Origin of the sequence: Pseudomonas sp. X4, from assembly GCF_040784925.1 — a bacterium.
GTDB lineage: Bacteria > Pseudomonadota > Gammaproteobacteria > Pseudomonadales > Pseudomonadaceae > Aquipseudomonas > Aquipseudomonas putida_Z.
The window spans coordinates 4,753,003-4,868,345 of record NZ_CP160798.1; the positions used below are offsets into that span (position 1 = coordinate 4,753,003).

General features: G+C 63.9%; 94 protein-coding genes and 6 pseudogenes (2 of these 100 only partly in view). 44 read left to right on the forward strand and 56 right to left on the reverse strand.

The features are described from left to right. A protein-coding gene (locus ABX298_RS21255) for a CynX/NimT family MFS transporter (protein WP_367393591.1) crosses the window boundary here: on the forward strand, window positions 1-18 show its 3' end. 1,179 nt of this gene lie to the left of the window's left edge; 18 of the gene's 1,197 nt are visible here — the last part of the coding sequence; its start codon lies off the left edge, out of view; its stop codon occupies window positions 16-18. Here the strand turns inward: ABX298_RS21255 and ABX298_RS21260 are convergent. The 4 genes and pseudogenes from ABX298_RS21260 to ABX298_RS21275 form a co-directional block, all read right to left on the reverse strand. Beyond that, window positions 11-1,093, reverse strand: a pseudogene (locus ABX298_RS21260) (PLP-dependent aminotransferase family protein); the annotation flags it as partial. The gene ABX298_RS21255 and the pseudogene ABX298_RS21260 overlap by 8 nt on opposite strands. A 28-nt stretch (window positions 1,094-1,121) precedes the next feature. Further along, window positions 1,122-2,473, reverse strand: a protein-coding gene (locus ABX298_RS21265; protein WP_237140941.1) for an IS3 family transposase whose coding sequence is annotated in 2 segments (ribosomal slippage) — window positions 1,122-1,996 and window positions 1,996-2,473 — 1,353 coding nt in all. Because the reading frame shifts where the segments join, the coding sequence is not laid out codon by codon here. A gap of 45 nt (window positions 2,474-2,518) precedes the next feature. After that, window positions 2,519-2,875, reverse strand: a pseudogene (locus tag ABX298_RS21270) (GntR family transcriptional regulator); the annotation flags it as partial. Window positions 2,876-3,138: 263 nt separating this feature from the next. Continuing rightward, the gene (locus tag ABX298_RS21275; protein ID WP_238066505.1) at window positions 3,139-3,477 is read right to left on the reverse strand and encodes a hypothetical protein; all 339 of its coding nucleotides are present in this window, start codon (window positions 3,475-3,477) and stop codon (window positions 3,139-3,141) included. A gap of 197 nt (window positions 3,478-3,674) precedes the next feature. Between ABX298_RS21275 and ABX298_RS21280 the strand changes: the two genes are divergently transcribed. Beyond that, the gene (locus ABX298_RS21280; protein ID WP_367393592.1) at window positions 3,675-4,256 is read left to right on the forward strand and encodes a flavin reductase family protein; all 582 of its coding nucleotides are present in this window, start codon (window positions 3,675-3,677) and stop codon (window positions 4,254-4,256) included. Between the two features lie 110 nt (window positions 4,257-4,366). Here ABX298_RS21280 and ABX298_RS21285 read toward each other — a convergent pair whose 3' ends face one another. The 5 genes from ABX298_RS21285 to glcD all read right to left on the reverse strand — a co-directional run bounded on the left by ABX298_RS21285 (window position 4,367) and on the right by glcD (window position 10,878). Then, the gene (locus ABX298_RS21285; protein WP_367393593.1) at window positions 4,367-6,538 is read right to left on the reverse strand and encodes a malate synthase G; all 2,172 of its coding nucleotides are present in this window, start codon (window positions 6,536-6,538) and stop codon (window positions 4,367-4,369) included. Between the two features lie 152 nt (window positions 6,539-6,690). Further along, entirely contained in the window at window positions 6,691-7,089 is a 399-nt protein-coding gene (locus ABX298_RS21290; protein WP_046615201.1) for a heme-binding protein, read from the reverse strand. After that, on the reverse strand, window positions 7,082-8,317 hold the full coding sequence (glcF, locus tag ABX298_RS21295) for a glycolate oxidase subunit GlcF (protein ID WP_286101698.1): 1,236 nt from the start codon (window positions 8,315-8,317) through the stop codon (window positions 7,082-7,084). Before glcF ends, ABX298_RS21290 begins: the two co-directional genes overlap by 8 nt. 9 nt (window positions 8,318-8,326) lie before the next feature. Continuing rightward, complete coding sequence (glcE, locus tag ABX298_RS21300; protein WP_286101699.1) at window positions 8,327-9,379, reverse strand: glycolate oxidase subunit GlcE; 1,053 nt, start codon at window positions 9,377-9,379, stop codon at window positions 8,327-8,329. Further along, the gene (gene glcD / locus ABX298_RS21305; RefSeq protein WP_367393594.1) at window positions 9,379-10,878 is read right to left on the reverse strand and encodes a glycolate oxidase subunit GlcD; all 1,500 of its coding nucleotides are present in this window, start codon (window positions 10,876-10,878) and stop codon (window positions 9,379-9,381) included. Before glcD ends, glcE begins: the two co-directional genes overlap by 1 nt. Before the next feature lie 195 nt (window positions 10,879-11,073). Between glcD and glcC the strand changes: the two genes are divergently transcribed. Next, a complete protein-coding gene (glcC, locus tag ABX298_RS21310; protein WP_084785154.1) occupies window positions 11,074-11,838 on the forward strand; it encodes a transcriptional regulator GlcC in 765 nt (254 codons plus the stop codon). Window positions 11,839-11,965: 127 nt separating this feature from the next. On the opposite strand, the gene ABX298_RS21315 is transcribed toward glcC, so the two are convergent. Further along, on the reverse strand, window positions 11,966-12,283 hold the full coding sequence (locus ABX298_RS21315) for a DUF2388 domain-containing protein (protein WP_003260922.1): 318 nt from the start codon (window positions 12,281-12,283) through the stop codon (window positions 11,966-11,968). A 379-nt stretch (window positions 12,284-12,662) separates the two neighbouring features. On the opposite strand from ABX298_RS21315, the pseudogene ABX298_RS21320 reads away from it, so the two are divergent. Then, window positions 12,663-12,767, forward strand: a pseudogene (locus ABX298_RS21320) (glutathione S-transferase); the annotation flags it as partial. A 256-nt stretch (window positions 12,768-13,023) separates the two neighbouring features. Next, window positions 13,024-13,341 (forward strand): annotated as a pseudogene (locus tag ABX298_RS21325) (hypothetical protein); the annotation flags it as partial. A gap of 342 nt (window positions 13,342-13,683) precedes the next feature. Here ABX298_RS21325 and sfnR read toward each other — a convergent pair. The 15 genes and pseudogenes from sfnR to tssF form a co-directional block, all read right to left on the reverse strand. Further along, entirely contained in the window at window positions 13,684-14,784 is a 1,101-nt protein-coding gene (gene sfnR, locus ABX298_RS21330; RefSeq protein WP_025338722.1) for a sigma54-dependent transcriptional activator SfnR, read from the reverse strand. A 9-nt stretch (window positions 14,785-14,793) separates the two neighbouring features. After that, on the reverse strand, window positions 14,794-15,981 hold the full coding sequence (locus ABX298_RS21335) for an acyl-CoA dehydrogenase family protein (RefSeq protein WP_137163644.1): 1,188 nt from the start codon (window positions 15,979-15,981) through the stop codon (window positions 14,794-14,796). A gap of 9 nt (window positions 15,982-15,990) precedes the next feature. Further along, the gene (gene msuE, locus ABX298_RS21340; protein ID WP_025338724.1) at window positions 15,991-16,551 is read right to left on the reverse strand and encodes an FMN reductase; all 561 of its coding nucleotides are present in this window, start codon (window positions 16,549-16,551) and stop codon (window positions 15,991-15,993) included. A gap of 398 nt (window positions 16,552-16,949) precedes the next feature. Further along, complete coding sequence (gene mrdA / locus ABX298_RS21345) at window positions 16,950-18,845, reverse strand: penicillin-binding protein 2 (RefSeq protein WP_025338725.1); 1,896 nt, start codon at window positions 18,843-18,845, stop codon at window positions 16,950-16,952. Between the two features lie 312 nt (window positions 18,846-19,157). Further along, the gene (locus ABX298_RS21350; protein ID WP_075044906.1) at window positions 19,158-19,421 is read right to left on the reverse strand and encodes a PAAR domain-containing protein; all 264 of its coding nucleotides are present in this window, start codon (window positions 19,419-19,421) and stop codon (window positions 19,158-19,160) included. A gap of 99 nt (window positions 19,422-19,520) precedes the next feature. Further along, window positions 19,521-19,931 (reverse strand): hypothetical protein, encoded by a 411-nt coding sequence (locus ABX298_RS21355; protein WP_157896953.1) that lies wholly within the window; start codon window positions 19,929-19,931, stop codon window positions 19,521-19,523. Between the two features lie 221 nt (window positions 19,932-20,152). Then, window positions 20,153-20,382 (reverse strand): annotated as a pseudogene (locus tag ABX298_RS21360) (PAAR domain-containing protein). A gap of 51 nt (window positions 20,383-20,433) precedes the next feature. Then, complete coding sequence (locus tag ABX298_RS21365) at window positions 20,434-21,153, reverse strand: hypothetical protein (protein ID WP_317410229.1); 720 nt, start codon at window positions 21,151-21,153, stop codon at window positions 20,434-20,436. After that, window positions 21,150-21,365, reverse strand: coding sequence for a hypothetical protein (locus tag ABX298_RS21370; RefSeq protein WP_317410228.1), 216 nt, complete (start codon window positions 21,363-21,365; stop codon window positions 21,150-21,152). The genes ABX298_RS21365 and ABX298_RS21370 overlap by 4 nt, the downstream gene beginning before the upstream one ends. A 47-nt stretch (window positions 21,366-21,412) precedes the next feature. Then, window positions 21,413-21,676, reverse strand: a complete 264-nt coding sequence (locus tag ABX298_RS21375; protein ID WP_317410227.1) for a PAAR domain-containing protein — start codon at window positions 21,674-21,676, stop codon at window positions 21,413-21,415. Window positions 21,677-21,718: 42 nt separating this feature from the next. After that, entirely contained in the window at window positions 21,719-22,147 is a 429-nt protein-coding gene (locus ABX298_RS21380; RefSeq protein WP_367393595.1) for an NTF2 fold immunity protein, read from the reverse strand. A 15-nt stretch (window positions 22,148-22,162) separates the two neighbouring features. Then, window positions 22,163-26,830 carry an RHS repeat-associated core domain-containing protein gene (locus tag ABX298_RS21385; protein ID WP_367393596.1) on the reverse strand — a complete coding sequence of 1,556 codons (4,668 nt, stop codon included), beginning with the start codon at window positions 26,828-26,830 and terminating at the stop codon, window positions 22,163-22,165. Next, the gene (locus ABX298_RS21390; protein ID WP_367393597.1) at window positions 26,805-29,564 is read right to left on the reverse strand and encodes a type VI secretion system Vgr family protein; all 2,760 of its coding nucleotides are present in this window, start codon (window positions 29,562-29,564) and stop codon (window positions 26,805-26,807) included. The genes ABX298_RS21385 and ABX298_RS21390 overlap by 26 nt, the downstream gene beginning before the upstream one ends. A 242-nt stretch (window positions 29,565-29,806) precedes the next feature. Next, the gene (gene icmH, locus ABX298_RS21395) at window positions 29,807-30,610 is read right to left on the reverse strand and encodes a type IVB secretion system protein IcmH/DotU (protein ID WP_367393598.1); all 804 of its coding nucleotides are present in this window, start codon (window positions 30,608-30,610) and stop codon (window positions 29,807-29,809) included. 16 nt (window positions 30,611-30,626) lie between these two features. Next, window positions 30,627-32,390: a type VI secretion system baseplate subunit TssF gene (gene tssF, locus ABX298_RS21400; RefSeq protein ID WP_367393599.1), complete on the reverse strand. Its 1,764-nt coding sequence runs from the start codon at window positions 32,388-32,390 to the stop codon at window positions 30,627-30,629. 292 nt (window positions 32,391-32,682) lie between these two features. On the opposite strand from tssF, the gene tssM reads away from it, so the two are divergent. Beyond that, window positions 32,683-36,345: a type VI secretion system membrane subunit TssM gene (gene tssM / locus ABX298_RS21405; RefSeq protein WP_367393600.1), complete on the forward strand. Its 3,663-nt coding sequence runs from the start codon at window positions 32,683-32,685 to the stop codon at window positions 36,343-36,345. A gap of 118 nt (window positions 36,346-36,463) precedes the next feature. Here tssM and tssJ read toward each other — a convergent pair whose 3' ends face one another. The 3 genes from tssJ to tssG are packed head-to-tail and all read right to left on the reverse strand — an operon-like array spanning window position 36,464 to window position 38,819. Further along, window positions 36,464-37,246: a type VI secretion system lipoprotein TssJ gene (tssJ, locus tag ABX298_RS21410; protein WP_075044914.1), complete on the reverse strand. Its 783-nt coding sequence runs from the start codon at window positions 37,244-37,246 to the stop codon at window positions 36,464-36,466. Beyond that, window positions 37,243-37,812, reverse strand: coding sequence for an FHA domain-containing protein (locus tag ABX298_RS21415; RefSeq protein ID WP_367393601.1), 570 nt, complete (start codon window positions 37,810-37,812; stop codon window positions 37,243-37,245). The genes tssJ and ABX298_RS21415 overlap by 4 nt, the downstream gene beginning before the upstream one ends. Beyond that, window positions 37,809-38,819: a type VI secretion system baseplate subunit TssG gene (gene tssG / locus ABX298_RS21420; RefSeq protein WP_367393602.1), complete on the reverse strand. Its 1,011-nt coding sequence runs from the start codon at window positions 38,817-38,819 to the stop codon at window positions 37,809-37,811. The genes ABX298_RS21415 and tssG overlap by 4 nt, the downstream gene beginning before the upstream one ends. Before the next feature lie 343 nt (window positions 38,820-39,162). Between tssG and ABX298_RS21425 the strand changes: the two genes are divergently transcribed. Genes ABX298_RS21425 through ABX298_RS21435 form a run of 3 tightly spaced genes read left to right on the forward strand, consistent with a single transcriptional unit; the run spans window position 39,163 to window position 43,335 of the window. Next, complete coding sequence (locus tag ABX298_RS21425) at window positions 39,163-39,831, forward strand: ABC transporter ATP-binding protein (RefSeq protein WP_367393603.1); 669 nt, start codon at window positions 39,163-39,165, stop codon at window positions 39,829-39,831. Next, window positions 39,828-42,290 (forward strand): FtsX-like permease family protein, encoded by a 2,463-nt coding sequence (locus tag ABX298_RS21430; protein WP_367393604.1) that lies wholly within the window; start codon window positions 39,828-39,830, stop codon window positions 42,288-42,290. Before ABX298_RS21425 ends, ABX298_RS21430 begins: the two co-directional genes overlap by 4 nt. Beyond that, window positions 42,280-43,335: a lipocalin-like domain-containing protein gene (locus ABX298_RS21435; RefSeq protein ID WP_367393605.1), complete on the forward strand. Its 1,056-nt coding sequence runs from the start codon at window positions 42,280-42,282 to the stop codon at window positions 43,333-43,335. Before ABX298_RS21430 ends, ABX298_RS21435 begins: the two co-directional genes overlap by 11 nt. 292 nt (window positions 43,336-43,627) lie before the next feature. On the opposite strand, the gene ABX298_RS21440 is transcribed toward ABX298_RS21435, so the two are convergent. Both ABX298_RS21440 and ABX298_RS21445 read right to left on the reverse strand, forming a co-directional pair. Continuing rightward, window positions 43,628-44,979, reverse strand: a protein-coding gene (locus ABX298_RS21440) for an IS3 family transposase (protein WP_237140941.1) whose coding sequence is annotated in 2 segments (ribosomal slippage) — window positions 43,628-44,502 and window positions 44,502-44,979 — 1,353 coding nt in all. Because the reading frame shifts where the segments join, the coding sequence is not laid out codon by codon here. Window positions 44,980-45,109: 130 nt separating this feature from the next. Then, window positions 45,110-45,856 carry an enoyl-CoA hydratase-related protein gene (locus ABX298_RS21445; protein ID WP_367393606.1) on the reverse strand — a complete coding sequence of 249 codons (747 nt, stop codon included), beginning with the start codon at window positions 45,854-45,856 and terminating at the stop codon, window positions 45,110-45,112. Between the two features lie 102 nt (window positions 45,857-45,958). Here ABX298_RS21445 and ABX298_RS21450 point away from each other — a divergent pair, with 102 nt between their 5' ends. From ABX298_RS21450 to ABX298_RS21525, 16 genes are all read left to right on the forward strand, one after another. After that, on the forward strand, window positions 45,959-46,603 hold the full coding sequence (locus ABX298_RS21450) for a TetR family transcriptional regulator C-terminal domain-containing protein (RefSeq protein ID WP_015270774.1): 645 nt from the start codon (window positions 45,959-45,961) through the stop codon (window positions 46,601-46,603). A gap of 75 nt (window positions 46,604-46,678) precedes the next feature. Next, window positions 46,679-47,395 (forward strand): response regulator, encoded by a 717-nt coding sequence (locus ABX298_RS21455; RefSeq protein ID WP_012271826.1) that lies wholly within the window; start codon window positions 46,679-46,681, stop codon window positions 47,393-47,395. Continuing rightward, window positions 47,392-48,168 carry an ABC transporter substrate-binding protein gene (locus ABX298_RS21460; RefSeq protein WP_075044922.1) on the forward strand — a complete coding sequence of 259 codons (777 nt, stop codon included), beginning with the start codon at window positions 47,392-47,394 and terminating at the stop codon, window positions 48,166-48,168. Before ABX298_RS21455 ends, ABX298_RS21460 begins: the two co-directional genes overlap by 4 nt. Next, window positions 48,165-50,417: an ATP-binding protein gene (locus ABX298_RS21465; protein ID WP_367393607.1), complete on the forward strand. Its 2,253-nt coding sequence runs from the start codon at window positions 48,165-48,167 to the stop codon at window positions 50,415-50,417. Before ABX298_RS21460 ends, ABX298_RS21465 begins: the two co-directional genes overlap by 4 nt. A 217-nt stretch (window positions 50,418-50,634) precedes the next feature. Beyond that, window positions 50,635-52,041: an amino acid permease gene (locus ABX298_RS21470; RefSeq protein ID WP_075044924.1), complete on the forward strand. Its 1,407-nt coding sequence runs from the start codon at window positions 50,635-50,637 to the stop codon at window positions 52,039-52,041. Between the two features lie 341 nt (window positions 52,042-52,382). Continuing rightward, window positions 52,383-53,177 (forward strand): enoyl-CoA hydratase-related protein, encoded by a 795-nt coding sequence (locus ABX298_RS21475; protein ID WP_317409121.1) that lies wholly within the window; start codon window positions 52,383-52,385, stop codon window positions 53,175-53,177. Between the two features lie 33 nt (window positions 53,178-53,210). Next, on the forward strand, window positions 53,211-54,371 hold the full coding sequence (locus tag ABX298_RS21480) for an acyl-CoA dehydrogenase family protein (protein ID WP_015270769.1): 1,161 nt from the start codon (window positions 53,211-53,213) through the stop codon (window positions 54,369-54,371). Window positions 54,372-54,388: 17 nt separating this feature from the next. Further along, window positions 54,389-56,506 carry an acetate--CoA ligase family protein gene (locus ABX298_RS21485; RefSeq protein ID WP_367393608.1) on the forward strand — a complete coding sequence of 706 codons (2,118 nt, stop codon included), beginning with the start codon at window positions 54,389-54,391 and terminating at the stop codon, window positions 56,504-56,506. Continuing rightward, window positions 56,499-58,106 carry a 5-guanidino-2-oxopentanoate decarboxylase gene (locus ABX298_RS21490; protein WP_367393609.1) on the forward strand — a complete coding sequence of 536 codons (1,608 nt, stop codon included), beginning with the start codon at window positions 56,499-56,501 and terminating at the stop codon, window positions 58,104-58,106. Before ABX298_RS21485 ends, ABX298_RS21490 begins: the two co-directional genes overlap by 8 nt. Before the next feature lie 34 nt (window positions 58,107-58,140). Further along, window positions 58,141-59,370 (forward strand): alanine racemase, encoded by a 1,230-nt coding sequence (gene alr / locus ABX298_RS21495; RefSeq protein WP_367393610.1) that lies wholly within the window; start codon window positions 58,141-58,143, stop codon window positions 59,368-59,370. A gap of 24 nt (window positions 59,371-59,394) precedes the next feature. Continuing rightward, on the forward strand, window positions 59,395-60,585 hold the full coding sequence (locus ABX298_RS21500; RefSeq protein ID WP_367393611.1) for a pyridoxal phosphate-dependent aminotransferase: 1,191 nt from the start codon (window positions 59,395-59,397) through the stop codon (window positions 60,583-60,585). Continuing rightward, window positions 60,578-61,993 carry an aldehyde dehydrogenase family protein gene (locus ABX298_RS21505; protein WP_317409124.1) on the forward strand — a complete coding sequence of 472 codons (1,416 nt, stop codon included), beginning with the start codon at window positions 60,578-60,580 and terminating at the stop codon, window positions 61,991-61,993. The genes ABX298_RS21500 and ABX298_RS21505 overlap by 8 nt, the downstream gene beginning before the upstream one ends. Window positions 61,994-62,036: 43 nt before the next feature. Beyond that, entirely contained in the window at window positions 62,037-62,738 is a 702-nt protein-coding gene (locus tag ABX298_RS21510; protein ID WP_317409125.1) for an NAD(P)H-dependent oxidoreductase, read from the forward strand. Between the two features lie 235 nt (window positions 62,739-62,973). Then, window positions 62,974-64,077 (forward strand): polyamine ABC transporter substrate-binding protein, encoded by a 1,104-nt coding sequence (locus ABX298_RS21515; RefSeq protein ID WP_367393612.1) that lies wholly within the window; start codon window positions 62,974-62,976, stop codon window positions 64,075-64,077. A gap of 34 nt (window positions 64,078-64,111) precedes the next feature. Continuing rightward, complete coding sequence (locus ABX298_RS21520) at window positions 64,112-65,524, forward strand: aminotransferase (protein WP_317409126.1); 1,413 nt, start codon at window positions 64,112-64,114, stop codon at window positions 65,522-65,524. 53 nt (window positions 65,525-65,577) lie between these two features. Further along, the gene (locus tag ABX298_RS21525) at window positions 65,578-66,444 is read left to right on the forward strand and encodes a LuxR C-terminal-related transcriptional regulator (RefSeq protein ID WP_237140983.1); all 867 of its coding nucleotides are present in this window, start codon (window positions 65,578-65,580) and stop codon (window positions 66,442-66,444) included. A 138-nt stretch (window positions 66,445-66,582) separates the two neighbouring features. Here ABX298_RS21525 and ABX298_RS21530 read toward each other — a convergent pair whose 3' ends face one another. The 5 genes and pseudogenes from ABX298_RS21530 to ABX298_RS21550 form a co-directional block, all read right to left on the reverse strand. Next, window positions 66,583-67,707 carry a helix-turn-helix transcriptional regulator gene (locus ABX298_RS21530; protein ID WP_237140984.1) on the reverse strand — a complete coding sequence of 375 codons (1,125 nt, stop codon included), beginning with the start codon at window positions 67,705-67,707 and terminating at the stop codon, window positions 66,583-66,585. A 183-nt stretch (window positions 67,708-67,890) separates the two neighbouring features. Continuing rightward, entirely contained in the window at window positions 67,891-68,862 is a 972-nt protein-coding gene (locus ABX298_RS21535) for a PDR/VanB family oxidoreductase (RefSeq protein WP_075044936.1), read from the reverse strand. Window positions 68,863-68,939: 77 nt separating this feature from the next. After that, window positions 68,940-69,594: pseudogene (locus tag ABX298_RS21540) on the reverse strand (RHO alpha subunit C-terminal catalytic domain-containing protein); the annotation flags it as partial. An 11-nt stretch (window positions 69,595-69,605) separates the two neighbouring features. Then, window positions 69,606-70,877: an RNA-guided endonuclease TnpB family protein gene (locus ABX298_RS21545; protein ID WP_075044937.1), complete on the reverse strand. Its 1,272-nt coding sequence runs from the start codon at window positions 70,875-70,877 to the stop codon at window positions 69,606-69,608. A 156-nt stretch (window positions 70,878-71,033) separates the two neighbouring features. After that, window positions 71,034-72,125 (reverse strand): tartrate dehydrogenase, encoded by a 1,092-nt coding sequence (locus ABX298_RS21550; RefSeq protein ID WP_025338756.1) that lies wholly within the window; start codon window positions 72,123-72,125, stop codon window positions 71,034-71,036. Between the two features lie 97 nt (window positions 72,126-72,222). Between ABX298_RS21550 and ABX298_RS21555 the strand changes: the two genes are divergently transcribed. Then, window positions 72,223-73,134, forward strand: a complete 912-nt coding sequence (locus tag ABX298_RS21555; RefSeq protein ID WP_075044938.1) for a LysR substrate-binding domain-containing protein — start codon at window positions 72,223-72,225, stop codon at window positions 73,132-73,134. 178 nt (window positions 73,135-73,312) lie between these two features. On the opposite strand, the gene ABX298_RS21560 is transcribed toward ABX298_RS21555, so the two are convergent. Next, a complete protein-coding gene (locus tag ABX298_RS21560; protein ID WP_317409129.1) occupies window positions 73,313-74,647 on the reverse strand; it encodes a D-serine ammonia-lyase in 1,335 nt (444 codons plus the stop codon). A gap of 199 nt (window positions 74,648-74,846) precedes the next feature. After that, window positions 74,847-75,719 (reverse strand): HTH-type transcriptional regulator CatR, encoded by an 873-nt coding sequence (catR, locus tag ABX298_RS21565; protein ID WP_367393613.1) that lies wholly within the window; start codon window positions 75,717-75,719, stop codon window positions 74,847-74,849. Between the two features lie 135 nt (window positions 75,720-75,854). On the opposite strand from catR, the gene ABX298_RS21570 reads away from it, so the two are divergent. From ABX298_RS21570 to ABX298_RS21590, 5 genes are all read left to right on the forward strand, one after another. Beyond that, complete coding sequence (locus ABX298_RS21570) at window positions 75,855-76,976, forward strand: muconate cycloisomerase family protein (protein WP_075044940.1); 1,122 nt, start codon at window positions 75,855-75,857, stop codon at window positions 76,974-76,976. Between the two features lie 150 nt (window positions 76,977-77,126). Further along, the gene (catC, locus tag ABX298_RS21575) at window positions 77,127-77,417 is read left to right on the forward strand and encodes a muconolactone Delta-isomerase (protein ID WP_013973066.1); all 291 of its coding nucleotides are present in this window, start codon (window positions 77,127-77,129) and stop codon (window positions 77,415-77,417) included. A 43-nt stretch (window positions 77,418-77,460) separates the two neighbouring features. Continuing rightward, window positions 77,461-78,396, forward strand: a complete 936-nt coding sequence (catA, locus tag ABX298_RS21580) for a catechol 1,2-dioxygenase (RefSeq protein WP_025338762.1) — start codon at window positions 77,461-77,463, stop codon at window positions 78,394-78,396. Window positions 78,397-78,645: 249 nt separating this feature from the next. Then, window positions 78,646-79,140 (forward strand): GNAT family N-acetyltransferase, encoded by a 495-nt coding sequence (locus ABX298_RS21585; RefSeq protein WP_367393614.1) that lies wholly within the window; start codon window positions 78,646-78,648, stop codon window positions 79,138-79,140. 127 nt (window positions 79,141-79,267) lie between these two features. Beyond that, complete coding sequence (locus tag ABX298_RS21590; protein ID WP_286101721.1) at window positions 79,268-81,364, forward strand: bifunctional diguanylate cyclase/phosphodiesterase; 2,097 nt, start codon at window positions 79,268-79,270, stop codon at window positions 81,362-81,364. Window positions 81,365-81,537: 173 nt separating this feature from the next. Here the strand turns inward: ABX298_RS21590 and ABX298_RS21595 are convergent, their stop codons facing one another. Further along, window positions 81,538-82,362: an aldo/keto reductase gene (locus tag ABX298_RS21595; protein ID WP_367393615.1), complete on the reverse strand. Its 825-nt coding sequence runs from the start codon at window positions 82,360-82,362 to the stop codon at window positions 81,538-81,540. Between the two features lie 247 nt (window positions 82,363-82,609). Here ABX298_RS21595 and ABX298_RS21600 point away from each other — a divergent pair, with 247 nt between their 5' ends. After that, entirely contained in the window at window positions 82,610-83,488 is an 879-nt protein-coding gene (locus ABX298_RS21600; RefSeq protein ID WP_015270753.1) for a DMT family transporter, read from the forward strand. A gap of 106 nt (window positions 83,489-83,594) precedes the next feature. On the opposite strand, the gene ABX298_RS21605 is transcribed toward ABX298_RS21600, so the two are convergent. Beyond that, on the reverse strand, window positions 83,595-84,191 hold the full coding sequence (locus ABX298_RS21605) for a hypothetical protein (RefSeq protein ID WP_367393616.1): 597 nt from the start codon (window positions 84,189-84,191) through the stop codon (window positions 83,595-83,597). Window positions 84,192-84,290: 99 nt separating this feature from the next. After that, on the reverse strand, window positions 84,291-85,196 hold the full coding sequence (locus ABX298_RS21610; RefSeq protein WP_025338767.1) for a LysR family transcriptional regulator: 906 nt from the start codon (window positions 85,194-85,196) through the stop codon (window positions 84,291-84,293). 447 nt (window positions 85,197-85,643) lie between these two features. Here ABX298_RS21610 and katG point away from each other — a divergent pair, with 447 nt between their 5' ends. Both katG and pssA read left to right on the forward strand, forming a co-directional pair. Then, window positions 85,644-87,902 carry a catalase/peroxidase HPI gene (katG, locus tag ABX298_RS21615; protein ID WP_367393617.1) on the forward strand — a complete coding sequence of 753 codons (2,259 nt, stop codon included), beginning with the start codon at window positions 85,644-85,646 and terminating at the stop codon, window positions 87,900-87,902. 216 nt (window positions 87,903-88,118) lie between these two features. After that, entirely contained in the window at window positions 88,119-89,447 is a 1,329-nt protein-coding gene (gene pssA, locus ABX298_RS21620) for a CDP-diacylglycerol--serine O-phosphatidyltransferase (protein WP_367393618.1), read from the forward strand. A 333-nt stretch (window positions 89,448-89,780) separates the two neighbouring features. Here the strand turns inward: pssA and ABX298_RS21625 are convergent, their stop codons facing one another. After that, window positions 89,781-89,936, reverse strand: a complete 156-nt coding sequence (locus tag ABX298_RS21625) for a hypothetical protein (RefSeq protein ID WP_237140985.1) — start codon at window positions 89,934-89,936, stop codon at window positions 89,781-89,783. A gap of 24 nt (window positions 89,937-89,960) precedes the next feature. Then, window positions 89,961-90,308: a hypothetical protein gene (locus ABX298_RS21630; RefSeq protein ID WP_039613879.1), complete on the reverse strand. Its 348-nt coding sequence runs from the start codon at window positions 90,306-90,308 to the stop codon at window positions 89,961-89,963. Between ABX298_RS21630 and ABX298_RS21635 the strand changes: the two genes are divergently transcribed. Together ABX298_RS21635 and ABX298_RS21640 are read left to right on the forward strand one after the other, a co-directional pair. Continuing rightward, window positions 90,307-90,531, forward strand: a complete 225-nt coding sequence (locus ABX298_RS21635) for a hypothetical protein (RefSeq protein WP_367393619.1) — start codon at window positions 90,307-90,309, stop codon at window positions 90,529-90,531. The two genes, ABX298_RS21630 and ABX298_RS21635, sit on opposite strands and share 2 nt — an antisense overlap. Window positions 90,532-90,615: 84 nt before the next feature. Then, on the forward strand, window positions 90,616-91,758 hold the full coding sequence (locus ABX298_RS21640) for a GGDEF domain-containing protein (RefSeq protein WP_367393620.1): 1,143 nt from the start codon (window positions 90,616-90,618) through the stop codon (window positions 91,756-91,758). Between the two features lie 415 nt (window positions 91,759-92,173). On the opposite strand, the gene ppnN is transcribed toward ABX298_RS21640, so the two are convergent. Then, the gene (ppnN, locus tag ABX298_RS21645; RefSeq protein WP_025338773.1) at window positions 92,174-93,547 is read right to left on the reverse strand and encodes a nucleotide 5'-monophosphate nucleosidase PpnN; all 1,374 of its coding nucleotides are present in this window, start codon (window positions 93,545-93,547) and stop codon (window positions 92,174-92,176) included. A 212-nt stretch (window positions 93,548-93,759) separates the two neighbouring features. Next, the gene (locus tag ABX298_RS21650; RefSeq protein ID WP_367393621.1) at window positions 93,760-94,821 is read right to left on the reverse strand and encodes a YeiH family protein; all 1,062 of its coding nucleotides are present in this window, start codon (window positions 94,819-94,821) and stop codon (window positions 93,760-93,762) included. Between the two features lie 111 nt (window positions 94,822-94,932). Here ABX298_RS21650 and ABX298_RS21655 point away from each other — a divergent pair, with 111 nt between their 5' ends. Beyond that, a complete protein-coding gene (locus ABX298_RS21655) occupies window positions 94,933-95,820 on the forward strand; it encodes a LysR family transcriptional regulator (protein ID WP_367393622.1) in 888 nt (295 codons plus the stop codon). 114 nt (window positions 95,821-95,934) lie between these two features. Here ABX298_RS21655 and pncB read toward each other — a convergent pair whose 3' ends face one another. Next, complete coding sequence (pncB, locus tag ABX298_RS21660; protein WP_085593128.1) at window positions 95,935-97,134, reverse strand: nicotinate phosphoribosyltransferase; 1,200 nt, start codon at window positions 97,132-97,134, stop codon at window positions 95,935-95,937. Further along, window positions 97,131-97,781 carry an isochorismatase family protein gene (locus tag ABX298_RS21665; protein ID WP_075044956.1) on the reverse strand — a complete coding sequence of 217 codons (651 nt, stop codon included), beginning with the start codon at window positions 97,779-97,781 and terminating at the stop codon, window positions 97,131-97,133. The genes pncB and ABX298_RS21665 overlap by 4 nt, the downstream gene beginning before the upstream one ends. Window positions 97,782-97,919: 138 nt before the next feature. Between ABX298_RS21665 and ABX298_RS21670 the strand changes: the two genes are divergently transcribed. Beyond that, window positions 97,920-98,624, forward strand: a complete 705-nt coding sequence (locus ABX298_RS21670) for an NUDIX domain-containing protein (protein WP_137163685.1) — start codon at window positions 97,920-97,922, stop codon at window positions 98,622-98,624. A 321-nt stretch (window positions 98,625-98,945) separates the two neighbouring features. On the opposite strand, the gene ABX298_RS21675 is transcribed toward ABX298_RS21670, so the two are convergent. Beyond that, window positions 98,946-99,875: a DMT family transporter gene (locus ABX298_RS21675; RefSeq protein ID WP_025338780.1), complete on the reverse strand. Its 930-nt coding sequence runs from the start codon at window positions 99,873-99,875 to the stop codon at window positions 98,946-98,948. 295 nt (window positions 99,876-100,170) lie between these two features. Continuing rightward, complete coding sequence (locus ABX298_RS21680) at window positions 100,171-100,764, reverse strand: cupin domain-containing protein (RefSeq protein WP_025338781.1); 594 nt, start codon at window positions 100,762-100,764, stop codon at window positions 100,171-100,173. Between the two features lie 316 nt (window positions 100,765-101,080). Between ABX298_RS21680 and glnT the strand changes: the two genes are divergently transcribed. From glnT to ABX298_RS21700, 4 genes are all read left to right on the forward strand, one after another. Then, complete coding sequence (glnT, locus tag ABX298_RS21685; protein WP_015270738.1) at window positions 101,081-102,415, forward strand: type III glutamate--ammonia ligase; 1,335 nt, start codon at window positions 101,081-101,083, stop codon at window positions 102,413-102,415. 66 nt (window positions 102,416-102,481) lie between these two features. Then, window positions 102,482-103,387, forward strand: a complete 906-nt coding sequence (locus ABX298_RS21690) for a glutamine amidotransferase family protein (RefSeq protein WP_367393623.1) — start codon at window positions 102,482-102,484, stop codon at window positions 103,385-103,387. A gap of 27 nt (window positions 103,388-103,414) precedes the next feature. After that, on the forward strand, window positions 103,415-104,089 hold the full coding sequence (locus ABX298_RS21695) for a protein glxC (RefSeq protein ID WP_025338783.1): 675 nt from the start codon (window positions 103,415-103,417) through the stop codon (window positions 104,087-104,089). A gap of 15 nt (window positions 104,090-104,104) precedes the next feature. Continuing rightward, window positions 104,105-105,430, forward strand: a complete 1,326-nt coding sequence (locus ABX298_RS21700) for an FMN-binding glutamate synthase family protein (protein WP_013973039.1) — start codon at window positions 104,105-104,107, stop codon at window positions 105,428-105,430. Window positions 105,431-105,716: 286 nt separating this feature from the next. On the opposite strand, the gene ABX298_RS21705 is transcribed toward ABX298_RS21700, so the two are convergent. Together ABX298_RS21705 and ABX298_RS21710 are read right to left on the reverse strand one after the other, a co-directional pair. Next, on the reverse strand, window positions 105,717-107,129 hold the full coding sequence (locus tag ABX298_RS21705) for a cytosine permease (protein WP_286101728.1): 1,413 nt from the start codon (window positions 107,127-107,129) through the stop codon (window positions 105,717-105,719). A gap of 413 nt (window positions 107,130-107,542) precedes the next feature. After that, window positions 107,543-107,995 carry an Lrp/AsnC family transcriptional regulator gene (locus ABX298_RS21710; RefSeq protein ID WP_015270735.1) on the reverse strand — a complete coding sequence of 151 codons (453 nt, stop codon included), beginning with the start codon at window positions 107,993-107,995 and terminating at the stop codon, window positions 107,543-107,545. A gap of 112 nt (window positions 107,996-108,107) precedes the next feature. On the opposite strand from ABX298_RS21710, the gene ABX298_RS21715 reads away from it, so the two are divergent. Then, on the forward strand, window positions 108,108-108,722 hold the full coding sequence (locus ABX298_RS21715) for a LysE family translocator (protein ID WP_015270734.1): 615 nt from the start codon (window positions 108,108-108,110) through the stop codon (window positions 108,720-108,722). 168 nt (window positions 108,723-108,890) lie between these two features. Further along, window positions 108,891-109,523 (forward strand): LysE family translocator, encoded by a 633-nt coding sequence (locus tag ABX298_RS21720; protein WP_023660833.1) that lies wholly within the window; start codon window positions 108,891-108,893, stop codon window positions 109,521-109,523. Between the two features lie 3 nt (window positions 109,524-109,526). Here ABX298_RS21720 and ABX298_RS21725 read toward each other — a convergent pair whose 3' ends face one another. The 6 genes from ABX298_RS21725 to ABX298_RS21750 form a co-directional block, all read right to left on the reverse strand. After that, complete coding sequence (locus ABX298_RS21725) at window positions 109,527-111,308, reverse strand: ATP-binding protein (protein ID WP_367393624.1); 1,782 nt, start codon at window positions 111,306-111,308, stop codon at window positions 109,527-109,529. Window positions 111,309-111,491: 183 nt separating this feature from the next. Next, window positions 111,492-112,055, reverse strand: coding sequence for an NUDIX hydrolase (locus tag ABX298_RS21730; RefSeq protein WP_274120790.1), 564 nt, complete (start codon window positions 112,053-112,055; stop codon window positions 111,492-111,494). A gap of 21 nt (window positions 112,056-112,076) precedes the next feature. Continuing rightward, the gene (locus tag ABX298_RS21735) at window positions 112,077-112,823 is read right to left on the reverse strand and encodes a GntR family transcriptional regulator (RefSeq protein ID WP_013973031.1); all 747 of its coding nucleotides are present in this window, start codon (window positions 112,821-112,823) and stop codon (window positions 112,077-112,079) included. A gap of 90 nt (window positions 112,824-112,913) precedes the next feature. Then, a complete protein-coding gene (locus tag ABX298_RS21740) occupies window positions 112,914-113,303 on the reverse strand; it encodes a carboxymuconolactone decarboxylase family protein (protein WP_008100863.1) in 390 nt (129 codons plus the stop codon). A gap of 209 nt (window positions 113,304-113,512) precedes the next feature. Continuing rightward, on the reverse strand, window positions 113,513-113,998 hold the full coding sequence (locus ABX298_RS21745) for a flavin reductase family protein (RefSeq protein WP_003258675.1): 486 nt from the start codon (window positions 113,996-113,998) through the stop codon (window positions 113,513-113,515). A 13-nt stretch (window positions 113,999-114,011) separates the two neighbouring features. After that, window positions 114,012-115,343, reverse strand: partial view of an aldehyde dehydrogenase gene (locus ABX298_RS21750; RefSeq protein ID WP_015270730.1) — the 3' portion only. It continues 150 nt past the right edge of the window; only the last 1,332 of its 1,482 coding nucleotides appear in the window; its start codon lies beyond the right edge, outside the window; the stop codon is at window positions 114,012-114,014.

Genomic DNA, 115,343 nt, shown 5'->3' on the forward strand with positions numbered 1-115,343 from the left:
GCCGCACCGGTCAACTGAGGCGCTGCAGGGTGTCGCGCACCCGGTCCAGCGCTGGGTCGATGTCCAGCAGCTCGATGGCGCCGAAGCCCAGCAACAGCCCCGGGCGCACTGGCGCTTCGCTGAAGAACGGCGCCAGCGAGTACAGGCCGACTTCCACCTTGCGTGCGAGGTTGGCCAGCAGCTCGACATCGACCCCAGGTCTGGCCAGGGCGCTGAGGTGGAACCCGGCGCTGGCGGGGATGGCGCTGAACCACGGTGACAGGTCGCCGCCCAGCCGCGCGAGGATGCGTTCGCGACGGGCGCTGTAGACCTCGTGGCAACGGCGGATGTGCTTGTTCAGGTGGCCTTCGCCGAGAAACCGCGCCAGTGCCCACTGCAACAGGGTCGGGCTGTGCCAGTCGCTGAGGTGCTTGGCCACGCAGGCGGCCTTCAACACGGCGGGCGGCAGTACGGCGTAGCCCAGGCGCAACTCGGGCAGCAAGGTCTTGGAAAAGGTCCCCACATAGGCCACCAGGCCATGGCGGTCGAGGCGCTGCAACGCTTCCGCGGCTGGGCCGTGGTAGCGGAACTCGCAGTCGTAGTCGTCTTCGATGATCAACGCACCCAGCTCGGCGGCCCGTGCCAGCAGGGCGTGCCGGCGTGCCTCGCTCATCGGCATGCCCAGCGGAAACTGGTGCGAGGGCGTCACGTAGATCAGCCGGGTGCCGTCGGCGATCTGTTCCACGCACAGGCCTTCATCGTCCACCGGTACCGATTGCAGGCGCGCGCCCAGGGCCAGGAACAGTTGCCGCGCTGGCGGGTAGCCCGGGTCTTCCATGGCCACCTGGCAACCCGGCTCCACCAATACCCGGGCGATCAGGTCCAGAGCCTGCTGGGCGCCGTTGCACACCAGCAGGTCGGCGGCGCTGCAGTGCACGCCGCGGGCGTAGGCGACGTGATGGGCAATGGCCTCGCGCAGCTCTGGCAGGCCCTGGGCCGGGAACTGTCGCTCGGGGTGGCGCTGGCTGCGGCGCAGGGCATAGTTCAGGCAACTGCGCCACTGGTCGAACGGGAACTGCGCCTTGCTCGAGGCCCCGCCGATGAAGTCGTAACGTGGACTGCCCCCGAAAAGTTGGACAGTTTTAGCCAGTGGCCTGAGTCCTGTAGCTGACAGGGCTCAGACCATTGAGTTTCAGCCTGATGCGGTCATGGTTGTAGTAATGGATGTACTCCTCCAGGCCCGCCTTCAGCTGTTCGACGCTTTCAAAGCGCTTCAGGTAGAAGAACTCTGACTTCAGTGTGCCGAAGAAGCTTTCCATCGCTGCATTATCCAGACAATTGCCCTTGCGAGACATGCTCTGCTTCACACCGCGCGCTGCGAGCTTATGGCGGTATTGGGGCTGCTGGTAATGCCATCCCTGATCTGAGTGGATCACTAGCTTGGGCTTTTCACCCAACCCATCGAGCGCCTTTTCCAGCATGTTCCCAACCAAGCCATAGGTAGGCCGGCAAGCTGTTTCATAGGCGATGATCTCACCGTTGTACAAGTCCATCACGGGCGACAGGTAGAGCTTTTGTTGGGCCACTTTGAACTCAGTGACATCGGTCACCCACTTCTGGTTGGGGCGTTGCGCGACGAAATTACGCTCAAGCAAATTCATGGCCACCTTGCCGACAATGCCGCGATAGGATCGATACTTCTTCGGGCGTACAACGGACTGCAAACCAAGCTCAGCCATCAACCGTTCAATGACCTTCTTGTTGACCAAGGTCCCCTGATTCCTGATGGCAAGGGCAATGCGGCGGTAGCCATACAGCCCTTTCTCCTCGTGATAGACACGCTGCACCAATTCCTTGAGCGAGGCGTGCCTGTCCGGCTTTTGCTGGCACTTGACCTGGTAATAAAAGGTACTGCGTGCCAACCCCACCATCTGCAAGAGGTCAGGCAGCGGATATTTATGTCTGAATTTGCAGACGATCAGGGCTTTTTCGTCCGTGTTCGCTCCTTCTCCTCTCGCAGAGCCTTTAACTCCTTTAGGACATCATTCTCCATGCGCAGATACTCGAGCTCGCTCAACAACTGCTCACGAGATTTCTCTGCGTCATTGGTGTCTGTCGGCTTGATGGGCTTAATTTTCTTCGGCACGGCTGATTTTCTTTGTTTGGCGAGAGTGGCTACAGGACTGCCACTGTAGTGCTGCCGCAGCCAAATGCCTATCTGTGAGGACTGTCCAAGGTCAAAGTGCGCCGCTGTTTGGCGCAGGGACAGGCGATGCTCAAGCATGTACTTGAGCACCCGCCGCTTGAATTCCTCGGTGTAGCGGCGACCATGCGAGCGAGGGCTGAGGCTGGCATCGGCTTGGTAGCCAGCAACCCAGCGCCGAAGCAGGCTGAAATCGATGCCAAAGTGTTGTGCCACCTTGCGAAAGCCCCGGCTGCCCTCTAGGTAAGCGGTGATAGCCGTGAGCTTGAACTGCTCTGTGTATTTACCCATAGATCCCCCAAGGGTTGGATTGGTGTCCAACTTCTTGGGGGCAGTCCAACGCGAGGGAGCGTCCAGCTGGCGTTGGCTCAGCACGGTGGCGCGCTGCTGCCAGCGCTCGAGGGACGCGGCAGCGGCCAGGGGAATCGCGGTCGATTCGCTGCTGCGCAGCGGCTGGCGCGGGGTGATGAAGGTGCCCCGGCCGACCACGCCGCTCAGCAGGTTGTCGTAGGTCAGCCGGGAATAGGCCTCGGCCACGGTCTTGCGCGACACGCCCAGCTGCTCTGCCAGCAGACGGCTTGGCGGCAGTTGGGTGCCCGCGGCCAGGTGGCCGCTATCGATGCCGGCGCGCAGTTGCTGGTAAAGCTGGTCGGCCAGGCCTTTGCGGCCTTCCAGGCGAATGTGCAGTTCCATGGAGCGGTCCGGAGCGGGGAAGTGCTCAGGATAGCGGATTGGTCGGGGAAGGGCATGGGGCCGCTTTGCGGCCCATCGCCGGCAAGCCAGCTCCCACAGGGATAGCGCATGGCTTGAGGTCTTCGCGGTCTGCCTGTTCTGACCCATCGCCGGCAAGCCAGATCCCACAGGTACTGCACAATGCTTGAGGTCGGTGCAGTCGAGGTGGGAGCTGGCTTGCCGGCGATGGGCTGCAGAGCAGCCCCCAGGCAAGCGGCCGGTAGTCAGAAGCGTGCCGTACTCACCGTGATGTAACCCTTGTTCGCCAGCGCGATACGTATCACCGTCTCGTCCGCCGGCGCCTTGCGGTTGCGCTTGATGCGCACGCCTTCCACCGCCGCCGCTTTCATGTGCTCGGTAACGGCTCGCCCGTTCGGGTCGAAGAACAACTCGCTGGCCAGCAACTCGATACGCTCGATCAGTTGGCGGGAGCGTTCATCGGTGGCGCAGAAGAACATCACCCCCGACAGGTGGGGGTCTTCGTCCGGGTTGTTCATGTCATGGGCCAGCAGTTCGCGCAGGGTGCTGCGCAATTCGGCAGTGGGGCGGGCGTACAGGTGCATGCGGAACCTCCTCTGGATCGCGACCTTGCGTCATCCAGTGCCGATCATGTTTTCAGTGGGCAGGGGGCAACAAGTAGGACGCATCCGAGCAACGCGTAGGAGTATTCTGAAGATGCAGGAGTGACACCCCAAGCTGGCGGGAGGACGGCGCCTGCGGCACAATTTGCCGCCCGCTACCCGCCTTGCCGAGGATTGCCATGAACAGCCATTTCCAAGCCGTCGACCTGAAAAAGGCCTATCGCCTGCTGAACCACGGCCCGACGGTGCTGGTGTCGGCCAGCCACGAAGGGGTGGACAATGTGATGGCGGCCGCCTGGGCCTGTGCGCTGGATTTCGACCCACCCAAGGTGACCGTGGTACTCGACAAGACCGCCCGCACCCGGCAGCTGGTGGAGGGCAGTGGCTGGTTCGTGATCCAGGTGCCCACCGCGGCGCAGGCGCAGCTGACCCATCAGGTGGGTACCCGCAGCCTGTTCGACCAGCCCGACAAGCTCGCCAGCATTGGTGTGCAGCTGGCGCGGGTCGAGGGGCATGCGGCGCCGTTGGTGGAGGGCTGTTCGGCCTGGTTGATGTGCCGGGTGATCGACGAGCCGCACAACCAGACCACTTATGACCTGTTCATTGGCGAGGTGGTGGCGGCCTGGGCCGATGACCGGGTGTTCCGCGATGGCCACTGGGCCTACGAGAATGCCGACCCGCAGTGGCGCAGTTTGCACTACGTGGCGGGTGGGCATTTTTATGCGATAGGCGAGCCGGTGGTGGTCGATTCGCAAAGTTGATTACACCTGTCCCGGCCTCATCGCCGGCAAGCCAGCTCCCACAGGTATCACACCAGGCCTGAAGCCTGTGCAGTCCCTGTGGGAGCTGGCTTGCCGGCGATCGGGCCGCATCAGCGCCCGACTTCCTGCTTGAAGCGCAAGCGCCAGCCATGCAGCAACGGTTCGGTATAGCCACTGGGCTGCTGCCGGCCCTTGAACACCAGCTCCCGTGCAGCGCGGAAGGCATGCGATGTCTCAAAACCGGCGGCCATCGGCCGGTACGCCGGGTCCCCGGCATTCTGCTGGTCGACCACGCGGGCCATGCGTTGCAAGGTCGCCTCGACCTGATCGGCATCGACCACCCCGTGGTGCAGCCAGTTGGCAATGTGCTGCGCCGAAATCCGCAGGGTCGCGCGGTCTTCCATCAGGCCCACATCATGGATATCCGGCACCTTGGAACAGCCGACCCCTTGCTCGACCCAGCGCACCACGTAACCGAGGATACCCTGGCAGTTGTTGTCCAGTTCGGCCTGGATGTCGGCTGCGCTCCAGGGCCGCTCGGGGCTGACCGGGACACTGAGCAGGTCATGCAGCAACTCGGCGCGCTGGGCATTCAGGTCAACCTGTTCCAGCGTTTGCTGCACGGCCGCCACATCCACCTGGTGGTAGTGCAGCGCATGCAGCGTCGCGGCTGTGGGCGAGGGCACCCAGGCGGTGTTGGCGCCGGCCCTGGGCTGGGCGACTTTCTGTTCGAGCATGGCCGCCATCAGGTCGGGCATGGCCCACATGCCCTTGCCGATCTGCGCCTTGCCGCGCAGGCCACAGGCCAGCCCCACCAGTACGTTGCTGCGCTCGTAGGCCTGGATCCAGGCACTGCCTTTCATGTCACCCTTGCGCAGCATGGCGCCGGCTTCCATGGCCGTGTGCATCTCGTCACCGGTGCGGTCTAGGAAGCCGGTGTTGATGAACACCACCCGTGACGCGGCGCCGGCGATGCAGGCTTTCAGGTTGACGCTGGTACGCCGCTCCTCGTCCATGATGCCCATCTTCAGCGTATGTGCGGGCAGGCCCAACAGGGCTTCGACGCGGCCGAACAGCTGGTCGGCAAAGGCCACCTCGGCCGGCCCGTGCATCTTCGGCTTGACGATGTACAGGCTGCCCTCGCGGGAATTGCCGCGGCGCTTGAGGTCATGCAGGCCGATCAGGCTGGTGACCACGGCATCGAGGATGCCTTCCGGGATTTCCCGGCCATCACGGTCGTGGATGGCCGGGTTGGTCATCAGGTGGCCGACGTTGCGGATGAACAGCAGCGAGCGGCCCGGCAGGGTCAGTGGCCGGCCGTCTGCGCCGTGGTAGTGGCGGTCTTCGGCCAGGGTGCGTGCGAAGGTTTTGCCGCCCTTGCTGACCTGCTCGCTGAGGTCACCCTTCATCAGGCCGAGCCAGTTGCGGTAGACGTTGACCTTGTCGTCGGCATCCACGGCGGCTACCGAGTCTTCGCAGTCGATGATGGTGGTGAGCGCGGCCTCCAGCAGGATGTCCTTGACCCCGGCCGGGTCCTGCCGGCCGATGGCGTTGGCCGGGTCGACCTGGATTTCGAAATGCAGCTGGTGATGCTGCAACAGGATCGCTGTTGGCGTGTTCGGCTCACCTTGGTAGCCACGCAGTTGCGCGGGGTGCATGAGGCCCACCTGGCGGCCATCGGCCAGGGTCACCTGCAGCGTGCCCTGGCTGATCGCGTAGGCCTTGGCGTCGTTGTGCGACGCACCGTCGAGCGGGGCAGCGGTGTCGAGGAACTGCCGGCCATAGGCGATCACCCTGGCGCCGCGTCGCGGGTTGTAGCCCTGGCCACGTTCGGCGCCATCGGTTTCGGCGATGGCATCGGTGCCGTACAGGGCATCGTACAGCGAGCCCCAGCGGGCGTTGGCGGCGTTGAGGGCGTAGCGGGCGTTGCTCAGTGGCACCACCAGTTGCGGGCCGGCCTGCACGGCGATCTCGCGGTCGACGTTGCGGGTGCTGACCTGCACGCTTGCCGGGGGCTCCACAAGGTAGCCGATGCCTTGCAGGAAGTGCTGGTAGGCGGCCATGTCACGGATCGGGCCGGGGTGCTGGCGGTGCCAGTTGTCCAGTGCTGCTTGCAGGCGCTCGCGTTCGGCGAGCAGGGCGCGGTTTTGTGGTGCGAGGTCGTGGATCAGGGTGCTGAAGCCTTGCCAGAAGGTGCGGGCTTCGATGCCGGTGCCGGGGAGGGCTTCGTCTTCGATGAAGCGCTGCAGGATGGGGGCGATCTGGAGTGGATGGTTTGGCATTGTCTGTTCGCTCGATGTTCAGTCTTCTGGGTAAATGTTGCTTTTGCCGGCCCTTTCGCGGGTGAACCCGCTCCCACAGGGCTTTCACAAGGCCTGAGGCCTGTGCAGCTCCTGTGGGAGCGGGTTTACCCGCGAAGAGGCCGGCACAGGATTCAGAGAGCAGCCGCCCCGGCCTTGGCCACCTGGGCATCCTGCTCGGCCTTGACCCCGGACACGCCGATCGCCCCCACCACCTGCCCATCCACCCGCAGCGGCACGCCACCTTCCAGGCTGGTCAGCAGCGGCGCGGTGACGAAAGCGGTACGGCCACCATTGACCATCTCCTCGTAATCCCGCGTCTCCTTGCGCCCCAGCGCGGCTGTGCGAGCCTTTTCCATCGCGATGTAGGCGCTGGCCGGCGCGCAGCCGTCCAGGCGCTCCAGGGCCAGCGGGTGGCCGCCGTCGTCGACCACGGCAATGGTCACGTTCCATTGTTGCGCCTGGGCTTGCTGGCGGGCGGCGGTCAGCACGCGGGTGACTTCGGCCTGGCCGATCACGGACTTGCTATGCATGGTGGTTCTCCGGGTTCAAGGCTGCTTCGACGATTTCGATCCAGTGCCGCACCGGTGTGCGCCCGGCCCCGTCGAGGTGGGCCTGGCAGCCGATGTTGGCGGTGGCGATGACTTGCGGTTTGCCGCTTTCCAGGGCGTTGAGGCGGTTGTCGCGCAGCTGTAGCGACAGCTCGGGCTGGGTCAGCGAATAGGTGCCGGCCGAGCCGCAGCACAGGTGGCCGTCCGGTACCGGGGTCAAGGTAAAGCCCAGGCGTGTCAGCAACGCCTCCACCGCACCCCCCAGCTTCAGCGCGTGCTGCAGGGTGCATGGGCAATGGAAGGCCAGGCGCTGTTCGGCGCACAGGCCCAGTTGCTCGACCGGCTCGTCGCGCAGCACCTCCACCAGGTCGCGGGACAGGGCGCTGACCTGTGCGGCCTTGGCGGCGTAGCGCGGGTCCTTTTCCAGCAGGTGGCCGTAGTCACGCACGAACGCGCCGCAGCCGCTGGCCGTTTGCACGATGGCCTCGGCGCCGGCTTCGATGGCTGGCCACCAGGCATCGATATTGCGCCGCGCCCGTTGCAGGCCTTGTTCCTGGGCATTGAGGTGATAGTCCACCGCGCCACAGCAGCCGGCCTGCCGGATCGGCACCACGCTGATGCCCAGGCGGTCCAGCAGGCGTGCGGCGGCGGCATTGGTGTTGGGCGACAGGGCCGGTTGCACGCAGCCTTCCAGCATCAGCACCCGCCGCGCATGGCGCGGTGCGGGGCGTTGGCCGGGGGCGGTGACCCGCGCCGGCAGCTTGCGCTTGAGCGTGGCCGGCAGCAGCGGGCGCAGGGCCTGGCCGCTGCGGGTCAGGGCCTTGAACAGCGCCGGGCGTGGCACCACTGCACGCAGGCCCTGGCGCAGCAGGCGCTGGCCGAGCGGGCGTGGCACCTGCTGTTCGACCACGGCGCGGCCGATGTCCAGCAGGTCGTGGTACTTCACCCCGGAAGGGCAGGTGGTTTCACAGTTGCGGCAGGTCAGGCAGCGATCCAGGTGCAACTGGGTGCTGGCGGTGATCGGCGCGCCTTCGAGCATCTGCTTGATCAGGTAGATGCGCCCGCGTGGGCCGTCGAGTTCATCGCCCAGCAGCTGGTAGGTGGGGCACGTGGCGGTGCAGAAACCACAGTGCACGCAGGAGCGCAGGATGCTTTCGGCTTCGTCGGCGCGGGCCAGTTGCCGGGCGGTTTCGCTCAGGTTGGTTTGCATGGTCTGGCCTCACAGGTCCGGGTACAGGCGGCCAGGGTTGAACACCCCCTGGGGGTCGAGTTGCTGCTTGAGCGCACGGTGGTAGCGCATCAGCGCGGCGGGCAGCGGTGGGCTGCTGGCAGCGCCAGGGGCATGGCAGGTGGCGTGGCCGCCGACCTTGGCGACCTGCTCGCGGATCTCTTGCGCCGGTGCCGTGGACTTGAGCCAGCGCTGCGCGCCACCCCAGTCGATCAGCTGCTGGCCGGGCAGCTCCAGCTCGCCGGTGGCGTTGGGCACGGACAGGCGCCACAGCGGCGCGGGGCCGGCAAAGAACGCCAGGCGCTGCTCGCGCAGGTCGCTCCAGAAGCAGCTGTCCAGTGCCTCGCCGCCCAGGCGCTGGCGTGCCGACTGCACCGAGCCTTCGCCGCCTTCCAGGCGCAGGTACAGCGCGTCGCCGTCATGGCAGGCTGCGCTGATCGGCAGCGGCTGCTGGCCCCATTCAGCCAGCTCCGCCAGCGCCTGGTGGCGGCCCATCGGCAGGCGCAGGCTGAGGCACTGGCGCGGGCGTGGCAGCACTTTCAGCGACACCTCGGTCAGCAGCCCGAGGCAGCCGAAGCTGCCCGCCATCAGCCGCGACACGTCGTAGCCGGCAACGTTCTTCATCACTTCGCCACCAAAGCGCAACAGCTTGCCGTGGCCGGTGATCACCCGCGTGCCCAGCACATAGTCACGCACCGACCCGGCCCACGGCCGCCTTGGGCCGGACAGCCCGGCCGCGACCATGCCACCCAGGGTGGCGTCTGGGCCCAGGTGCGGTGGTTCACAGGGCAGCATCTGGCCAGCTTCGTGCAATGCCGCCTCGATCTCGCGCAGCGGCGTGCCGGCGCGGGCAGTCAGCACCAGTTCGGTCGGGTCGTAGCTGACGATGCCGCGGTGGCTGCGGGTGTCGAGCACCTCGCCGGTCACCGGGCAGCCGAGCATGGCCTTGCTGTTGCCGCCCTGGATACGCAGCGGCGTGGCCTGGTTCAGCGCCTGGTTGACCTGCTCCAGCAGGGCCTGGCTGATGTCGCGGTCCATGCTCATCAGAAACGCTCCAGTTCGGGGAAGGGCAATTGCCCATGGTGCACGTGCATGGCGCCGAATTCGGCGCAGCGGTGCAGGGTGGGGATGTTCTTGCCGGGGTTGAGCAGGCCCTGTGGGTCGAAGGCGGCCTTGACCGCATGGAACAGGGTGATTTCGTCGCTGTTGAACTGTGCGCACATCTGGTTGATCTTCTCGCGCCCCACACCGTGCTCGCCGGTGATGCTGCCGCCCACGGCCACGCACAGTTCGAGGATCTTGCCGCCGATGGCTTCGGCACGTTCCAGCTCGCCTGGCAGGTTGGCATCGAACAGGATCAGCGGGTGCATGTTGCCGTCGCCGGCGTGGAACACGTTGGCCACGCGCAGGCCGTATTCGTCGGACAGTTCGCTGATGCCCTTGAGCACCCGTGGCAGTTCGCGGCGCGGAATGGTGCCGTCCATGCAGTAGTAGTCCGGGGAGATTCGCCCCACCGCCGGGAAGGCGTTCTTGCGCCCGGCCCAGAAGCGCACGCGCTCGGCCTCGTCGCAGGCCAGCCGCACTTCACGCGCGCCAGCCTGGGCCAGCACGGCGGCGACCCGTTCGCAGTCGTCATGCACATCGGCCTCGACGCCATCCAGCTCGCACAGCAGGATGGCCGCCGCGTCCACCGGGTAACCGGCATGGATGAAGTCCTCGGCGGCGCGGATCGCCAGGTTGTCCATCATCTCCAGGCCGCCGGGGATGATCCCGGCAGCGATGATCTCGGCCACTGCCCGGCCGGCGTCCTCGACGCTGTCGAAGCTGGCCAGCAGCACCCGCGCCACCTGGGGCTTGGGCAGCAGCTTGACGGTGACTTCGGTGACGATGCCGAGCATGCCTTCGGAGCCGGTGAACAGTGCCAGCAGGTCGAAACCGGGGCTGTCCAGGGCATCGCTGCCGAGGGTCAGGCGTTCGCCCTCGACCGTGAGGATTTCCACCTTGAGCAGGTTGTGCACGGTCAGGCCGTACTTGAGGCAGTGCACGCCACCGGCGTTCTCGGCGACATTGCCGCCGATGGAGCAGGCAATCTGCGAGGACGGGTCCGGCGCGTAGTACAGGCCATGGGGCGCGGCCGCCTGGGAGATGGCCAGGTTGCGCACGCCGGGCTGCACACGGGCGAAGCGGCCCTGCAGGTTGACTTCGAGAATGCGGTTGAACCGCGCCATCACCAGCAGGATGCCTTTGGCCAGTGGCAGGGCGCCGCCCGACAGGCCGGTACCGGCGCCGCGTGCCACCACCGGCACGCCACGCTGGTGGCAAAGCCTGAGCAGCGCCTGCACCTGCTCCAGGCGCTCGGGCAGCACCACCAGCAGCGGCACCGTGCGGTAGGCCGAGAGGCCGTCGCATTCATAGGGCTTGAGGTCTTCCTCGCGGTGCAGGATCTCGAGGTCCGGCAGGGCAGCGCGCAGCGCCTGCAGCAGCGCCGCCTGGTCCACGTCGGGCAGCGCGCCATCGACGCGTTCGTCGTACAGGATATTCATCGGCTCACTCGGCAACGGTTTTTGTTGTTGTTGGCAAAGCGCTCACCCTTGCAGCCTGCGCGTGGCCGCCGCCCGGGTCGAGTACGGGGTGAACTGGTCCTACCAGTTTTTGCGACGGGTACTGGTTATTGACGGCTTTGCCTGGCTAGATTGAGGCAGGTGGTCGAAGTGGTCCTACCAGCAGGAGGGTACGCAGTGGGTACTGAAGGCAAGGCCAAGGTCGCCGACCAGGTGGCCGAACGGGTCGAGCGGCTGATCGTCGAAGGCGTGCTCAAGGTGGGCCAGGCCCTGCCGTCGGAGCGGCGCCTGGTGGACAAGCTGGGCTGTTCGCGCTCGGCGCTGCGTGAAGGCCTGCGCATCCTGCGCGGGCGCGGCATCATCGACACCGAGCAAGGGCGGGGCTCGTTCGTTGCCGACCTGACGGGCCATGCGGGTGCCACGCCGTTGATGCACCTGTTCGGCTCGCAGCCGCGCACGCTGTTCGACCTGCTGGAAGTGCGGGCGTTGCTGGAGGCCGAATCGGCGCGCCTGGCGGCGCTGCGGGCCACCGAGGTCGACCGTCTGCTGATCCGTCGGCGCTATGAAGAAATGCTGGCTGCGCACGAAGCCCCCGAAGCGATCGATGCCCGTGAACATGCCCGCCGCGACCATGCCTTTCACCGGGCGATCAGCGAGGCGTCGCACAACCCGGTGCTGGTGCATACCTTGCAATCGCTCAGTGACCTGACCTTGAGCACGGTGTTCGCCTCGGTCAACAACCTGTATTGCCGGCCAGCGCAGAAGCGCCAGATCGACCGCCAGCATGCGCGGTTGTATCACGCGGTGATGGAGCAGCTGCCCGAGCAGGCGCAGCGCGCGGCGCGCGAACATATCAACGGGATCCGCGACAGTTTGCGGGAGATCGAGCAGGAAGAGCAGCGGCTGGTAAGGGCTACCATGCGCATGGATGGCTGGGGGTGAATGTATGCCTGTGCCGGCCCTTTCGCGGGCTTGCCCGCTCCCACAGGGACTGCACCGGGTCTGATGCCTGTGCAGTACTTGTGGGAGCGGGCAAGCCCGCGAAGAGGCCGGTGCAGGATTACCTCAATCAATGATCGGCTATGCGGTCATCCTGCGAGAGGAGGGCCCGGGCCAGCTCTTCATCATTGGCCTGCAGGCCTGGGTTGTCCTTGCGGGCTTGTTCCAGCGCCGACTCCACATAGGCGCCACGGATTGCACCACCGCTGGCGACGTAGGCCGAAAGCTCGTCACGCGCCGGGATGATCCGTTTGTCGTCCTTGAAGGTCGAGTAAAGCGAGGCGGAAACACCGGCCGAGGTTGCGACGTCGCCTGCGTCGACGTCAGCCAGGGCAGCACCGGCAGGCAGCAGGAGCAGCAGCGCAGGGGCGAGGAGTAGGTGGCGCATGGTGTGATCTCCAGTAGCATGAAGCCCAAGTAATTGAACCACTCAGTGTTTAAGAAAGCGCAGGTGGGGTGGTAGTTCCCTTGTTCAACGCTGGAGATTGCCGGGGCTGCTGCGCAGCCCATCGCCGGCAAGCCAGCTCCCACATCGACCGCGCTGCCCTTGAGGCCTGTGCAGTACCTGTGGGGGCTGGCTTGCCGGCGATAGGGCCAGTTGCCGCGCGGCGGCAAGGCCGGCGAAGCCTTCCCCGAGCACCACCCAGCGCGCCTCGCTCCGCCCCCGGTGCGCGGCGCGAGGCTGGCGTCCGGGTGGGGACTATGACGGGAGGGACGGGGAATAAGATGTTCTGGCTGCGCGCATTGACCCTGTCGGGCCAGGCGTGATCTGGTTGGCGCAGTTCACCCACATCGAGGCATGGAAGGCGCGAATCCAGGCGTTGCCAGGGTGGAAGCACCCGTATCATCTGATGCCCCGCGCGGCCTCCTGAGCAACCCGGCTCGCCAGGCCATGGTGCAGCGGCCTTTGGTGAGCCAGCCATTCTGATGACCGGTCGGTGACAAGCGAAGCGGTGTGGCTACGCTCAAAAAATCAAGAAACATTCTGAAATATATGGCCAGCAGGCCCAGATGGATCTCGTTCAACTGCTGCAGATGGAAGGCCGCGCTGGTTAGCAGGTCGCCCCATGGGGGGCCGGAAATCACAGGGTGCGTAGTGCAACCCGGTGCTACTCCAAGCGGAGGCTCATGATGCTCAGGAAATGCTTGTTGGCTTTGGCTATCGGTGCAGTGTTGTCGGCTTCGGCCGTGTTGGTGCCGGACTCCATTGGCGGTACCTCCAGCGCATATGCGAAAGATGGTGGTGGCGGAGGCGGAGGCGGTGGTGGTCACGGTGGTGGTGGCGGAGGCAGCGGCGGTGGTGGTGGCCATGGCGGCGGAGGTGGTGGTAGCGGTGGCGGCGGTGGCCATGGTGGCGGCGGCGGTGGTCATGGCGGTGGAGGTGGTGGTAGCGGCGGCGGTGGCTCGGGTGGTGGCCACGGCGGCAGTGGCAGCGGGCATAGTGGCGATGGTGGTGGGCATGGCGGCCCAGGGCATGATGGCCGCGGGCGCAATGGTGCTGATGATGGCGCCGACCACGAGGCCAACCACGAAGCCAATCATGAGGCGAATCACGAAGCGAATCACGACGTGGGCGAGCCCCACGGTGTAGGGCATGGCGCTGATGATGGGGCTGACCATGATGTTGGGGATGATCGCGGAGGCGACCGGAACTAGCAATTTGGGTGTCTGTGCCGGCCCTTTCGCGGGTAAACCCGCTCCCACAGGTACTGTGCCGATCTCAAGCTTGGCGCGGCCCCTGTGGGAGCGGGTTTACCCGCGAAAGGGCCGGCACAGGTTTACAAGCATTCAGATCGACAACCGCACCACCCGGTTATCCAGCACCTGCTGCTCCTGCCCCCGCCTTTTGTTCACCACCAACTCGCCGATCGCAATCAGCCGGGTACGGGTGATGTTGCGCGACAACCCCAGCAACTGCGCGGTATGCACCTGGTTGTAATGGCAGAACCGATACGCCGACCGCAGCAGGGCATTTTCCACCTTCTCGTACAGGTCACCCGACTGCTCTTCGAACAAGCGGCTGAACGCCCGCTGCAGCAGATCCTCAACACCATTGCCCGCAGGCTCTTCCTCCTGCCGTTCGATACGCAGGTTGGACAAGCGCAGGTCTTGCGCCTGCACCGTACCGTCGCCGCAGGTCAGCAAGCTGTGGTGAATCACGTTCTCCAGCTCGCGGATGTTGCCCGGCCAACTGTATTCCACCAGCTTGGCCTGGGCCTTGGCGCTCAGCTCCACCGGCCCGTAGCCCAGCCGGTCGCTGTAGCTGCGGATGAAGTGCCGGGCCAGCGGCAGGATGTCGCCCGGGCGGTCGCGCAACGGGTGCAACTGCAAGGTCACCACGTTCAGCCGGTAGTACAGGTCTTCGCGAAAATGCCCGGCGTTGATGGCCTTTTCCAGCTGCACGTTGGTCGCCGCCAGTACCCGCACATTGATCGGGATGCTCTTGCGCGACCCCAGCCGCACCACTTCGCGCTCCTGCAGCACGCGCAGCAGCTTGACCTGGATCGGCAACGGCAGGTCGCCGATTTCATCGAGAAACAGCGTGCCGCCGTTGGCCTCCTCGAACCAGCCGGCCTTGGCCGCCAAGGCACCGGTGAAGGCGCCTTTTTCATGGCCGAACAGCTCCGCCTCGACCAGCGATTCGGAAAAGGCACCGCAGTTGACCGCGACGAACGGGCCGTTGCGCCGGCCGCTGAGGTTGTGGATGTGGCGTGCGACCAGCTCCTTGCCCGTGCCGGTTTCACCGATGATCAGCACGCTGGCCTCGCTGGGGGCGACCTGTTGCAGGTGGGCGAGCAGCGCCTGCGACCTGGGGTCTTCGAAAACCTGTGCGGTGGCCCGGATCGAGGTGGCCAGTGTCGGGGACGGGGGGAGGGTCAGCAGTTGCATGGGCAATCCTCAGGAATAGAAGGATGGGGCAGGGCGCTTGTCGTTGAGGGCCCACTCGCCGAGTTCGTGGATGCGGTAGTCCACCGGGTCGTGCAGGGTTTGCGTGCGCAGGTTGCGCCAGTGCCGGTCGAAGCGTAGCGAAGCATGGGTGGCGCGGGCGCCGGTGACCTCGAACAGGCGGTTGCAGATGTCCAGGCCATGGCGGCTGGCGGCAACCTTGGCGGTGCCGATGGCCAGGGCCAGGTCGCCGCGCTCTTGCGCCGTGAGGGCGTGCTCCCTGGCCCAGGCGGCATCGAGCTGGCGCGCGGCCCGTTCGATCAGCAGGCGCACGCTCTCCAGGCCGACCCAGAACTCGCCGTAATGGCGCAACACGTATGGGTCTTCGGCGCTGCTGGCGGCGCTGGAGCGGAACCACGGCCGGCTTTCCTTGAGCGTGTACTGGCGGGCCTCCTCGAACGCCCCCTCGGCGATGCCGAGGAACAGGTTGGCGAAGTGCAACTGGGCAATCAGCGGGCGCAGGGCGGCGAACGGCGTGCTCAGGGGGCCTGGGTCGAGCAGCAGTTCGTTGTGCTCCACCCGTACCCGCTCGAAGGTGGCGCTGCCGCTGTCGGTCTGGCGCTGGCCGATGTTGTCCCAGTCACTGTGCAGGCTGATGCCGGTGCGGCCACTGGGGATGGCGGCGATCAGCAGCTTGCCGCCGGCACGTTCGTCCACCGCCGAGGCGATGAGCATTTCCGAATCGCTGGCGCCGGAGCAGAAGCTTTTCTTGCCGGAAAACTCGCACCAGCCATCGAAGTGCTTGACCACGGTGCGGGTGTCCAGCGGGTTCAAGGCATTGCCCCAGAACCACTGCTTGCGGGCGGTCTGCTCGAACCACGGTTGCCATTGGTCCGGGCGCGAGAACAGGCGCACGGTGGCCAGCATCAGGTGATGGAAGCCGAACACGTGGGCGATGGAGCTGTCGACCCGGGCGAACTCGCGCACCACCGCGAAGGTGTCGTGCCAGTTGGCGCCCTGGCCGCCGAAGGCCTGAGGGATCACCAGCGACAGCAGGCCGCTGTCACGCAGGGCGTCGCGCTCGGCTTTTGGCGTGCCGCCACGCTCGTCGCGCTCGACGGCGGTCTGGGCAAACTGCCCGGCCAGTTCGCGGGCGATGGCCAGGGCAGGGCGCCGGGGGGTGTTCACAGGTGCATTCATGGCCGCTCCTCAGGCGCTCTTGCGCAGCGCATGATGGGCGCCGAACAGCGGCACGGCGCGCTCGGCGGCCAGGCGGATACGGGCGGCCAGGGCTGCGCTGGACACCCGGTAGTCGGCCATTTCCGCCTGGCTGGCGAACACGCCGATGGGCAGGGTCAGGGCTTGCAGGAAGCTGAACAGTGGGCGCAGCTGGTGGTCGAGCACCAGCGCGTGGCGCTCGCTGCCGCCGGTGGCGGCGAGCAGCACCGGGGTGTCGACCAGGGCGTCCTGGCCGATCAGGTCGAACAGGTGCTTGAAGTGGCCAGTGAAGCTGCCGCGGTACACCGGCGTGGTCACCACCAGCAGGTCGGCTTTTTCCACCAGGCGCAGTTGCTGTTCAACGGCCTCGGGCAGTTCGCTGCGCCACAGGGCGCTGCCCAGCGGGCGGGCGATCTCGCCCAGTTCGATCAGGTGCGGCTTGATGTGCAGGTGCTGGGCCAGTTCGGCGAGGATCGCCTCGGTCAGGGCCAGGGTGCGCGAAGGGCGGGCAGTGCCGCCGGACAGGGCTACGACGTTCAGTGGGGTGCTCATGGGCAGGTCTCCGTTTCGGGTTGAGCGGGGGACTTTGCTTGAGCAATCGTCGTGCCGAGTTTGAATGTGCTTTTATTTCAACTGGTTAGCGCTTTTAGGATAGTTGCGGCGCTGTTGCCGTGTGGGCGTTGCCTGTTGATCGTGTGTTGCGCTGCAGACAGTTGGCCAGGTGTTGGCGGCTGTGCAGTTGGGGGATTTATAGAGGATTACGGAATGATGAAAAAGGAATAAGATTTTATATTCTTATTCCCTATTTTGATTTTCATGTGCTGGGGCCGCTTCGCGCCCCATCGCGACACAAGGCCGCTCCCACAGGATTTGCGCTGCCTGTGACGCAACACTGAACCTGTGGGAGCGGCCTTGCGTCGCGAAAGGGCTGCGAAGCGGCCCCAGAAGTCTCAAGTGTGCGGCACGCTCCGAGGCACTACCCCACCCGCATACTCCGGCTTCAGATGCCCCTGCTCATCCAGCAGATAGGCATCCATCACCTCCCGCACCACCGGCCCTGCCACCCGCCCGCCAGCTTCACCATTCTCGATCATCACCGCCACCACCACACTCGGGTGATCAGCCGGGGCAAAGCCGACGAACAGGGCATTGTCGCGGTGCCGCTCCAGGGTCTTGTCGCGGTTGTAGCGTTCGCCCTGCTTGATCGCCACTACCTGCGCGGTGCCGCTCTTGCCGGCAATCCGGTATTGCGCACCGGCCGCGGCTGCGCGGGCGATGCCGCGCGGGTCGTGCATGACCATCTGCATGCCCTGGCTGACCTGGTCCCAGGCGTGCCTGTCGTGCAGCACGATATTGGGCATCGGGTTGGGGTCTACCGGCGCATCGCCGCCCACGGTCATGGCCAGGTGCGGGCGGTGCCACACGCCCTTGCTCGCCAGCAGGCTGGTGGCCTGGGCCAGCTGTAGCGGGGTGACCTGCATGTAGCCCTGGCCGATGCCAAGGATCAGCGTCTCGCCCGGGAACCAGGCCTGGCGCCGGGTGGCGCGCTTCCACTCGGCCGACGGCATCAGCCCGGACGCTTCCTCGAACATGTCCAGCGACACCTTCTGGCCCAGGCCGAACTCGGCCATATAGTCGTGCAGGCGGTCGATGCCCAGCTTGTGCGCCAGGTCATAGAAGTAGGTGTCGTTGGAACGCATGATGGCGGTGTACATATCCACCCAGCCATCGCCGCTGCGGTTCCAGTTGCGGTACTTGTGGTCGTAGTTGGGCAGCTCGTAGTAGCCCGGGTCGAACACCCGGCTGCCCGGGGTGATCACGCCGCTGTCGAGGCCGGCGATGGCCACCTCCGGCTTCACCGTCGAACCCGGCGCATACAGGCCGCGCAGCACGCGGTTGAACAGCGGGCGGTCGATGGAATCGCGCAGGGCGGCGTACTGTTTGAAGCTGATGCCCTTGACGAACAGGTTGGGGTCGAAGCTGGGATTGCTGACCATCGCCAGCACGTCGCCATTGGCCGGGTCGAGCACCACCACCGAGCCACGGCGGTCGCCCAGGGCCTTTTCCGCGGCCAGTTGCAGGTGGGCGTCCAAGGTCAGGACGATGTCCTGGCCCGGGGTCGGGGCCTTGTGGTTGAGCACACGCATCACCCGGCCCTGGGCGTTGGTCTCGACCTCCTCGTAGCCCACATGACCGTGCAGCTGGCTTTCGTAGAAGTGCTCGATGCCGGTCTTGCCGATCGACTGGGTGCCCCGGTATTCGGTGCTGTCGAGGGTCTTGGCCTCTTTCTCGTTGATGCGCCCCACATAGCCCACCGAGTGGGCGAAATGCTCGGCCAGCGGGTACTCGCGGATGAACTGTGGTTCCACCTCCAGGCCTGGCAGGCGGAACTGGTTCACCGCCACCAGGGCTATCTGCTCTTCGCTCAGGCCGACCATCAGGGTCACCGGTTCGAACGGCTTGCGGCCACGGCGCAGGTCCTTGTCGAACTGCTTGCGGTCGTCGTCGGTCAGGCTCAGCACCTGGGCCAGGGTATCGAGCACCTTGGCCGTGTCGCCGCCGGCCCGCTCGCGGGTCATGGTCAGGTCGAAGCTGGGCTTGTTGTCGGCCAGCACCACGCCGTTGCGGTCGTAGATCAGCCCGCGCTCGGGGGCGATGGGCAGCACGTGCACGCGGTTGTTTTCCGATACGGCGGTCTGCTGGTCGTGTTGCAGCACCTGCAGCACATAGAGCCGGCCCACCAGGACGGCGACCAGGCTGAAGACCAGGGCGGCGCAGGCCAGAAGCCGGCGGTTGACCAGGTGCTTTTCCTTTTCGTGGTCCTTGAGGGGTATGGGTTGCGGCATCGGGGTTCTGTCTGCTGATGGTGTGGCTGGGTGAGGTGTGAGCGCTTTGGGCACGCGCCTGTGGGAGCGGGCGTGCCCGCGAATGGGCCGCGCAGCGGCCCCGGGGGGCGGTGATGCTACGCAAGGTAGTGAGCCCCCTCAAGGTGAAGGCCTGCGGCTGCAGAAGCGAAGAGGGCTGCCACGCCCGCAATCAGGGCGCTCGCCAGCAAAATGAAGATTTGTTCATGGCGGCAGTGCGTTGGTGGGGGGCGGCGGCAACAGACATACTGCTGGGATATCTCTTGTTCGCCTGCTCCACTTGGCCTGGCTGACTCAGCGCTGGACGCTGCCGTGTGATGCGCTGGCGATCAAGCTGGCGCCGCACGCGGTTTTCATGCCGTCGAGCGCGACAGGAACTCCGTTGACGCGGTAGGTGTCGCTACCCTCGATGATTGGGAATTCTCCTTTACAGAGTGGGCAAAATACCATGCTGCCTTTGCCAGCCAATGGTTTTCCGTTGAGGTTTGTGTGGGGAATGGCATCAAGTACTATTCCGCCGTGGTCGGTTGTGTCGCCCAGTCGAACTATTTGGTTCATTGTGATTAAGTTCCTGTACTGCTGAAGTATGTATTCCGTGCTTGTGAGCTATTCGGTTTATGGGGTATCTATTTTTTCTTGCTGGTTCTACTGCGAAACTTAATGGTCGCTTCTGCGGGGTAATTTAAGCGCGTACAGATTTTTGTAAAAATCCCAGTGGATTATTTTTAAGTTATTTTCGTCTACGTAGATGGTGTTTGCGTAATCGAGTTCCTTTGCAAATTTCTGCCATTCTTCTAGTGTTGTGCTGATTGCTGGAAAGGCATCATCTATGTTGATAATTATTATGGTTTCTGAATTTTTTAATTCTATGGTTGATGCTGCGCCCAATATTTCGACTATCAATCTGTCCCTTTGGGTGTGGCCTATTTCAATTCTGTTGGGAATGTTCTCCCAGTGGATTTTCGAAGGGCCTGCTGGTAGTAGTTCTCCAATTTTTTTCAAAACTTCATCTTGTCTTTCAAAGAGATGGGTGTTGATATAGGTCCGACACTCTGGTGTGAAATTCATCGGTTAAATCTCCTTAATAGTCCCTGGCGGTTTTTGATTTGCCTCGAATTAGATTATTGTTTCTGGTCCCAATACCGTTGGTATTCACGATGCGGATCAGGCGTATGTTTGGGGGCCTGATCAGCTCTCAATTTTAGGTCGGGAGCGGCGACAGCAGGCACACTCCTGGAATGTCCCTTATTCGCCTGCTCCACTTAGCCTGGCTGACTCAGCGATGGACGCTACCGTGTGATGCGCTGGCCGGTCTTCATTCCGTCAAGCGCGACAGGAGTGCTATTGACGCGGTAGGAGTCGCTGCCCTCGATGATTGGCAACTCGCCTTCGCATTGAGGAAAAAAACCATGTTACGTTTGCCGGCCATCGGTTTGCCGTTAAGGCCTGTACTGTCTATGGAGCCAATCACGATACCTCTATGGTCGGTTTTGTCGTAAAGTCGAACTATTTTCTTCATTGTGGTTGAGGTCTATGTATTGTTGGCGTGTTGTTTGATTCGGTCCTTTGTTTAGAGTGAATTAATTAGTGTGTCTATCTTTTCGGCTGCGCGTGCATTTTTTTTGTCAAGTTCATGATGCGCCTCGGTGTTAATGAAATTCTTGATGTGTGAAAATTTCTTCGGGCCGAGATGGGTGTTCCATTTGCGGAGAAAATCTAGCGGAGCTAAATTTCTTTTCAATTTTGTGAAGGTAAGGTATGGGGCTTCGTCTATGCCGTCCATTAGTGACATTATATAATTATCCCAATCGGACTGGCTTTCTAACCAAACATCTCGCCATTCACATGCGGAATGTTTTACGTCCAATCCGAGTGGTTCGATTTCAGGAATTAGCTCCAAAAGCTCTGGTGTGATCGGTGTGTTGAATTCGTCGATCACAAGCCAGTAGAGCCGGCTTGCTATTGAGTTGATGACATATGAGGCGGTGTTTGTCTCGTCGGAATTACTCTTAAGGACTTTGTGAAGGTTATCTATCTTTTCTAGCGTTTGCTTGGGGATGTTGCTTTTTTGGGCGAGTTCAAAAAAATCTTTTTCAGTTTTCTTTATACGGTGGCAGGAAAAATCCGCGCACATGTAATAATTGTCGCCACCGTTAATGATTGTTTTGACGATTTTTCGCGCTATTTCTCTGATTTTTAGAGATTCGTGCTTTGTCGTTGTGTCAAGTATTTCGCCACAAAAGCTATCAGTGCTCAGTATTAAAATGAGGTCATCAAAAGTCGCATTCATTGTTGCTGCCTTTCGGGGCTGGATGGGATTTCGAGTGTGCCTGTTTTTATATCGGTTGCTGCTTTTTTGTGACCCTGCCAAGATCCGCTCGCCATCAGGGTTATAGGCCACTTCTTCTCACCGCCGTTGGCGTCGGTGATGGCGATAGGCAGGTTGTCGCTGTTGTAGGTATCAGCTCTCAATTCTAGGTCGGGAGCGGCGGCAACAGACATACTTCTGGGATGTCTCTTGTTCGCCAGCTCCACTTGGCCTGGGTGACTCAGCGATGCACGCTGCCGCGTGATGCGCTGGCGATCAAGCTGGCGCCGCACGCGGTTTTCATACCATCGAGTGCGACAGGAACTCCGTTGACGCGGTAGGTATCACTGCCCTCGATGATTGGGAATTCTCCTTTGCATAAAGGACAGAAAACCATGTTGCCTTTACCGGCCATAGGCGTGCCGTTGAGGTTTGTGTGTGGGATAGATTCCATGACTATTCCACCATGGTCGGTTGTGTCTCCAAGTCTAACGATTAGCTGCATATGAATAATCCTTACGTTGGAATTCGCTCGGCATGACTTTGGCTATATACTCTTGACGTTATGCCATTCTTCGTTTGCGCTGATCCGTCCTTCGACCTTGTCGATCCTTGTGTCCTCATTTTTTGTTATTAGTGTGTATCGTCGATAGGGTAGGATAGATTTCTTATTGTGCGTGCAAATTAGAGTTGTACGATCATCAGTTTCTAATGTGTTCTCTAGTATTTCTTGAGCGTACTCCGGGGGGCGTGCTGTGGCCAATATGTCTAGTCGACCTTTTGCAATGTTTTTAAAGGCGCGCGAAGTCAGGGAGTTAGTGAATATTTCAAATAGCTCGCTTCTTTTGGATTGCAGTATGTTGTTGCGCACTTCTGGGTCGTCATTGTATTCTTTGGTTTTTTTTAGCTTGTCTAGTGTGGTCTCCCATTCGAGCATGGATGTTATAAATTGCTGTAATTTTTCAGTAGGAGTCATGTTTTTCCTATGAGTTCATCGGCATGGGCAGCCGCAAGGGTTAGGGAATTCTTGTCTTTGCGTGACGCCATTTACTCTTGCTTGATATAAAACACTGTGTGGTCTTGTTTCTCCTGCTTCATATTTTGGGGTTATCCGAACGACTACGGTGGTGTTTGGGTTTTTGGCTTGGTTGTAAATGTTCTCTTCAAAGACTCTGAATGTTCCTGTATTTACATTGCTGTTTTGGGGGAAGACATTTCCCTTTCCGCCTAGACCGCCTAGGCGGTTGGCGATTGCATGGCCAGCATGGTCACCACTACAACCAATTTCTTGGGCGTATCTGCGAGAGCTTCGATTGATATTTGTTCCAGTATCAAGGTCTTTGTCTCTTATCTGGGCAACTACGCTCCGTAAAGTGCCGTTATCATTTTGGCGATACCTAAATTTTGGATTTTCGCCCCATAGTCCCAGCGGGTCTACCCATTCGGTGGGATTAGGGCCGTAGTTGTAAATGTTTAGGCCTCCAGAGAAGCCTATCGGATCCTTCCCAATGAAGCGGCCTACATTGGGGTCGTAGTAGCGATATCTGTTGTAATGAAGTTTGGTTTCTATGTCAAAATATTGACCTTGGAAACGTATTTGACTGGCGATCTGTAGGTTAGCCGCCTCTATTTTATCTTTTTCGGCATTCGTGCCCTCTCTACCCAGAGTGCTATAAATGGCTTCCCAAATTATTTTTTTACTGCACCCGGTAATTTCCGTCGGAGTGCCAAGATGGTCGCACTGGTACCAGCCCAGGGTGTAAAACCGCTTCGGCGTTAATTTTTCCTGCCAAACCGGATCTCTGTCGATGGCATACGGGAAGTCGTAATGTGGCTGATGCAGCATCTCCTCAATGTGATTCATCACCCCTTGCGCAACCGGAACGAAAGTCCCCGGCTCAAACACATAGTGCGTAGTCCGCCCCTTACCATCCCGACCGCGCTGCTCGAACGCCAGCGTATCGCCGTCCCAGATGAACAGCGTCAGATCGCACCCCAGCTTTTCATCCAGCGCTCGCCGCGCATTCTCGTTCCAGACCGGCCCTGCTTGTAACCGTTTGCGGTACTTCGAGCGCGAGTCCTTGTACACCCGGCGGCCTAACGCGTCATAGCCAAATTCGACAACCAGCCGCTCATCCTCGTAGCGCCGCAGCCGGTCATACAGGTCCCAGGTAAACTTGCCTGTCTTGCCGTTCTCAATCCGCTCCTGCAGGTTGCCGCGCTCGTCGTACCGATACTGCGTGCCGCAGTAGCTGCGCAGCACGTTGTCCATCAGCTTGTGCGGCGAGTGCGGATTAGGATTGGGTGGTGCCTCGGGGTCCAGCAGGTTGCTCGCCGGGTCGAAGGCGAAGGTTTCCTTCTCGTAGTTGCGGCTGGCTTCAAGCAAGCGGCCAACCGGGTCGTAGCGATAGTGCAGGTGGCCACGGTTCAGGTCGTCGATGTGGCACAGCTGGCCGGCCTCGTCGTAGCGGTAGCTGCGCGCCGCGATGCGTCTGGATTCACCTTGGCGAACCAGTGTCTGCTCCAGCAACTGGCCATTCGGGCTCCAGGTCTGGCGCTGGACCAGGCCATTGCCTTGCACGCGGCCGATCTCCCGGTGCAGATCATCTCGCTCGTAGCTGATCAGCTCCTGGTCATCGAGCTTGAGCGCAAGCAGGTGGCCGCTGCCGTAGGTCAGCCAGCTGACTTTGTGCCCATCGGGGCGGGTGGTGGCGATGCGTTGGTTGAGGGCGTCGTACTCATGCCTGAACACGGCAACCTGTGGCTTGACCAGATAATCCAGCCACTGATGCTCGCGCGTGTTGTTGCCGGCAGCATCGTAGAACCATTGCAGCCTGCAGGCCTCATTGTTGGCCGCCAGCAGGTTGCCATTGCCGTCATAGGCAAAGGTTTCAACCTCCCACTTGTCACCGCCACGCCGAGCGGCCTTGCGCTGGATGAGCCGGCCCATGGGGTCGTACTCGAAGTGCGTGGTCCTGTCGCCATCCACGCGGCGGGTGGGCAGGTTGCTGCCGTTGTCGTAGAGGTAATGGGTGGTCTCTTTGTCGAAGCCGGTTTCCTTGAGCAGCCGCCCGACAGGGTCATATTTGAAGCAGGCTTCGCTATTGTTCTCGTTGCGCAGGCGTACCAGCTGGCCGAGCTTGTTCCAGTGGTAGGTGAGGGTGGTGTCATTGGCGTTGTGGCGCTGGTCAATCAACCCTGCTTCGTTGTAGGTCCAGGCGGTTCGGCGATACAGGGCATCGGTGTGGCTGAGCAAGCGGCCTTCGGCATCGCGCTCGAAGCGTTCGGTGGTCTTGTCCGGGTGGATGAGCAACACCAGCTGACCGGCTTCGTACTGGTATTCGGTAACCTCGCCGGCGGCGTTGATCAGTTTGGCCAGTTGCCCCAACGCGTTGTATTTCCACTGCGTGGTCTTGCCTGAGCAATCGGTGTAGCTCGTCAGCTGGCCATCAGGGTTATAGGCCAACTTCTTCTCACCGCCGTTGGCGTCGGTGATGGCGATGGGCAGGTTGTCGCTGTTGTAGGTATAGAGGGTCTTGTTCTCCAGTGGGTCCTGGGTTTCGATGATGTTGCCGCGCTGGTCGTAATCGTACTTCCACAGGCCGCCCTCGGCATCGCGGGTCTTGAAGCGCTGGTCCAGGTCGTCATAGGCGTGGTGGATCGAGGTCCCGTCCGGGCGTGTGTGCTGGAGTAGATTGCCGCGGTCGTCATAGGCGTAGACATCGACGCTGCCATCGGTATGGATGTGTTGGGTGACGTTCTTGGCGGCATCCCGGTAAAGCCACTCCTCGTTCTTGTCGGGATGGATGATGCGATAGGGGTAGCCGAGAATGTCGCAGAAATGCTGGGTTTCATTGCCGTTGGCGTCCACGATGCGGGTAAGGCGGATGTTCGGGTCCCAGCTCAATCGGGTGTCCAGACTGCCATCGTCGCCCCACTCGCGAACAGCTTTGGCATCCGCGCCTTCGCCAAGCCATTCGAGGTTCATGCCCCGGCCGGTGCGGTCGGTGTAGCGCGTCACCAGATGGTGCTTGTACTGGTACGTCCATGGCGCCCCGTGTTCGTCCTTGGCGCTGCACAGATCGCCTTGTGCGTCATAGGTATATGACGCCAGTTGGCGTTGTGGCTGGCCCTCGTACATCAGCCAAAGCGCGATGACGCGCCCCTGGTCATCAATCTGCGTGTGGATATGCTGATGAGGTGTGTCGTGTTGATAGGTCACCAGATCGGAGAGCGCGGCAGTGTCGGCTACACAATGCTCGTAGTGCAGTGAAATGCTGGAGCCGCCCTTGTTCCTGATGGCGCTCAGGCGAAACTGATTACCGTACCGCTGGTAGATCTCTTGGCTTTCATGACCCCGAAACAGGGCGAGGGTGTCTTTGGCGACCCGAGCGATGACCACATTCTCGATGGCATCGTAGTGACTGCCTTTGAGCTTGGGCATCAAGTACTTCTGACTTCTACCGTCAGTACCATGGTAGGTAAGCCGGTCGTCGTCGAGATCGAAGCGAGCCGCGAACGGGGTTATCCAGCGCGCTCCGTATGGCCCGCTGTCGAACGCTGATAACGAGGAGCGATAGGTGCGGTTCCATTCGATAGGGAATACCCCAGGTAGCTGGAAATCGGTATGGACGATCGTTTCGCTACCCGTGGCGAAGCTGATGCTGCAGTTGGTAGCCGCTTTTGCGCCACGCTTCTTGCAGTTAGGGTCTGCCTTTGCTGCCCGCTGACCAGGAGCTGCCTCGGTGCCATGGCGCCCCTGGACGCCACGGCTTTGGCTGGTTGAGCCAGGCGCGACGCTACTTCGTCTCGGTGTGTATCCTCTTCTGCGCAATGCCAGGCTTAGTGCACTCAAAATTGAGGCGATGCTGCCTGGGTCCGCCTTGCTGCCGATCGCAACTATCTTGTCGCCTGCCATCCGGCCGATGCTTTCGAGGCTTTGTGCGACAGGCTCAAGCAGCGCTTTTAGCTTTTCGCTTTCTCCGAAGCCCAGTTCGTTCTTGCTGAAGCCAATCCCGGTTTTTCGTTTGAAGTAGTCAGATGCCTCTGCAACCAGCCGCATCCCTGGGAACAGGGCGGTCAAGGCGACATCCTTCACCGTTCCGTCCGCCACCGAGCGGATCAGGTTGGCGAGGAACCTGCAAACCTCGACAATCTTCTCCGCGAAGCTGGCCAGGATGCTATGCAACCTGGCTTCGATCTCGCCGATGAATTCTTCAAGGTCACCGGGACAAACCTCGGCGAGTGCGCCTTCAATCGCTTTGAGAAGTGCTTGAGCGATGCCGTCCTTGGAGGCGCTTCTCAGCGATTTCAGCGTTGGGCGCATGACCATCCGTGCGGGCCCGACACCAGGAAGTGGCGCGATCGCAAACAGATTGATGCCCAAGCCTACCCAGTTGAACGGGTCAGCCCGATAGGCATTGTCACCCTTGGCCAGCTCTATGATGTCGCCAATGGCATCTGTTGCAGCAAAGATGGACCCGGCTACAGGGAGAACTTCGCCAACAGAAATGACGGTCCTCCAGTTGACAATGTCTCCTGTGAGGTCCGTTAGCCATCTGGCCAGCATTTCGGTGCCGGCTCTTACGTCCTCTTCATCGAAGGTCTCTTTAGGGGCGACTACCCCGCCACACCTATCCATGTTGGTTTGTCCTTGCATTGGGGAGCGTCATCGGTAGCGGGGGCTCTTGCGACGGGGTGGTAGCAATGCGCGGAGCCTTCAGCGCGGATTGGATGAATCGCTTGGCATCGTGAGCGTCCATCTCGCCTGATCTGATGAGTTGGCTCACGGCTTCCTGCATTGCCGCTGCGGGGCTGAGGGGCATGCTTTGATCGGAAGTGGAGGGTGAAGGCTGTTCCGCAAACGGTGCCGCGGAGATGGCTTTGGTTTGGTCGCGACCCACGTGGACTTTTACTGGCCCCGCTGCGAGTCCGGATATGGCAGCAAACCCGTTTTCGTCCAATGTCCCTTTGACGACCTGGCCCAGTGCGTCCTCGACTTCGTACGCGGCCCCCTTGAACGCATGGTTGTTCGCGTAGTGCTGGAACAGTTCGAGGTTACCGCTACCTGTTTTGGGGGCGTCGGGAAACGCCGCCGCCTGGCTTTTCGAACCTTTGTAGATGAAGTCAGTCGCGTGCGCGGTGTACTGGCCAGCGGTGGCATGCAGGATTCCCCCTGCGGTGTAGGTGGTACTGCTGCCGCCCCCCTGGATGACCAATTCCTCCTTGGCACTGAGGGTGATGCGTTCGGCGGTGACGCTGACCTTGAGCTTGGCCAGCAGGTTGATGTTGTCCTTGAGGGCCTTCAGGTCGATGTCGCCGGTGGCCGCGACCAGTCGCCAGCCCATGCTCTGGACGAACTGGCGTACCCCTCGGCTGGCACTGATCAGCAGGCGCTTGCCGATGGCCAGGCTGGTGTGGCCACCCGTGCTCAGGCCCAGGTGTTCGCCGCTGGCGATGTGGGTGGATTCCGGGGTGGTGGTCGCGATGCCGGTCGGGCTGGCGAGCACCAGCTGCGGGTCGGCCAGTTCCGGAAACCGGTTGGCTTCAGGGTTGCCGCCGTAGCCGCAGATGGCGTCGTGCTGTGCCTTGAGCGCTTCACCGACCTCATCCTGATCGCCGCCTTCCTGGGCCAGGTGGTCGCGGGCGACCCTGGCGAAGGTGGTGTGGTACTGCTGTGCGGTCTGCAGGCGTTCGGCGGTTTCGGCCAGGTCGGTGTGGTGCTGGACGGCGCGGGCGCGCAGCTCGGTGGTCAGCAGCAGGCCGCCGCCTGCGCGGATCACCCCGTGGGTATCGGTGCGCAGCTCGAAACCTTGGCCACGGGGCTGGCCACCGAAGTGACGCGGATGGGTCAGGTAACCCAGGTGCAGCGCGGTGTGGTCGTGGTCACTCATCAGCGCCGCGCTGATCTGCCCGGTGGTGTCGTCCAGGCGTAGTTCGTTGTGCCGCTTGCCGTGGTGCTCCTTGCTGCGGAGCGGGCTCAACGCCTTGAACTCGGGCAGGCGATACGGCGGGCGGTTGACGATGTGGTAGCTACGCCCGGTGATCATCGGTTGGTCAGGGTCGCCGTCGAGGAAACTGACCACCACTTCCTGGCCAATGCGGGGTATGGCCATATGGCCCCAGGTGGCACCGGCCCAGGCCTGGGTCACCCGCACCCAGCACGAGCTCTTGTCGTCGTCCTGGCCCAGGCGGTCCCAGGGGAACTGCACGCGCACGCGGCCGTGCTCGTCGCAGTAGATTTCCTCGCCGGGTGGGCCGACCACCTTGGCCATCTGCGGGCCGTCGATCACGGGCTTGGGGCAAGCAGGTGCATGCCATTCGACCCGGGCTGGAATCAAGGTGGCGGTGAAGGTGTAGGACGTGCCGACTTCGGCTTCGGCAGCATCCTCTTCCAGCGCTGTGAACTGCTGCCCCTTGTGCGTGATCTGCATCGGCCGCCAGAGGATGTTCAGGTCCTCACGGGCATGGCCGGCCAGCTGGAAGGCAATGCCCGGCTGCAGGCGCGCGTCGTCGCCTTTGACCTGGGCCACCCGGGCATCGCCGAACAAGGCGTTGATACGGGTCTGGGTAAACGGCTTGCCGGCGTTGTCGTGCTTGTAGCGGCCGGGGTAGTCGTAGCGCTCGTACTCGTTGCCCTGGTTGCCCATGTCCCTGGGGTACAGGGTGTGTTCCAGGTTGTAGCGCGGGTGGGTGAAGGTGTAGTCGCGCTGGACCTGGATACTGGTGCGTACCTGCTCGCGATAGCGGAAGTCATGCAGGCAGGGCTGGCGCGCCGTGCCACCCCGGTTGGCCACGTACAACACCGGGTCGCCTTCCAGGCTGCCGAACTGGCTGATCTGGTCCGCCTGGACCACGCCATGGCTGCCTTGGCTGTGCTCGAAGATCGAGATCAGGCCTTCTTCTGCCGATAGCCGCCAGAAGAAATTCAGGTCCAGATCACCGGCCTGTACGCAGAACTCACGCGTCTGGTGCGGGTTGACCAGGTACTGGGTCAGCGTTCCCCACCGGCGCTCGCGGAACAGCTCCTCGAGCAACTGCGGCACGGGGCGGTGCTGAAAGATGCGCCAGTCCGACTGCAGGCCGGCGCGGGCTAGCTGCGGTTCGACAATGGCGCGGTAGCGGGTGCGGCGGTGGCTGGTCTTGCCCTGTTCGAAGCTGCTGATCAGGCCATGCACGTGACGCACCGGTTGCTCCTGCTGCCAGATGGTCAGCAGCGCGGGGTGGTCGAGCAGGGTGGCGAAGTCGGCATCGTCGGCGAAACTCACCAGTTCGACTTCCAGGCGATACAACTGGCTGACGCCTTCGGTCAGCTCGAATGACACGACATCAAACTGAATGGCTTCGTCGGCTGGGGTACTGAAGGTAAAGCGCACATCATTCAGGTTGCTCATGCGTACTCCTGCGGTTCGTCCCATCGGGCAGGTTCATGAAACCGGTCGCGTCCTATGACGCGAGGCATTAGTTGTGCTCACGACCGTAATGAGGAATCCGTTCCTGGTCGTGAAAGTTGCTTCCTAAAAATTTGTAGGAAGTTTCGCTAAATGCAGGATCTATCTTGTTTCGGGCAAAGTTTTACTTGCTGCGCCCATCGGCACAGTGACTGTTGCGTCATGTCAGTTCGAGGTTGTCGAGTTCATGGCTGCAGCATCGCCTGCAGTGATGCCAGTACTTGCTGGGTAATGCCGTCAAGTTTGGTGGCGAAGTAGAAATACAGGCCTGTGCAGAACACGCCCATCACGGCCCAGGGCGTCCACCAGGGCAGTTGGCGGTTCATGCGGTAATGCCGGGGCGCGACATTGGCCAGAGGGTCGGTCAGGGGTTGCGATTCGGCTTCGGGGCCATGCAGTTCAACGATCCGGTCATGGACCCGCTTGAGCCTGGCGGCCAGTTCCTCATCGCCATTGGTCTGGTTGGCGTACTTGCCGCGGTAGCCCAGTGCCAGGCACCAGAACAGGAACACAAACAGGTCGTAGCGCTGTTCGGGGGCGTCCAGCAAGCGTTCGAGCACGCTGAAGAATTTCTCGCCGCCCCAGGTTTCCTGATGGATGGCGCTGAGCAAGGACTGGACTTTCCAGGACGAGTCGCGCCCCCAGGAGGTGGTCATCACGGCTTCATCGACCACGCAACACAAGCAGTAGGAAAACACCACGCGGTCGCCTTCGTCGCAGTGTTCAAGCTGGCGTACCTGCTCGACCATGCCGTGGATCATGTTCTTGACGTGGGCATGCAACTGCTCGACGTGGTCATAGTGTTCGGTGCCTTCCAGGCGAATGACCAGGCCGAACAGGGGAGAGGCGATGTCGAAGAGGGGGAATGTGGTGTTCGAGCGGGTGTCGAATCCCAGCGCGTCGACATGAGGGAACAGTTCGCTGAGTGGGGGCGACCCGCGCGTATCTTTTTGGTCCTTGTCATACGATTGAGCGGATGTAACGGTCATAGGGCGGACCTCCTGGTCACATCACCGGCTGCCGCCCGGTCCGGGCAGGCCATAGCTGGCGGGTTGCATTGGCGGTGTTGATGATCTGCAGTTGATGGAAGGAGTTGCTGTTGGCGTACAACGTCATGAAGTGGGACAGCACGTTGCCGAACAGCTGCACCTCACCCTCGCATTCGAAGCCGGCAGGGTCGATGTGCAGGGTGGTGCGCATGCCCCGAACCGGCACGCCCTTGACCAGCCAATCGCAGGGCTCGTTGTCCACCTGTCTGATGGCGTCGAGGCGCTGGGTGGTATTGCGCTCCTGCTGCAGGTCATGGGCGGCGACAAAGTCGTAAACCCGCAGTACCGCGGCAAGAGTTGCAGGAGAAGACAGCGACAGGTTGTTCAGCGCAAGGTTGGAGACCAGCGCCCAGTGGCGCTCACCTTGGCCACCGCTCTGCAGCATCGGCGGGTAGCTGCGGGTGGGGCGGGTGAGGTTTCGATAGGTGACGAACGAGGGGGTGTCCTGGGTGGTCACATCGACCTCGCCAACCCTGAGCTGCTGCGCAAGGGGCCCGTTGCTGCAGGTAAGGTCGATGTTCAGTTCTTCGTGCAGGCCAAGGTAGGGCGCAAGGTTGTGATGCACCAGGCGAATCCTGTGTTGCACCTTGTCATTGACGGGTTCCTGCTCGATGTCCAGCTTGTAGTAGCGGGCGGGCGTCGGCTCGGCCAACGGGAAGTCGCGGTCCAGGGCCTCGAAGGGTTTGAAGTCCTGTACGTGATCGTTGGATTTCTGGCGTTGGCTGCTGACTCGATCAATGCTGAAAATTTCACCTTTCTTGCCGCCCTGGCGCCCCATTCGCACGGTTTCACACAGCGCCTGCCCATTCAACGGGATGGGCTCTGCCGTACAACTGAACAGGTTGATGGCAGGGATGCAGTTGAGCAGGATCGTTGTCTGGTCGATCTGTATGTCGGGCGGGAGGGGCGCACTGAAACCGAACTCCAGCTGGATATGAACGGCGGCCTCGTCAGGCCAGTAGCTGCCGAGCCCGTCAATGCGAAACCCATGAAAGCGCTCCGGGAAGCAGAAGAATTCGTGCAGGATGCGGTAGCCATCCATCTGCTCGCCGGGGCTGGGCAGCAGCGCTTCATTTGCCTCGAAACCGACGAAGGCCACTGAGGGTGGTAGCGCAAAGCGGTGCTGGCCGATATGCAGATCAAGCTTGTTCAGGTGCCGCGCCAGCCACTGGTAGAGGGTGAGTGCATTGCGTTTACTGCCAGCCAGATGAAACCGCAGCTGGTCGCACTTCATCTGCCGCAGCGGCTGCTCGGACAAGGCGCCCAGGTCGATGCGCACTACCGGTGCTTCGGCACTGGGTTGCGTGGTGATGCTGCGAATTTCCAGCGGCGCGATAGCCAGGTCCGCGCAGGTGCGGAACTCGCAGCTCACGCCGTCAACGGCTCGGGAGAACACAGGGGTGCCTTTGGGCAGCACCTGGGTCTCGCTCAGCGCGTGGTCGACAGGCTGGAACTGCATCAGTGTCATGCTCGGCAGCGGACGCAGAAAATTGGGGTAGAGCAGCTGCAGCAACGGGTGGGTCAGCTCGGGCAGATGGTCTTCGATCTTCATGACCAGGCGAGCGGTCAGGAAGGCGAAGTGTTCCATCAGGTACTCGCTGGCCGGGTCCGAGGCGGTGCGACCAAGGACAGGCGCCAGACGCGGGTCGTCCTCGACAAAGTCGTCACCCAATTCCCGTAGGGTCTGCTGCTCCTGCATGAACCAGTCTTTGAACTTCATGTTTATCGCGTTGGGCGCTCTATCTGGTGGCATGTGCCGGGGTTGATGAAAAGTGCGCATGGCGTATTTGTAGGAAAGTTCCCACAAGTTGCTGGGTTGTTAACTTTCCTGAGGCAAGTTCTTTTTATTTCATAATTCAGGAAAGTCACCGGCGTCTGCAAGAAAAGTGTTAGCTGGTATTTCTTGCTTGATATCATTGAATAGTGTTTTTCAATGCTGCTACTGTTTTTGCCAGTGTGCACTGTGAGGTGCCTTAAATCATTCGGATATGCAGTCGGTAAGGTTTGCCGCTATGAAAGTGAACAAGGACAGTCTGCTGCGCGGTGTATTGCTGGTGCAGCGTCAGGCAATGCCGGTAGTTGTTGGTGTGGTACTGCTCGGCGTTGCTGCCGCAGTGGTCTGGCTATGGTGGTTGGGGCCTGAATGGCGTTGGCGTGAGCAGCAACCGTTGGTTGACCTGCCGGTGCGGATTGCGGCAACCGTGCTGCTGGTGATGCTGCCATTGCTGGCATGGAGCGCGTGGGTGCATCGGCGCAACCGCTCGATCGTACGCGAACAGCAACGGCAGCGGCGCGAGGTGGAAGACCCGTGCCTGGTGCATCTGCAGGCCCAGCAGCGCTCCCTCGACAGCAGCCTGGCCCGCTTGCGCGACAGCCAAGGTGGCCGCGGGCACCGTTACGATGTGCCGTGGTACCTCATCCTTGGCGAACAGAATGCGGGCAAGTCGAGCTTCGTCAGCCGTTCGGATCAGCGTTTTGCACTCGCCCGCACCGATGGCGCCACCCAGCGGGCCTGCACGGATCCGGACCTGGCTTTTGGCATCGACTGGTGGGTAGGTGACGACGCGGTGCTGATCGATCCGCCGGGCGAGTTCATCAGCCAGCCTGAGCGCCCGGCGCGTGTGGTTAAGCCCATCAAGGAGGAGGGGGGCGATAACAACACGCTGCCAGCAGTGCAGGAGGCGGCACTGACGGCGAGAGCACCGGCCGAGCCCACAGGCCTGCCGGCGGGCGTCGAGCGACGCCTGTGGCGGCACATGATTGGCTGGCTTGCCCAGAACCGCAGCCGACGGCCACTCAATGGCGTGGTCTTGCTGGTGGATATGGTCAACCTGTTCGGGCGACCGGCGAAGGCGCGACGTGACCTGGCCTTGATGCTGCGCGCGCGCCTGACGGAGCTGGGCGGTGAGTTGGGTACGCGTTTGCCGCTGTACGTGGTGATGAGCAAGTTCGACTTGCTGGACGGTTTCGAGGAACTGTTCGCCGCGCTCCCGGCCCGTGAGCGGGAAGAGGTGCAGGGCTTTACCTTCACGTTGGGTTCGGTAAAGGACTTCGATGCCTGGCTGCAGGAGCTGGAGGGAGCCTATCAGGGCTTCCTGGGGCGCCTCGCCAGGCAACTGATGAGCGCTACCGTGGGCGCGCCTGGCACCACGGGCAAGAGCGCCTGCTCGCTGCTTCGGGAGCTGAGCGGGGCGCAGGAGATGTTGCTGAATTTCCTTGGAGATGTACTGGTCAGTGACCGCTACAGCACCCCACCCCTGGTGCGTGGCCTGTACTTTTCCTCGGTCTACCAGCGAGGCGAAGTGCGCAACCTGCTCGCGGATGCTTCTGCCCGCGCCTTTGCCTTCGCTACCCCGGCGTTGTCGACCAAGCCGCAAGGCACCTCCGTGGTGTATTTCGCGCAGCGGCTGTTGCAACGCGTGGTCTACCCCGAGGCCGGCCTGGCGGGCGACAACCGCAAGGTCGCCCGGCGCAAGGGCCGCCTGTTGAAGGGCGGCGCCGTGGCGGCGAGTGTGTGCGGGTTGGCCATGGCCGGTGGTTGGGCGTACTTCTACAGCGTCAACCGTGACAAGGCGGAGCAGGTACTGGAGAAAAGCCTTGCGTTCAGCAACACCAGCACGGACGCCAAGGATGATTTGACCGGGCGCGGCCTGCTGCTGCCGTTGAATGAGATCCGTGATGCCGTGAGCCTGTACGGCGATTATCGCTCTGGTTGGAGTGTGTTCACGGATATGGGGCTGTACCAGGGCAAAGCCATTGGCCCGCAAGTGGACCAGGCGTACCTGAATGCCCTGGCCCAGCGCTTTCTACCGGTGATTGCGGGCGGCGTGGCAGCGTCTGTCAAGCAAGCTGCCCCCGGTAGCGACGAGCAGTTGGCGGCATTGCGCGTGTATCGCATGATCGAGGATCGCGGTAATCGTCGGGCGGAGATGGTCGAGCAATGGATGGCTCGCGAGTGGCAAAGGGCGTATCCGGGCCAGGGCCAGCTGCAGGCCGCGCTGATGCGCCACCTCAGGTACGCTTTGGCCTACGCAGATGTCGAGCTGCCGGAGTATCGGAAGGTCGTTGCCCAAGCGCAGCAGCAGTTGCGCAAGCTACCGCTGGCCGAGCGTGTCTACATCGGCTTGAGGCAGCAGGCTCGGGAGCAATTGCACGGTGAGCTGGATTTGCGCAACGAGATCGGCCCAGCGTTCGATATCGTCTACAGGCCACTGGCCGAGCGCGATCACCAGGCGGCCGTCGACGCCAATTTGTCCCTGCCACCTTTACTGACGGCGACGGGCTTTCGCGACTATTTCGACCAGCATAGCCAGAACGTGGCCGACCTCGCCCTGGTCGATCAGTGGGTGCTAGGGGAGCGGCGTAGCCTCGACTACTCCGACATGGACCGCCAGGCCCTGGCGGAGCGTCTGCGAGCCCTGTACAGCGCCGACTACATCGACAGTTGGCGGCGTGTGCTGAACCAGTTTTCGGTTGCCGAATTCAGCGATCTTGCGCATGCCTTGGGTGTTCTGGAACAAGTCAGCGGCCCGGCAGCGCCGATACGCCGGCTGCTGGAAACCGTGCGCAGCAATACGCTGATCTATCCGCAGGCCGCGGACAGCGAGAAGGAATCGAACGCCGATCCGCAGGTTCGCATGCAGGCCATGGGCATCTATCGGTCTTTCGCGGGGCTTTCGGGGATGCTCGACGTGCGGGGTGACAAACCGTCCTACCATGACGAAACACTCCAGGCGATCAGCGCTGTACACGACTACCTGAAGGCGGTGCAGGACAGCCCTGACCGGGGCAAGGCCGCCCTGGCGCTAGTGTTGAGCCGTTTTTCGGAAACGGCGCCCGACCCCATTCGCAACCTTCAGCGCATTGCCACGGGCCTGCCGGAACCCCTCAATCGGCATGTTCGCCAGCTGGCGGAGCAGACTTCGCAGGTGTTGATGGTCATGGCGTTACGGGAGCTGGAGCAGCGTTGGGATGCCGAGGTTTACAGCGTCTACCAGGAGCGACTGGCCTCACGCTATCCCATCGACCCGGCCGGGCCGGATGTGTCGCTCAAGGATTTTGAAGCCTTCTTTGGCCCGCAAGGCCAGCTCAAGCGCTTCCAGGACCAGTACCTTGCGGTGTTTCTCGAAGACAACCTCGATGCGCTGTACTCCCGTGCGGATGAAGGTTACCTGGTCCGCCCCGAAGTCATGGTGCAGCTCAAGCAGGCTGAAGCCATACGCAACGCGTTTTTCGACAATCGCGGGGAGCTGAACGTGAGCTTCGGCCTGGAGCCTCTGGCGATCAGCGGTGGCTTGCGCGGCAGTGTCTTCGACCTGGATGGGCAGCTGCATGCGTTTGCGGACCGGGGCAAGGAGCCGATCGGCATGACCTGGCCGGGCCCTGCCGGGGAGAGTGGGCATAGCCGTGTCACCCTGGTGCAGGTTGCCGGTACCACAGTCAGCCTGGGCTATCACGGCCCCTGGTCGCTCTACCGCCTGCTCAGCCGCGGTGGGCTGAATGCCCGTACATCCACCAGTATCGATCTCGGTTTCATGATTGCCGGCGATACGGCGCGCTACAAGGTTCACACCACGGGCGCAAACAACCCCTTCACCCGCCAGCTCTTTGCAGGGTTCGCCCTGCCGCAGCGGTTGTTGCGTGACGGCACGGCCAGCGCAGTGGCAGGGCGATAGGGCACGGCGCAGGCCACCCAAGAATCCCAATACCAGTGGCCTGGGTCGGGATTCGTTGTCTGTTTGTTCCGGTGCCTGGTCCGGCCTTCACAGGATGCTCATTTTTTTATTGGACGGATCATTTGTCACGGCGGTATTCACTGTCTTGCCTGAGTTCAACGGCGTTGTTCTCGAAGTGAACGTGTACGGTATGGTTGTAACCGCGTGACTGGATGCGGACTGCATCTTTCCAGCGGCCCTTGGGGTTATCGCCCAGGCGAGCAACGACGGCGATGTAGCGGGTGCGCTCGTTGATTTCTTCGTGTTCGATGAACTTGAACTGGCCAGGGGTCAGACGGTAGTCATCGACGCTGATCAGCGTGGTGCCCAGCGCTTTATCCAGGTCTTCTTCGACTTGCTCATAAGTGGCATCCAGCAACAACGAATCGTCCCGGAGCTGAAGTACCTTGAAAACGATGGATGACGGGGCCTGGTGTTGTGGTTGCAGGTCGAGTTCCTCAGGCAAAGCAGTTTGGGGCGTTGCGTAACTGGCCAATGCCGCAGGCGCCTTCGGCCCGACGATGGCTTGCTCGCCCTCGACAGAAGCGGGGTAGTTGCGGTGCAGCTGCTCCGCCAGTGAGCTCAGCTTGTCAGTCAACTCGACAGGACTTGCGGCGCTGAGGTTGGCCGCCAGCTGTTCCGGTTGGCCATGCAGCGGTATTTGTTCGCCTGAATCTGTCGGTTCGAGGCTGACAGGCGCAGGCGGGTCTGCGGCGTAGAGGCTCAGCGCCAGGTGGCTGATGTCATTGTTGGGGCCACCGACAGGCAGAGCCGGATCCATCGCCACCTGGTAGATCTTGCTGATCGAAGTACAGCCACTGATCGCCAGGCAGGCCAGTAGTAAACCTACAGGCTTGTTCATTGCACCTCCTTGCCGAAGATTTCGACTATGGCCGGGTCAACCCGGGCTTGTGCGGCCCTGTCCAGATAGGCCAACGGATCAAGCTCATCCACAGGCCCAGGCATTGAGGCCTGGAAAAATCCGGCGATATCCGTAATCGGTACGCCAAGTACCTGCAGCGGGCACATCAGCTGATCAACCCCCGGCTCGGAGAGTGGGTTCCTGCCGGTATGCGGCTGCGGCTCTTCCTCGTCCTCGCCCAGGTGTATGGCAATCTGATAGTCACCCATCTGCAGTCTGTCGTTGTGCCTGAGGCGGACAGGCGTACCCGAAAGCAACTGGGTGTCACTGCCATTCATGAAACTCTTGCCGCTGTGGTCAATGATGCAGAAATGGCCTTCATGCCAGCCGATTTCGCAGTGCACCGGCAGGATGCGAACGCCCCGATCATGCAGGCGCCAGTCACCTTGACTGCCGATGGAGCCGCCAGCCCGATCGAAGCGATGCCGCGGTTCGCTGCCGTGCAAGAGTTTTTCCGGGTTGAGGACGGTGAGCGTGACGCTGGGGGAGAGAACATTTGTACTCATGTGCGTACCGTGATGCGAACAGGGGGAGGCGTGGGGTCATTGCGGTTGGCGATGAAGCTTGTCCAACCCAGGTGGGTGCCATGCTCGGCCCGTAGGCTGAAGGGTGGGGCTTGCTCGGCGCACATGCGTAACTCCAGGTCATAGGCCCCGACATCACGGAGCAGGAATCCCACCAGCCGTGCCAGCCTCTGGTAGTTGTCACCGCTGGGCAGGAATTGGCGGAACTGTTGCTGATCCAGGCCTGCGATCACAATGGTGAACTTGCTGCTGCGTGACTCGACGCTGTCGCCAACCAGGAAGTTGTTGCCGAGTTGGTAGTTTCTGGCCCCCAGGCAGTTGCGTTGGGAAGTGGGAATCGACACGGTGCGCTTTTCGAATTCGCGGATGGCAACCTGCTGGAGGTCGAAGCAATGCGCGATCATGCCGGCTACCATGCCGGGGGAGCGGCTGCGGCTGGCGATCATTCCCACGAAACTGAGCAAGCGGCTCCAGGGTAGCGGCGTAGCGCCGCGTAGTGCTGAGTCGTCCAGGCCGATCAGGGCGAAGACATAGCGGGAGAAACCGTCCTTCGCGCCCGGTTGAAAGCGCACGTAGTAGCGGTACTTGCGCCACGCTTGATGGAGCAGGGTATGAAGGCGATGGTTGAAGAAATTGAGGAAAGCCGGGCGTAAACCGATGCCGTGTGCGTTTTCGTAGGCGATTTCGTCAAGGTAGTAAGTGGGCAGTGGCGAGTCTGTGCCATGCAGGCCCAGAAAACTTGCCTGGATGCGGTAGCGGTCGTCCTTCAAGCGATCGGCGCGCAACACGTCGGCAACAGGGAAAGACAGGCTGGGCGACACTTCCAGCCGTAATCGGCGTCGCGTCTCTCGAGCAAGTGGGCGTTGTTCCAGATCGTCGTCGTGTACGTGATACAGCAATTCCAGTAGCTGGAAATAGGCGTACTGGTGGGCGCTTTCCAAAGCGATATCGACCTGGCCAGCGGCGTGCAGAACTACTGGTTTTTCCATGGTTGAGTCTCTTGCCGTAACTAACGGATGCGAAGTGAATGCTGATCGTAGTCGATGGTTTCTGATTCAGGTCATTGTTTTCTCGTCTGAAAGTGGATATCGACCAATAAAAAGAAATTTCTGTAGGAAGTGTCTTTTTTTATTGGTGCGGGGCTGTTTATGTTGACTTTTTGGTAAGGCTTTCAGGGGCGTGGAATTAATAAGTTCATCGAGGGTTGAAGTTGGAAGCCGCTTTTCGAATAGAACCGGAAATTGCTTTATCGAGGAAAACGACGAGTGTTCGTTCACGCCGCGATGAACCTGCTATTCCTAAGAAGACCCCTGAACTCACCAAGGCCCGTCGATGCTGGTCATCGAGCAACTGCACAAATCATTCCTCACCCCCCAGGGCCCGCTCCCCGTGCTGCAGGGCGTCGACCTGTGCCTGGCGCGCGGCAGCAGCCTGGCGCTGATGGGCGAGTCGGGCAGCGGCAAGAGCACCTTGCTGCATTTGGTGGCCGGCCTGGACCGTGCCGACAGTGGCCGCATCCTGATCGACGACACCCCGCTCGACAGCCGTTCCGAGGCGTCGCTGGCGTTGTGGCGGCGGGAGGGCATTGGCCTGGTGTTCCAGCAGTACAACCTGATCAGCAGCCTGGACGTGGGGGCCAATCTTGCGTTCCAGGCGCGGCTGGCCGGTCGGCATGATCCCGATTGGCAGGCCTACCTGGCGCAGCGCCTGGGGCTGGCGGATTTGCTGGTGCGTTACCCGGAGCAATTGTCTGGCGGCCAGCAACAGCGGGTTGCCATCGGCCGCGCCCTGGCCGGGCGCCCGGCCTGGTTGTTGGCCGACGAACCCACCGGCAGCCTCGATGAAACCAGCAGCGATGAGGTGTTGAGCCTGCTGTTGCAACTGGTCGCCGAGGCTGGCAGTGGGGTGCTGATGGTGACCCACAGCCCGCGGCTGGCGGCGCGCTTGCAGCAGCGTTGTTACCTGCAGGCCGGCCGCGTGCGGCCCGAGCAGGGAGGATGAGGCTTCTATCGCTGGCCCTGCTGGCGCTGCTCAGCCACTGGCGGCGCCATCGCGTGCAGTTTTTCAGCATCTTCACCGGCCTGTGGCTGGCCACGGCGCTGTGGACCGGCGTGCAGGCGCTGAACAGCCAGGCACGCAGCGACTATACCCGCGCCAGCGCGGTGCTGGCCGGGCCGTTGCAGGCGCAACTGGTGCCGCGCCGTGGCGAGCGCTTCGACCAGGCACTGTACGTGCAGTTGCGCAGGCTGGGCTGGGCGGTGACGCCGGTACTGGAAGGGCGCTTGCGCTTTGCTGGTGAGCCGGCGCGCAGCGTGCGGTTGATCGGCATTGAGCCGTTGAGCCTGCCGCCGGCCAGCAGCATCGCCGGTGTGCAGCCCGGAACGTTCGATCTGCAGGCCTTTGTCGGCATGCCCGGGCAAGCCTGGGTCGGGCCGGACACCTTGCGCCAGCTGCATGCCGGCCCCGGGGCCTCAGCACGCGACAGCGAAGGGCAGCTGCTGCCGCCGTTGGTTCTACAGCCAGCGCTGGCCCCAGGGGTGATCGTGGTCGATATCGGCCACGCCCAAGCGTTGCTGCATGCACCCGGTCAGTTGTCGCGCTTGCTGGTGGCTGCCACGCCGGGGCCGCTGCCGGCGGATATCTCGCCTTACCTTGAGCTGCAACCCCGGCAGGACGATGGCGGCTTACAGCGGCTGACCGACAGTTTCCACCTCAACCTGACCGCCCTTGGCCTGCTGGCGTTCGTCGTCGGCCTGTTCATTGCCCATGCCGCAATCGGTTTGGCACTGGAACAGCGGCGCGGCCTGATTCGCAACCTGCGCGCCTGTGGCATCAGCCTGCAAACCTTGCTGTGCGCCTTGGTGCTGGAGCTGGGGCTGTTCGCGGTGCTGGGCGGCCTGGCCGGCGTGGCCAGTGGTTACGGGCTGGCCGCGTGGTTGCTGCCCGATGTGGCCGCCAGCTTGCGCGGCCTGTATGGCGCCCAGGTCGCCGGGGCGCTGAGCCTGCCCGCCGGGTGGTGGCTGATGGGCGTGCTGGTGAGCGTGCTGGGGGCGCTGCTGGCGGGTTTGGGCAGTGTACTGCGTGCGGCGCGCTTGCCGTTGCTGGCGCTGGCGCAACCTCAGGCATGGCGGTTGGCCCAGGGGCCTTGGTTGCGGCGCCAGGCCATGGTGGCCGGCCTGTTGCTTTTGCTAGCCCTGGGCTGTGGCGTGCTGGGCGACAGCCTGCCCAGCGCGTTCGGCCTGCTGGCAGGCTTGCTGCTGGCGGCGGCGCTGCTGCTGCCGGCCTTGCTCGACCGGGTGCTGGCCTGGCTGGCGCGCCATTGCCGGCGGCCTTTGGCGCAATGGTTCGCCGCCGACAGCCGCCAGCAATTGCCGGCCCTGAGCCTGGCGTTGATGGCACTGTTGCTGGCGCTGGCGGCCAGTGTCGGGGTGGGCAGCATGACCGAGGGCTTTCGCAAGACCTTTGTCGGCTGGCTTGACCTGCGCCTGTCCGCTGACCTGTATGTCACACCAAGAGACACCGCCCAGGGCTTGCAGATAGCCGAGTGGCTCGGGCAGCAGCCTTCGGTGGATGTGGTATTGCCCGGCTGGCGTGTGGAAACACAGCTGCAGGGCTGGCCGGTGCAGGTCCAGGGCATCGTCGATCATCACGTCTATCGCACACGCTGGCCATTGCTGGCGCAGCAAAAGCAGGCCTGGCAACAACTGGCCGCTGGGCAGGCCGTGATGCTCAGTGAACAGCTGGCCAGGCGACTGAAGCTGCAGCTGGGTGATCGCCTGAGGCTGCTCGCGGACACTTCGCCAGCCCTGAGCGTTGTGGGCATCTATGCCGATTACGGCAACCCCAAAGGGCACATGCTGGTCAACGCCGGCTGGCTGCGCGGGCACTGGCCACAGGCAACCCTGACCGGGTTGAGTGTCGATCTGGTGGGCGACCAGATGTCGGCGCTCGAGGCTGCATTGCAACAGCGCTTCGCCCTGGACGACAGCCGCGTGGTCGAGCAGGCGCGTCTCAAACGTTGGTCGACCGATGTGTTCAACCGCACCTTCGCCGCCACCGCCGCGCTCAACAGCCTCACCCTTGGCGTGGCAGGCGTGGCGCTGTTCATCAACCTGCTGACCCTGGGCCACACCCGCCTGGGCCAGCTGGCGCCGCTGTGGGCACTGGGTGTGCGGCGCACGCATCTGGTGTGGCTGAGCCTCGGGCAGACACTGCTGCTGAGCAGCCTTACCGTGCTGCTGGCGATCCCGCTGGGCATCCTGCTGGCCTGGTGCCTGGTCGCGGTGGTGAACGTGCAGGCATTCGGCTGGCGTTTGCCGCTCTACGTGTTCCCTGCGCAACTTTTGCACCTGGCCGTGCTGGGCATGCTTACCAGCCTGTTGGCCAGCGCCTGGCCACTGTGGCAGCTGGCGCGTCGCCAGCCGCGCGAACTGTTGAGGCCGTTTGCCGATGAAGCGTAGCGCCTGGCTGTTGCTGTGTGGGTTGCTGGGCGGCTGTGACCAGCCCGCCGAGCAAAGTTATGCCGGGCTCGGGCAGCAGGCGGGTGAATTCAGCCAGGTAAGCCGCGGCCATCGCCTGGAATTTCCGCGTGACCACGGGGCACATGATGGCTTCCGCATCGAATGGTGGTATGTCACCGCCAACCTCCAGGACCTCCAGGGGCGGGACTGGGGTGCGCAGTGGACGCTGTTTCGCTCGGCCCTGCGGCCAGGCCCCGAGACTGCTGGCTGGAACAGCCCGAACCTGTGGTTGGGGCACGCGGCGTTGACCGGTCCCGGTGGTCATCAGTCTGGCGAAACCTTGGCGCGTGGGGGTATCGGCCAGGCTGGCGTGCAGGCCCAGCCGTTCCAGGCGTGGATCAATGACTGGTCGTTGCAGGGCAACAGTGGCATCGAGCATCTGCAAATGGTCGCCGGTGGTGACGGCTTTCGCTACGACCTGCAACTGCACAGCGATCAGCCCTTGGTGCTGCACGGGGACCAGGGCTACAGCGAGAAGTCCGGCAAGGGGCAGGCTTCGTACTATTACAGTCAGCCTTTCTATCGGGTGAGTGGGGAAGTGCAGCGTGACGGCCAGTGCATTGCTGTTACCGGCCAGGCCTGGCTGGACCGGGAATGGAGCAGCCAGCCGCTGGCTGCCGGGCAGACGGGTTGGGACTGGTTTTCCCTGCACCTGGACAGTGGCGCCAGGCTGATGCTGTTCCAGGTGCGCGAGGTGCAGGGGGAGGCGTATCGCGCCGGGACCTGGGTCGGCCCGCAAGGTGAGGTGGTGGCACTGCAGGGCGCGCAGATCCAGCTGCAGGCGCTGGCCTGGGCCCGGCAGAAGAACGGCAAGCAGGTGCCGACGCGATGGCGGGTGCAGGTGCCGGGGCATGGCGTGGATGTGCAGGTCGAAGCTGTGGAGTCGCAGGCCTGGATGGAGACGCGGTTCCCGTATTGGGAGGGGCCAGTGCGCTTGACCGGGAGTGCGGGTGGGCGTGGGTATCTGGAGATGACTGGCTATTAGCAATCCTGGGGTTTCTGAGTTTTCCAGGGGCTGCGTTGCAGCCCATCGCCGGCAAGCCCACGGGTGCAGCGTTGATCTCGAGGTTGTCGCTGTACCTGTGGGAGCGGCCTTGTGTCGCGAAAGGGCCGCAACGCGGCCCCAGGATTGATGCGCAATAGTTGAAATTGCTGGGGCTGCTTTGCAGCCCTTTCGCGACACAAGGCCGCTCCCACAGGGAATCGCGCCAACTTTTGGAATTTGGACAAGACAGTTGCTCCCACAGGTTGGACTGCCCCCGAAAAGTTGGACAGTTTTAGCCAGTGGCCTGAGTCCTGTAGCTGACAGGGCTCAGACCATTGAGTTTCAGCCTGATGCGGTCATGGTTGTAGTAATGGATGTACTCCTCCAGGCCCGCCTTCAGCTGTTCGACGCTTTCAAAGCGCTTCAGGTAGAAGAACTCTGACTTCAGTGTGCCGAAGAAGCTTTCCATCGCTGCATTATCCAGACAATTGCCCTTGCGAGACATGCTCTGCTTCACACCGCGCGCTGCGAGCTTATGGCGGTATTGGGGCTGCTGGTAATGCCATCCCTGATCTGAGTGGATCACTAGCTTGGGCTTTTCACCCAACCCATCGAGCGCCTTTTCCAGCATGTTCCCAACCAAGCCATAGGTAGGCCGGCAAGCTGTTTCATAGGCGATGATCTCACCGTTGTACAAGTCCATCACGGGCGACAGGTAGAGCTTTTGTTGGGCCACTTTGAACTCAGTGACATCGGTCACCCACTTCTGGTTGGGGCGTTGCGCGACGAAATTACGCTCAAGCAAATTCATGGCCACCTTGCCGACAATGCCGCGATAGGATCGATACTTCTTCGGGCGTACAACGGACTGCAAACCAAGCTCAGCCATCAACCGTTCAATGACCTTCTTGTTGACCAAGGTCCCCTGATTCCTGATGGCAAGGGCAATGCGGCGGTAGCCATACAGCCCTTTCTCCTCGTGATAGACACGCTGCACCAATTCCTTGAGCGAGGCGTGCCTGTCCGGCTTTTGCTGGCACTTGACCTGGTAATAAAAGGTACTGCGTGCCAACCCCACCATCTGCAAGAGGTCAGGCAGCGGATATTTATGTCTGAATTTGCAGACGATCAGGGCTTTTTCGTCCGTGTTCGCTCCTTCTCCTCTCGCAGAGCCTTTAACTCCTTTAGGACATCATTCTCCATGCGCAGATACTCGAGCTCGCTCAACAACTGCTCACGAGATTTCTCTGCGTCATTGGTGTCTGTCGGCTTGATGGGCTTAATTTTCTTCGGCACGGCTGATTTTCTTTGTTTGGCGAGAGTGGCTACAGGACTGCCACTGTAGTGCTGCCGCAGCCAAATGCCTATCTGTGAGGACTGTCCAAGGTCAAAGTGCGCCGCTGTTTGGCGCAGGGACAGGCGATGCTCAAGCATGTACTTGAGCACCCGCCGCTTGAATTCCTCGGTGTAGCGGCGACCATGCGAGCGAGGGCTGAGGCTGGCATCGGCTTGGTAGCCAGCAACCCAGCGCCGAAGCAGGCTGAAATCGATGCCAAAGTGTTGTGCCACCTTGCGAAAGCCCCGGCTGCCCTCTAGGTAAGCGGTGATAGCCGTGAGCTTGAACTGCTCTGTGTATTTACCCATAGATCCCCCAAGGGTTGGATTGGTGTCCAACTTCTTGGGGGCAGTCCAGGTACTGCACAAGGCTTGAGGTCGATGCAGTCGAGGTGGGAGCTGGCTTGCCGGCGATGGGCCGCAACGCGGCCCCTGGGTTTCAATCTTTGATCAACCCTCGCAACACCGCTCGCGCTTCTTCAGTGCGCAAGCACTCGATGAACAGCCGGGCTTCCCGCGCCACTGTCGCCTCAAGCTCGGCTCGTTGGCCGTCCTTGAGCAGCCGCTTGCTGATGCGCAGCGCCGCCTGCGGGTAGCCTTGCAACTGCCGCGCCAGGCGCCGGGCAGCAGCCAGGCACTGCTCACCGTCTTCATGCAGTTCATTGGCCAGCCCCCAGGCCACCATCCGTTCGCCATCAAGCAACTCGTTTGCCAGCAGCAGGCGAGCCGCCCGGGCATGGCCAAGCAAGCGCGGCAGCAGCAGGCTGGAACCAAACTCCTGGCACACGCCCAACGGCGCGAAAGGGATGCGCAGCTTGGTCGTACGGCTGACCAGCACCTGATCGCAATGCAACAGCAAGGTGGCACCAATACCGATCGCCGCACCACTGACCGCGGCAATCAGCGGTTTGTCCAGGCCCATCACCACCCGCATCAGGCGGAACACCGGGCTGTCCAGGTCGGCGGGCGGGTTGTCGAGGAAGTCGCGCAAGTCATTGCCGGCGGTAAAGCAGTGCGGCCCACCGGTGATGATGATGGCTTCGACATCAGGGTCTTCACCTGCCGCCAGCAGCAGGTCGCCCAGCTGTTGGTACATGGCGGTGTTCAAGGCGTTGAGCTTGTCGGGGCGGTTGAAGGCCAGGGTCAGCAGGCCCCGGTCCAGGTCGCGTGTGATCAGGTCGTTCATGGCAGCCGCTTTTGTTGTTGTGGGCATGGGTGCCAAGGGTTTATCACGCAGTCCGGCTTGTTGTACAGTCGTTCAGTCCAGCCCCTAGCCCGAGAGCCGACGATGAACCAGGAAGCCCGCTACCACCGCATGCTGCCGGAATTGCGCAAAGCCAACCTGGTCGAGGCGACCCTGGTATGCCTCAAGCGCCATGGCTTCCAGGGCGCGTCGATCCGCAAGATTTCGGCCGAGGCCGGGGTCTCGGTCGGGTTGATCAGCCATCACTACGCCGGCAAGGATGAGCTGGTGGCCGAAGCCTACATGGCGGTCACCGGCCGGGTGATGGGCCTGCTGCGCGAGGCCATGGCCCAGGCCGCGCCCAATGCCCGCGAACGGTTGTCGGCGTTCTTCCGCGCCTCGTTCTGCGCCGAGCTGCTCGACCCGCAATTGCTCGACGCCTGGCTGGCGTTCTGGGGCGCGGTGAAGACCGCCGACGCGATCAACCAGGTGCATGACCATTCCTATGGCGAATACCGCAATGAACTGAGCGGGCTGCTGGCCACGCTGGCCGGGGAGGAGGGCTGGCAGGGCTTCGATGCCGACCTGGCGGCCATCAGCCTGAGCGCCTTGCTCGATGGCCTGTGGCTGGAGTCGGGGCTCAACCCCGGTACATTCACCCCCGAGCAGGGCGTGCTGATCTGCGAGGCCTGGGTCGATGGCCTGCAGGCCGGTGGCCGGCGCCGCTTCAGCCTGCCGGAGGGCTGTTGATCGCCTGTTCAGTAACGAGTACGCTGCTGTCGCGAGTGTGTAGAACAAACCAATAAAAAAAAGAGACGACACGCAATGACGCCTCGGGTATTGATCGTCGATGACGATCCGCTTATTCGTGACTTGCTGCAGGCCTATCTGTCCCAGGAAGGCTATGACGTGCACTGCGCCGACACCGCGGAAAAGGCCGAAGCCCTGCTCGGCAGCCAGGATGTCGACCTGGTGCTGCTGGACATCCGCCTGCCCGGCAAGGACGGCCTCACCCTGACCCGCGAGCTGCGGGTACGTTCGGAGGTCGGCATCATCCTCATTACCGGCCGCAACGACGACATCGACCGTATCGTCGGCCTGGAATGCGGCGCCGACGACTACGTGATCAAGCCGCTCAACCCCCGCGAACTGGTATCCCGCGCCAAGAACCTGATCCGCCGCGTGCGCCATGCCCGCGAGGTGCACCCGGCGCCGGCCTGCGCGCAATCGCTGAAGCAGTTCGCCGACTGGGCGCTGGACACCGACCGCCGGCGCCTGATCGACGCCCGTGGCGGGCAAACCCTGCTGACCCATGGCGAGTTCCAGTTGCTCAGCGTGTTCCTGCGCAACAGCGGCCACACCCTCAGCCGCGACCAGTTGATGGACCAGATCCGCAACCGCGAGTGGGTGCCCAACGACCGCTCCATCGACGTGCTGGTCGGCCGCCTGCGGCGCAAGCTGCACGACGACCCGGCCGAGCCCCAGCTGATCATCACCATCCACGGCACCGGCTACCTGTTCACCGCCAGCGTGGCGGCATGACCCGCAGCGCCTGGGTGCTGGCCTTGGCATTGTTCGCCGTGCAAGCCAGTGCAAGGCAGCCGGTGCGCTATTGCGACTACCCGGTGTACCCGCCGATTTCCTGGAGTGACGGCCACCAGGTGCGTGGCCTGGCCCCCACCGTGGTGCGAGAGCTGTTCGCGCGCATGGGCTACGAAGTGCAGACCGTGGTGCTGGGCAACTGGAAGCGCTGCCTGATGGACGCTGCTGCCGGGCGGGTGGACGTGGTGCTGGCCTACAACAGCGACCAGCGTGACCAACGCATGCGCTTTTCCACGGTGCCGGTGGTGCGTGAGGAAGTGGCGGTGTTCTACAACCGCCTGCGGCCAGTGCAGTTCCAGCGCCTGGAGGACCTGGCCAGCTACCGTGGTGGCCTGCTGTACGGCGAAAGCTACGGCGCCGATTTCGACCGCTTCGTCGCCCGCCACCAGAACATCGAACGGGTGTCGTCCAGCCAGCAGAACTTCGGCAAGCTGATCCGTGGGCGCATCGACTACGTGATCCAGGAGCGGCGCACCGGCCAGCTGTTCATCGAAAACCTGCCTGGGGCGCAGGACATCCGCGTATTGCCCACGGCCCTGAGCGTGGACTACCTGCGCGTTGCGATATCACGGCAATCGCCCTTGAGCCAGCATATGGACGAAATCGACGCGCAGTTGCTGCGCATGAACCAGGCCGGCGAGATCGAGCGCTGGCTGGAGCAGAGCGAAGTGACCTACCGCGACATGGTCAACCTGCCGGCGGACTCCCGATGATCCGCCTGCGCACCGATGGCTTGCTGCGCCGCTTGCTGCTGTTCATCCTGCTGTTCAGCCTGTGCTTCACCGTGCTGGCCAGTTCGGTGCAGCTGTACTTCGAATACCGCCGCGAGATGCGCGATATCGAGGCGCGCATGGCGTTGATCCGCGCCGGTTACCTGGCCAGCCTGGAGCGCAGCCTGTGGGACCTGGACGAGGCACAGCTGGACGCACAACTGCGCGGCCTGGTGGACTTTTCCGATGTCGCCCGGGTGCGCCTGGTCAGCGACGATTTCCAGCTGCTGCGCGGCGCCGCCGAGCCCAAGGGGCCGCTGCGCATCGAACGCTTCCCCCTCGATTACCAGCCGCCCTCTGGGCCGGCCAGGCACCTGGGCGAGCTGGAAGTGAGCATCGACCTGGGCGCGGTGCACAGGCGGCTGTATGCCACTGGCCTTGCCAGCCTGCTGTGGATGGGCGTGTTCCTGTGTGGCCTGGCGGTGGCGCTGTCGGGGCTGTTCTACCGCCTGGTCACCCGCCACCTGCAAGTGATGGCCGAGTTCGCCCGGCGTATTGGCGCCGGCCAGTGGCAGGAACCGTTGCGCCTCGGGCGCCGCACCTCGACGCGCCCGGACGAGATCGACACCGTGGCCAATGCCCTGGATGACATGCGCCGCGCCATCCTCAGTGACATCGAGCGCCGCGAGCGCGACCGCCTGGCGTTGCAGGACAAGCGCGACGAACTGCAGGCCATGGTCGAGCGGCGCACCGCCAGCCTGGCCCGGGCCAAGGACGAGGCCGAAGCCGCCAACCTGGCCAAGTCACGCTTCCTGGCGACCATGAGCCATGAACTGCGCACACCGCTCAACGGCATTCTCGGCATGGCCGAGCTGCTGCGCGGCGGCCGGCTGGAGGCGGCCGACCGCCAGCGCGTCGAGGCCTTGTACAAGGCCGGCGAGGGGTTGCTGGCGATTCTCAACGAGGTGCTGTATTTCGCCCGCCTCGAGGAGGGCGAAAGCCGCGCCGAGCTGGTCGGTTTTTCGCTACGCCAGTTGTGTCAGGAAGTGCTGGCGCTGCTCGAACCCATGGCCCGGGACAATGGCGACGCCCTGCAGCTGCACATCGACGAGCAATTGGCCGAGTACCAGCACGGTGCCGAACAGTACCTGCGCCAGGTGCTCAGCAACCTGCTGGCCAACGCCATCAAGTTCACCGAACACGGCCAGGTGCGGCTTGCGGTGCAGGTACTGGCCAGTGACCAGGGCTCGCAGCGCGTGCGGGTGTCGGTCAGCGACAATGGCATCGGCATCGAGCCGGCTGTGCAGGCCAGGGTCTTCGACCGCTTCGTCCAGGCCAGCGAGGCGGTGGCCCGGCGCTACGGCGGCACCGGCCTGGGCCTGGCGATCTGCAAGCACCTGGTGGAAAAACTGGGGGGCTGCATTGGCCTGGACAGCGTGCAAGGGCAGGGTAGTTGCTTCTGGTTCGAACTCGACATGGCTCGCGCGCAGCCAGTGCAGGCCAACTCACCAGCCCCTTCGCCCCTGGCCAGCCTGGATATCCTGGTGGTCGAGGACGTGGCATTGAACCGCGAGGTGGCCGGTGGGTTGCTGCTGCGCGATGGCCACCGGGTGAGCTTTGCCGAGGACGCCGGGCAAGCCCTGCAGGCCTGCGCACAGCGGCGCTTCGACCTGATCCTGCTCGACGTGCACCTGCCCGGCATGAGCGGGGTGGAGCTGTGCCGGCAACTGCGTGCCACCCCCGGGCCGAACCGCCACAGCCGGATCCTGGCACTGACGGCTGGCGTGCAGCCGGGGCAAGTGCCGGGTTACCTGGATGCCGGCATGCAGGGAGTGCTGGCCAAGCCCCTGCGGCTGGACAACCTGCGCCGGGCGCTGGCCGAAGCGGCGCCCGCTGAAGTGGAGGGCGTCGACGCGACAATGGACTGGTCATTGCTGGACACCCACCGCTCGCTGCTGGGTGAACAGAAGCTGCAAGGCCTGTTGAAGGTGCTGCACCAGTCGCTGGAGCAGCACGCCACGGCGTTGGCCGAGGCGCTGCCGGCCCAGGACTTTACCGAAGTGCTGCACCTGGCCCACCGCCTGGCCGGCAGTTGCGACTCCCTGGGTTTTTCTGGCCTGGCTGCGTTGTTGCGACGCCTTGAGGACGCTGCCCGGCAGCATGACGAACAGGCATTGAAAGCGCTCGGCGCGCCGCTGGCCACCGAGCTTGCCCAGGCCCGCGCCACCCTGGAACAGCTGATCCAGAGCTGACGTACAAAAAACTTACGACTTTTTACATCTTCGATCCGTTCGTACAACGGCACCTTACATCCGTTTCCAATAATCCAAGGCAACCGTGTTGCACGCGGTCCATGAGGCTTATTGGAGACAAGAATAATGACATGCCGTAGCGCTCAGCCCCTCCTTCCTACCACACCGCGCGGCACCCCCGCGCGGCCTGGCACCAGCCGCAAAGGCGAGGTGCGCCATGACTGACAACCGCGAAAAGATCCAGCTCACCCGCGCGCTGAAAAGCCGGCACATCTTCATGCTGTCGCTGGGCGGGGTGATCGGCACCGGGCTGTTCATGGGTTCGGGCGTGACCATCAACCAGGGCGGCCCGATAGGCGCGATCCTGGCCTACCTGGTCGCGGGTTTGCTGATGTACCTGGTGATGGTCTGCCTGGGCGAGCTGTCGGTGCAGATGCCGGTGTCCGGTTCGTTCCAGGCCCACGCAACAAAGTTCATCGGCCCGGCCACCGGCTTCATGATCGGCTGGGTGTACTGGATGAGCTGGGCCACCACCGTGGGCCTGGAGTTCACCGCCGCCGGCATGCTGATGACCCGCTGGTTCCCCGAGGTGCCGATCTGGTATTGGTCGGCGCTGTTCGTGGTCGTGCTGTTCGGCCTCAACGCCCTGGCCACCCGTGCCTTCGGCGAGGCGGAGTACTGGTTCTCGGGGATCAAGGTGGCGACCATCCTCGGCTTCATCATCATCGGCCTGCTGGTGATCTTCGGCGCCATCCCGCTGAGCAGCGGGGCGCCGGCACCGATGCTGGACAACCTGATGGGCGAGTCGCTGTTCCCCCATGGCCTGTCGGCGGTGTTCGCGGTGATGATGACCGTGGTCTATGCCTTCCAGGGCTGTGAAATCATGGGGGTGGCGGCCGGCGAGACCGAGCACCCGGAAAAGAGCATCCCACGGGCCGTGCGCAACGTGGTGTTCCGCGTGCTGATCTTCTACGTGCTGGCGATTGCCGTGCTCTCGGCCATCGTGCCGTTCGAGCAGGCCGGGCTGATGGAAAGCCCGTTCGTGCAGGTGTTCGACATGGTCGGCATCCCCTTTGCCGCCGACCTGATGAACTTCGTCATCCTCACGGCCATCCTTTCGGTGGGCAACTCCGGGTTGTATGCCTCCACGCGCATCCTCTGGGCTATGTCGAAGAGCGGCATGGCGCCGAAAAGCCTGTCGCCGCTGAGCAAGCGTGGCGTGCCGTTGCGGGCGCTGAGCATCACCCTGTGCTTTGCGCTGATCTCGCTGATGACCAGTTTCGTTGCCGCCGACACCCTGTTCATGGTGTTGATGGCGGTGAGTGGCATGTCCGGCACCGTGACCTGGATCGTCATCGCCCTGGCGCAGTACCGCTTCCGCAAGGTCTACCTGCGTGAAGGTGGGCAACTGCAGGACCTGAAGTACAAGGCGCCGCTTTACCCGCTGGTGCCGCTGCTGTGCATCACCCTGTGCAGCTCGCTGTTCGTGTTCCTGGCGCTGGATGAAACCCAGCGGCCGTCGTTGTACTGGGGCTTTGGCTTCATTGCCCTGTGCTATGCGGCGTATTTCTTCGTCAACCGCCGTCGGCAGGGGGCTTTCGAGCCGAGCGTGCCGGGGGTCTGAGGTTTCAATCTCGGGGGCTGCTACGCAGCCCATCGCGACGCAAGGCCGCTCCCACAGGTACCGCGCAGACCTGAAGTCTGCGAATGACTTGTGGGAGCGGCCTTGTGTCGCGAAAGGGGCGCAAAGCGCCCCCAGCAATCCGTCAGTTGTACAAAGTTGTAACAACCACCTCCGATCTCAACCTTGGTAAAACAAATAAAACTAATAAAAACAACGACATATATCGTTTCCAAGCGTTGTTACAGCCCAATCCCCGCGCAATTGCCGCCTTGTTGAACACTCGTTTAGTATCTCCCTCATCAAGCCTTCTCAAACCATCACAACAATACCGAGGCCCCCCCATGACCACCCCGTCGTCGTCACTGTTGAGTAAGGTCGAAGCCGGCGTTGCCTGGATCACCCTCAACCGCCCCGAGCAGCGCAACGCGCTGGACATTCCCACCCTCAAGCAACTGCACGCCCTGCTGGAAACCTGCAACAGCGACCCGGCCGTGCGCGTGGTGGTGCTGACCGGCAGCGGGCGCAGCTTCTGCGCCGGTGCCGACCTGGCCGAATGGGCCGCGGCCGAGGCCCAGGGCACCCTGGAAAGCTACGGCTGGACCGAAACCGCCCACGCCCTGATGTTACGCCTGCACAGCCTCGACAAGCCCACCATCGCTGCCATCAATGGCACTGCCGTGGGCGGTGGCATGGACCTCAGCCTGTGCTGCGACCTGCGCATCGCCGCGGCCTCGGCGCGCTTCAAGGCCGGCTACACCAGCATGGGCTACAGCCCCGATGCCGGGGCCAGCTGGCACCTGCCACGGCTGATCGGCAGCGAGCAGGCCAAGCGCCTGTTGTTCCTCGATGAACTGTGGGGTGCCGAACGTGCCCTGGCGGCCGGGCTGGTCAGCGAAGTCTGCGCCGACGAGCAACTGCCCGCCGTGGCCGCCGAGCTGGCCGGGCGCCTGGCAAACGGCCCTACCTTCGCCTACGCGCAGACCAAGCGGCTGATCCGCGACGGCGCCCGGCGCACCTTGGCCGAGCAGCTGGAAGCCGAGCGCGAGGCCGGCCTGCTGTGCGGCCGCAGCCAGGACGGTGCCGAGGCGCTGCAAGCCTCGGTGGAACGCCGCGCCCCCCGTTTCACTGGCCAGTAACCCGATAACCGACCCTCACCAGGACCTTCGCAGATGAATTTCCAACTGACCCAAGAACAAGAAATGTTGGTGGAAGCGGTACGCAGCTTTGTCGCCAAGGAGCTGCTGCCCCATGAGGAGGCAGTGGACCGCGCCGATGCCGTGTCGCCCGAGCTGGCTGCGCAGATCCGCGGCAAGGCCATCGCCGCCGGGTTCTATGCCTTCAACATGCCCGAGGAGGTCGGCGGCGGTGGCCTGGACTATCTGTCCCAGGCGCTGATCGAGCGCGAACTGTCCAAGGTGTCCTGGGCCCTGCACGTGTTCGTCGCGCGGCCATCGAAAATCCTCATGGCCTGCAAGGACGAGCAGATCAACGACTACCTGTTGCCCTGCGTGCAGGGCGAGAAGATCGACTGCTTCGCCCTCACCGAGCCGGGCGCCGGCTCCGATGCCAACGCCATCAAGACCCGTGCCGTGCGCCAGGGTGACGACTTCGTCATCAACGGCAGCAAGCACTTCATCAGCCATGCCGGCCACGCCGATTTCGCCATCGTCTTCGCCGTCACCGACACCTACGAGCACAACGGGCGCAAGCGCAACGCGGTAACGGCCTTCCTGGTCGACCGGGGCACGCCGGGCATGACCATCCGCCGTGGCCCCAAGTGCGTGAGCAACCGTGGCTACCACACCTACGAGCTGTTCTTCGACGACTGCCGGGTGCCGGCCAGCAAGGTGCTGGGCGAGGTCGGCAAGGGCTGGGAGGTGGCCAACGCCTGGCTCACCGCCGGCCGGGTGATGGTCGCCGCCAACTGCGTGGGCCAGGCCCAGCGTGCCCTCGACCTGTCGCTGCAATGGGCCGCCGACCGCAAGCAGTTCGGCCAGGCCATCGGCAGCTACCAGGGGGTGTCGTTCAAGCTCGCCGACATGGCCACGCAGATTCGCGCTGCGGAAATGCTCACCCTGCACACCGCCTGGAAGATGGACCAGGGCAGCATGACCGACGGCGAGGCCGGCATGGCCAAGCTGTTCGCCAGCGAGGTGCTGGGCAAGGTTGCCGACGAAGCCGTGCAGATCTTCGGCGGCATGGGCCTGATGGATGAAGGCCCGGTCGAGCGCATCTGGCGCAACGCACGCATCGAGCGCATCTGGGAAGGCACCTCGGAAATCCAGCGGCACATCATCGCCCGCGAACTGCTGCGCCCGCTGCTGCGCTGAGCGCCAGGAGAACACCCATGTCGCATTCGATTCGTGACAACCTCAAGCGCCTGCTGGCCCCCCGGCACCTGGCCTTCGTCGGCGGGCGCAGCATGGCGCGGGCGCTCAAGCGCTGCGCCGAAGGTGGCTTTGGCGGCGAGCTGTGGCTGGTCAACCCGCAGCATGACAGCCTCGAAGGTATCCCCTGTGTGGCGCGGGTGGCCGACTTGCCCCATGCCCCGGACGCGGTGTTCATCGCTACCAACCGCGAACTGACCCTGCAGTGCGTTGCCGAGCTGGCCGCACGCGGCGCCGGTGGCGCCATCTGCTATGCCTCGGGCTTTGCCGAAAGCGGCGAAGAGGGCCGCCAGCTGCAGCAGCGCCTGCTCGCCGCCGCCGGCAACATGGCCTTGCTCGGCCCCAACTGCTACGGCCTGCTCGACTACCTGCACGGCGCTGCGTTGTGGCCGGTGGCCCATGGTGGCCAGCAGGTGGAGAAGGGCGTGGCGATCCTCACCCAGAGCGGCAACTTCGCCTACAACCTGTCGATGAGCGACCGTTCGCTGCCGGTGGCCTACATGGCCTCGGTCGGCAACCAGGCACAATTGGGCGTGGCCGAGCTGATGGACGTGCTGCTCGACGACCCACGGGTAACCGCCATCGGCCTGCATCTGGAAGGCTTGAAGAACGTGCCGGGTTTCGCCCGTGCCGCCTGCAAGGCATTGCAGCAGGGCACGCCGATCATTGCGTTGAAGACCGGCGTGTCGCAGATCGGCGCCGAACTGGCGCTCAGCCACACCAGCTCGCTGTCCGGCTCCGATGCCTTGTACGACAGCCTGTTCCAGCGCCTGGGCGTGATCCGCGTCAGTGGCCCGGTGAGCTTCGTTGAAACGCTCAAGGCCGCCGCCTGTGGCCGCCTGCCGGTGAATGGCGAGCTGATTGCCCTGGCTTGTTCCGGTGGCGATGCCGGCTTGATCGCCGACTATGCCGAGCGCAACCAGCTGGTCCTGCCGAAGCTTGCACAAGGGCAGGTGGCGCAGTTGGCCGAGGTGCTGCCGGCCTATGCCAACCTGGTCAACCCGCTGGATTTCACCACTGCCATCTGGGGTGATGCAGCGGCCCTGCAACGCATGCTCGACAGCACCCTGAGCGGCGCAGCCGACGCGGCCATGCTGGTGCTGGACTACCCGGCGGCCTTCACCGGCGAACGCAAGGAATGCGACCTGCTGCTGGCGCTGTACTGCGATGCGCTGGAGCGCCACGGCAAGATCGGCTTCGTCACCTCGGCATTCCCGGAGCTGTTGCCCGCCTGCGCGCGCGAGCGTTTGCACGCGCGTGGCATCGCCGCCCTGCAGGGCGTGGAGGATGGCCTGGCAGCCTGGGGCCGCATCGTCGCCTACCAGCGCAACCGCCAGCGGCTGCTGGAACAGGGTGAGGCCGCCCGGGTGCCGCTGTGCCCGCAGGCTCTTGGGGGTGAGGGCCAGCTGCTGGACGAATGGCAATCCAAGCAAGCCCTGCGTGCCTTCGGCCTGCCGGTACCGGCAGGGGTGCTGAGCACACCCGAGCGCGCTGTGGCAGATGCCGCCCGTGTCGGTTACCCGCTGGTACTGAAGGCGGTCAGCGCGCAACTGCCGCACAAGACCGAAGCCGGTGCAGTGGCGCTGAACCTGCGCGATGCCGCCGCCCTCGAGGTTGCGCTGGTGCAGATGCGCCAGCGCATCGCCGCCTACGCCCCGCAGGTAGCGTTCGACCAGGTGCTGCTCGAACCGATGGCCGAGCCGCCGCTGGCCGAACTGATCGTCGGCATCAAGCGCGAGCACGACTTCGCCTTGGCCCTGGTGATCGGTGCCGGTGGCGTGCTGGTCGAGTTGCTCAAGGACAGCGTCAGCCTGTTGCTGCCGACCACCGACGCTGCCATCCGCAGCGCGCTGCTCAGCCTGCGCAGCGCCAGCCTGCTGCAAGGCTTCCGTGGCCGCCCGGCCGCCGACCTCGACGCACTGGTTGCGGCTATCCGCGCGGTGGCCGACTACGCCTGCGAAAACGCCGGGCAACTGCTGGAGCTTGATGTGAACCCATTGATGGTCGGTGCCCACGGCACCACCGCGGTCGACGCGCTGATCCGCCTCGGCCAGGCGCAAGGAGAACGACATGAATAAGCACACCCCGACCGCCGGCCAGGCGTTGGTGCGCCTGCTGGCCAACTACGGCGTGGAGACGGTATTCGGCATCCCCGGCGTGCACACCCTGGAGCTGTACCGCGGCCTGCCGGGCAGCGGCATCCGCCACGTGCTGACCCGCCACGAGCAGGGCGCCGGCTTCATGGCCGACGGCTATGCACGGGTAAGCGGAAAGCCGGGGGTGTGCTTCGTCATCACCGGCCCGGGCGTGACCAATGCCGCCACCGCCATCGGCCAGGCCTACGCCGACTCCATCCCGATGCTGGTGATTTCCAGCGTCAACCACACGGCCAGCCTGGGCAAGGGCTGGGGCTGCCTGCACGAAACCCAGGACCAACGCGCCATGACCGCGCCGATTACCGCGTTCTCTGCCGTGGCCCTGCGCGGCGACGACCTGCCCGAGCTGATCGCTCGTGCCTGGGCCGTGTTCGACAGCGAACGGCCGCGCCCGGTGCACATCTCGGTGCCGCTGGATGTACTGGCCGCGCCGGTCAGCCGTGACTGGAGCGCTGAGGTGGTGCGCCGCCCCGGGCGTGGCCGGCCGTGCCGCGACAGCCTCGACCAGGCCGCCGTGAAGCTGGCCGCCGCCAAGCGGCCGATGATCATTGCCGGTGGTGGGGCATTGCACGCGGCCGAGCAGCTGCAGCAGCTGAGCACCCGGCTGGCAGCGCCATTGTTCACCAGCGTGGCCGGCAAGGGCCTGCTGCCAGCGGACGCGCCACTGAATGCCGGCGCCAGCCTGTGCGTCGAGCCCGGCTGGCAGCTGATCAGCCAGGCCGACGTGGTACTGGCAGTGGGTACCGAAATGGCCGACACCGACTTCTGGCGCGAGCGCCTGCCGATCAGCGGCGAGCTGCTGCGCGTGGACATAGACCCGCGCAAGTTCAACGACTTCTACCCCTGTGCCATCGCCCTGCACGGTGATGCCCGGCAAACCCTGGCCGGCCTGCTCGAGCACCTGCCAGCGCTGGACCGTGACCCGGCCCAGGCCAGCGAAGCAGTGGCCAACCTGCGCCAGGCCATTCGCAGCGGGCATGCGCCGCTGCAGGCCGTGCACCAGGCAATCCTCGACCGCATTGCCGCCGTGCTGCCCGACGATGCCTTCATCAGCAGCGACATGACCCAGCTGGCCTACACCGGCAACTACGCCTTCGCCAGCCGGGCGCCGCGCAGCTGGCTGCACCCCACCGGCTACGGCACCCTCGGCTACGGGCTGCCGGCCGGCATCGGCGGCATGTTCGCCAGCGACCACCGCCCAGGCCTGGTGCTGGTGGGCGACGGCGGCTTCCTCTACACCGCCCAGGAACTGGCCACGGCAGTCGAGGAGCTGGACCGACCGTTGGTCGTGCTGTTGTGGAACAATGACGCCCTTGGCCAGATCCGTGACGACATGCTCGACCTGGACATCGAGCCGGTCGGCGTACTGCCGCGCAATCCGGACTTCATCGGCCTGGCCCGTGCCTTTGGTTGCACGGTGCGCCAACCGCGTGACCTGGATGCGCTGCAGGCCGATCTGGCCAGCGGTTTCGCCACCCCCGGCGTCACCTTCATCGAACTCAAACACACCTGCGTCTGCTAAGCGGCAGACACCACGAACAACAAGAGAAACCACCATGCCATTTCGCCGTACCCTCCTGGCTGCATCCCTCGCTCTGCTGATCACCGGCCAGGCCCCGCTGTACGCCGCACCACCCCTGTCGATGGACAACGGCACCACGGCCCTGACCGTGCAGAACAGCAACGCCTGGGTCGAAATCAGTGCCGGCGCGCTGCAACACAACATCCGTACCTTGCAGGCCGAGCTGGGCGGCAAGTCCAAGTTGTGCGCCGTGCTCAAGGCCGACGCCTATGGCCACGGTATCGGCCTGGTGATGCCGTCGATCATCGCCCAGGGCGTGCCTTGCGTGGCAGTGGCCAGCAACGAGGAGGCCCGCGTGGTCCGCGCCAGCGGCTTCACCGGGCAACTGGTGCGGGTGCGCCTGGCCAGCCTCAGCGAAGTGGAAGATGCCTTGCAGTACGACATGGAAGAACTGGTCGGCAGCGCCGAGTTCGCCCGCCAGCTCGATGCCATCGCCGAACGCCACGGCAAGACCCTGCGCATTCATCTGGCGCTCAATTCCAGTGGCATGAGCCGCAACGGCGTGGAAATGACCACCTGGTCCGGCCGGGGTGAAGCGCTGCAGATCACCGACCAGAAGCACCTCGAGCTGGTCGCGCTGATGACCCACTTCGCCGTGGAAGACAAGGACGATGTGCGCAAAGGCCTGGCAGCGTTCAACGAGCAGACCGACTGGCTGATCAAGCACGCGAAACTTGATCGCAGCAAGCTCACCCTGCACGCCGCCAACTCCTTCGCTACGCTGGAAGTGCCGGAAGCGCGCCTGGACATGGTGCGCACCGGCGGCGCGCTGTTCGGCGACACCGTGCCGACGCACACCGAATACCAACGTGCCATGCAGTTCAAGTCGCACGTGGCAGCGGTGCACAGCTACCCGGCAGGCAACACCGTCGGCTATGACCGCACCTTCACCCTGGCGCGTGATTCGCGCCTGGCCAACATCACCGTCGGCTACTCCGATGGCTACCGCCGGGTGTTCACCAACAAGGGCCATGTGCTGATCAACGGCCACCGTGTGCCGGTGGTGGGCAAGGTGTCGATGAACACGTTGATGGTCGATGTCACCGACTTCCCCGATGTGAAGGGTGGCAACGAAGTGGTGCTGTTCGGCAAACAGGCCGGGGGTGAAATCACCCAGGCCGAAATGGAAGAAATCAACGGCGCGCTGCTCGCCGACCTGTACACCGTATGGGGCAGTTCCAACCCGAAGATTCTCGTCGACTGAAACCGCCAATGAAGGGAGATTGCCATGCGCTACGCCAAGCTCACTCAACGCATCGCCGGCGACGGGGCCGCGGCCTGGGACATCCACTACCGCGCCCTGGCGCTGCAGGCCGAGGGCAAGGATATCCTGCTGCTGTCGGTGGGTGACCCGGACTTCGACACCCCCGCGCCGATCGTCGAGGCGGCCATCGACAGCCTGCGGGCGGGCCACACCCATTACGCCGATGTGCGCGGCAAGCTGGCGCTGCGCCAGGCCATCGCCAACCGCCACCAGCAGCGCAGCGGCCAGGCCGTCGATGCCGACCAGGTGACGGTGCTGGCGGGGGCCCAGTGCGCGCTGTACTGCGTGGCCCAGTGCGTGCTCGACCCGGGTGACGAGGTGATTGTCGCCGAGCCCATGTACGTGACCTATGAGGCGGTGTTCGGGGCCTGTGGCGCCAAGGTGGTGCCGGTGCCGGTCAAGCCGGAGAACGGCTTTCGCGTGTGCCCGCGTGACGTGGCCGCGCGCATCACCCCGCGCACCCGCGCCCTGGCCCTGAACAGCCCGCACAACCCTTCGGGGGCGAGCCTGCCGCGCGCCACCTGGGAAGCGCTGGCCGAGCTGTGCATCGCCCACGATCTGTGGTTGATCTCTGACGAGGTGTACAGCGAGCTGTTGTACGACGGCGAGCATGTCAGCCCTGGCAGCCTGCCGGGCATGGCCGAGCGCACCGCCACCCTCAACAGCCTGTCGAAGTCGCATGCCATGACCGGTTGGCGGATGGGCTGGGTGGTCGGTTCGACCGAGCTTGCCACCCACCTGGAAAACCTCGCCCTGTGCATGCTGTACGGCTCGCCGGACTTCATCCAGGACGCCGCCGTGGTGGCGCTGGAGCAGCAACTCCCGGAACTGGATGTCATGCGCGAAGCCTATCGCCAGCGTCGCGACCTGGTGTGCGAGCAGTTGGCCGACTGCCCGGGCATCAAGGTGCTCAAGCCCGATGGCGGTATGTTCGTGATGGTCGATATCCGCGAGACCGGCGTATCTGCCCAGACCTTTGCCGACTACCTGTTGGACAGCCAGGGCGTGTCGGTGCTTGCCGGCGAAGCGTTCGGCCCCAGCGCTGCCGGGCATATCCGCCTGGGCCTGGTGCTGGGCAATGCGGCGCTGATCGATGCCTGCCGGCGCATCGCCTGCTGTGCCGACGAACTGAAACGGGACTACGGCCATGCGTGAGTATGCGCGGCTGTACATCGATGGTGCCTGGCAGGTACCGAGCGGGCAGGGCATGGCCGAGGTGATCGACCCGGCCACCGAACAGGCCATCGGCCGCGTGCCGCTGGGCGCCGAGGCCGATGTCGAACGGGCGGTGATGGCTGCGCGGCGGGCCTTCGATGGCTGGTCGCGCACACCGTCCAGCGTACGCGCCGGGTACATAACGGCGCTGGCCGCACAGCTGAAGAGCCGCGCCGCGGAAATGGCCTCGCTCATCACCGATGAACTGGGCATGCCGGTGCAGTGGTGCCAGGCGGTACAGATCGAGGGCCCGATTGCCGGGCTGGAGCAGTACGCCGAACTGGCCGGGCTGATGGATGAGGTGCGCGAAGTCGGCAACTCGCTGGTGTACCGCGAGGCCGTTGGCGTGTGCGCGTTCATCAACCCGTGGAACTACCCGCTGCACCAGATGATCGGCAAGCTGGCGCCGGCCCTGGCCGCCGGCTGCACGGTGGTGGTCAAGCCCAGCCAGGAAACACCGCTGCACGCGTTCCTGCTGGCCGAGATGATCGAGGCCATCGGCCTGCCGGCCGGGGTGTTCAACCTCGTCAGCGGGCCGGGGGCCAAGGTTGGCGAGGCACTGGCCCGGCACCCGCAGGTGGACATGGTGTCGTTCACCGGCTCCACCGGCGCCGGGGTGCGCGTGGCCCAGGCGGCCGCGCCGACGGTCAAGCGGGTGTGCCTGGAGCTGGGCGGCAAGTCGCCGCTGCTGATCACCGCCGACGCCGACCTGCACGCGGCGGTGCGCCATGGCGTGCAGGACGTGATGATCAACTCGGGGCAGACCTGTACGGCCCTGACCCGCATGCTGCTGCCGGCCAGCCGCTACGCCGAGGCGCTGGAGATTGCCGAGGCCGAGACCCGTGCGCTGGTCATGGGCGACCCGCGTGACCCGGCCAGCTTCCTCGGGCCGATGTGTTCGGCAGGCCAGCGGCGCACCGTGCTCGACTACATTCGCCTGGGGCAGGAAGAGGGCGCGCGCCTGCTGTGCGGCGGTGATACGCCGGCCGGCTTCGAGCGCGGCTTCTACGTGGCGCCGACGTTGTTCGCCGATGTCGACAACCGCATGCGCATCGCCCAGGAGGAAATCTTCGGCCCGGTGCTGTGCCTGATCCCCTATGTCGACGAGGCCCAGGCGCTGGCCCTGGCCAACGATTCACCGTTCGGCCTGTCCAGCGCGGTGTGGGCCGGTAGCCGCGAGCACGGCCTGGCCCTGGCGCGGCAGATACGCGCCGGGCAGTGCTTCATCAACGGTGGCGGGTTCAACTACCAGGCACCGTTTGGTGGCTACAAGCAGTCGGGCAACGGGCGCGAGTGGGGCGAGGAGGGCCTGGCGGAGTTCGTCGAGGTGAAAGCGGTGCAGTGCTGAGCCACAGCTGGAAGACAACCTGTTTTGTGTGAGGAGAATGTTTGTGAATGTACTGATCGTCCACGCTCACCCCGAGCCGCAATCGTTCACTGCTGCACTGCGTGGCCAGGCCGTGGAAACCTTCCGCGCCCAGGGCCACCAGGTGCAGGTCAGCGACCTGTACGCCATGGGCTGGAACCCGGTGGCCAGTGCCGATGACTTCAGCCAGCGCGAGAACCCCGAGTACCTGGTGTATGCCCTGGAGCAGCGCCAGGGGGTGAAGCGTGGCGCCATTGCCGCGGATATCCAGCAGGAGCTGGACAAGCTGCTGTGGGCCGACTTGCTGGTGCTGAACTTCCCGATCTTCTGGTTCTCGGCGCCGGCCATGCTCAAGGGCTGGATCGACCGGGTGCTGGTGTCGGGGGTGTGCTATGGCGGCAAGCGCTTCTACGACCAGGGCGGGTTGGCGGGCAAGAAAGCGCTGGTGACCGTGACCCTGGGCGGGCGCGAGCACATGTTTGGCGACGGGGCGATTCATGGGCCGCTGGAAGACATGCTGCGGCCGATCTTGCGCGGCACGCTGGCCTACGTGGGGTTCGAGGTACTGCCGCCGTTCGTGGCCTGGCATGTGCCGTACATCAGTGACGAGGCGCGGCAGGCGTTTTTGCAGCAGTACCGGCAGCGCCTGGAGCAACTCTCGGACGACCAGCCACTGGTGTTCCCGCGCCTTGAGCAGTTTGATGAGGCGCTTTACCCGCTGGCGTGATTGACTGTTCTGGCCCAATCGCCGGCAAGCCAGCTCCCACAGGGAAATCACAGGGCTTCAGGACTGTGGAGGACTTGTGGGAGCTGGCTTGCCGGCGATTGGGCCTGTGGCCTTCATACAAAATTCACCTGCCAAAAAACGACCACCCACACATTCGGGGTATGTCCCCCTTCGGCAAATCCCTCGATAGTGCCCCCATCGGCTCGATCCCGAGCACTCACACGATGGAGTTGCCATGCGCAAGGTACTGAAGGTGATTGGCGGTCTGCTGCTGGCGTCTGGCGCCAGCCTGGCCCAGGCGGCAGAGGTGGACAGCGGTAACACGTTGCGGTTGTACAACTGGACCGACTACATCGGCGAAACCACCCTGGCCGACTTCGAGAAGGCCACCGGCATCAAGGTCATCTACGACACCTTCGACGGCTACGAAACGGTACAGACCAAACTGCTCACCGGCCGCTCCGGCTACGACCTGGTCATGCTCAACGCTTCCCTGGTCCCCCCGCTGATCAGCGCCGGGGTGTTCCAGGCACTGGACAAGCAGCAACTGCCCAGCTGGCACAACCTCGACCCGCAGGTGATGAACAACCTGCAAGGCTACGACCCCGGCCTGAAATACTCGGCGCCCTACACCTGGGGCAGCTCGGGGATAACCTACAACGTCGACAAGATCACCGCGCGCATGCCCGATGCCCCCATCGGCTCGCTGGCCATGCTGTTCGACCCCAGGATCGTCTCGCGCTTCGCCGACTGTGGCGTCACCCTGATGGACGCGCCGACCGAAGTCATCCCGCTTGCCCTGCAGTACCTGGGCAAGGACCCACGCAGCGCATCGCCGGCCGACCTCAAGGCGGCCGAACAACTGCTGCTGGGCATTCGTCCATACATTCGCAAGTTCGACTCGGTCAATTACCTCACCAGCCTGCCCAACGGCGATGTCTGCCTGGCCCTGACCTGGTCCGGCGACTACGCCACCGCCCAGGCCCGCGCGGTGGAAGCGAAGAAGGACATCAAGCTGTCGTTCTTCATCCCCCAGGAAGGCTCGCTGATCTGGTTCGACAACCTGTACATCCCCAAGGATGCACCGCACGCGGCCAACGCCCACCGCTTCATCGAGTTCCTGCTGCAGCCGCAGACCATGGCCAAGGTCACCGACTACATCCACTACGCCAACAGCAACGCCGCCGCCACCGCGCTGGTGCGCGACGAGATCCGCCAGGACCCGGCCATCTACCCCGACGCGCAAACCCGCGAGCGCCTGTTCGCGCAGAAAACCCAGAGCCCGAAGGACATGCGCGCCATCACCCGGGTCTGGAGCACAGTCAAGACCGGTTTCTGAACACTGCCCAACGATCACTGCCAAGGAGCTGCCCATGGCCACCCCAAGCAAAGCATTCGCCATTGCCCACGACCCGCTGGTGGAAGCCGACAAGGCCCACTACATGCACGGCTACCACGTGTTCGACGAGCACCGCGAGCAAGGCGCGCTGAACATCGTTGCCGGCGAGGGCGCCTACATCCGCGATACCCACGGCAACCGCTTCCTCGATGCCGTCGGCGGCATGTGGTGCACCAACATTGGCCTGGGCCGCGAGGAAATGGCCCTGGCCATCGCCGACCAGGTACGCCAGCTGGCCTATTCCAACCCGTTCTCCGACATGGCCAACGATGTGGCCATCGAGCTGTGCCAGAAGCTTGCGCAGCTGGCGCCGGGTGACCTGAACCATGTGTTCCTCACCACCGGCGGCTCGACCGCGGTCGATACTGCCTACCGGCTGATCCAGTACTACCAGAACTGCCGTGGCAAGCCGCACAAGAAGCACATCATCGCCCGCTACAACGCCTACCATGGCTCCACCACCCTGACCATGTCGATCGGGAACAAGGCCGCTGACCGGGTGCCGGAGTTCGATTATCACCACGACCTGATCCACCACGTGTCCAACCCCAACCCGTACCGCGCCCCGCACGACATGGACGAGGCCGAGTTCCTCGACTTCCTGGTGGCCGAGTTCGAGGACAAGATTCTCTCGCTGGGGGCCGACAACGTGGCGGCGTTCTTCGCCGAGCCGATCATGGGCTCGGGCGGCGTGATCATTCCGCCCAAGGGCTACTTCCAGCGCATGTGGCAGCTGTGCCAGACCTACGACATCCTGTTCGTCGCCGACGAAGTGGTGACCTCGTTCGGGCGCCTGGGCACCTTCTTCGCCAGCGAGGAACTGTTCGGCGTCACCCCCGACATCATCACTACCGCCAAGGGCCTGACCTCGGCCTACCTGCCGCTGGGGGCGTGCATCTTCTCCGAGCGCATCTGGCAGGTGATCGCCGAGCCGGGCAAGGGCCGCTGCTTCACCCACGGCTTCACCTACAGCGGCCACCCGGTGTGCTGCACCGCGGCGCTGAAAAACATCGAGATCATCGAGCGCGAGCATCTGCTGGCGCACGTCAAGGACGTTGGCGGCTACCTGGAGCAGCGCCTGCAAAGCCTGCGCGAGCTGCCGCTGGTGGGGGATGTGCGCTGCATGAAGCTGATGGCCTGTGTCGAGTTCGTTGCCGACAAGGCCAGCAAGGCGCTATTCGCCGACGAGGTGAACATCGGCGAACGCATCCACAGCAAGGCCCAGGCCAAAGGGCTGCTGGTGCGGCCGATCATGCACCTGAACGTGATGTCGCCGCCGTTGATCGTCACCCATGCGCAGGTGGACGAGATCGTCGAAACCCTGCGCCAGTGCATCATCGAAACCGCGCGCGAACTCACGGCGCTTGGCCTGTACCAGGGCCGATGAACCTGGCGCAAAGGGCTGTGCGCGGGCGTGCCTGGCAGGCTAGACTGCCGGGCATGACCCAGGCCTCTCCCGACACCCCGCTTACCCTTTCACTGGGCGCGTTGCAGCAATGGCATGCGGCGCTGCAGCGCGCACTGGCCCACAGCGAAACGCCCGAGGCGCTGGCGCATGTGGCGGCCGCCATCGGCCAGCTGGTGCAGGTGGAATCGATGATGATCAGCCTCGAGTGCCAGGGGCGGGCACCGCAACTGCTGTACCAGCAAGGCATCCCCGACCTGCACCGCGCCGCCGTGCTGGAGCGCTACTTCACTGCCGGCTACCTGCTCGACCCGTTCTGCCTGGCCGTGCAGAGCGGCCTGGCCGAGGGCTTCTACCACCTGCAGGAAATCGCCCCGGACAATTTCTTCGACAGCGACTACTACAAGGCCTATTACCTGGGGACCGGCTGCAGTGAAGACAGCTACTACATCGTCGACCTCAGCGCTGGCCGCAAGTTGTCGCTGAGCCTGTTCCAGGGCTGCAGCGGCACGCGGCTGAGCGCCGGGCAGATCGACCTGCTGCGTGCGCTGGAACCGATGGTACGCGAGCTGCTGGGGCGCTACGCCCGGCACCATCTGGAGCCCGGCCCCGCATCGGCGGAGCGTGGCAGCCTGCAGGCGGCGTTCGACAGTTTTGGCTGCCAGGTGCTGACCGACCGTGAGCGGGAGGTGGCGCACATGATCTTGCGTGGGCATTCGGTAAAGTCCACCGCGCTGGAGCTGGGCATCTCGCCGGAAACCGTGCGCATGCACCGCAAGAATCTGTACCTGAAGCTGGAGATCAACTCGCAGTCGGAGTTGTTTGCGCGGTTTATCGACTGGCTGCGCGGCGATCACCTGCCGGCCTGGCAGCAAAGGAGCAACTGCCTTACTCAAATCTGAAAGCTGGCGCGGTCCCTGTGGGAGCGGGTTCACCCGCGAAGCAGGCACCGCGGTGGATGGCACGGGCTTCGCCCGTGTTCGCGGGTGAACCCGCTCCCACACGGATCGCGACAGACCTGGGTTTTCGGGTAAGCCTTGTCACGAAGCAGCCAGGCGGGCCTCCAGCGCGGCAATATGCGCCTGCAGCCGTTCATGCTCCTGGCGCTCGGCGCTGATGTCTTCGAACACGCTGATCAGGTGCTCGGGCTCGCCATTGTCGCGACGTTGCAGCGAGGTGCGGGCGCGTACCCAGATGTACTCGCCGTTCTTGTGGCGTACGCGTTTTTCCACCTCATAACGCTCGGTTTCGCCGGCCAGCATGCGCTGCAGCAATTGCAGGTTCTGCGCCAGGTCATCGGCGTGGGTGATCTGCTGGAAGGTCATGCCGTACAGCTCCTCGGCACGGTAGCCCAGCAGCTCGCACAGGCTGTTGTTGACCCGTTGCCAGGTGCCGTCGGGGTCGATGTAGGCGAGGGCGCCCCAGGCCAGCTCGAAGATCGTGCGAAAGCGTTCCTCGCTCTGGCTCAAGGCCTGCTGGGCCATCTGGCGCTCGGTGTTGTCCATGCTGATGCCGACCATCTTCACCGATCGCCCGGCGCTGTCGCGTACCACCGTGGCGCGGGAGGAGATCCAGCGTACTTCACCGTCGGGGCGGGTGATGCGGAAGTCGCACTCGCAGCCGCTGCCCTTGGCCACTGCCTCGGCATACATCGCCTGCATGTGCTGCACGTCTTCGCCCGGCAGGTGTTTCCAGAAGTCTTCGTTGTGGTGCACCGGCCAGCCATACACCTGCTCGACATTGGGCGAGTAGGTGACCTCGTCGCTGATCAGGTTCCATTCCCAGGTGACGATGCGTGCGCCTTCCTGGGCCAGTTTCATGCGCGTTTCGCTTTCCATGATCTCGGCCGTCAGGCGCCGGCGCAGGTCGGTCATCGGCAGCTCGACCACCTGTGGTTGCTGGATGTTCTGCAGCGCCTCGTCGCCATAGCGCAGCCAGATCCAGTTGACCTTGAGAAAGTCGGCCAGCTTGCGCAGGTTGTCGTAGTCGATCTCGCCGCCACGGGTCCACTTGTGCACCGCGGTGCGCGAAATGCCCAAGGCCGTGCCCACGGCTTGCAGGGTCAGCTTGTGATGCTCGAGCAGTTCCTTGAGGCGGAAGGCGAAGCTGTTTCCAACATCGGCAGGGTGTCCTGATCTGGGCCAAGAGCCTGCCAGTATACCCAAGCTGTCAACTTTTGGTTGACGGATCAGTGGTCCTCTCTCTCGACCTTGTGTTGCCTGTACTGGCCTCATCGCCGGCAAGCCGGCTCCCACATCGACCGCATCGCCTTCAAGCCATGTGCAGTACCTGTGGGAGCCGGCTTGCCGGCGATGAGGCCAGTACAGGCAGCATCAGCCGGGCGGTTGTTACAAGTCGAGCACCAAGCGGGCAGTACGAGCACGCGAGACGCACAGCATGATGCTCTGCTGGGCAGCCTTTTCTTCGTCGCTCAGGTACTGGTCGTAATGCTCGGCTTCACCCTCGAGGATGGCCGTCTCGCAGGTGCCGCACACGCCTTCGCGGCACAGGCACTCGACCTTGGCGGCTTTGGACTTCTCGATGGCCTGCAGGATGGTCATGCCTTCTTCCACCTGCACCTCCACACCCGACTGCGCCAGCACCACGGTAAAGGCACTGCCGTTGACCGGAGTGGCGGCAAACTGTTCCCAATGCACGCGGTGCTCGGCAATGCCGGCCTGGGCGGCGCAGGCGATGACCGCGTCGATCAGTGGTTTGGGGCCGCACACGTACAGGTGCGCCTGCTCGTCCAGGCCCGCGCACAGGGCGGCCAGGTCGAGCTTGCGGTCGAGGCTGTCGATGTAGAAACGGGTGTTGGCGGCGTGCGGCCCGTTGGCCAGCTGGTCCTGGAACGCCCCGTGCTCCGGCGCGCGGAAGGCATAGTGCAGTTCGTAGTCGGCACCGGCGCCTTCCAGTTCATGCAGTTGCGCCAGGAACGGGGTAATGCCGATGCCGCCGGCAATCAGCACATGGCGGCCGGCGGTCGGGTCCAGCGCGAACAGGTTGTTGGGCGAGGAAATGGTCAGGCGGGTGCCCACTTCCACCTGCTGGTGCATGAACGCCGAGCCGCCCTTGGACTGCTCCTCCAGGCGCACGCCAATCTGGTAGCTGCGGGTGTCGCGCGGGTCGCTCATCAACGAGTAGGCGTTGCTGAACTGGCTGCCGTCGGTGCCGTGCATCTGTACGATGACGTGGCTGCCACCGGTGAAGGCGGGCATCGCCGCGCCGTCTTCGCGGGCCAGGGTAAAGCGCTTGATCAGCGGCGTGGCTTGTTCCACTGCGGTAACGTGCACGCTGAACATTTCATATGTGTTGGCCATGGTTCACCTCGACTGCCTGGGTGCGCGGCAGGCCCTGCCGCGCACCTTTACGTGCAAAAAACGTGGAGCGGTTGCCATCAATCGTCGAGGTGGGCCACGGCGATCAGGTTGTGGAAGTGGGCAATGCCGTGTTCGCTCATGCCGCTGCGCTCGCGGTCGGCCATGATCCGGCCCTGGCCACGGTAGCCACGGGACTTCAGGCCCTTCTGCACGCTTTCGACCAGGCGCAGGTCTTCCGGGCGGAACACTTCGCGGTACCAGTCGATCAGCTTCTGCTGCTCCTCGCTGATGTCCTTGTTGAGGAAGTAGATGTCGTAGTGCTGCAGGGTGGTTTCGGCATCGACCGGGAACTCGTAGATCACGGTCATGAAGTTGGCTCCTGGCGGCACGTTGAACATGGTGCAAGGCCAGGCCCAGAAACCGGCGAACGATGGGTCTTTCACATTCTCGTCGAACTTGAACGACTGCTCCGAAGGCTTGGCCAGGCCGTATTGCAGGGTCCAGTTGCCGTGCAGGCTGTGGCTGTACTGGCCAACGTCCACCGAGTCGGAGAAGCCCGGGTGGGCAGGGGCGCAGTGGTAGCACTCCAGGTAGTTGTCGACGATCGACTTCCAGTTGGCCGGGGTGTCGCTGACGAAGCGCCCGGCCAGGTGCGGTACAGCACTGACGAGGGGCTACGATCACGGTAATCAGGAACACTTGACATCCTTCCCGCCCTTTCAGGCCTGGAATCCCTACCGTGATCAGCCCTGACGGACCAATTCACCTCGGTGGGTTCCTGCTGCTGGCGGTCTTGTAGTACCGCTCACTTCACAGGCGATCCGGGCTGCGGTTTCCCGCCCGACAGAAGCATCTGCCGTGTCCTGCCCTTCGTCTCGCAGGTTTTGCATCCCGCGAGCAAGGATGTTTATCGCGCCGACCCGATCCGCGTGTTCGCTAAAGCCGCACTCGACACAGCTGAAGCGGGTTTGGCTCTGTCGGTTAGCCCTGGAGACATGTGTGCAGTGTGGGCAGGTTTGGCTGGTGTGGCGAGCTGGCACGGCAATCAGCCAGCCTCCCTTCCATGCCAGCTTGTAGTCCAGTTGGCGGCGGAACTCATACCAGCCCTGGTCGAGGATGGCCTTGTTCAGACCGGACTTGGCCCGGACATTTTTGCCCGGATGTTCGGCTGAACCTGACGCCGAGGTGCTCATGTTGCGCACCTGCAAGTCTTCGATACATACCATCGCGTGGTTTTTGCTGATGTTGGTCGAGGTCTTGTGCAAGTAGTCGAGGCGCACGTTGCATATGCGCACATGCAGGCGCTGGACGCGAGCTTTTGCACGCGTCCAGTTGCGGCTGAATCTTGTCTTGCGACTCATGGCCTGCTGCGCTTTGCGCAGGGCCCTTTCGTGCCGCTTGAAGCTGTTGAGTGGCTCGATGTGGCTACCATCACTCAATGTAGCGAATCGAGCGATTCCCATATCGATGCCGACCATCCCACCCAGCGGTACTGGTGTTTGTACCTCGCGACGGGTCTGGATGGCGACAAACCACCGACCGCCGCTCAAACTTACGGTGACGTTGCGTAGGTCGCCCAACACCTTGCGGCTGTTGCGGTAGCGCAGCCAACCAAGCTTGGGCAGGAAGACGCGGCCGTTGGCCTGATCAAGTTTGATCTGTTTGGGATCGGGGTAACGGAAACTGTTGCTGCGGGCCTTATGCTTGAATTGTGGGAAATCGGCACGCTTCTCGAAAAAGTGCTTGTAGGCTTTATCGAGGTCTTTGAGGGCGTGTTGCAGCGGATGGACGGGGGCCTCCTTCAGCCAGGCCGTTGCGCTGCTGTTACGCCACGCGGTCAGGTGTTTAGCCATCGCTACATAGCCGATGTACGCGCCGCCTGCGTCGCGGTTGGCTTGCTGCAACGCCAGCGCCTGGTTAAACACGAACCGGCACGAGCCGGCGAAACGGCGCATTTGACGCTGCTGTTCGCCGGTTGGCATCAGTAGGTACTTGAAGGCTTGGAGTTGCAGCATATAAAGCAAAACACGCATTAAACGATATGAGATGTGGTAGATACTGCAGCTTCGTGCAGCATGTCCACTTGGTCTTTGTTACCAAATATCGGCGTGCAGTCTCCGCGCCGCTGCAAGTGGCAGAAGGTCGATCATCAGATTCCAGCCACTGGTGGATCAGGCCTCGACCAGCGCGGTAATTGCCTGGCCCACTTGCTGGGTGGATTGCTGCCCGCCCATGTCGCGGGTCACGTCACCGGCGGCGATGACCTGCTCGATGGCCTTGAGGATGTCGTCGTGGGCGGCGCGATAGCGCGGGTCGGCGCCGTCGTTGCCGAGGAAGTCGAGCATCAGCGCACCGGACCAGATCATCGCGATCGGGTTGGCGATGTTCTTGCCGTAGATGTCCGGCGCCGAACCGTGCACCGGTTCGAACAGCGACGGGAACTTGCGCTCGGGGTTGAGGTTGGCCGATGGCGCGATGCCGATGGTGCCGGCGCAGGCCGGGCCGAGGTCGGAGAGGATGTCGCCGAACAGGTTCGAGGCCACCACCACGTCGAAGCGGTCCGGTTGCAGCACGAAGCGCGCGCAGAGGATATCGATGTGCTGCTTGTCCCAGCTGATTTCCGGATAATTGGCAGCCATCGCCGCCGTGCGCTCGTCCCAGTACGGCATGCTCACGGCCATGCCGTTGGACTTGGTGGCCGAGGTGACATGCTTGCGCTGGCGGGTCTGGGCCACATCGAAGGCGTACTTGAGGATACGGTCGACGCCGCGGCGGGTGAACACCGACTCCTGCAGCACGAACTCGTTCTCGGTGCCTTCGAACATGCGCCCGCCCAGCGACGAGTACTCGCCCTCGGTGTTCTCGCGAATGACCACGAAGTCGATGTCACCTGGCTCACGGCCAGCCAGTGGGCAAGGTACGCCGGGGAACAGGCGCACCGGGCGGATGTTCACGTACTGGTCGAAGTCGCGGCGGAACTTGAGCAGTGAACCCCACAGGGAGATGTGGTCCGGTACCTTGTCAGGCCAGCCCACTGCGCCGAAGTACAGGGCGTCGAAACCCTTGAGCTGTTCGAACCAGTCGTCCGGCATCATCTTGCCGTGGGCCAGGTAGTAATCGCAACTGGCCCATTCGAAGAACTCGAAGCTGATGTCCAGGCCGTGCTTGCGCGCAGCGGCCTCGACCACGCGAATGCCTTCAGGCAGTACTTCGTTGCCGATGCCATCGCCGGGGATTGCCGCGATTCTGAATGTCTTGCTCATGGGGTGCACTCGTTGTCTAGGGAACAGGTGCTGGCCATGCTATAAGGGCTTGATCCGGAGATAATCTAGCCATTCATGGATTCTTGGAACACGCTACGTGAATAATCTGCCCAACCTCGACGACCTCAACATCTTCCTGCAAGTGGCCAGGCGCGCCAGCTTCGCGGCCGTGGCCGATGAGCTGGGCATGTCGGCGGCGTACATCAGCAAGCGCATTCGCATGCTCGAGCAAACCCTGGAAGTACGCCTGTTGCACCGCACCACCCGGCGGGTGACGGTGAGCGAGGAGGGCGAGCGGGTGTACCAGTGGGCGTTGCAGATTTTCGATGCGGTGCAGCGCATGGGTGATGACATCAGCGCCCAGCACCGCGAGCCGGCCGGGCAACTGCGCATCGCCAGCAGCCTGGGCCTGGGCCGGCGCTTCGTGGCGCCGGCCTTGTCGGAGCTGGCCGAACGCTACCCGCGGCTGGACATTCGCCTGGACGTGCATGACCGCCTGGTGGACCTGATCGCCGAAGGCGTCGACCTGGATATCCGCGTGGGCAACGCTATCGCCCCCAACCTGATTGCCAAGCCGCTGGCGCGCAACCGCCGGGTGTTGTGCGCCGCGCCGGCGTACCTGGCCCGGCGCGGCACGCCCAAGGTGCTGGGCGACCTGGCCAGCCATGACTGCCTGGTGATCAAGGAGCGCGACCACCCGTTTGGCGTGTGGCAGCTGATGGGCCCGGAGGGTGAGGAGGGGGTGCGGGTGACCGGCAGTTTGTCAAGCAACCATGGCGAAGTGGCTCACCAGTGGTGCCTGGACGGGCGCGGGATATTGCTGCGGTCCTGGTGGGATGTGCACGACAGCCTGCAGGACGGGCGCCTGGTGCAGGTGCTGGAGGACTATCACCAGCCGGCGGATATCTGGGCGGTGTACACCACGCCGCTGGCCAGCTCGGCCAAGGTGCGGGTGGCGGTGGACTTCTTCCGGCAGTACTTTGCCGAGCGTTATAGCCTGCCGGGTTAGGTCGAACTCGAATCCTGCCCGGTATGCCCCTGCTTTTTTGTGGGAGCGGCCTTGCGTCGCGAAAGGGCTGCACAGCAGCCCCAGGATTTCAGCGGTGTCGCATGGATTGCCGGGGCCGCTGTGCGGCCCTTTCGCGACGCAAGGCCGCTCCCACAAGCATCAAAGCAGAGACGAATCCTCAGCCTCTCCCTTTGGCCAGATAGGCCGCAAACTCTGCCTCCGGCACCATGCTGCCACCGGTCCCCCACACCAGGTGCGTGGCCCGCTCCATGCGCCCAGCCGACAGGCCCATCCGCGCCAGGTACTCAGGCGATTCAAGCACCTTGAGCATGCCCGGCATCCCCGCCAGCGCCGAAGGCTCCAGCCGCGCGTTCTCCTGGTCATGGGCCAGCACCAACAGCCGGTACAGCGCCTCGTCGCTGACCGTGTAATAACCATCGAGCAAACGCTGCATCGCCTTGCCGACAAAGCCGGAAGGGCGGCCCACCGCCAGGCCGTCGGCGGCGGTCAGGTTGTCGATGCCAAAATCCTGCACGCTGGTGGCGTCATGCAAACCGCTATACACCCCCAGGAACATGCAGGGCGAGTGGGTGGGCTCGGCGAAGATGCAGTGCACATGGTCGCCCCAGATCAGCTTCAGGCCGAACGCCACGCCACCCGGGCCGCCGCCGACCCCGCAGGGCAGGTAGACGAACAGCGGGTGCTCGGCATCCACCTTGATACCCGCGGCCTCGAACTGGACGGCCAGCCGCTCGGCCGCCACGGCATAGCCGAGGAACAGGTGTGGCGAGTTCTCGTCGTCGACGAAGTAGCAGCTCGGGTCCGCCGCCGCCTGCTGGCGCCCTTGCTCCACCGCCACGCTGTAGTCGCTTTCGTACTCGACGACCTTCACGCCATGGGCGCGCAGTTTGTCCTTCTTCCATTGGCGGGCATCGGCCGACATGTGCACGGTGGCCTGAAAGCCCAGCCTGGCGCTCATGATGCCGATCGACAGGCCGAGGTTGCCGGTCGAGCCGACCGCAACCTTGTACTGGCTGAAGAATTGCCGGGCCTGGTCGCTGGCCAGTTCCCGGTAATCGCTGTCGAGGCGGATCAGGCCGGCTGCCAGGGCAAGGTCTTCGGCATGCTTGAGCACTTCATGAATACCGCCGCGGGCCTTGATCGAACCAGAGATCGGCAGCTCGCTGTCGGCCTTGAGCCAGAGTGAACCGCTGGCTGGCAGGCCCGCTGCCTGCAGCAAGGTGTCGTGCAGGGTGGGCAGCGGGCGCAGTGGCGACTCGATGATGCCGCCGGTGGCAGCGGTATCCGGGAACACGCTGGCCAGGTAGGGGGCAAAGCGTGCCAGGCGGGCACTGGCGGCACTGACATCGGCGGCGCTCAAGCCGACATCGGCCAGAGCCTGGGCGGCAGGGGCAATGTGCGGGTTGAACCAACGGGTTTCGCGCAGGGCCACCAGGTCTTCGATCAGGGGGTGGGAGCTGCACCATGCTTGCAGTGTCTTGCCGTGAATCATGCTGGTTTTTCCTGTTGGTGATGAGGGCCGGGGTGTGACACAAAAGTGCGCCTACAGACAGACGCGGACCCTGTGGGAGCGGGTTTACCCGCGAAGAATGCAACTCGGTGCATGGCACGGGCTTCGCCCGTGTTCGCGGGTGAACCCGCTCCCACAGGGTCAGGTGTTTAGCCAGACCGTTGATTCCAGGAGCGCGCGCTCATTCGGCCTGTTGTGCAATCAATGCCAGGCAGCGCTGCACGATCGGGCTCACATCGCCCATGCGCCGGCTGAGGATGATCGGGCTGACGGCGCCGCTGTCGAGCAGGCTTACATATTCGATATCGGTGCGGTGCTGCTGCTGCACCGACGCCGGCACCAGGGTCACGCCTACGCCGACGGCCACCAGGCCGATGGCGGTCTGCAGTTCGTTGGCCCACTGGCTGACGCGGATGCTCATGCCGTGGTGGGCGAACAGTGCCAGCACATGGTCGGCATAGCTGGGCCGCGGGTTGGCCGGGTAGAGGATGAACGCCTCGTCAGCCAGCTGGGCAAGGGTAAGCGGGCTGCTCGCCAGCGGGTGGCCCTTGGGCAGTACAGCCACCAGCGGGTCCTCGCACAGCACTTGCTGGTGAATGGCCGGGTCATCGATGCGAATGCGCCCGAAGGCGATGTCGATGCGCCCGCTTTTCAGCGCCTCCACCTGCTGCAGCGTGGTCATCTCGTTCAGGCCCAGCTCCAGCTCGCTGTCCTGGCGCAGCTCGCGGATCAGCTCCGGCAGCACCTTGTACAGGGTCGAGGGGGCAAAGCCGATCCCCAGCCACTGGCGCTGGCCCTGGCCGATGCGGCGGGTATTGTCGCTGATGTTCTCCAGCTGCTGCAGCACGGTGCAGCTCTGCTCGTAGAAGAAGCGGCCCGCCTCGGTCAGCCGCAGCGGGCGCTCGCGCGCCACCAGCAAGGTACCGAGCTGGTCCTCGAGTTGGCTGATCTGCCGGCTCAGCGGTGGCTGGGCAATGTGCAGCAGCTCGGCGGCGCGAGTGAAGTTCAGGGTTTCGGCCAGGACCTTGAAGTAACGCAGGTGGCGCAGCTCCATCAGACCTCCAGGGTATGGTGGGAGATTCATTCGATATTGGACGGCTATCAGGGTCTCGCGCAATCCTTGAACAAGCAAGTAAATGCACCACTCGGGCCTGCGGCTGGCAGCCCGAAACAACGGGACCTGGCAACAATGACAAGCGCGCTGATTGAACGTATAGAGGCAATTATCGTCGACCTGCCGACCATTCGCCCGCACAAGCTGGCGATGCACACCATGCAGCAGCAGACCCTGGTGGTATTGCGTGTTCGCTGCAGTGATGGCGTGGAAGGCATCGGCGAGGCCACCACCATCGGCGGCCTGGCCTATGGCTACGAAAGCCCCGAGGGCATCAAGGCCAACATCGATGCGCACCTGGCGCCGGCGCTGATCGGCCTGCCGGCAGACAACATCAACGCCGCCATGCTCAAGCTGGACAAGCTGGCCAAGGGCAACACCTTTGCCAAGTCGGGTATCGAGAGCGCCTTGCTCGATGCCCAGGGCAAGCGCCTGGGCCTGCCGGTCAGCGAACTGCTGGGTGGCCGCGTGCGCGACAGCCTGGAAGTGGCCTGGACCCTGGCCAGCGGCGACACCGCCCGTGACATCGCCGAAGCCCTGCACATGCTGGAGATTCGCCGGCATCGGGTGTTCAAGCTGAAGATCGGCGCCAACCCGTTGGCCCAGGACCTCAGGCACGTGGTGGCGATCAAGCGCGAGCTGGGCGACAGCGCCAGCGTGCGGGTCGACGTCAACCAGTACTGGGACGAATCCCAGGCCATCCGTGCCTGCCAGGTGCTTGGCGACAACGGCATCGACCTGATCGAGCAACCGATTTCGCGCATCAACCGCAGCGGCCAGGTGCGCCTGAACCAGCGCAGCCCGGCGCCGATCATGGCCGACGAGTCGATCGAAAGCGTCGAGGACGCCTTCAGCCTGGCCGCCGACGGCGCGGCCAGCATCTTCGCCCTGAAAATAGCCAAGAACGGAGGCCCGCGCGCCGTGCTGCGCACCGCGCAAATCGCCGAGGCTGCCGGCATCGCCCTGTATGGCGGGACCATGCTCGAAGGCTCGATTGGCACCCTGGCTTCGGCTCACGCCTTCCTGACCCTGCGCCAGCTCACCTGGGGCACCGAGCTGTTCGGGCCGCTGCTGCTGACCGAAGAAATCGTCAACGAGCCGCCGCAGTACCGCGACTTCCAGCTGCACATTCCACGTACCCCAGGCCTGGGCCTGACCCTGGACGAACAGCGCCTGGCGCGCTTCGCCCGCCGCTGAACGAACACACACAGAACCCTGTGGGAGCGGCTTTAGCCGCGAAGCAGGCGACGCGGTGGATGGCACGGGCTTCGCCCGTGTTCGCGGGTAAACCCGCTCCCACAGGGGCCGCGTAAGCCTTTAGACATTTGCAAGACAGGAGAAGACAACATGCTGTTCCACGTGAAGATGACCGTGAAACTGCCGGTCGACATGGACCCGGCCAAGGCCGCCCGGCTCAAGGCCGACGAAAAGGAACTGGCCCAGCGCCTGCAGCGCGAAGGCACCTGGCGCCACTTGTGGCGCATTGCCGGGCACTACGCCAACTACAGCGTGTTCGACGTGCCCAGTGTCGAGGCGCTGCACGACACCCTGATGCAGCTGCCGCTGTTCCCGTACATGGACATCGAGGTCGACGGCCTGTGCCGGCACCCCTCGTCGATTCACAGCGACGACCGCTGAGTCGCACCTGTCCACCTGACAAGAACAATATGAGGCAAGCACGATGACTGTGAAAATTTCCCACACTGCCGATGTTCAGGCGTTCTTCAAGGAAGTGGCCGGCCTGGGCCATGCCGAAGGCAACCCACGCTTCAAGCAGATCATCCTGCGTGTGCTGCAGGACACTGCACGGCTGGTCGAAGACCTGGAAATCACCGAAGACGAGTTCTGGCATGCCGTCGACTACCTCAACCGCCTGGGTGGTCGTAACGAAGCCGGCCTGCTGGCGGCGGGGCTGGGCATCGAACATTTCCTCGACCTGCTGCAGGATGCCAAGGACGCCGAGGCCGGCCTGACTGGCGGCACCCCGCGCACCATCGAAGGCCCACTGTATGTGGCGGGGGCGCCGCTGGCGCAGGGCGAAGCGCGCATGGACGACGGCAGCGACCCGGGCGTGGTGATGTTCCTCCAGGGCCAGGTGTTCGATACCGAAGGCAAGCCGTTGGCCGGCGCCACCGTTGACCTGTGGCACGCCAACACCCAGGGCACCTATTCGTACTTCGACTCGACCCAGTCCGAATACAACCTGCGCCGGCGCATCATCACCGATGCCGAAGGGCGCTACCGTGCGCGCTCCATCGTGCCGTCGGGGTACGGCTGCGACCCGCAGGGGCCAACCCAGGAATGCCTGGACCTGCTTGGCCGTCACGGCCAGCGCCCGGCGCACGTGCACTTCTTCATCTCGGCGCCGGGGCACCGCCACCTGACCACGCAGATAAACCTGGCCGGCGACAAGTACCTGTGGGATGACTTTGCCTATGCCACCCGTGACGGGCTGGTCGGCGAGCTGCGCTTTGTCGAGGATGCGGCGGCAGCGCGTGATCGCGGCGTAGAGGGCGAACGCTTTGCCGAGCTGGCGTTCGACTTCCACCTGCAGGCGGCCAAGGCGCCGGACGCCGAGGCGCGCAGCCACCGCCCGCGTGCGTTGCAGGGGGCCTGAGTGGTGTTATCGCTCCGGTTGTAGAGGTCGTTGTGGGAGCGGGTTTACCCGCGAAGAATGCGACACGGTGTATGGCACCGGCTGTGCCGGTGTTCGCGGGTGAACCCGCTCCCACAGGGGCCTGCTAAATCAATGAGTGATGTGCTTGTGATGGTTTTGCCTGGGCCTTTCCGTGCGGGGAGGGTCTGGGCTTTTTGCTGCCAGGGGCTGTTGATCTAGAATCCGTCTTTTTACCCGAGCCCCCGCACCATGCTGCCCATCGAACTGCTGGCAACCACTGCCGACCAGGCCCCGCTGATTCGCAACCTCTACCAGTTCTACGCCTACGAGTCCTCGGACTGGGAGCAGGAAGACGTCGAAGTGGACGGCCGCTTCTATATCCATGACGAGCACCTGCAACGTTACTGGCAGGCCGATGGCTGGGGCGCGTACCTGGTGCTGGCAGATGGTTTCATCGCCGGTTTCGTGCTGGTCGAACGCAGCGAGCTGCCGGGCATCAACGCGTTCGAACTGGCCGACCTGTTCATCCTGAAAAAGTACCGCCGACAGGGCATCGGCCGGGGGGTGGCATTGCAACTGCTGGGCAGCGAGGGCGACTGGCTGATGCGCTGTTACGCACAGGACATGCCTGCCGTGGCCTTCTGCAATGCCGTGCTGGCCGAGCTGTCGCGCCCGGCGCAGCCCATAGCCCTGGATGACGAACCGGGCTTGCTCAATTTCCTGGTGACGGGCGCCCGCCATTGAGGGGTTGCCAGCCTTCGTTCGCTAATTGAAGGGATCGTGGTTTTTTGTGAGCTACTTCACAAAATCGTCATCGGAGGCATAATGCCACCAATCCTTTTCACGCCTTTCGAAGGCCCAGGTAAAGTTCATGTCGCTAGTCGCAAGCCCCGACATCATGTACCGGCTGTTGATCCAGAGTGTGGTGGACTATGCCTTCTACCTGCTCACCCCCGAAGGTATCGTCGCCAACTGGAACCCCGGCGCCCAGCGCGCCAAGGGCTACCTGGCCGAGGAAATCGTCGGCCAGCACTACTCGTTGTTCTACACCGATGCCGAGCGCGCCGCCGGGCTGCCCGCGCTCAACCTTGAGCAGGCGCGCAGCACCGGGCGCTTCGAAGAGACCGGTTCGCGCCTGCGCAAGGACGGCACGACCTTCCATGCCCATGTGGTGATCGACGCGGTGTACGACGATGCCGGGCAACTGGTGGGCTTCGCCAAGGTCACCCGCGACATTTCCGAGCACCACCGGCAAGAGCTGGAACTGCTGCAGGCCAAGGAACTGGCAGAGCAGTACAGCCAGGAAATGACCAAACTGTCGCAGTTCCTTGATTCGGTGATTGCCAACATCCCCGCCAGCGTCATTGTCCAGGACCTGGAAAGCCAGCGCATCCTGCTGGCCAACCAGCAGGCCGAACGCCTGTTCGGCGGGCCGCAGCGCAGCATGACCGGGCAGTTGCCCGGCGAATGCCTGGCACCGGGTGTTGCCGGTTACCTGGAACAGCAACTGGCCCGTGGCGCCCGCAGCACCAAGGGCCATGCCGCCGAAACCCGGGTCGACACGGCCTGCGGCCCACGCACCCTGCGCAGCCGCACCTTGCTCAGCCAGAACCGTGAAGGCCAGGCCGACTACGTGCTGTTCGTTGCCGAAGACGCCACCGAAGAGCTGGCCGCCCACGCGCAGATCCACCACATGGCGCACCACGATGCGCTGACCGGGCTGCCCAACCGCACCCTGTTCAACGAACGCCTGCGCCAGGCGCTGGTGCGTGACAGCGAGCACGCCAAGCTGACCGCCGCCCTGTGCCTGGACCTGGACAACTTCAAGAACATCAACGATTCGCTGGGCCACGCCTTTGGCGACAAGCTGCTGCGCGCGCTGGGCAAGCGCCTGCGGCGCGAGCTGCGCGAACACGACACCCTGGCCCGCCTGGGCGGCGACGAGTTTGCCGTGGTGCTGACCGGCCTGGAGGGCCGGGAGGCCGCATGCAACACTGCGCAGCGCCTGATCAACGCGATCTGCCCACCGTTCCAGATCGAGGGGCACCAGTTCACGGTGGGGGTGAGCATCGGTATTGCCATTGCGCCTGATGACAGCGACCAGGCCGAGCAACTGCTGGGCTACGCCGACATGGCGCTGTACGAGGCCAAGCGCAACGGCCGCAACCGCTACGAGTGCTTCAACGTCGAACTGGACGTCGCCGCGCGCCAGCGCCGCCTGGTGGAAACCGACCTGCGTACCGCGCTGCACCTGGGCCAGTTGCAGCTGCACTACCAGCCGGTGGTCGACCAGCAGACCAGTAGCGTTACCGGCTATGAGGCGTTGCTGCGCTGGGAGCACCCGACCCGCGGCATGGTCATGCCCATGGACTTCATCCCCATTGCCGAGGAAACCGGGCTGATCCACGAACTGGGCAACCGGGCGCTGAACCTGGCCTGCCAGGAGGCGGCCAGCTGGGACAGTGAGCAGACGGTGTCGGTCAACCTGTCGGCGGTGCAGTTCAAGAATGCCAACCTGGTGCACACCGTGGCCCTGGCGCTGGCCGACTCAGGCCTGCCGCCGCAGCGGCTGGAGCTGGAGGTCACCGAGTCGGTGCTGTTGGGCAACAGCGAGGAGAACGTGCGCACCCTGCGTGCACTGAAGGACCTGGGCGTGTCCATTTCGCTGGACGATTTCGGCACCGGGTATTCCTCGCTGGGCTACTTGCGTTCGTTCCCGTTCGACCGGATCAAGATCGACAAGTCGTTCGTGCATGACATGTGCGACAGCCGCGAGGCGATGTCGATCATCCGCGCCATTACTGACCTGTCCAACAGCCTGATGATCAAGACCACGGCCGAGGGGGTTGAGTCGGAGGAGCAGATGCGCCGGTTGGCGGCGGAGGGGTGCTCGCACTTCCAGGGTTACCTGTACGGGCGACCGGCACCGGCGAACGAGCGGTTGAAGCAGGTCATGACGCCGGCGTAGTGCCCTTGCGCGGGCCTGCAGAATCACCACAGCCGATCGGCCCGGCGCAGTACCTGTGGGAGCGGGTTCACCCGCGAAGCAGGCGACACGGTGGCTGGCACCGGCTGCGCCGGTGTTCGCGGGTGAACCCGCTCCCACATGGGCCGTGCAAGCTTTCAAGGCTTGATCAAGGCTTAGCTGTTCCAGTCCGGCGCAAACGCCGGGCTCACCACCCGCTGGTCCTTCGGCAACCCGGCGATCGCCGCGCGGTCCTCGTCATCCAGTTGCACGTTCGACGCCGCCAGGTTGGCCAGCTGGTTCTCGCGGCTGCCGGCCTTGGGGATCACCGCCACGCCGTCCTGGTCCAGCAACCACTTCAGCGCCACCTGGCTGGGCAGTACGCCATGCTTGCGGGCAATCGCCTGGATCACCGGCTGCGCCGCCGCCTGCCCACGGGCCAGCGGGGTGTAGGCGGTGAGCAGCAAGTCGTGGCGGCGGGCGTAGTCCAGCAGCGGTTGCTGGTCGAGCAGCACGTGGTATTCCACCTGGATCGCCGACAATGGTGCGCCCAGGGTTTCCACCACCTGGCGCAGCAGCCCCAGCGGGAAGTTGGCCACGCCGATGCTGCGCGCCTTGCCCTCGTCACGCAGGGCCACCAGGGTTTCGATGCTGCGGGCCAGGTCCCAGTCCTGGCCGGGCCAGTGGATGTGGAACAGGTCGACCTGCTCGGTACCCAGCGCGCGCAGGCTGTCCTCCAGCGACTGGCGCATGGCCTTGGGCGCCAGGCGATCCCACCATACTTTGGTGGTCAGGTGAATCTGCTCGCGCGGTACATCGCTGTCGCGCAGGGCCTGGCCGACGGCGGCTTCGTTGTCATAGGCAGTGGCGGTGTCGATGTGCCGGTAACCCACTTCAAGCGCCTGGCGCACGGCCTGGGTGCACTCGCTGCCGGTCATTGGCCAGGTGCCCAGGCCGATCGCGGGCAGGTCCAGGCCGTTTCGGGTGGTGAGCCTTTGCATGTAAATTCCTTGTAGGGTGGGCAGGGTTCGCATTCGATGGTCGGCGATCAGCACGCCACGGGCCATGCGCGCGGGGCGGAAAGTGGTCGATCAGCGAACAGAAATTGCACTCGGCCTTGGCTGGCGGCAATTGAACTTCCTTATTCTTTGGCATCTCTTCTAGAATCCGAGCTGTTGCATCCGCCAGGCAACGCCTGCGCGGCCTTCCCTGGGCGCCGCATCCAGCCGCGCCGTCATCGAGAGTGCCATGAGTTCCAGCACACCGCTGTCCGGAGTCAACCAACCCCTGCGCGGCATCGCCCTGGTGGTGGTGGCGACGTTCCTGTTCGCCAGTCACGATGCCCTGTCCAAGTTCCTCGGCGGCCTGTACCCGATCATCATGGTGGTGTGGGCGCGGTATGTGGTGCACACGCTGCTGATGGCCGGCATCTTCCTGCCCAAGGCCGGCCTCAACGTGCTGCGCACCCGCCGTCCGCTGTTGCAGACGTTACGTGCCCTGAGCCTGTTGAGTACCAGCCTGCTGTTCACCACCGGCCTGCAGTACCTGCCGCTGGCCGAGGCCACGGCGGTCAACTTCCTGGCCCCGGTGCTGGTCACCGCGCTGTCGGCGCCGTTGCTCAAGGAGCGGGTGACGGTGGGGCAGTGGGTGGCGGTGGTGATGGGCTTCATCGGTGTGCTGGTGGTGGTGCACCCGGGCGGGGCGATGTTCACCCCGGCCATCCTGTATCCGTTCGGTTCGGCGCTGGGCTTCTGCTTCTATCAGTTGCTGACGCGCATCCTGGCCGCGCATGACAGCCCGACCACCAGCAACTTCTATGCGGGGTTGTGCAACACCCTGGCGATGAGTGCGCTGGTGCCGTTCTTCTGGGAGATGCCGCGTTGGGACCATGCGCTGCTGATGCTGGCGCTGGGTGGCTTTGGCATGACTGCGCACCTGCTGCTGACCCAGGCCTTCCGCCATGCGGCACCGGCCTTGCTGGCGCCGTTCAGTTATTGCCAGATCGTGTTTGCCGGGTTGCTTGGGTTGGTTGTCTATAGCCAGGTGCCGGATACCCTGAGCCTGGTGGGCATCTCGGTGATTTGCCTCAGTGGGCTGGGGGCGGCGTGGATGCAGCGGGGTAAGTGACAACCTGTAGTGGCCTCTTCGCGGGTAAACCCGCTCCCACAGGTACAGCGCAGCCCGTGGGCAGGGCGCTGTACCTGTGGGAGCGGGTTCACCCGCGAAAGGGCCCTCAAACGCGACCCTTCAACAACGCCTGCAACGAATCGTCAAAGTCCCGCAGCGCATCGGCCTGCACCGCCCGTTCATCCTCGGCCACCCGCGCCACATCGCCCAGGCTCTTGCTGGCCCGCCCTTCAGCGCGGCCGATGTAGGTCAGCTGGTCATCGAAAAAGCGCGCTACCACCCGGCTTTCGATATCCGCGCTGGCCAAACGGCTTTCGGTGTTTAGCAGCACGATCACATCCGGGTGGTCACCCAGCAGCGTGTCCAGGTCGTCATAGAAAGTCACTTCGGCAAACTGCTGCGCCAGTGACCGCGCCAGCCAGTCATACGCCTGGCTCTCGCTGCCCAGGGTCGCAACAGGGGCACGCTGGCCCTGGGCCGGTGCGGTTGCCTGGGTACGATGGCTGCCGAGGTATTCGAGGGTTGCTTCGGCGTCTCGCCCCAGCAGCACCGCCACCCTTTGGCCGGGGGCCAAGGCGACACTGGAAATGGCCGTGGCCGAATAGAAGTGCCCGTAGGGCTGCGCGTCGGTAGCGGCCGGGCTGGCACAACCGCCAAGGGCGGCCAGCAAGGCGAGCAGGGCAGCGATCATGCCGGTTTTCATGGGAGGCCTCATCAATCAGTGAATGCCGCCATCTTCCGCCCGGGCTTGCCGCAGCGGAACTTGATGGCATTCATGGTGGCTATCGATGAGGTCGATGCATCACTGCGTGGCCATGAACTGCAGGATGCGCTCGCGCAGCCAGCGCTCGGCCGGGTCATTGTCCTGGGCGCCGCTCCAGACCATCGACAGTTCGGCCTCGGTGATGTCGAACGGCGCCGGGTCGGCGCGCAGGCTGCCGTCGTCGGCCAGGGCGCAGGCGGCATAGTCCGGCACCGTGGCGATCAGCTCGGTGTTGCGCAGCAGGGCGCGCAGGCTGCCGAACTGCGGCACCGCCAGCACCACCTTGCGGCAGCGGCCGATGCGCGCCAGGTCGAGGTCGATATTGCCGCTCATGTCGCCCGAGAACGACACCATCACATGCGGGCGGGCGCAGTATTCGTCGAGGGTCAGCGGGCCCGGGCGGTCATCGGCGCGCAGCACCCGCACGCCAATGTTGCGCAGCTTGCGGCGCTTGGCGGTGGCCGGCAGGTCCGTGGTGTAGCTCACGCCCACCGAGATCTCGCCGCTGGCCAGCAGCCCCGGCATCAGCAGGAAGTTGGCCCGGCGCACCACCACGCTGATGTTCGGGGCCTCTTCGCGCAGGGCCTGCAGCAGGGCCGGGAACAGGCCGAACTCGGCATCGTCCGACAGGCCCAGGCGGAACACGTTGCAGCTGTTGACCGGGTCGAACTCGCGGGCGCGGCTGATGGCGGCGGAAATCACATCCATGGCCGGCCCCAGCTCGGCGAAGATCTGCATGGCCCGTGGCGTGGGCTCCATGGCCCGGCCGTTGCGGATCAGCAGCGGGTCGTCGAACAGCTCGCGCAGGCGGGCGAGGGCGGCGCTGACGGTGGGCTGGGTGATGAACAGCTTTTCGCCGACCCGGGTCAGGTTGCGTTCGATCATCAGGGCTTCGAACAGTACCAGCAGGTTCATGTCGACGCGGCGCAGGTCGTTGCGGTTCATGAGGGGGCGGGTTCCGGAGTAGAAGGGGTGGCGGTGTATTGAAGCATGTGGCCAGCCTGGTTGCCTTGTATGGATGTGCCGGCCTCTTCGCGGGTAAACCCGCTCCCACAGGATCACCACAGGTCCTGAGGGCTGTACCGTACCTGTGGGAGCGGGTTTACCCGCGAAGAGGCCGGCACAGGAAGGCTGACAGAGCCAACCTATCACCCCTCAATAGCCACTCTATTAGAACTCTGTCCAAGCTCGGCTAGTCTTTCCCCTGGCCCCGCGAATTCCGCGAGCGGGCGGCGTGTCAGCACTTGCGTGCAAGACCGCACCAACCCCGTCGTGACAGCTTCGCAAGCCCCGTGTAGACCTGATGAGGGGTAGCACGAGCCCACGCGCTCGGCTGAAAGAACACCTGGCAAAGACCGGAAATCTGGATAACCGACCCAAAGGTACCCGCAGATGTCGAACGAATCGAAATGCCCGTTCCATCAAACCGCAGGTGGCGGCACCACCAACCGTGACTGGTGGCCTGACCAGCTCAACCTGAGAATTCTTCACCAACATTCCTCCAAGTCCGACCCGATGGACCCGGGTTTCGACTATGCCAAGGCGTTCAAGAGCCTCGACTTCCAGGCCCTGAAGAAAGACCTGACCGCCTTGATGACCGACTCCCAGGACTGGTGGCCCGCCGACTTCGGCCACTACGGCCCGTTGTTCATCCGCATGGCCTGGCACAGCGCCGGTACCTACCGCATCGGCGATGGCCGGGGTGGTGCAGGCTCTGGCCAGCAGCGCTTCGCCCCGCTCAACAGCTGGCCGGACAACGTCAGCCTGGACAAGGCCCGGCGCCTGCTGTGGCCGATCAAGCAGAAGTACGGCAACAAGATTTCCTGGGCCGACCTGATCGTGCTCACCGGCAACGTCGCCCTCGAATCCATGGGCTTCAAGACCTTCGGCTTCTCCGGCGGGCGTGCCGACGTGTGGGAGCCGGACGAAGATGTGTACTGGGGTTCGGAAAAGGTCTGGCTGGGCGGAGACATTCGTTATGGCAATGAGCAGGTCAAGGCCCAGCCGCCAGGCCAGGGTGACCTGGTAGCAGAGCCAGCCAAGCACCCAGAGGAGCAAAGCCGGGACCTGTCCGGCGAGCGTAACCTGGAAAACCCCTTGGCTGCTGTGCAGATGGGCCTGATCTACGTGAACCCGGAAGGCCCGGACGGCAACCCCGACCCGGTAGCCTCGGGCAAGGACATCCGTGACACCTTCGGCCGCATGGCCATGAACGATGAAGAAACCGTGGCGCTGATCGCCGGTGGCCACGCCTTCGGCAAGACCCACGGTGCCGGCCCTGCCGACAACGTTGGCCCGGAGCCGGAAGCTGCAGCCCTGGAGCTGCAGGGGTTGGGTTGGGCCAACAAGTTCGGCAGCGGCAAGGGTGGCGATACCATCACCAGCGGCCTGGAAGTGACCTGGACTTCCACCCCCACCCGATGGAGCAACGAATACCTCAACAACCTGTTCAACTTCGACTGGGAACTGACCAAGAGCCCGGCCGGTGCCCACCAGTGGCGGCCGAAGGAGGGCAAGGGGGCAGGCACCGTGCCGGATGCCCATGACCCGGCCAAGCGCCACGCGCCTTCCATGCTCACCTCCGACCTGGCGCTGCGCTTCGACCCGATCTACGAGCCGATCGCCCGCCGCTTCAAGGACAACCCTGAGCAGCTGGCAGACGCCTTCGCCCGTGCCTGGTACAAGCTGATCCACCGCGACATGGGCCCATTGGCGCGCTACCTGGGCCCGGAAATGCCCAATGAAGAGCTGCTGTGGCAAGACCCGCTGCCAAAAGTCGACCACCCGCTGGTGGGTGAGCAGGACATTGCCGCGCTCAAGGCCAAGGTGCTCGCGGCGGGCCTGAGCGTTGGCGAGCTGGTGGCCACTGCCTGGGCGGCGGCGTCGACCTTCCGCGGTTCGGACAAGCGTGGTGGGGCCAATGGTGGCCGCCTGCGCCTGGCGCCGCAGAAGGACTGGCCGGCGAACCAGGGCACAGGCAAGGTGCTGGCGGCGCTGGAGAAGATCCAGGCCGAGTTCAATGCCGGTGGCAAGAAGATCTCCCTGGCTGACCTGATCGTTCTGGCTGGCGCCGCCGCAGTGGAAAAGGCTGCCAAGGACGCCGGGCACAACGTCAGCGTGGCGTTCCGCCCGGGGCGTACCGATGCCTCCCAGGCGCAGACCGACGTCGAGTCGTTCGCCGTGCTGGAGCCGCTGGCCGATGGCTTCCGCAACTTCACCAAGGCCCGCTACAGCGTCAAGGCCGAGAAGCTGCTGCTGGACAAGGCCCAGTTGTTGACCCTGACCGCGCCGGAAATGACCGTGCTGATCGGCGGCCTGCGCGTGCTCGGCGCCAACCATGGCGGCAGCCAGCAGGGCGTGTTCACCGACAAGGTCGGTACCCTGAGCAACGACTTCTTCCGCAACCTGCTGGACATGGGCGTTGAGTGGAAGCCGACCTCGGCGTATAACGAAACCTTCGAAGGGCGCGACCGCAAGACCGGGCAGGTGAAGTGGACCGGTAGCCGGGTTGACCTGGTGTTCGGCTCCCATGCCCAGTTGCGGGCGTTGAGCGAGGTGTACGGCAGCAGTGATGGCCGGGACAAGTTCGTGCGGGACTTTGTCGCGGCCTGGGAGAAAGTGATGGAGCTGGATCGCTTTGACCTGAAATAGCTTCGTCAGAAATGGGGGCGCTTTGCGCCCCTATCGCGACACAAGGCCGCTCCCACAGGTTCGGCGCCGCATGTGGATTCGGCGCTGGCTTGTAGGAGCGGCCTTGTGTCGCGACAGGGCTGCAAAGCAGCCCCGTGCTCTCCGGGGGCTGGACCATTTCAATCTTCCTGTGCAAGCTGATGCACGACAGTGATTGCACACAGAAGGTGATCGTTCGTGAACCCCGAAACCATGCTGGCGGCATTGCCAGGCTACGCCATGTCGGCCGAGTCGATACAGGTGCTGCCCGATGCCAAGGCCTACCGCGCCTGCCTGCTCGAGCGCATCCGCGCCGCAACCCGGCGTATCGTCATCGTTGCGCTGTATCTGCAGGAAGACGAGGCCGGCCAGGAAGTGCTGGATGCCTTGTACCAGGCCAAGGCCGCGCGGCCGGGGCTGGAAATCACCATCGTGGTCGACTGGTTCCGTGCCCGCCGCGGCCTGCTGGGCGCCGGGCGCCAGCCGGGTAACGCCGCCTGGTACCAGGCCCAGCGCCAGCACCATGGGCTGGACATCGTCATCCATGGCGTACCGGTGCAGACCCGCGAGCTGTTTGGCGTGTTGCACCTGAAGGGCAGCATCATCGACGACTGCGTGATCTACACCGGCGCCAGCCTTAACAACGTGTACCTGCACCGTTTCGACCGTTATCGCCTGGACCGCTACCACCTGTTCCAGTCACCAGAGCTGGCCGACGCGATGGTCGGGCTGGTGCGGCGCCTGCTGCACCACACCGCCACGCCGCGCCTCGACCTGCCGGCGCCACCCTCCACCCGCAGCCTGCGCGGCGACATCCGGCGCTTGCGCGCGCGGCTGCGGCGCATGGCCTATGAGGCACCGGCCAGCGCAGCGGGGCAGGGCCTGCGGGTTATTCCGCTGTTGGGTGTGGGCCGTGGCAACCCGCTGAACCGGGCACTGTGCGCCTTGCTGGCGGCGGCGCGCACGCAGGTCATCATCAGCACGCCGTATTTCAACCCGCCCCGGGTGCTGATGCGCGAGCTCGACCATGCCCTGGCGCGTGGCGTGCGGGTGGAGCTGATCGTTGGTGACCGCACGGCCAACGACTTCTATATCGCCCCCGGCGAGCCGTTCAGTGCCAGCGGCGCGTTGCCCTACCTGTACGAAGACAACCTGCGCGCCTTCACCCGACGTCGCCACGCTGCGATTGCCAGCGGCCAGCTGCAGGTGCGGATCTGGAATGACCCCGGGCATACCTTTCATGCCAAGGGCGTGTGGGTAGACCAGCGCTATTCATTGCTGACCGGTAACAACCTGAACCCGCGCGGCTTCAACCTGGACCTGGAGAACGGCCTGCTGATCGATGACCCGCAAGGGCAATGGCTGGGGCAACGGGAGGCAGAGTTGACCGAGTTGCGCCGGCATGCGCCGAAGATCGGCTCGGCAGAGGAGTTGGGGGTCAAGGCCGAGCACCCCAAGGAAGTGCGCAAGTTCCTGCGGCGGCTGCGCTATAGCCGGCTGGAGCCGCTGATCAAGCGGGTGCTCTGAGGGATTCAAGCGTTTTTGTGGGCGCGGCCTTGTGTCGCGAAAGGGCCGCAAAGCGGCCCCAGACGTTGGTGTCACTACCAAAATTGCCGGGGCTGCTCTGCAGCCCTTTCGCGACGCAAGGCCGCTCTCATAGAACTGCACATAACTCATTGAATTAGCAGGGCCCCTGTGGGAGCGGCTTTAGCCGCGAACACCGGCGCAGCCGGTGCCATACCGCGTTGGATTCTTCGCGGCTAAAGCCGCTCCCACAGGGTACGAGGATCGCTTGCGAATTCAATTATCTGTGCGACAGCGCAGCCCAAAGGGCTGGGCAATCTCCCACAGTGACCGCAGTCAGGCTGCTGCACCTTTGGCCTCAGCCACCTTTGTTTCCTGTTTGCCCCGCGGCTTGAGCCGCGACACCGCAAACAGCACCACCGCCAACCCGACGACCTGATACAGCGAAATCTCCTCGCTCAGGATCGCCCACGATGCCAGCACCGTCAGCACCGGCCCCAGGTTGAGCGGTGCGCTTTACTGCGCCGGGGCCAGGCGAATACCACTCACCTGCACCTGATCACCGGGCTTGAAGCGGGCATTGGGCGAGCGATAGCGCTGGGTACTGCCGTCGTCATGGCGTACCACGTAGGCCGCGTCGCTGTGCCCGCTGCCTTGTTGCACGGCGGCGCCGCCAAATGCACCTAGGGCTGCACCGGCGATGGCGCCGAACGGGCCACCGAGCGCGGCGCCGACCATCAGACCGCTGACGCCGCCGGCGCCATAGCCCACCGTGTTGTCGGGGCTTTCCGAGAGCACCTCGTCGGCGCAGGCGGGCAGGGCGATGGACAGGGACATCGCCAGAGGGAGGAGGATATTTTTCATGATGTTTATTTCCGCAAGGCAGGTAGTGGCGAAAGAGAATGGTTCAGCTTTCGTGCCAGCTGGGCAGCCCTTGCAGATGGGCGTGTTGCGCTGGTGTGTTGTCATAACGACAGCGGTTTTTGTGGTGCAAATGACAGGCTGGTGTCAATATGACATTCACTCGCACGGGTATCGGCCAGGGCTGGGCTATCATTTGCAGGCTGGTGGTGTAAGGCTCCTCTGAAAAGTCATCACGAGCGCATACAATCGGGCCTTTTCCTCGTCAACCAGATAGGCCAAACCGTTCATGGCGCTTGATCCACCCACGATGCTGACTATCTCGATCGCCCTGGCTGCCGCGGCTGCGTTGTACCTGGCAATCGAGTGGCGCAGCGTACGCGAGCCGTCGCTGCTGTTCTGGAGCGCAGGCTTTGCCACCATCACGATTGGTTCCACCCTGGCCTTGCTGCGTGGCATCGGTTTGTTGCTGATCGGTATCTGGTTCGCCAACGGCTTGCTGGTGGTGGCGCACTGGTTCTTCCTGGTGGGGGTGTTGCGCTTCACCCAGGTGCGGCTGTCGCGTATCTGGTTATCGGTCGTGCTGGTGTGGTTTGCCTTGCTGCTGATGCCTGTTGGGCCGCAGTGGTCGAAGGTGATGCTGATGGTCAACTCGTTGCTGGTGGCGCTGTTGACGCTCAAGGCCAGCTGGCTGTTGCGGCCGCATGGCAAGTCGCTGAGTGTTGGCGCGGTGCAGTTGCGCTATGTGTTGCTGGCGCATGGGTTGTTCTATGTGGCCAAGGCGATCATTGCGATCACACCGGGTACGCTGATTGACCTGGCCACCTTCGGCGGGCTGATCATTCAGGTTTCGTTGGTCGAAGGTGCGATGGCGATCATGCTGATTGCCTTGTCGATGACCGGCACCGTGCGCTACCGGCGCGAGGAGCGGATTGCCCGCCTGGCGGCCCGTGACCCGTTGACGGCGCTGTACAACCGGCGTGCACTGGAGGTGCGGGCGGGGCCTTTCTTCAAGGCAGTGGATTCGGCGCAGCCCGGGGCCTTGCTACTGATCGACATCGACAACTTCAAGCTGGTCAACGACCTGCACGGGCATGTTGCAGGGGACCGCTTGCTGATTGCCCTGAGCGAGATCATTCGCACGGTGCTGCCCGAGCGCTCGCTGGCCGCGCGGCTGGGCGGTGATGAGTTCGTCATTCTGCTGTGTGGTGCGAGCAGCGAGCGGGTCATGGAGCTGGGTGGACTGCTGCGCGAGCAGTTCCAGCAGTACGCAAGCAAGACGGTACCTACGCCGCAGCCGGTCACCTTGAGCATCGGCGCCAACCTGTTCGACCAACCGCCGACGAGCCTGGCAGCCTTGATCGAGCAGGGGGATGTCGCCTTGTACCAGTCCAAGCGCGGTGGGCGCGACAGCATCCGCTTCGTCGAACGGCCGATGGCCGACCTCAGTTAGTAGCAGTTTTGCCTTGGCTTCTGCCTTTGCCTTTGCTTTTGCTTTTGCTTCTAAGCGCGCGATAGTTCAGGCGCCGCCGATTGCGACTTCAGGAGGCCGAGCGAAGGGACTGCGGAGGGAGGTGACGGGCATGGATGCCCGTCAAGCGCTGAGGCCCCATGGATGGGGCCTGCAGCGCGTACTCCCGGGAGCAGGCCCGTAGCGAGGGGACCCCGGAGCGTAGCGTAGGGGCCGGATGATGGGAGCGGACGGTTTTTGGTTCCTTTTTGCCACGACAAAAAGGGACCCGCCGTAAGGGCGGAAAGGTGACTCAGCGCCACCATCGCGAATGAATGTCTACTAGATGTGAAGGCCCACATCCAAAAAGCCAAATAGCTGCAGGCCCCATCCATGGGGCCTCAGCAAGAATGGCGAATCAGGTCACCACCTGGTAGCACGGTACATACGCCGCGCCGCCAGGCAACTTCATCCGATGCTGGTCGACGAACGCCTGCAACAGCCGGCCCAGTGGGTCCAGCACGGCGCTGTCGCCACGGATCTGATACGGCCCGTGTTCCTCGATCAGGCGGATGCCCTTGTCCTTCACGTTGCCGGCGACGATGCCGGAAAACGCCCGGCGCAGGTTGGCGGCCAGTTCGTGGGCCGGCAGCTCGCGCCGCAGGTCGAGGTCGGCCATGGCCTGGTGGGTCGGGTCGAACGGGCGCTGGAAGCTCTCTTCGATCTTCAGCAGCCAGTTGAAGTGGAAGGCATCGTTGCGCTCCCGGCGGAACTGCTTCACCGCCTTGAGCCCTTCGACCATGTGCCGGGCAACTTCCGCCGGGTCATCGATGATGATCTCGTACAAGCGATGCGCCGCTTCACCCAGTGTGGCGCCGACGAACGCGTGCAACTGTTGCAGGTACGGCTCGGCACTGCGCGGGCCGGTGAGTACCACCGGGAACGGCAGGTTCTGGTTGTCCGGGTGCATGAGGATGCCCAGCAGGTAGAGGAACTCCTCGGCCGTGCCGGCACCGCCCGGGAAGATGATGATGCCGTGGCCGACACGGACGAAGGCTTCCAGGCGCTTCTCGATGTCCGGCAGGATCACCAGTTCGTTGACGATCGGGTTGGGCGCTTCGGCGGCGATGATGCCCGGCTCGGTCAGGCCCAGGTAGCGGCTGCCGTGCATGCGCTGCTTGGCATGGGCAATGGTGGCGCCCTTCATCGGGCCCTTCATCACACCCGGGCCGCAGCCGGTGCACACATCCAGCTTGCGCAGGCCCAGCTCGTGGCCGACCTTCTTGGTGTACTGGTATTCCTCGCTGCTGATCGAATGGCCACCCCAGCACACCACCATCTTTGGCTCCACGCCCGGGCGCAGGGTGCGAGCGTTGCGCAGCAGGTGGAAGACATAGTCGGTGATGCCCTGGGAGCTTTCCAGGTCGATGCGCTGGCTGGCCAGCTCGCTTTCGGTGTAGACGATGTCGCGCAGGGCGCTGAACAGCATTTCACGGGTGCTGGCGATCATTTCGCCATCGACGAAGGCGTCGGCCGGGGCATTCAGCAGCTCCAGGCGCACGCCGCGGTCCTGTTGATGAATACGCACCTCGAAGTCCTGATAGGCCTCAAGGATGGTCTTGGCATTGTCGACATGGGCGCCGGTGTTGAGGATGGCCAGGGCGCACTGGCGGAACAGGGTGTAAAGGCTACCGGTACCGACTTCACTCAGTTGCTGCACTTCACGTTGTGACAGCGTCTCCAGGCTGCCTTTGGGGCTGACGGATGCATTGATGACATTGCGTTGAGGCATCTAAGTCTTTCCTGTGCGGGTAAAACATCCTTCTTTGACAACACCATACCGAGAAATGTGGACGGCAACGAGGGGGGGCAACAAAAACCTCATCAGACCGAGCCGCCTGCTTCGCGGGTAAACCCGCTCCCACAGGTACGGCGCAGGTTCCGAAAGCAGCGCGATACCTGTGGGAGCGGGTTTACCCGCGAAGCAGGCGACTCGGTCTCAAGTCATCCCAACAGCTTCTGCACGCCAAGGGTAATCGCCACGCCACCAAACACCAGCCAGAGGTTGAGAATCGCCCCGGTGGCCAGCGCCCGCGGCCCGGCCTGGCGAATCTGGCTGAGGCGCGTCTCCATCCCCAGCGCGGTCATGGCCATGGTCAGGGCGAAGGTATCCAGGCTGTTGACCGCCTGGGTCACGCTGCCCGGCAACACCTGCAGCGAATTCACCAGCACCAGCGCGAGGAAGCCGAAGGCGAACCACGGCATGGCGATGCGCCCGTTGCCCTGTGCCTGGCCCGGCTGGCGCGCGCGGCTGATCCAAAGGCCCACCACCAGCAGCACCGGTACCAGCAGCATCACCCGGGTCATCTTGACGATGGTGGCGATATGCGTGGCCTCGGGGCTGACGTTGCTGGCCGCACCGACCACCTGGGCCACTTCGTGAATGGTGCCACCCAGGAACAGCCCGGCGCCCATGGCGTCCAGTTGCAGCCAGCCGGCATTGATCGCCAATGGGTAGAGGAACATCGACAGGGTGCCGAACAGCACCACGCTACCAACCGCCATGGCGCTTTTGTGCGGTGCACTGCGCAGCGCCGACTCGAAGGCCAGAACCGCGGCGGCGCCGCAGATGGCGCTGCCGGCCGCGGTCAGCAAGGCGGTATCGCGGTCCAGCTTGAACAGCTGCATGCCGCACCACAGGCCGATCAGCAGGGTGCTGGACACCACCAGCAACGACACGATGAGCCCGGACCAGCCGACTTCGGCAATTTCCTGCAGGCTTACCCGCAGGCCGAAGAAGGCCACGGCAATGCGCAGCAGGCCGCGGGCGGAAAAGTTGATACCCGCCGCCCAGCTAGCCGGTACACCGTCACGCAGTGCATTGCCGTAAAGCGCACCGGCGACGATACCGACGATCAGCGGGCTGATACCCAGGTTGGCGATGGCGGGCAGGGCGGCCAACTGGGTGACCGCAAGCGCGAACAGCGCGACGAACAGGATGCCATTGAGCCGCCCTCGGGTAGAGAGGGTAGGTGCAAAGGCGGGGTTGGACGGAGCCGTGGCCATGTGAGTCCTCCGGAAAGGTGTTTCGACATGGCTTACGTTAATGTGGTTATAAGCTTATAAAAAATCGTAATTTAGGATGGCAAATATCCGTTTAGCTGATATTTTTCATTCATGACCCCAGAACAACTGATAACTTTTGCCACCGTCGCCGAGTACGGCAACATCAGCCATGCGGCCCAGGCCTTGCATTTGTCGCAGCCGGCGGTGTCTGGCCAGCTCAAGCTGCTGCAGGAGGCCTTTGGCGAGCCGCTGTATCAGCGCGCCGGCCGGGGTGTGCGGCTGACAGCAGCCGGCGAGCAATTGCTGGCCCATGCCGAGCGCCTGCGCGAAACCTTCCGTCAGGCCCAGGCATTGCGCGAGGCCATGCGCGGGTTGGAGCGCGGTACCTTGCGCATCGGCGCCAGTACCACGCCGGCCAGCTACCTGCTGCCTTACCTGATTGCCGATTTCCATGCCCGCTACCCGGAGGTGCTGGTGAGCACTTCCAACGGCAATACGGCAGAAATCGTCGCTGCGCTGGACAGCGTCGATATCGCCCTGATCGAAGGGCCGCCTGGGCAGGAACTGCCATTGGGCACGGCGGTGACGGCGTGGCGGGAGGACGAGATCGTGGCCATCGTGCCGCGTGGTCATCCGCTGGCTGGCAGTGACCGACAGACGCTGGCGTCGCTGGGGGTTTACCCGTTGGTGCTGCGCGAGAGCGGCTCGGGTGTGCGGCAGATCGTCGAGCGGGCATTTGCCCGCAGTGGCGTGGCGATGCGCGTGGCGCTGGAGATTGCCGGGGTGGAAGGGGTGAAGGAGGCAGTACGGGCCGGGATGGGAATTGGTTTTGTGTCGGCGATGTCGATCCGGCATGAGGATGGGGCGTTGCAGCGGTTGCAGGTTGTGCCGCAGGCGTTGGTGCGGCGGTTTTCCATTCTGGTGCCGCATGCAGCCACCCCGTCGCGGGCTGCGGCGCGGTTTCTGGAGTTGTGTGTTGGCCTGCAAGAGGTGGGGTGACTCTGCTGGCCTCTTCGCGGGCTTGCCCGCTCCCACAGGTTTCTCACGGTTCTTGAATGCGGTGCAGTACCTGTGGGAGCGGGCGAGCCCGCGAAGAGGCCTGCACAGGCAACCTCAATCCACCCGAAACACATGCTTCAGATAGGCCACGAAGTTCTCATCCCGGCACTGTGTCTTGCCCGGGCTGTCGGAAATCTTGGCCACCGGTGCCCCATTGCAGGCCGTCATCTTGATCACGATGTTCATCGGCTCCACCCCCGGGATATCGCAGGTCAGCCTGGTACCAATGCCAAAGCTCACATTGATCCGCTCATGCAACGCCCGGTACAGCCCCAGCGCCTTGGCAAGGTCCAGCCCGTCGGAAAAGATCAGGGTCTTGCTCTTCGGGTCGATCCCCAGCCGCTCATAGTGGGCAATGGCCTTTTCCGCCCAGGCCAGCGGATCGCCCGAATCGTGCCGCAGGCCATCGAACAGCTTGGCGAAGTACAGGTCGAAATCGCCGAGGAACGCGTCCATGGTGATGCAGTCGGTCAGGGCGATGCCCAGCAGCCCCCGGTATTCCCGCACCCAGCATTCCAGCGCGGCAGCCTGGCTGTCGACCAGGCGCGGGCCGAGTTGCTGGTGGGCCATGAACCACTCGTGCGCCATGGTGCCGATCGGCTTGAGCTGGTATTCGCGGGCCAGGTGCACGTTGCTGGTACCGACAAAGCGGCCTGGGAAGTCACGCTTCAGAATGTGCACCACCTCTTCCTGCACCCGGTAGGAGAAGCGCCGCCGGGTGCCGAAGTCGGCCAGTTGGAAACCGGCCAGTTCTTCGGCGCTGGCCTCGGCCTTCAGCCAGTCGAGGTTCTGATACAGGCGCTCGCGGACCTGTTCGATCACCACCTCGCGATAGCGGTAGCGGTTGCGCACCTCGCTGATGATCGCCAGCAGCGGGATCTCGTAGAGAATCACGTGCAACCACGGCCCGCGCACGCGAATCGCCAGTTGCCCGGCATCATCCAGGCCTACCTGTACATAGCGCAGGTTGAAGCGGAACAGGCTGAGAAAGCGGATGAAGTCCGGTTTGATGAACGGGATCTTCTCCAGGTAGGCGAGCTGGTCATGCGTGATGCTGACATCGGCCAGTTGCTCGACCTGGTAACGGATTTCCGCCAGGTAAGGTGCGAGGTTCTCGCCGTTACGGCAGCGGAACTCCCATTCCACCTCGGCGTTGGGGTAGTTGTGCAGCACCGCCTGCATCATGGTGATCTTGTAGAAGTCGGTGTCCAGCAGGTTCTGGATGATGCGTGGGCCGAAAACGCTGTCGCTCATGGGCGGTCTTCCTTGATCAGAGAGAGCTGGTGGTCGAGCGCGGCTTCGTCGCCGCAGAGGATCACGCCGTCGGCGGCCAGGGCGCCACACGCCTCGATGGCGCCTGCCTGGGTGAGGGCGCGGCAGGCCGGCAGGTACAACAGCACCTGGAAGCCGGCCTGGCGCAATTGGCGGGCGGTGGTCCTGACGCAATAGTCCAGGGCCAGGCCACCGACGATCACCGCGCCCACCTGCTGCACCTTGAGGTATTCGATCACCCCGGTGGAGCGGCGTTCGGCCAGGTCGTGGTAGCAGGCGCCGTAGGGGTGCAGGTCGGGCTCGACGCCTTTCCACACGAAATAGTCGTAGTCGATGGGGGCCGGCAGGCCGGGCAGCAACTCGAAGCCGGGTGTGCCGGGGACGCAGTGGCTGACCCAGGTCAGGTCGGCGTTGGCCAGTTGCAGGGGCTGCAGCATGTGCGCGGGGTCGGCGACTACCCAGGCGGCGTTGGCCGGGTGGGCGTCCTTGCTGCCCAGGCGCAGATCGGCGCGCAAGGCCATGGTATTAAGATCTACCGCGATTTCATTGCCTTCGGGAACCGGCAGCTCTTGCGGCACGTTGCTGGTGAAGCCGTTCTGGGCGTCGACATCGAAACTGGCGATCTTCATGGCGGTTCTCCTCGCTGGAATGGATACATAATTCACTTGGTGTATTAAGTGTGTCAAGCAACTTTTGAAACGGGCTTTCTGCTTGCCTTACTTAGATGCTCTGGTGGATTATGGTGAGCTTGAACAAGGAGTCGCCCGGTGAATGCAGTCGAAGTCCTGGCCAGCGTCGATATCGTCGCCCTGCGCATGGCCCCCGAAGCTCAACATCTGCAGGTGCTGCTGCACCGTCGTGAGCGTGAACCGCATGCCGGCCAGTGGGCCTTGCCCGGGGTGATCGTCAATGGCCGCACCCCCGACACCAGCCTGGAAGCTGCTGCCGAACGCGCGCTGCGCGAGAAAACCCAGGTCGTACCGTGCTACATGGAACAGGTGGGCACCGAGGGCAATGCTTTCCGCGACCCGCGTGGATGGTCACTCAGCACCTATTACCTGGCATTGCTCGAACCCGGGCAGGTCGTCGAGGGCGAGCAACTGGCGTTTTTCGACTTGGACAGCGTATTGGCGCGCAAGGTGCTGTTGCCCTTTGATCACAACCTGTTGGTGGAGCGCGCCCGTGAGCGGCTGGCGGCGAAGACGGTGTACAGCAGCCTGCCGCTGTACCTGCTGGCGGAGAAGTTCACTGTGCTGGATGCGCTAGGTGCGGTGCAGGCGTGCCTGGGGCAGGCGGTGAACAACACCTCGCTGCGCAAACGCCTGGAGCGCTTGCGCGAGCAGGGGTGGGTGAGGGACACCGGGGAGAAGAACCAGCCCAGGCTGGGCCGGCCGCAGCAGTTGTATCAGTACACACCACAGGGGGAGCGGGCGTTCATGTTTGACCGCAGCCTGCTGCCTGAGGGCGCTTAGTCGCCTGTACCGACCTCATCGCCGGCAAGCCACACGCACAGGTGCAGCGTTGATCTCGAGGTTGTCGCTGTACCTTTGGGAGCGGCCTTGTGTCGCGAAAGGGCCGCAACGCGGCCCCAGGATTGATGCGCAACAGTTGAAATTGCTGGGGCTGCTTTGCAGCCCTTTCGCGACACAAGGCCGCTCCCACAGGGGATTGCGCCAACTTTCAGAATTTGAGCAAGACAGTTGCTCCCAGGTAAAGCATCAGGCTCGAGCCCTATGATTACCCTGTGGGAGCTGGCTTGCCGGCGATGAGGCCCGTTCAGGCAAGCACATTCATCAATGCGCGCAGCGGCTGGTATCGCCTTGTTCCGCTGGTGCCTTGCGCGCCGCCGCCAGGATGGTCGCCAGCACGATCAGCGCAGCGCCAGCGGCCATGCGCAGGCTTGGCTGCTCACCGAACAACCACCAGGCGCCGATGATCGCGTACACCGGCTCCAGCGCGATGATCATGCCGGCCGTGCGCGCTTCCAGGCCTTCCAGGCTCTTGACGAACAGGAACTGCGACAGCCCGGTGCAGAACACGCCCAACAGCGCCAGGTTGACCCAGTCACTGCCAGCCAGGCTGGTGTTGCCCAGGTGAGTGAAGGCAAACGGCGCCACCAGCGCAGCCACCACCACGTTCTGCCAGAAGGCCACCTGCATGGCGTTCATGCTCGAGCCGTTGCGGCGGTTGGCCACGGTCAGCAGGGCGAACGCCAGGCCCGAGCCCAGGCCCCAGAGCAGGCCGACGGTGCCTTTGTCGAGCAGGTCGAAGGTCGGTACCACCAACACCAGACCGGCCGTGACCATCAGCAGCAGCAAACCTTGCACGGCACCGATACGCTGGCCGAACACGCCGCGCTCGATCATGGCGATGAACGCCGGGAAGCTGGCGAAGCCCAGGGTGGCCACGGCCACGCCGCCAACCTTCACGGCGATGAAGAAGGTTACCCAGTGGGCAGCCAGCAGGGCGCCGGTCAGGCCCAGCACCGGCAGGTTGCGCAGGGTGAGGGCGTCGAGCAGACGCGTGCCCTTGAGCCCGGCGACGAAGCCCAGGGCGATGAAGGCGAAGGTGGCGCGGCCGAAGGTGATGATGCTGGCGTCGGCCTCGATCAGGTGACCGAGGATACCGGTCAGGCCGAACAGCACAGCGGCGATATGGGCAACGCACAGGGCGTTACGGTGGCCGGTGGCAGCACCGGCTACGGGGATTGAAGTCGCGATCATGGCAGTCAAGTCTTCACAATGTGGCGCGCGCAAACACTCCCGGCTGGCGCGGCGCGGGTCTCTGATACTGGGAGTTTTATCGTTATGAGCCCGGACGAACTGCCCGGTGCAAAAAGGCGCCACAGCGTTGGAATTGTGAAGCGAGGCTGTTTTACTCGCGAATACCGCACCGATCAGCCCACGGCGCGGGGCTGGTCGATGTGTGTATTATTTTTGTAGACACAGTTCTGAAGCCGATCACGGGCGACGTGTGCTTGTCTGATCGCGACATCGGTTGTTGCCTTGCTGCGCCGCGTCACTCGTCGCCGTAGTTCATGATCGACAACAGGCGGATGGGTACCTGCACCAGCTGCTCGGGGCCGTGCGGGGTCTCGCCGTCGAAGGTCAGGCTGTCGCCGGCCTGCATGTGATAGAGCTGGTTGCCGTGGCGGTACACCAGTTCACCCTCCAGCAAGTGGAGGAACTCGGTGCCGGGGTGGGCGAAGGTCGGGAACTCTTCGCTGGCGTCGTCCATGGTCACCATGTACGCCTCGAAGTTCTTCTTCGGCCCCCTGGCGTGATTGAGCAAATGGTAGGTGTGGCCTTTTTCGGTACCGCGGCGCACCACCTCCAGCCCTTCACCGGCTTTCACCAACAAGGCATTGCCGTCGGGCTGGTCATATTGGCTGAACAGCTTGGCCATCGGCATGCCCAGCACGTCGCACAGGCGGCTGAGGGTGTCGAGGCTGGTAGATACCTGGGCGTTCTCGATCTTGCTCAGCATGCCTTGGCTGATGCCGGCGATGCGCGCCACGTCGGCGAGCTTGAGGGACTGGGCCTGGCGCTGGCGCTTGATCTGCAGGCCCAGGTACTGCTCCAGGCGAAGGCGCGGTTCGGTTTCGGTTGGCATCGAATGTCCTGCACGGTTTCAGTTCAAGAATAAAGTTTTCGCACTGGGAAAGTGCGAAATGCAGCTGCGGTGGCTGCATCTTTCCTCGGGTGAAAACAAGTTTCCCATAAATGGAGCATGGAAATCTGCTTGGGTTTTTGTGCTGGCCGTACCGGCCTCTTCGCGGGCACGCCCGCTCCCACAGGCCCGCGGAGAGGCCCGATCCAGGCAACATAAGGTTGCACCCTGAACAAAGTTGGCAAGCGCATTGCATTCCTGTGGGGAAAGTAAGTTTCCTCAGTGGAATCATTGCCCCTTGCCCAGGAGTGTTCAACCCATGTTGCCAGCAGAAACCCAGCGCACCCTCGATCAGCACGGTATCAAGTACGTGCTGGCGCAGTTCGTCGATATCCATGGCTCGGCGAAGACCAAATCGGTGCCGGTCTCGGGCCTGAAGATGGTGGCCGAGGAGGGCGCCGGCTTTGCCGGGTTCGCCATCTGCGGCATGGGCATGGAACCGCACGGCCCCGACTTCATGGCCCGCGGCGACCTTTCCACCTTGATCCCGGTACCGTGGCAGCCGGGTTACGGCCGGGTGGTGTGTGTAGGCCACGTAAACGGCCAACCCTGGCCCTACGACAGCCGCTACGTGTTGCAGCAGCAGGTGCAGCGCCTGGCCGACAAAGGCTGGACCCTGAATACCGGCCTTGAGCCCGAGTTCAGCCTGTTCCGCCGCGACGAGGATGGCAAGCTGCAACTGGTGGACGCCTCCGACAACCTCGACAAGCCGTGCTACGACTACAAGGGCCTGTCGCGTTCGCGGCTGTTCCTCGAACGCCTGACCGAGGCGTTGCAGCCGGTGGGCTTCGACATCTACCAGATCGACCACGAGGACGCCAACGGCCAGTTCGAGATCAACTACACCTACAGCGACGCAATGGAGTCGGCCGACCGCTTCACCTTCTTCCGCATGGCCGCTGGCGAGATCGCCAACGACCTGGGGATGATCTGCTCGTTCATGCCCAAGCCCGACCCCAAGCGTGCTGGCAATGGCATGCACTTCCACCTGTCGCTGGCCAGCAGCACCAACAAGAACCTGTTCCATGACCCGTCCGACAGCAGCGGCATGGGCCTGTCGAAGTTGGCCTACCACTTTGCCGCAGGCCTGTTGGCCCATGGCCCGGCGCTGTGCGCCTTCGCCGCGCCCACGGTCAACTCGTACAAGCGCCTGGTGGTCGGCCGCTCGCTTTCCGGCGCCACCTGGGCCCCGGCGTTTGTCGCCTACGGCGCCAACAACCGCTCGGCGATGGTTCGCATCCCCTATGGCCGCCTGGAGTTCCGCCTGCCGGACGCTGGCTGCAACCCGTACCTGGTCACCGCCGCGATCATCGCTGCCGGCCTCGATGGCATCGACCGTCAGCTGGAGCCGGGCGAGATGTGCAACGAGAACCTCTACAACCTGAGCCTGGAAGAGATTGCCGCACGCGGCATCAAGACCTTGCCGCAGTCGTTGAAGGAAGCCGCCGACGCCCTGGAGGCCGACCCGCTGTTCCGCGAAGTGCTGGGCGCCGAGATCGTCGACGAGTTCATCAAGCTCAAGCGCATGGAGTGGGTGGAGTACTGCCGCCATGTCTCCGACTGGGAAATCCAGCGTTACACCGAATTCTTCTGACCGCCCCCAATCCCTTGGGCGGCCAGCACGAAAGCGGTCGCCCACTGCCTAGTAAGGAGCATCACCATGTGTGGAATCGTAGGTCTGTACCTGAAAAAACCCGAGCTGGAAGCCCAGCTCGGCAAGCTCTTCGAACCCATGCTCGAAGCCATGACCGACCGTGGCCCGGACAGCGCCGGCTTTGCCATCTACGGCGACGAAGTGGCCGATGGCTGGGTCAAGCTGACCCTGCAGGCCACTGACATCAACTACCCCTGGGCGGCGCTGATGGGTCAGCTGGAAGGGCGCCTGGGCTGCTCGCTGGACTGGTTCCAGAACGCCAGCGCCGCCGTGCTCAAGGTGCACACCCGCGAGGCATCGGTCCGCCAGGCCCTGAGCGAACTGGCCCCTGACGTGCGCATCATGAGCGCCGGGCAGAGCATCGAGATCCTCAAGGGCATGGGCCTGCCGGCGGAAATCTCCAGCCGCTTCGGCCTGGCCGGCATGAAAGGCAGCCACATCATCGGCCATACCCGCATGGCCACCGAAAGCGCCGTGACCATGGAAGGCAGCCACCCGTTCTCCACCGGCGCCGACCTGTGCCTGGTGCACAACGGCTCGCTGTCCAACCACTTCCGCCTGCGCCAGGAGCTCAAGCGCGAAGGCATCAGCTTCGAGACCGACAACGACACCGAAGTGGCCGCCGGCTACCTGACCTGGCGCCTGCAGCAGGGCGACAGCCTGGCTCAGGCCCTGGATGGCGCCCTGGAAGACCTGGACGGCTTCTTCACCTTCGCCATCGGCACGCGCAACGGCTTTGCCGTGATCCGCGACCCGATCGCCTGCAAGCCCGCCGTGCTGGCCGAGACCGACGACTACGTGGCCATGGCCTCGGAGTACCAGGCGCTGGCCAGCCTGCCGGGCATCGAGAACGCCAAGGTCTGGGAACCGGCCCCGGCCACCCTGTACGTCTGGGAACGCGAAAGCGCCTGACCTGCCACCGAACCACTGGAGAACCACATGAAGACGATCGACCTTTCCAGCACCTCGGTGCGTGTCCTCAACCAGTCCTTGCACGGTGAGGTGCAGGACCACGAATGGCGGGTGACCCACCCCGACGGCAAGCACAACCTGGCCGTGGGCATCAACGCCGCCGTGGCCGTGGATATCGAAGGCCACGCCGGCTACTACTGCGCCGGCATGAACCAGCAGGCCAGCGTCACCGTGCATGGCAACGTCGGTGTCGGCGTGGCCGAGAACATGATGTCCGGCTCGGTGCGGGTCAAGGGCAGCGCCTCCCAGGCCGCCGGCGCCACCGCCCATGGCGGGCTGCTGGTGATCGAGGGCGACGCCGGCGCGCGTTGCGGTATTTCCATGAAGGGCGTGGATATCGTCGTCGGCGGCAGCATCGGCCACATGAGCTGCTTCATGGGCCAGGCCGGGCGTTTGGTGGTGTGTGGCGATGCCGGCGATGCGCTGGGCGATTCGCTGTACGAGGTGCGCATCTACGTCAAGGGTGCGGTGCAGTCGCTGGGCTCGGACTGCATCGAGAAAGAGATGCGCGCCGAGCACCTGCAAGAGCTGCAGGAACTGCTGAACAAGGCCGGCCTGGACCACAAGGCTGCCGATTTCAAACGCTACGGCTCGGCTCGCCAGCTGTACAACTTCAAAGTCGACAACGCCAGCGCGTACTGATCCAGGAGCATTCCCATGAGCGAGCAATTCCCCCCGGTACTGCGTGAGTCGGCCACCTTCGACCGCCTGACCATCCAGGAAATCCAGCGTGCCGCCGAAACCGGCATCTACGACATCCGCGGCGGCGGCACCAAGCGCCGCGTGCCGCACTTCGACGACCTGCTGCTGCTCGGTGCCAGCGTGTCGCGCTACCCGCTGGAAGGCTACCGCGAGAAATGCGGCACCGATGTGCTGCTGGGCACCCGCTTCGCCAAGAAGCCGATCCACCTGAAAATTCCGGTGACCATCGCCGGCATGAGTTTCGGCGCGCTGTCGGCCAACGCCAAAGAGGCGCTGGGCCGTGGTGCGACCATCGCCGGCACCAGCACCACCACGGGCGACGGCGGCATGACCCCGGAGGAACGCGGCCAGTCGCAACACCTGGTGTACCAGTACCTGCCGTCGCGCTATGGCATGAACCCCGATGACCTGCGCAAGGCCGATGCCATCGAGATCGTCCTTGGCCAGGGTGCCAAGCCGGGCGGTGGCGGCATGCTGCTGGGCATGAAGGTGACCGAGCGCGTGGCCGGCATGCGCACCTTGCCGATCGGCGTCGACCAGCGCAGCGCCTGCCGCCACCCGGACTGGACCGGCCCGGATGACCTGGCGATCAAGATTGCCGAGATCCGCGAGATCACCGACTGGGAAAAACCCATCTACGTGAAGATCGGCGCCAGCCGCCCGTACTACGACGTAAAGCTGGCGGTGAAGGCCGGTGCCGATGTGATCGTGCTCGACGGCATGCAGGGCGGTACCGCCGCGACTCAGGAAGTGTTCATCGAACACGTCGGCATCCCGATCCTGCCGGCCATTCCGCAGGCAGTGCAGGCGCTGCAGGAAATGGGCATGCACCGCAAGGTGCAGCTGATCGTTTCCGGTGGTATTCGCAACGGTGCCGACGTGGCCAAGGCCATGGCTCTCGGGGCTGATGCGGTGGCCATTGGCACTGCGGCGTTGATCGCGCTGGGTGACAACCACCCGCGGCTGGATGCCGAACTGAAGAAGATCGGCTCGGCGGCCGGTTTCTATGACGACTGGCAGAACGGCCGCGACCCGGCCGGCATTACCACCCAGGACCCGGAACTGGCCAGGCGCCTGAACCCGGAGGAGGCCGGGCGCCGCCTGGCCAACTACCTGCGGGTGCTGGTGCTGGAGGCGCAGACCATGGCGCGGGCGTGTGGCAAGTCGCACTTGCACAACCTCGACCCGGAGGACCTGGTGGCGTTGACCGTGGAGGCTGCGGCGATGGCGCGGGTTCCGTTGGCGGGGACCGCCTGGGTGCCGGGGCAGGCGCAGTATTGAGTTGACCGTCGGGGGCCGCTTTGCGGCCCTTTCGCGACACAAGGCCGCTCCTACAGGGGACCGCGTATCGCCCCCCTGTAGGAGCGGCCTTGTGTCGCGATGGGCTGCAAGGCAGCCCCAGGGCACCCCCACCATTCACACAGGAGTGACTCCATGAGCACCTCCCCCTCGCTGTAATCCGGCCTCTTCGCGGGCTTGCCCGCTCCCACCGGGACACCACAGCCTTCGAGGCCGGTGACATCCTGTGGGAGCGGGCAAGCCCGCGAAGAGGCCGGCACTGGTTGAATCAGTGCCCCATGGCCACCTTGGCACCCATCTGCCGGCGACGGTAGGCGCTGTCACGGCTGGCCAGCCACCAGTACAGCGGCGAAGTAACTGCCAGCCCCACCAGCCACGACAGGTCCGCTCCGTTGATATGCTCGGAAATCGGCCCGACATACAGTGGCGTGTTCATGAACGGGATCTGCACCACGATGCCCACGGCATAGGCGATCAGCGCCTGCGGGTTGTAGCGCCCGTAGATGCCGCCATCGACCTGGAAGATCGACTGGATATCGTAGTCACCCTTGTGGATGGCATAGAAGTCGATCAGGTTGATCGCTGTCCACGGCACCAGCACCACCAGCAGCACCAGCACCATGTCGACGAAGTGGCCGATGAAGTCCGCCGAGGCGAACACCGCCACCACGCAGCAGGCCGTCAGCACTACCAGCGACAGCACGGCGCGGCTCTTGGCGGTGGGGATCCAGCGGTGGGCGAAGGTTTGCACCAGGGTGATGATCGACAGCACTGCGCCATACAGGTTGAGGGCGTTGTGGCTGATCACGCTAAGCAGGAACAGCACCAGCATGATCGGGCCGAGGGTGCCGGTGGCCAGCTTGACCGCGTCCATGGTGTCCATGCCGGCCGGGATCGCCAGCACCGCCACGGCGCCGAAGATGAACGACAGGCTCGAACCCAGGGCCGAGCCCAGGTAGGTAGTCCAGAACGTCGAGCTGACCTTCACGTCCGCCGGCAGGTAGCGCGAGTAGTCCGACACGTAGGGTGCAAAGGCGATCTGCCACAGCGCCGCCAGCGACACGGTGGCCAGCCAGCCGGCCAGGTTGAAGCCGCCGCGGGTGAGGAAGTCGTCGCTCTGCACGTGGCTGAAGATGTAGCCGAAGCCGACCACGATGCCGATACCCAGCACCCAGGTGCCGATGCGGTTGAGCACGTGGATGAAGCGGTAGCCGATGATGCCGATGATGCCCGAGCCCAGCGCACCGATGACGATGCCCACCGGTACCGGCACGGCATCGACCACGCCGTGCAGCGACTTGCCGGCGAGGACGATGTTGGAGGCGAAGAAGCCGATGTACATGACCCCGGCGATCACCACCACCAGCAGCGCGCCGAGCGAGCCGAACTGGGCGCGGCTCTGGATCATCTGCGGGATGCCCATCTGTGGGCCCTGGGCCGAGTGCAGCGCCATCAGTACGCCACCGACCAGGTGGCCGACCAGGATGGCGACGATGCCCCAGACCAGGTTCAGGTGGAACAGTTGCACGCCCAGCGCGCCTGTGACGATGGGCAGCGGCGCGATGTTGCCGCCGAACCACAGTGTGAACAGATCCCTTACCTTTCCATGGCGGTCTTGCGGGGGCACGTAGCCGATCGTGTGTTTTTCTATGAGGGGTGCCGAATTGGCTGCACTGGTCATGACTGACTCCAAGGCAAGGTAGGGCATCGGGAGCTGCCCGGGGGCGTGCCGGCGAAGGGCGACGCGTTCTTGTTGGAGCGATGATGCGGGGCGCGGGGATAACGAGAAATTAGTAAATATGTGCCCATAAACCTTAAAAAACCTAAGGCTGACAAAAGGTTAAGCGGGGGACGGTAGCAAGGAGGGTGCCAGGGGGCGGGAGGGCTTGGGCTAGAGGGGGTTGGGCCTTGTGGAGGCTAGAAGCGGTGTGCTTTGGTGGGGCGCCGTGCGCGTTTGCAGGGCAGATAAAAGATCGCCTGTGCCGGCCCTTTCGCGGGTGAACCCGCTCCCACAGGTACTGCGCATGGCTTGAAATCAATGCGGTCGAGGTGGGAGCGGGTTTACCCGCGAAAGGGCCGGCACAGGCAACAACGCTACATCGGCAACAACCGATCCTGTATCACCTCTTTCATCACCAGGGTCGAACTCAACCGCTTCACATTGGGAATGCTGGTCAGCTGCTCGTCATACAGCTTCTGGAACGCCGGCAAATCCTTGGCCACCACATGCAGCAGGTAATCCGGGTCGCCAAACAGCCGCTGCGCCTCGACGATCTGCGGGATTTCGGCCAGCGCCGCTTCAAAGTCCGCTACCGGCTGGCGAGTGACTTCGCGCAGGGTCACGAACACCAGCGCGGCAAAGTTCAGCCCCAGGGCGCTCGGCGCCAGGCGGGCGTGATAGCCAAGAATCGCCCCTGATTCCTCCAGCGCCTTCAAGCGCCGATGGCAGGGCGACAGGCTGAGCCCCACACGGTCTGCCAACTCGGTCACCGATAGCCGACCGTCTTTTTGCAGTTCGGCAAGGATTTTTCGATCAGTCCTGTCCATCGAGAAGGATCTTCCAGTTATTGAGGGCTATTGGGGAATATACGGAAGAAAATCCCTCGGCGGAATCCGTAATCTTTCGTCATCCCAAAGCAGTGGAAAAAGGAAGATTCAAGTGGCTCTCAGTGTTCTGACGGCGTTCTGGGCCGTGTCGATGCTGTTCGTGATTACCCCGGGCGCGGACTGGGCCTACGCCATTTCGGCCGGCATGCGCGGGCGCTGGGTGATGCCCGCGGTGGCGGGGATGTTGTCGGGGCATTTCCTTGCGACCCTGGTGGTGGCGGCCGGGGTCGGCAGCCTGCTGGCCGGCCACCCGCTGGCGCTGACCTTGCTGACCCTGGCGGGGTGCAGCTACCTGCTGTGGCTGGGTGGCAACCTGCTGCTGAGCCCGGCATTGCCGGCGGCCGGGCAGGATGGTGCGGGGGAGTCGGGGTCCCGCTGGGCATTGAAAGGGTTTTGCGTCAGTGGCCTGAACCCGAAAGTGTTCCTGCTGTTCCTGGCGCTGTTGCCGCAGTTCACCGACCCGCAGTCGAGCTGGCCGGTGCCGTTGCAGATCTTGCTGCTGGGCCTGGTGCACCTGTGCAGCTCGCTGGTGATCTACTCGCTGGTCGGTTATGGCGCCAAAGCCGTGCTGAGCACCCGGCCGGGGGCGGCGAAGCTGGTCGGGCGGGTGTCGGGGGTGGCGATGATCACGGTGGCCCTGGGCTTGATAGCGGGTCAAATAAGTTGAATTCACTGGCCTCATCGCCGGCAAGCCAGCTCCCACCGGTTCAATGCCGGGCCTGAGCCATGCGGGGTACTTGTGGGAGCTGGCTTGCCGGCGATGAGGCCAGTACAGACGATAGACAAAGCCTCGGATAAACTCGCAGCACTCCAACGCACAACCAGGATGTGCCCCATGCCCGAAACCACGCAACTGCTCACCTTCGCCCTGATCTGCCTCGGCATGGTCCTGACCCCAGGGCCGAACATGATCTACCTGATCTCCCGCTCGATCTGCCAGGGCCGCAAGGCCGGGCTGATTTCGTTGGGTGGTGTGGCCCTGGGCTTCGTCATCTACATGTTCTGCGCTGCGCTGGGCATCACCGCACTGGTGATGGCCGTGCCTTTTGCCTACGACGCGCTGCGCATCGGTGGCGCGCTGTACCTGTTGTACCTGGCCTGGCAGGCGCTGCGCCCTGGTGGCCGTTCGCCGTTCCAGGTTCGCGACCTGCCTGCCGACAGCCCGCGGCGGCTGTTCACCATGGGCTTTGCCACCAGCCTGCTCAACCCCAAGATCGCCGTCATGTACCTGTCGTTGATGCCGCAGTTCATCGAGCCGGGGCATGGCAGCGTGCTGCTGCAGTCGCTGGTGCTGGGGTCGACGCAGATCGCCATCAGCGTTTCGGTCAATGCATTGATCGCGATCATGGCAGGGTCGATCGCCGTTTTCCTCGCCGGTCGCCCGCTGTGGCAGCAGGTTCAGCGCTGGCTGATGGGTACGGTGCTGGCGGGCCTGGCCGTGCGCATGCTGGCCGAAGGGCGGCGTTGACCGCTAGGCCTCAGTCGGCGGCTCCTGGGGCAGGTACAAGGTAAAGGTGGTGCCCTGGCCCGGGACACTGTTCACCTGCACATCGCCCCCGGACTGCTTGGCAAAACCGAACACCTGCGACAGCCCAAGCCCGGTGCCTTCACCCGGTGCCTTGGTGGTGAAGAACGGGTCGAAGATGCGCTCCAGCAGTTCGGCGGCAATGCCGACACCGCTGTCGCTCACCGAAATCGCCGCGAACTGGCCCGGTTGTGGCGCCTGGCCGCGCAGGGCGGGCAGGCGCTGGTCGGCCTGAAGGCGCAGCTGCAAGGTGCCTTCGCCGGCCATGGCATCGCGGCCGTTGAGCATCAGGTTGATTACCGCGGTTTCCAGCTGGTTGAGGTCGGCGCGGATATGGCAAGGCGCCTGCGGTAACTGCAGCTCGACCTGGATCCGCGCACCGGTGGCCGTGTCGAGCATGTCGGCCATGGCTTCCAGCCGTGGCCCGGCCTCGAACACTTGCGGGCTCAGGGCCTGGCGGCGGGCGAAGGCCAGCAACTGGCCGGTCAGCCTGGTACCGCGGTCGACAGTGTCGGACATGGTCTTGAGGTAGCGCTCGCGGCGCTGTGCATCGAGGTTGGGGCGCTGCAGAAAATGCAGCGACGAGCGAATGATGGTCAGCAGGTTGTTGAAGTCATGGGCCACGCCGCCGGTCAGCTGGCCGATGGCTTCGAGCTTCTGGGCCTGGCGCAGCACGGCTTCTGTGTACAGCAACTGGCTGGTGCGTTCATCCACGCGCTGTTCGAGGGTGGCATTCAGCGCCTCCAGTGCCGCCATGGCCTCGCGCACTTCGGTGTGGGCCTGCACCCGCTGGACATGCGCCCAGGAGCGCTCGGTGACTTCGCTGATCAGCGCCTGTTCATAGTGGGTCCACTCCCGTGGCGCCTTGTCGTGGATGGCCATCAGCGCGGTCAGCCGGCCGCCTTTGATCAGGGGCATGCAAATGGTCGCGGTAATGCCGATGGCCTGGAAGGTGGCAGCTTCCTCGGGGGGCAGCTCGCTCAGGTTGTCCTGGATGACCAACGGCAGGCCACTGCGCAGGCGGCCGAGCGCCAGCTTGCCGAAGTCCTGCAAGCGATAGCGGCCCAACAGATGCGGCGAGCCGGGCGCCACGGCGTCACCGCAGATGGTGAAACCGTCTTCGTCGGGCTCCATCACCGCATAGGCGCAACTCGACAGTTGCAGGTGTTCGACCAGCATGCGCGTGGTAGTGGCAAGGATCTGGTCCGGGTCGGTGGCGTCGGCCACGGCACGGCCCAGGTCGTCGAGGAATTTCAGGCGCTGGTTGGCGAGCACGCTGGCGGTGGTTTCGGTGACTGTATCGAGCATGCCCAGCACCTTGCCGTCATGGTCGCGGATGGGGCTGTAGCAGAAGGTGAAATAGGCCCGTTCGGGGCTGCCGTTGCGGTCGATGACGAGCGGGAAGTCTTCGATGTACACCGCCTCGCCGGCCAGAGCGCGGTTGGCCATGTGGCCGATGTCGGCCCAGGCTTCCTGCCACACGGCGCGGAAGGGGATGCCCAGGGCCGAGGGCTTTTGCCCGAGTATCTGCGAGAAAGCGTCGTTGTGCAGGGTGAGCAGGTCAGGGCCCCAGAGCACGGCTTGCGGGAAGCGCGAGGCCAGGCACAGGGCCAGGCTGGTTTTCAGCGGGTCGGGCCAGTGCTGCAGCGGGCCCAGTGTGGTGGCGGCCCAATCGTGGTTGCGGATGCGCTCGGCCATCAGCCCGCCGCCGTCTAGCCATTTTGCCATGTGCTCTGCCGGTCCTTTTGCGTAAGGCCTTTAGGGTGCACCGAGAATAGACGCTTGGCGAGGGATTTGTGTTACGTGTACCGGCCTCTTCGCGGGCTTGCCCGCTCCTACAGGGATAGCACATTGCTCAAGCCTTGCGCCGTACAGGTGGGAGCGGGCAGGCCCGCGAAGAGCCGGCCCAGGCTAGCGAATGAAGTGCACCTTGCCTGTGTCGTCATTGCCCATGTAGATGCCATAAACCCCGGCCTGCCGCTCGAGGATATAGCGCTCGAGAATCTGCCGGATTGCCGGGTAGTAGATCTCGTCCCACGGGATCTCGTCCGGTTCGAAGAACCTGTACTCCAGCGTTTCCACCCCGTACTGCCCGGTTTCCTCGGTGGCGATGGCGCGGAAGATGATGTAGACCTCGCTGATCTTCGGGACGCTGAAGATCGAGTACGGCGAGACGATTTCGGCACGTACGCCGCTTTCTTCCCAGACCTCGCGCAGGGCCGCCTGCTCGGTGGTTTCGCCGGCCTCCATGAACCCGGCCGGCAAGGTCCAGGTGCCGGGGCGTGGCGGGATGGCGCGCTGGCACAGCAGGTACTTGCCATCACGCTCGATGATGCAGCCGGCGATGATCTTCGGGTTGATGTAGTGAATGTAGCCGCAACCGGTGCAGTGCAGGCGCTCGTGGGTGTCGCCTGTGGGAACGCCCCGGGCCAGTTCCGTGGTGCAGTGCGGGCAGTAGCGCGGGGCGTTGGGCATGATCGGTGGCCTGTGGGTGGCTTATATGCGTGGGTCCTTCAAGGCCAGGGGCTCGACCATCTCGCGCACCTTGACGTTGTCATCCTGCTTCTGGCGCAGGTAGTCCAGGGCCACCTTGGCGGCGGCGCGGACGTGGTCGACCGAGGCCTGGTGGGCAACCAGCGGGTCGCCGCTCTTGATCGCCTCGACGATCTTTTCCATTTCGCGGTTGCTGGCGCCGCGGCGGTTCTCCTGCGACACCGAGGTGGCGCGCAGGTAGCTGATGCGCGCCTGCAACTGGCGCAGCTGCTGGGCCGCCACCTGGTTGCCGGAGCCTTCCAGCAGCACATCGTAGAAGCCTTGTACCGAGTCCAGCACCTGTTGCAGTTCGCCTTCCTCGAGGGCTTCGCGGTTGACCTCCAGCGCGCGTTCCAGGGCGCGGATGTCCTTGGCCTTGGCGTTGAGGGTGAACAGCTGCACGATCAGGCCTTCGAGCACGCAGCGCAGCTCGTAGATGTCGCGGGCGTCTTCCAGGGTGATGATGGCCACGCGCGGGCCCTTGGCGTCGGCGAACTCCACCAGGCCTTCGGACTCCAGGTGGCGCAGAGCTTCACGCACCGAGGTGCGGCTGACGCCGAGGCGGTCGCAGAGGTCGCGCTCGACCAGGCGGTCGCCTGGCAGCAGGTGGAAGTTCATGATCGCGGCGCGCAGCTTGTCGAGCACGATTTCGCGCAGGGTAACGGGGTTGCGGTTGACCTTGAAGCTGTCGTCGAGTGGCTGGCGTTTCATCAAGTGCGCTCTTAAAGAGGCTGCCCGGCCGCAACCGCAACAGCACCACGAACCTTGGGTGCTCCTTGCGTGGGTTCGAACAGCCCGGTGTTAACGGGTTGACTCCGCATCGGCTTCAGCGAACGCTTCGCGGGCCAGGCGGAAACTGTCCACCGCCGCGGGCACGCCGCAATAAATGCCGACCTGGAGCAGGATCTCGCGAATCTGTTCACGGCTCAGGCCATTACGCAAGGCGCCGCGAATGTGCAGCTTGAGCTCGTGGGGCCGGTTGAGCGCGGAAATCATGGCCAAGTTTATCATGCTGCGCTCTTTGAGCGACAAGCCTTCGCGGCCCCAGACGTGGCCCCAGCAGTATTCGGTGACCAGCTCCTGCAACGGCTTGGTGAAGTCGTCGGCGTTCTGGATCGAGCGGTTGACGTAGTCCTCGCCCAGCACCTGGGTGCGGATCTGCAGGCCTTTTTCGTACTTTTCATTGCTCATGTGCAGTACTCCGGAATAAAACAGGGGACGCAACCGAGGGTGAGACGATAACGCGGCCCCTAAAAACAGGGTGAAACAGGGGCCGCTGTGCGGCCCATCGCCGGCAAGCCAGCTCCCACAGATACAGCGCAGGGCCACAGGCCTGTGGAATCCCTGTGGGAGCTGGCTTGCCGGCGATGGGCTGCACGGCAGCCCCGGCGATCTCAAGGTCAGCCCAGGGGCGGCAGGGCGCCCAGCTTGCCCTTGTGGTAGACCATCGGGGTCACCGGCTCGGCCGGCAGCACCAGGTTCTTCACCGCGCCGACGATGATCGCGTGGTCACCGCCGTCGTACTCGCGCCACAGTTCGCACTCGATGATCGCCGTGGCCTTGGCCAGCAGCGGGTTGCCCAGCTCGCTCAGGTGCCAGTCGATGCCTTTGGCCTTGTCCTTGCCCTTGCCGGCGAAGGCATAGGCCTCGGCGGTCTGGTCGGCGGACAGCAGGTGAATCGCGAACTGCTTGCTGTCACGCAGGATGGGGTAGGTGTCGGAGGCGTAGTTGGGGCAGAACAGCACCAGCGCCGGGTCGATCGACAGCGCGCTGAACGCGCTGGCGGTGATGCCGACGATGCCACCGTCGGCGTCGAGGGTGGTGACCACCGTGACGCCGGACGGGAAGGAGCCCATCACGTCTTTGTAGATGCCTGGTTCGATCATCTTGTGCTACCTCTTAGCGCATCACAAACGGGTCGGGCATCGGCGCGGTGGACAGGTTGATCCACACCGTCTTCAGCTCGGTATAGGCCAGCACCGAATCGATGCCGCTCTCACGGCCGTAGCCGCTGTTCTTGAACCCGCCGATCGGCGCCATGGCCGACACGGCACGGTAGGTGTTGACCCAGATGATCCCCGAACGCACGTCGCGGGCCAGGCGGTGGGCACGGCCCAGGTCGCGGGTCCAGATGCCGGCAGCCAGGCCGAACTGCGAGTCGTTGGCGATGGCCAGGGCCTCTTCCTCGGTCTTGAAGCGGATTACCGCGGCAACCGGGCCGAACACCTCTTCCTGCATGATGGTCATCGAGTTGCTGTCGCACTCGAACAGGGTCGGCTCGTAGAACCAGCCGTCACCCTCGACTTCGGCGCGCTTGCCGCCCATGTGCAGCTTGGCGCCTTCGGCCTTGGCCGCGGCCACCAGGCCTTCGACCACGGCCAGCTGTTGCGCGGTGGCCATGGGGCCCATTTCGCTGGCATCGTCCTGCGGGTTGCCGATGCGGATGCGCTTGGCGCGAGCGATCAGGCGTTCGACGAACTCGTCGAAGATCTCGTCCTGCACCAGCAGGCGCGAGCCGGCCACGCAGCTTTGCCCGGAGGCGGCATAGATGCCGGCCACGGCGCCGTTGATGGCGCTGTCCAGGTCGGCGTCGGCGAAGATGATGTTCGGCGACTTGCCGCCCAGCTCCAGCGACAGCTTGGCGAAGTTCTCGGCGCTGCTGCGCACCACGTGGCGGGCGGTGGCGGCGCCGCCGGTGAAGGCGATCTTGCGCACCAGCGGGTGGCGGGTCAGCGCCGCGCCAGTGCTGGGGCCGTAGCCGGTGACCACGTTGACCACACCCGCCGGGAAGCCGGCCTCGAGGGCCAGGCGGGCCAGCTCGAGGATGGTCGCCGAGGCGTGCTCGGACGGCTTGAGCACGATGGTGTTGCCGGCGGCCAGGGCCGGGGCCAGCTTGATTGCGGTGAGGTACAGCGGGCTGTTCCACGGGATGATCCCGGCCACCACGCCGATCGGCTCATGCACGGTGTAGGCGAACAGGTCGGGCTTGTCCAGCGGCAGGGTGCCGCCTTCAAGCTTGTCGGCAAGGCCTGCGGTGTAGTGGAAGAACTCCGGCAGGTAGCCGACCTGGCCGCGGGTTTCGCGGATCAGCTTGCCGTTGTCACGGCTTTCCAGCTGGGCCAGGTGTTCCTTGTTTTCGGCAATCAGGTCACCCAGGCGACGCAGCAGCTTGCCGCGCGCGGTGGCGGTGATGCTGCGCCACTCCTTGCTGTCGAAGGCACGCTGGGCGGC

Bases quoted from the DNA above. Each gene is read 5' to 3' on its own strand.
- ABX298_RS21275 (WP_238066505.1), bottom strand. From the start codon at position 3,477: ATGCACCTGTACGCCCGCCCCACTGCCGAATTGCGCAGCACCCTGCGC.
- ABX298_RS21280 (WP_367393592.1), top strand. From the start codon at position 3,675: ATGAACAGCCATTTCCAAGCCGTCGACCTGAAAAAGGCCTATCGCCTG.
- ABX298_RS21285 (WP_367393593.1), bottom strand. From the start codon at position 6,538: ATGCCAAACCATCCACTCCAGATCGCCCCCATCCTGCAGCGCTTCATC.
- ABX298_RS21290 (WP_046615201.1), bottom strand. From the start codon at position 7,089: ATGCATAGCAAGTCCGTGATCGGCCAGGCCGAAGTCACCCGCGTGCTG.
- glcF (WP_286101698.1), bottom strand. From the start codon at position 8,317: ATGCAAACCAACCTGAGCGAAACCGCCCGGCAACTGGCCCGCGCCGAC.
- glcE (WP_286101699.1), bottom strand. From the start codon at position 9,379: ATGAGCATGGACCGCGACATCAGCCAGGCCCTGCTGGAGCAGGTCAAC.
- glcD (WP_367393594.1), bottom strand. From the start codon at position 10,878: ATGAATATCCTGTACGACGAACGCGTCGATGGCGCGCTGCCCGACGTG.
- ABX298_RS21315 (WP_003260922.1), bottom strand. From the start codon at position 12,283: ATGCGCCACCTACTCCTCGCCCCTGCGCTGCTGCTCCTGCTGCCTGCC.
- sfnR (WP_025338722.1), bottom strand. From the start codon at position 14,784: ATGCAACTGCTGACCCTCCCCCCGTCCCCGACACTGGCCACCTCGATC.
- ABX298_RS21335 (WP_137163644.1), bottom strand. From the start codon at position 15,981: ATGAATGCACCTGTGAACACCCCCCGGCGCCCTGCCCTGGCCATCGCC.
- msuE (WP_025338724.1), bottom strand. From the start codon at position 16,551: ATGAGCACCCCACTGAACGTCGTAGCCCTGTCCGGCGGCACTGCCCGC.
- mrdA (WP_025338725.1), bottom strand. From the start codon at position 18,845: ATGCCGCAACCCATACCCCTCAAGGACCACGAAAAGGAAAAGCACCTG.
- ABX298_RS21350 (WP_075044906.1), bottom strand. From the start codon at position 19,421: ATGAACCAAATAGTTCGACTGGGCGACACAACCGACCACGGCGGAATA.
- ABX298_RS21355 (WP_157896953.1), bottom strand. From the start codon at position 19,931: ATGAATTTCACACCAGAGTGTCGGACCTATATCAACACCCATCTCTTT.
- ABX298_RS21365 (WP_317410229.1), bottom strand. From the start codon at position 21,153: ATGAATGCGACTTTTGATGACCTCATTTTAATACTGAGCACTGATAGC.
- ABX298_RS21370 (WP_317410228.1), bottom strand. From the start codon at position 21,365: ATGTCTGTTGCCGCCGCTCCCGACCTAGAATTGAGAGCTGATACCTAC.
- ABX298_RS21375 (WP_317410227.1), bottom strand. From the start codon at position 21,676: ATGCAGCTAATCGTTAGACTTGGAGACACAACCGACCATGGTGGAATA.
- ABX298_RS21380 (WP_367393595.1), bottom strand. From the start codon at position 22,147: ATGACTCCTACTGAAAAATTACAGCAATTTATAACATCCATGCTCGAA.
- ABX298_RS21385 (WP_367393596.1), bottom strand. From the start codon at position 26,830: ATGCAAGGACAAACCAACATGGATAGGTGTGGCGGGGTAGTCGCCCCT.
- ABX298_RS21390 (WP_367393597.1), bottom strand. From the start codon at position 29,564: ATGAGCAACCTGAATGATGTGCGCTTTACCTTCAGTACCCCAGCCGAC.
- icmH (WP_367393598.1), bottom strand. From the start codon at position 30,610: ATGACCGTTACATCCGCTCAATCGTATGACAAGGACCAAAAAGATACG.
- tssF (WP_367393599.1), bottom strand. From the start codon at position 32,390: ATGAAGTTCAAAGACTGGTTCATGCAGGAGCAGCAGACCCTACGGGAA.
- tssM (WP_367393600.1), top strand. From the start codon at position 32,683: ATGAAAGTGAACAAGGACAGTCTGCTGCGCGGTGTATTGCTGGTGCAG.
- tssJ (WP_075044914.1), bottom strand. From the start codon at position 37,246: ATGAACAAGCCTGTAGGTTTACTACTGGCCTGCCTGGCGATCAGTGGC.
- ABX298_RS21415 (WP_367393601.1), bottom strand. From the start codon at position 37,812: ATGAGTACAAATGTTCTCTCCCCCAGCGTCACGCTCACCGTCCTCAAC.
- tssG (WP_367393602.1), bottom strand. From the start codon at position 38,819: ATGGAAAAACCAGTAGTTCTGCACGCCGCTGGCCAGGTCGATATCGCT.
- ABX298_RS21425 (WP_367393603.1), top strand. From the start codon at position 39,163: ATGCTGGTCATCGAGCAACTGCACAAATCATTCCTCACCCCCCAGGGC.
- ABX298_RS21430 (WP_367393604.1), top strand. From the start codon at position 39,828: ATGAGGCTTCTATCGCTGGCCCTGCTGGCGCTGCTCAGCCACTGGCGG.
- ABX298_RS21435 (WP_367393605.1), top strand. From the start codon at position 42,280: ATGAAGCGTAGCGCCTGGCTGTTGCTGTGTGGGTTGCTGGGCGGCTGT.
- ABX298_RS21445 (WP_367393606.1), bottom strand. From the start codon at position 45,856: ATGAACGACCTGATCACACGCGACCTGGACCGGGGCCTGCTGACCCTG.
- ABX298_RS21450 (WP_015270774.1), top strand. From the start codon at position 45,959: ATGAACCAGGAAGCCCGCTACCACCGCATGCTGCCGGAATTGCGCAAA.
- ABX298_RS21455 (WP_012271826.1), top strand. From the start codon at position 46,679: ATGACGCCTCGGGTATTGATCGTCGATGACGATCCGCTTATTCGTGAC.
- ABX298_RS21460 (WP_075044922.1), top strand. From the start codon at position 47,392: ATGACCCGCAGCGCCTGGGTGCTGGCCTTGGCATTGTTCGCCGTGCAA.
- ABX298_RS21465 (WP_367393607.1), top strand. From the start codon at position 48,165: ATGATCCGCCTGCGCACCGATGGCTTGCTGCGCCGCTTGCTGCTGTTC.
- ABX298_RS21470 (WP_075044924.1), top strand. From the start codon at position 50,635: ATGACTGACAACCGCGAAAAGATCCAGCTCACCCGCGCGCTGAAAAGC.
- ABX298_RS21475 (WP_317409121.1), top strand. From the start codon at position 52,383: ATGACCACCCCGTCGTCGTCACTGTTGAGTAAGGTCGAAGCCGGCGTT.
- ABX298_RS21480 (WP_015270769.1), top strand. From the start codon at position 53,211: ATGAATTTCCAACTGACCCAAGAACAAGAAATGTTGGTGGAAGCGGTA.
- ABX298_RS21485 (WP_367393608.1), top strand. From the start codon at position 54,389: ATGTCGCATTCGATTCGTGACAACCTCAAGCGCCTGCTGGCCCCCCGG.
- ABX298_RS21490 (WP_367393609.1), top strand. From the start codon at position 56,499: ATGAATAAGCACACCCCGACCGCCGGCCAGGCGTTGGTGCGCCTGCTG.
- alr (WP_367393610.1), top strand. From the start codon at position 58,141: ATGCCATTTCGCCGTACCCTCCTGGCTGCATCCCTCGCTCTGCTGATC.
- ABX298_RS21500 (WP_367393611.1), top strand. From the start codon at position 59,395: ATGCGCTACGCCAAGCTCACTCAACGCATCGCCGGCGACGGGGCCGCG.
- ABX298_RS21505 (WP_317409124.1), top strand. From the start codon at position 60,578: ATGCGTGAGTATGCGCGGCTGTACATCGATGGTGCCTGGCAGGTACCG.
- ABX298_RS21515 (WP_367393612.1), top strand. From the start codon at position 62,974: ATGCGCAAGGTACTGAAGGTGATTGGCGGTCTGCTGCTGGCGTCTGGC.
- ABX298_RS21520 (WP_317409126.1), top strand. From the start codon at position 64,112: ATGGCCACCCCAAGCAAAGCATTCGCCATTGCCCACGACCCGCTGGTG.
- ABX298_RS21525 (WP_237140983.1), top strand. From the start codon at position 65,578: ATGACCCAGGCCTCTCCCGACACCCCGCTTACCCTTTCACTGGGCGCG.
- ABX298_RS21535 (WP_075044936.1), bottom strand. From the start codon at position 68,862: ATGGCCAACACATATGAAATGTTCAGCGTGCACGTTACCGCAGTGGAA.
- ABX298_RS21545 (WP_075044937.1), bottom strand. From the start codon at position 70,877: ATGCTGCAACTCCAAGCCTTCAAGTACCTACTGATGCCAACCGGCGAA.
- ABX298_RS21550 (WP_025338756.1), bottom strand. From the start codon at position 72,125: ATGAGCAAGACATTCAGAATCGCGGCAATCCCCGGCGATGGCATCGGC.
- ABX298_RS21560 (WP_317409129.1), bottom strand. From the start codon at position 74,647: ATGATTCACGGCAAGACACTGCAAGCATGGTGCAGCTCCCACCCCCTG.
- catR (WP_367393613.1), bottom strand. From the start codon at position 75,719: ATGGAGCTGCGCCACCTGCGTTACTTCAAGGTCCTGGCCGAAACCCTG.
- ABX298_RS21570 (WP_075044940.1), top strand. From the start codon at position 75,855: ATGACAAGCGCGCTGATTGAACGTATAGAGGCAATTATCGTCGACCTG.
- catC (WP_013973066.1), top strand. From the start codon at position 77,127: ATGCTGTTCCACGTGAAGATGACCGTGAAACTGCCGGTCGACATGGAC.
- catA (WP_025338762.1), top strand. From the start codon at position 77,461: ATGACTGTGAAAATTTCCCACACTGCCGATGTTCAGGCGTTCTTCAAG.
- ABX298_RS21585 (WP_367393614.1), top strand. From the start codon at position 78,646: ATGCTGCCCATCGAACTGCTGGCAACCACTGCCGACCAGGCCCCGCTG.
- ABX298_RS21590 (WP_286101721.1), top strand. From the start codon at position 79,268: ATGTCGCTAGTCGCAAGCCCCGACATCATGTACCGGCTGTTGATCCAG.
- ABX298_RS21595 (WP_367393615.1), bottom strand. From the start codon at position 82,362: ATGCAAAGGCTCACCACCCGAAACGGCCTGGACCTGCCCGCGATCGGC.
- ABX298_RS21600 (WP_015270753.1), top strand. From the start codon at position 82,610: ATGAGTTCCAGCACACCGCTGTCCGGAGTCAACCAACCCCTGCGCGGC.
- ABX298_RS21605 (WP_367393616.1), bottom strand. From the start codon at position 84,191: ATGAAAACCGGCATGATCGCTGCCCTGCTCGCCTTGCTGGCCGCCCTT.
- ABX298_RS21610 (WP_025338767.1), bottom strand. From the start codon at position 85,196: ATGAACCGCAACGACCTGCGCCGCGTCGACATGAACCTGCTGGTACTG.
- katG (WP_367393617.1), top strand. From the start codon at position 85,644: ATGTCGAACGAATCGAAATGCCCGTTCCATCAAACCGCAGGTGGCGGC.
- ABX298_RS21635 (WP_367393619.1), top strand. From the start codon at position 90,307: ATGATGTTTATTTCCGCAAGGCAGGTAGTGGCGAAAGAGAATGGTTCA.
- ABX298_RS21630 (WP_039613879.1), bottom strand. From the start codon at position 90,308: ATGAAAAATATCCTCCTCCCTCTGGCGATGTCCCTGTCCATCGCCCTG.
- ABX298_RS21640 (WP_367393620.1), top strand. From the start codon at position 90,616: ATGCTGACTATCTCGATCGCCCTGGCTGCCGCGGCTGCGTTGTACCTG.
- ppnN (WP_025338773.1), bottom strand. From the start codon at position 93,547: ATGCCTCAACGCAATGTCATCAATGCATCCGTCAGCCCCAAAGGCAGC.
- ABX298_RS21650 (WP_367393621.1), bottom strand. From the start codon at position 94,821: ATGGCCACGGCTCCGTCCAACCCCGCCTTTGCACCTACCCTCTCTACC.
- ABX298_RS21655 (WP_367393622.1), top strand. From the start codon at position 94,933: ATGACCCCAGAACAACTGATAACTTTTGCCACCGTCGCCGAGTACGGC.
- pncB (WP_085593128.1), bottom strand. From the start codon at position 97,134: ATGAGCGACAGCGTTTTCGGCCCACGCATCATCCAGAACCTGCTGGAC.
- ABX298_RS21665 (WP_075044956.1), bottom strand. From the start codon at position 97,781: ATGAAGATCGCCAGTTTCGATGTCGACGCCCAGAACGGCTTCACCAGC.
- ABX298_RS21675 (WP_025338780.1), bottom strand. From the start codon at position 99,875: ATGATCGCGACTTCAATCCCCGTAGCCGGTGCTGCCACCGGCCACCGT.
- ABX298_RS21680 (WP_025338781.1), bottom strand. From the start codon at position 100,764: ATGCCAACCGAAACCGAACCGCGCCTTCGCCTGGAGCAGTACCTGGGC.
- glnT (WP_015270738.1), top strand. From the start codon at position 101,081: ATGTTGCCAGCAGAAACCCAGCGCACCCTCGATCAGCACGGTATCAAG.
- ABX298_RS21690 (WP_367393623.1), top strand. From the start codon at position 102,482: ATGTGTGGAATCGTAGGTCTGTACCTGAAAAAACCCGAGCTGGAAGCC.
- ABX298_RS21695 (WP_025338783.1), top strand. From the start codon at position 103,415: ATGAAGACGATCGACCTTTCCAGCACCTCGGTGCGTGTCCTCAACCAG.
- ABX298_RS21700 (WP_013973039.1), top strand. From the start codon at position 104,105: ATGAGCGAGCAATTCCCCCCGGTACTGCGTGAGTCGGCCACCTTCGAC.
- ABX298_RS21705 (WP_286101728.1), bottom strand. From the start codon at position 107,129: ATGACCAGTGCAGCCAATTCGGCACCCCTCATAGAAAAACACACGATC.
- ABX298_RS21710 (WP_015270735.1), bottom strand. From the start codon at position 107,995: ATGGACAGGACTGATCGAAAAATCCTTGCCGAACTGCAAAAAGACGGT.
- ABX298_RS21720 (WP_023660833.1), top strand. From the start codon at position 108,891: ATGCCCGAAACCACGCAACTGCTCACCTTCGCCCTGATCTGCCTCGGC.
- ABX298_RS21725 (WP_367393624.1), bottom strand. From the start codon at position 111,308: ATGGCAAAATGGCTAGACGGCGGCGGGCTGATGGCCGAGCGCATCCGC.
- ABX298_RS21730 (WP_274120790.1), bottom strand. From the start codon at position 112,055: ATGCCCAACGCCCCGCGCTACTGCCCGCACTGCACCACGGAACTGGCC.
- ABX298_RS21735 (WP_013973031.1), bottom strand. From the start codon at position 112,823: ATGAAACGCCAGCCACTCGACGACAGCTTCAAGGTCAACCGCAACCCC.
- ABX298_RS21740 (WP_008100863.1), bottom strand. From the start codon at position 113,303: ATGAGCAATGAAAAGTACGAAAAAGGCCTGCAGATCCGCACCCAGGTG.
- ABX298_RS21745 (WP_003258675.1), bottom strand. From the start codon at position 113,998: ATGATCGAACCAGGCATCTACAAAGACGTGATGGGCTCCTTCCCGTCC.